The following is a 113,404-nucleotide window of genomic DNA, read 5'->3' as shown; positions in this document are numbered from 1 at the left end:
AGGCAGGCTTTCACCGCGGCCCAGGGGCTCTGCTCCGTGACGGGCGCGTCGGAGCCAAGGCAGACGGGGACGCCGGCGGTTTGCAGCGTGCCGACGGCGTTCATCGCCAAGGCCCTCTCCTCACCCACCCGCGTGGCGTACATGCCCCGCGGCCCGCCCCAGTAGGCGTCGAAGAGCGGCTGCATGCTCGCGGTCACTCCGAAGTGCAGCAGCTGGTCCACCGCGCCCGGCGAGAGCATTTCAACATGCTCCAACCGGTGCCGCGCCCGCCGTACCGTCTCCAGGCCCACCCTCTCGGCGGCGGCGGAAAGGGATTCAAGCGCGCGGTCGAGCCCGGCGTCGCCGATGACATGGAAACCTCCTTGGACGCCGGCTTCCGAGCACGCCGCCAGATGCCCCGCGGCCTGCTCGACGCTGAGGAAGGGCTCGTTGGCCTGCGTCGCGAGGTCGGCGTAACCGCCGTGGACGCAAGCGGTATGCGAACCGATCGAGCCGTCGATGTTCAGGTCCCCTGCCAACCCGCGCAGCCTGCCCCCGAACCGGTCGAGGACCGCAGTGAGTTCATCGGCCGAGGACACCAGCTCTCCCCAGTACGGAAGGATTTTCGGGAACGCTCCCGGGTCGGAATCCGCCAGTTCCAACAGCGCGAGCAGGTCCTCGGCCGGCACGATCTGCGGGGCGGCCATCTCGGCCAATGCGACATAGCCGCGCGATGCAGCGTGGTCCAGCGCGCGGCGCTGGACTGCCTGCCGCTGCCCGTCCGTCATCCGGTGGGCGAAGCTTCGGGCGGCGGCATGGGCCTCGGTCCGGATGACGCCCGCGTCGTCCCACCCTGGAAGCCCGGCCAGTTCGGCCCGGGCCGCGAGGGAGGATGACACCGCGGCGGAATGGACGTCGACGCGGCTCAGGTACACGCTCTTCCCGCCGCTGGCGCGCTCGAGTTCCTCCGCCGTCGGCGGGCGTTTTTCCGGCCACCGGGTTTCGTCCCAGCCATGGCCCAGGACCACGTCGCCGGTCGCGGCCGAACTGGCCACCTGGTCGAGGAGCTCGGCCAGCGAGGCGGTACGGGACAGATCCAGGCTCCCCAGCGCCAGGCCGCTGTCCGTAGTGTGCATGTGCGAATCAACGAACCCGGGCGCAACCAGGCGTCCGTCCAGGTCGACGATCTCCATCGAGCTGTCCGCAATCGACGTCGCCGCCTGTTCCGATCCGATCCAGGCGACGGTGCCGCCCTCGACGAGCATCGCCGTCGCGTACGGATCGGCCGGGCTGTACACCGAACCGTTGCGGTACAGCGTGACCTGGCCCCGCTGATGTCCGGCTGCGCTCATCGCACTCATAGATCTCCCATCGCATTCATGTCCATCAAAGGTTTTCGTCGGCCGACCGGATCCGGCCGGGGTCCGCGCCTGCTAATCGGTCTGCTATTCGCTGACGACGGAGTAGGCGACGACGCCGCGGCGGACCAGCGGAATTGCCTGCCGGCACAAGGTGACCAGTTTTGGATCCATGTCCGGCACCTTGACGAGCTGGTCCAGCAGATCGATCACCTGCTTGGCCCACCGGACGAAGTCGCCCGCCGCCAGTTCGGTGCCTTGGAGCGCCGCCAGCAGGGAGCGTCCCTGCGCCCACTTGTACATGGGCCAGACCAGTCCGAGTTCGGGTTCGCCGCTGAGCGGCAGCTTGTGCTGCTCTTCCCGGTCGGTGAGAACGGACCATTCCCGCACGGCGATGTCCACGGCCGATTCGAGCGACACGCTGGGCATCTTGGGGCGGATGCCCGTTTCCTCCCGCTTGGCCTGGAACACGAGGCAGGACACAAACGCCGCGACTTCGGGCGCGCTGAGGTCGTCGAAGGCGCCGGCCTGGAGGCATAGGGCCACCAGGAGATCCCGGTCGCCGTAAATCCGCCTGAGCCGGTTGCCTGATTCGCTGATGGTGACGCGGCCGTCCTCATGCGTCTGGAGGTAGCCGTAGGTGTCCAGCAGGTCGCAGACCCGGTCGAATGTCTTGGCGATCGTATTGGTGCGTCCTTGGATCTGGCCCATCAGCTGGTCGGTTTCCTTGCGCAGCTTCCACCAGCGCTCGGACCAGCGCGCATGGTCTTCGCGATCACTGCAGCCGTGGCACGGATGGGACTTGAGCTTGCGCCGCAGCTCTAGGATCCGCCGTTCCTGCTGCTCGGCCCCGGGCGCCTCGAACTCCTGGCGCTCCGTCCCCCGGCGCGGCGGCCGGTTTTCGTGGAGGGCGTTGCGCAGCGAGGACGCGAGATCGCGCCGTTCCTTAGGGCTGCGGCCGTTGAAGCTCTTCGGGATCCGGATGGTGGACAGAACCTGTACCGGCCCGTCGAGATCCTGGACGGAGATCCGCCTGATCTGCTTGTCGACCGTCAGCACCGTCGGCCGGGGCTCATAGCTTGAGGCATCCACGGCGAGAATCACCGCGTAGCCTTCGTTCCGCCCGCCCGGCACATCGATGATGTCTCCCCGCCGCAGGCGCTCCAGTGATGCCGCGGCGGCCGAGCGCAGCTGCCGGCTGCGCGACTTGGCCGACTGGTTCTCCGCGTCCTTTAGCTCGCGCCTCAGACGCGCGTACTCGGTGAAGTCCCCCAGATGGCAGGTCATGGACTTCGCATAGCCCGCGAGGGATTCTTCGCGGCTGCGGACCTGCTTTGCCAGGCCCACGACGGAACGATCCGCCTGGAACTGGGCGAAAGAGGTTTCCAGGATTTCGCGTGCCCGGGCACGGCCGAACTGGGCGATCAGATTGACCGACATGTTGTAGGTCGGCCGGAAGCTTGAGTTCAGCGGGTAGGTCCGGCGGGACGCCAGGCCGGCGACAGCGGCCGGATCCGTGCCCGGCTGCCAAAGGACCACGGCATGGCCTTCGACGTCGATCCCGCGCCGGCCGGCGCGGCCGGTCAGCTGGGTGTACTCCCCCGCGGTGATGTTCACGTGGCTTTCGCCGTTAAACTTGTCCAGCTTCTCCAGCACGACGGTGCGCGCAGGCATGTTCACGCCGAGGGCGAGCGTTTCGGTGGCAAAGACCGCCCGCACCAGGTTGTCGGCGAAGAGCTTCTCGACCACTTCCTTGAAGGTGGGAAGCATGCCCGCATGGTGGGCGGCGATCCCCCGGATGAGCCCCTCGCGCCAGAGCCAGAAACCCAGGACGGCCAGGTCTTCCTCGGGAATCTCCTCCGCGGCCTCGTCGACGCGCCGGGCGATGATATCCCGTTCCCTTTCCGTGGTCAGCCAGAGACCCGCATCCAGGCACTGCCGGACGGCGGCGTCGCAGCCGTTGCGGGAAAAAATGAAGGTAATCGCCGGGAGCAGGCCTTCTTTGTCCAGCCGCGCAATCACTTCCGGGCGCGAAGCCCGGCGGATCCGGGTGACGGGCTGCTGCGGCCGCGGCGGCTGGCGTTTGCCGCGCCTGCCTCCGGGTCGGCCCCAGCTGGCAGACCTGTTGAGCTTCTGCTCCGAATAGGCAAGTTCCAGCAGTTCGGGATTGACCTCGAACCGTCCGGCCGCTCCCTGGCCGGAGGACGAACTCGGCACCGCCTCGTCGAAGGCTACGTCGGAGGCGAACAGGTCCAGAATCTCCGGGCCCACCATGACATGCTGCCAGAGCGGGACGGGGCGGTGCTCGGAGACGACGACGTCCGTGTCACCGCGGACCGTATCGAGCCAGGCGCCGAACTCCTCGGCGTTGGAAACCGTGGCCGAGAGGGAGACCAGCTGGACCTCGTCCGGCAGATGGATGATGACTTCCTCCCACACCGCACCGCGGAACCGGTCCGCCAGGTAGTGGACCTCGTCCATGACGACGTAGCCCAGGTCCAGGAGGGTGTCGGAGTTGGCGTACAGCATGTTCCGGAGCACCTCGGTGGTCATCACCACAACCTCGGCGGCCGGATTGACCGACACGTCGCCGGTGAGCAGCCCGACGCGGTCCGGGCCGTACACCTGGACCAGTTCGGCGTACTTCTGGTTGCTCAATGCTTTGATCGGCGTCGTGTAGAAGGCCTTCAAACCCCGTTGAAGCGCCATGTAGATGGCGAACTCCCCCACCACGGTTTTTCCTGCCCCCGTGGGCGCCGCCACCAGGACGCCGCGGCCTCGCTCGAGGGCCTCGCAGGCTTCCCGCTGGAAGGGGTCCATCTCGAAGCTGAGCGTCTGCGAGAACGCGTGGAGCCGGGTCTTTCGGTGTTCCGCCCTGGCCTTGGCTTCGCGGTACCGCTCGGATGGGGAACTCATACTGAAAGCCTAGTGGCTGGCGGGACCGGTGGCTGCCGGTCCCGCGCCATCATGCCTCGGCCGGACCTTCGAGGTCGGTCAACGGAGTTGCCTTGTCCGCCGAGGCCTCGATTTCCTCTTCCTGCTCCTTGCGCTTGCGGGCGCGGCGCTTGTCATTGAGCAGGCACACGCCGACGGCGATGAAGAAGAGAACCAGGAGGGGCCCGGCGAGCAGGAACATCGACGTCGCGTCGGGTCCGGGTGCGGCCATCGCGGCGACGACGCAGACCACGAAGACGACGATGCGCCAGCTCTTGATGACCTGCCGGCCGGAGACCAGCCCGGCAAAATTGATCCCGACCAGCACCACCGGCAGCAGGAAGGCAACGCCAAGCGACAGGAACATCCGCATCACGAATGTCAGGTAGTCGGTTGCCAGGATCTGGTTGACGCCGCCCTGCGGGGTGAACATCGTCAGGACCTTGACGATCTCGGGCAACACAATCCAGCCGAAGTAGATCCCCAGCAGGAACAGCGGCACTGCGGCGAACATGAAGCCGAGCGTGTAGCGCCGTTCCTTCCGCTTCAGCCCGGGCGTGATGAACGCCCAGATCTGGTAGATCCAGACCGGTGAACTGACCAGCAGGCCGAGGAAGATCGACACCTGGATCTTCAGGTCGAACGGGGAGCCCACGCTGCCGTAATTGATTTCCGCACGCCGGCCCTGCTGGGCCGAAATCTCCATCAGCGGCTGTTGGACGGCCACCATGACCGGGTCGTACAGGAACCATCCGCCGACGGCGCCCAGCAGGACTGCTATGCCTGAGATGATCAGGCGGTTGCGAAGCTCCCTAACGTGGTCTTTGAGGGCCATCCGGCCTTCGGGATTGGCCTTGCGGCCCTTGGTCCGCGCCATTTGCCTCTACTGCTGCTGGCTGGGCGGCGTGGTTCCGCCATTTGCATTCGGCGTCTGGTCCCGGTTGCCGGTGTTCCGAGGCGGATTGACCACACGGCCTTCTACCGGTTCGTCCCGGGCTTCGGAGTCGGAGGGATTTTCATCCCTCATCTGCTTCACCTCGGACTTGAAGATACGCATTGACTGACCCACGCTGCGGGCGAGACCAGGCAGTTTCGGCGCCCCGAAGAGCAGAAGGACAATGATGATGAGGATGATGATTGTCCACGGGTTGTCGAAGAGTCGTCCCATTACGCGGTTCCTTTCATAACAAACCAATCCTACGTCAAGACAGCTTGACGTCGCGCAGCGACTGCCGCTGCCCGCGGGCGGACCTGCGGGCCACCCGTCGTGCCCTGCGAGCTTCGCGGCGCGCTGCCTTTCCATCGGCGTAGTGCTCCCTGGCCACGGCGGGATCGAGGAAAACGGCCGGCTGGAAGACGGTGCTGTTTTCGCCTTCAGCCGATGGGGCGGGACCAAACGCAGGACTCAACTTTGCCGCAGCCGTCTCAAATTCTTCCAAAGTCTTCATGAACGCCCGGAAAATCCGGTATGCGAGAAAGCCCACAAAAACCACGGCGAGTGCGGCCAGCGCGACCCAGAGAACTATCCAGAACCACCATTCCATGGTTAGGAGTCTAGTCCCCGGGCCTTGGGGTTTTCCGAATACACCGCCGCGGCGGCCCTCAGCCACTCAACGGTGGCGGCCACCAGTTCCTGTGGTTCCAGCACCCTCACCTCGCCGCCGTACCGGGCTACCAGCGGGGCAATTATGGCCGTTGTGCCCAGCCGCAGCTCGGCCGCCACCCCGCCGCCGGGCAGGGCGCTTTGCCGCTCGGCGTTGTACTGGTCCCCCAGGTCGGCCAGGCGCGGCGAGAGCTGCAGCACGGCCCGCTGGTCGGAATCGCGCGGGGTAAAGAGAGACTGCGGGAACTCGGAGCCGGGCTGTGCATGCGGCCGGAAGCTGCGCCCGGTCCGCTGCAGGGTGCGGATCTTGTCCGCGCGGAACTGCCGCACGGCCTGCCTGTCGTGGCACCACGCCTCCGTATACCAGTGGCCGTTGACGGCAAAGACCTGCAGTGGATCGATCTCGCGTTCGGTCATCTCGTCCCGCGACGAGACCAGGTACTCGATCCGCAGCGTTTCGCGGGCGGCCACCGCGTCCTGGAGCGCCTGGACCTCGGCCGTCGTCGCCTCCGCGTCGAAGTCAGCCGCCAGCGACCGGTGCAGCCCGTGCTCGCCCCCGGTGGCCTCCAGCAGCTTGCTCAGGGCGCTCCGCACAGCAGGCCGCTCCCCCACGCCGGGGACGGTTTCCAGCGCCTGCAGCCCGACCACCAGTGAGAGCGCCTCGTCGATGCTCAGCCGCACGGTCGGGGAAATCTCGTCCGCGTTCTCGATGAAGATGGTGTCGTTGTCCCAATGCACTTCGATCAGCTGGTCCGGGCCGTAGCCCGGCGTGCCGCACACGAAGAGCAGGTTCAGGTCGTTGATCAGCTGCGATCGGCTGATGCCGAACTTCCTGGCCGTGGCCTCCAGCTCCACGCCCGGGTTGCCGGTGACGTAGGAGACCAGGTCCAGCAGGCGCGGCAGGCGGTCCAGCGAGGAGGATTTCTTGTGGCCCGCCGTTCCTGCGGCGGCGGTGAACGCGTACGACGGCGGGGGCGCGGCCGCCGCGTCGAGGGCACCTTGGAAGCGGCGCACCACGGCGTCGACGAGCTCCTGCGGTGCCAGCGCGATGGCGTTTGCGCCGTGCGAGGCGATCTCTTCGGCGAGGATTTCGACGTCGGTGTAGGGGCACTCCAGCTCGTCCCAGCCGTCACGTGGGGCGTCCCCTCGGCCGTCGCCTGCATCGGCAGCCGCTGGGGACGGGGGATGCGACGCCGCGGCCCGCAGGGACTGTGCCCGGCCCGGCTTCAGCAGGAGCCTGGCCGTCCCGTGCTCCCGCGCAGGGTCCAAGGCGTCCAAGGCCGCCCGCATCGTGAAGTCCGCGGGCACCTCCACCTCGCCGCCGAGCTTCTTGATGCCGGAGCTGATCCGGGACAGCCTGAAGGTCCGCTGTCCTTGCCGGTCGACGTCGAAGCCGGAGAGGTACCAGTGGCCGAACCGGTTCCCGAGGCCCCAGGGTTCCACCCGCCGGACGCTGGTCTCGGTGCTCGTGGCCGCCCGGTACTCAAAAGAGACGGGGTAGTGCCCAAGGACTGCTTTCAGCAGCTCGTCGAAGGCGGGCTCGGCGGTCCGTAACCGCGGCTCGATCCCGATGAGCGAATCACCCTCGGCCAGTGCTCCGTGGACATCCAGCCGACGCACGGCGCGGGCTGCCGCGGACCCGAGGGAAGCCTGCTGCCAGATTCTCGAGGCCAGGGACAGGACGGCGGTTTCCTCGGCCGTGAACGAGAGTTCCGGGAGGCGGTAGGCCTTCCGGTCGATCCGGTACCGGGCGACGGCGTGGTCGGAGTCGAAGAACGTGTCCTCGCTGAAGGTCTCGACGGGGACGCCCATTTCACGCAGGTCGTCCTTGTCCCGTTCGAAGAGCCGGTTGAAGGCTTCCTCGCTGGTCGCCTCCCGGTACGGCTGGATCAGGGATCGCAGTTCCTCTTTGCTGTACCCCCGCTGGCGTTCCAGCAGGGCGATCAGCAGGTTGAGCAGACGTTCAGTCTTGGACGCGGACATGCTTCCAACTTACTGTGCGGCGCGGTCGGCATGGTTAACCGGCCCGGGGCGCAGTAACGATGAACTAACGTTACTGCGCCCCGGTCTTCGTGCGAAGCGGCGGTCAGCGGACGCCGAGCAGGTCGACGACGAAGATGAGGGATTCGCCCGGTGCGATGGCGGAACCGGCGCCGCGCTGGCCGTAGGCGAGCTCCGAAGGAATCTCCAGGCGGCGGCGGCCGCCGACCTTCATGCCCAGCAGGCCCTGGTCCCAGCCCTGGATGACCTGTCCGACGCCCACGCGGAAGTCGAGCGGCGCACCGCGGTTCCAGGAAGCGTCGAATTCTTCGCCCGTGGACCAGGCGACGCCTACATAGTGCGTCGACACGGTGTCGCCCGGCTTGGCCTCCGCGCCGTCACCGACGATGATGTCCTCGATGTTCAGCTCGGTGGGAGCCTCGGTGCCCGGGAAATCGATCTCGGGCTTCTGCCGGTCGTATTCGCGCTTGCCGAAAGACATGGATGGTTACCTTCCTGAAGGGGTGTGGGAACTAGCTACTTTACTTCGGTCAGCTCGACGTAGAAGACCAGGTCGCCGGAGGCATCGCCCTGCCCCTGGACGTACGCGAGCTCCGTCGGGATGGTCAGCACAACCTTTGCGCCTTCCTTGAGCCCGGTCAGGCCCTGGGTCCAGCCGGGGATCACGCCGCTGAGCGGGAACTCGGTCGGCTCGCCGCGGCTGAAGCTCGAATCGAATTCTTTGCCTTCCGACCAGTTCCACCCGGCGTAGTTCGCCTTGACGGTGCTCTCGGCCGTGGCTTCCTTGCCGTCGCCCTCGTCCAGCACCTGGACGATCAGGTTGTCCGGAGCGTCGGTTCCTTCCGGGATCTTGACCGAGGGAACGCCCTTGCCGTCCAGGGTGACCTTGGGCAGCTTGCCGGCCTTCTCCAGCTCTGCGACCTCCTTGGCATCCGCCTTGGCCGCCCCGTCCTTGACCCGCCCGATGCTCAGGACCAGCAGCTGCGGATGCTGCGCCGGGCTGCTCGCGCCCGCGGCGGCCTGCGGCTTCAGGTAGTAGCCCACCTGGTCTCCCGCCTTGGCCCCCTCCAGCGCGTCGTACAGACCCGCGTCGGCCTTCTTCATCTCCGCGTTGAGCTGCAGCGTCTGCTCGGCCGTGGAAAAGGTGTCGCCCTGGGCTTCACCGGTGACGGCGTCGTAGGCCACGTAATGGAAACGCAGCCACTGGCCGTCGACGGCACCGGCGCCCTCACCCGAGCCGGACTCGAGCACCTGCGCGGTGGTCTCCGGCAGCTCCAGCGGAGCTTCGAACTCCACGGCAGGCGCGGCGCCGGCTTTTTCCGGAGTAACGGTGACGTCGTCCAGGCTGTCGGACCCTTGTCCCGCGGAGCCGCAGGCGGTCAGCAGCAGGGCAGCCGGCAGAAGCATGGTGAGAATTTTGCGCACGGTACTACTTTCGTCAGGTGCATCGGCAGGACAGCGGAACGGCCGGCTCCGCTGTGGGTCATTGTCGCAGAGAAATCTGAACAGCGGTCATAGTGTCGCCAGCAGGGCCTCCACCCGTTCATCCACGTTCTTGAACGGATCCTTGCACAGGATGGTCTGCTGGGAGCGGTCGTTGAGCTTCAGGTGGACCCAGTCCACTGTGAAATCACGCCCGTGCTCGCGGGCGGCCCGGACGAAGTCGCCCCGGAGCTTGGCGCGCGTCGTCTGCGGCGGATTGTCGACGGCGGACTTCACCTCCGGTTCCTGCACTACGCGGGCGGCTTCACCGCGCGCCTGCAGCAGGAAGAACAGCCCGCGGCGCCGTGAAATGTCGTGGTAGGCCAAGTCCAGCTGCGCGACCCGGGCCGAGTCCAGGTCCAGCCCGTGCCGCTGGCTGAACCTGTCGATCAGCTTCTTCTTGATGGCCCAGTCGATCTCCGTGTCGATTCCCGAGTAGTTCCGGGTCTCGACCGCCGTCAGGGTCCGGTTCCACAGGTCGAGGATCCTTCCGACATGCGGATTATGGGCCCCGTTCGCGCGGACGAAGTCCTCCGCCTTGGCCAGGTACTCGCGCTGCATCTGCAGGGCGTTCATATCCTTGCCGTTGGCGAGCCGCAGCGGCCGGGCCCCGCTGAGGTCGTGGGAGATGTCCCGGATGCTGCGGATCGGGTTCTCCAGCCGCAGGTCCCGCATGATGACGCCGGCCTCGATCATCCGCAGCAGGAGGTCGACCGTGCCGATCTTCAGCAGGGTGGTCGTTTCCGACATATTCGAGTCCCCGTTGATGACGTGCAGCCGGCGGTAGAACTCCGCGTCGGCGTGCGGCTCGTCCCTGGTGTTGATGATGGGCCGGGACCGCGTGGTCGCCGAAGATACGCCCTCCCAGATGTGGTCCGCCCGCTGCGAGAAGGCGAAGAGGGAGCCGTTCTGTGTCCGCAGGACCTTGCCGGCGCCCACCAGCACTTGGCGGGTCACGAGGAAGGGGATCAGGATGTCGGCGAGCCGGGAGAACTCGAGCTTTCGCGGAATCAGGTAGTTCTCGTGGCTGCCGTAGGAGTTGCCGGCCGAATCCGTGTTGTTCTTGAAGAGGTAGACGTTGCCGTCGAACCCCTCGTGGCGCAGCCGGTCCTGCGCCTCGTTCATCAGGTCTTCGAGGATCAGCTCCCCGGCGCGGTCCTGGGCGATGAGCTGCGCGACGTCGTCGCACTCGGCTGTCGCATATTCCGGATGGGACCCGACATCCAGGTAGAGGCGGGAGCCATTGGTGAGGAACACATTGGAGGATCGGCCCCAGGTCACCACCTTGCGGAAGAGGTACCGTGCCACTTCCTCGGGAGAAAGCGGCCGCGAATCAGGAGCCGAGTAGGAAATTCCGAATTCGGTCTCTATGCCGAAGATGCGCCTGTCCATGTCATTTCCCCAATATCTCCGTCACTTCTGCCGCAGAAAGCCTGCGGAAGGCCCTCCGGCTGCCCCGGCTGGACTCCGGATCACGCTCCAGCACCGCCACTTCGAGCTGGTCGGGCCCCAGGCGGCGGGACGCGGAGCCGTTCTCGCCTCCGTTGGCCGCGCTCCCCTCGAGGGCCGACACGGCCGAGCGGATGACTTCGGCGAAATCATGGCCGGCGTCCCAGTCCGAGCGCAGCGATTCCGTCAGGGCCTCGGTCTGGCCGCCCATGACGACAAAATCCGGTTCGTCCGCGATGGAGCCGTCGAAGGTCAGGCGGTAGAGATGGTCATCGGACTGCCGGAGGCCGACCTCGGCCACGGCCAGCTCGACCTCGAAGGGTTTGCTGTCCGCCGTGAAGACCGTGCCCAGGCTCTGTGCATAGACGCTTGCCAGGCCGCGGGCGGTGACATCGTCGCGGTCATACGAATAGCCGCGTACATCGGCGTAGCGCACGCCGGCCTGGCGCAGACTCTCGAACTCGTTGTACTTGCCGACGGCGGCGAAGGCGATCCGGTCGTAGATCTCGCCGATCTTGTGCAGCGAGGGCGAGGGATTCTCAGCTACGAGCGCGATGCCGTCGCGGCAGCTGAGCACCATCACGGACCGGCCCCGGGCGATCCCCTTCCGGGCGAAATCCGCCCGGTCCTTCATCAGCTGCTCGGGAGACACATAGAACTGCTGCGTCATGGCTAGGCCTCCCTTCCGGCGACAGCGCGCGAGGCGATCACGGCTTCGGCGGCGGCTGCGAGGTCCCGTTCGGGGATGCGGCGGGCGCCGGCGGAATTGACGGTATAGACGACGGGCCACAGCTGGCGGACCACGTCGGGGCCGCCGGTGGCGGAGTCGTCGTCGGCGGCATCATAGAGCGCTTCGACGGAGACCAGCACCGCCTGCTCCTCGTCCAGGTTCGGCTTCCACAGCTTCTTCAGGGCGCCGCGGGCAAAAACCGAGCCCGAGCCGACGGAGTGGTGCTCCTGCTCCTCGTAGCGGCCGCCCGTGACGTCGTAGGAGAACAGCCGTCCGACCCTCCGGTCCAGGTCGAAGCCGGCGAACAGCGGGATCACGGCCAGCCCCTGGAGCGCCATCGGCAGGTTGCCGCGGATCATGGCCCCGAGCCGGTTGGCCTTGCCCTCGAGGCTCAGCAGAGTGCCCTCAATCTTCTCGTAGTGCTCCAGCTCAACCTGGAACAGTCGGGTGACGTCCAGCGCGATGCCGGCCGTGCCGGCGACGCCCAGCACGGAGTACATGTCCGCGGGGAAGACCTTCTCGATATGCCGGCTGGCGATCATGTTCCCCATCGTTGCCCGCCGGTCCCCTGCCATGAGCACGCCTCCGGCGTACGTCATGGCGACGATCGTCGTCGCGTGCGGTGCCACGGTCTCAGCGACCATGCCGGCCGGCATTCCGGCCGTCCGGGCACCGGGCAGCATGTCCGGTGCGCTCCGGGCCAGGTACTCGCTGAACGAAGACGTGGCCGCGTGCGAAATCTGGGAAAAGATGGAGCTGTGTCCGCCCGCCGGCAGGTTCATGGGCTACTGACCGCCCTTCTGGACAAAGCCCCGGACGAACTCCTCTGCGTTCTGCTCCAGCACCCCGTCGATCTCGTCGAGCAGATCGTCCGTGCCCTCCGTCTCGGCGGTTGCCCCGGCCTCAGGTGCGGGTTCCGGCGACGCGGGTACGTCGTCGTACTCCTCCTCCGGGACGCGGCCTTCCACGTTCTTGCGGTCCTGGGTTGCCATGACGGCCTCCTCTTCGTGGGGTTCGACACTCTTGCTTACTGCTTATCGTGCCACGTCCGGCCCGCTTTCCGGGCCCAGCAACGCTGAAATAAATTCCTCGGCCGAGGCCGCCTGATCGAACAGCGGACCGGTCAGTTCGCGGGTCCCCCGCAGCGGCTCCCGCGTGGGTATGCGCTGCAGCTTGCGGCGGCTCGGCAGGTCGAAAATCACCGAATCCCAACTGGCTCCGACCACCTCGACAGGGAAGCGCTCAATGCACTTGCCGCGGAAATACGCCCTCGTATCGTGCGGCGGTTCCGTCACGGCGGTGGCGATCTGCTCATCGGTGAAGAGCCGTTCCATCTTGCCGCGTGCGGCGAGGCGATGGTACAGCCCCTTCTCCGGCCGGACGTCCGCGTACTGCAGGTCGATCAGCCCCAGCCGGGCATCGGACCACTCGAGCGAGTCCCGGTCCCGGTAGGCCTGCAGCAGCTTGAGCTTGGCCACCCAGTCCACCTGCGCCGCCGCATCCATTGGTTCCCGCCGGAGGGTGTCCAGCAGGGCCTGCCAGCGGCGCAGGACGTCCGCCGTCTGGCCGTGGTCCTGGCCATGCTTGCGGCAGTGCTCCCGGGCCGCCTCCAGGTACATTTCCTGCAGGTCGAGGCCGGTCATCATGGAGCCGTCCTTCAGCGCGACCTTCTGCTGCAGCGACGGGTCGTGGCTGATGGCCTGCAGCGACTGCACCGGCTCCTGCAGCTCGATCCGCGGGGCCTCGCCGTGCTCGATCATCGACAGGACGAGAGCCGTCGTTCCCAGCCGCAGGTAGGTCGATATCTCGCTCAGGTTGGCGTCGCCGATGATGACGTGCAGCCGGCGGTATTTCTCCGCCACGGCATGCGGCTCGTCCCGGGTGTTGACGATGGGGCGCCGGATGGTCGTCTCCAGGCCCACCTCCGCCTCGAAGAAGTCGGCGCGCTGGCTGATCTGGTAGCCACCGTGCTTGCCCATGGCTCCGAGCCCCACGCGCCCGGAACCGCAGATGACCTGGCGGGAGACGAAGAAGGGGATGAGCCCCGTGACGATGTTCCCGAACGGCACGCTGCGCGGCATCAGGTAGTTCTCGTGCGCGCCATAGGAGACGGACTTGTTGTCCGTGTTGTTCTTGTACACATTGACCGGGGCGAAGCCCGGCATGCGCGCTATGCGGCGGAGTGCGTGGAGTACGACGACGTCGCCGGCCTTGTCCCACAGCACGCCGTCGCGGGGGCTGGTCACTTCCGGGCTGGAGTATTCGGGATGGGCGTGGTCGACGTAGAGGCGCGCCCCGTTGCTCAGCACCATGTTCATCAGGACGCCGCCGGAGCCGGGGTCCTCGGAGTAGAACTCGCTGGACGGGGGCCTGCCGCCGGCCAGGGCGATCTGCTCGGCGTCAAGCACCGGCGGCAGGTCCGTCAGCTGGGAGGGATCGGCGTTCTCGCGGGACACGGACCAGCCGCGGGCGTCATGCAGCGGCTCCTCGTCCGTGTAGTCCCACTTGGTTCCGGCGAGGTTTCCCATGCCGCCGCGCACTGTCGACGCGTAAGCATTGATGATCTGGGACGAGAGCACCGTGGAGTTGGCCAGCGGATCGCTCGGAGCATGGATGCCATACTCCGTCTCGGTTCCCATCACCCGGATGACGCTCACAGGTACTGCCCCGTATTTGCCGTCGTTTCGATGGCCTTGCCGGCCTCCTGTCCTTCCTTGCCCTGGATAATCGTGCGGATGTAGGTGATCCGCTCGCCCTTCTTGCCCGAGATGCGTGCCCAGTCGTCCGGGTTGGTCGTGTTGGGCATGTCCTCGTGCTCGCGGAACTCGTCCACGACGCCATGCAGCAGGTGTTCGATCCGCAGTCCCTTCTGCTGGTTGGTCAGCAGGTCCTTGATGGCGTTCTTCTTGGCCCGGTCCACCACGTTCTGGATGACGGCGCCGGAGTTGAAGTCCTTGAAGTAGAGCATCTCCGTGTCGCCGCTGGCATACGTGACCTCCAGGTACTCCGTGGACTTCTCCTTGGCGTACATCGCCTCGACGGTCCGCTGGATCATGGCGTCCACCGTCGCCTGGCGGTCATTGCCGTGCTCGGCCAGGTCGTCCACGTGGATCGGCAGGTCCGTCGTAACGTACTTCGCGAAGATTTCCGCGGCCGCTTCGGCGTCCGGCCGGTGGATCTTGATCTTGACGTCCAGCCGGCCCGGACGCAGGATGGCCGGATCGATCATGTCCTCACGGTTGGATGCGCCGATGACAATCACGTTCTCCAGCTTCTCCACGCCGTCGATCTCGCTCAGCAGCTGCGGGACGATGGTGGTCTCGACGTCGGAGGAGACGCCGGTCCCGCGGGTGCGGAAGAGCGAGTCCATCTCGTCGAAGAAGACGACGACCGGGCTGCCGTCCGAGGCCTTCTCGCGTGCGCGGGCGAAGATCAGGCGGATGTGCCGCTCCGTCTCGCCGACATACTTGTCCAGCAGCTCGGGGCCCTTGATGTTCAGGAAGTAGCTGCGCGTCCCCTCCGGCCCGCCGCGTTCCAGCGCCCGGGCTGCCAGCGAATTCGCCACGGCCTTCGCGATCAGCGTCTTGCCGCAGCCGGGAGGCCCGTAGAGCAGGATGCCTTTCGGGGCCTTCAGCCCGTGCTCGCGGTAGAGGTCCGGGTAGAGGAATGGCAGCTCGACGGCGTCCCGGATCTCGTCGATCTGGGGGCCGAGGCCGCCGATGTCCTGGTAGGAAATGTCCGGCACTTCCTCCAGGATGAGGTTCTCCACCTCGCTGCGCGGGATCTTCTCCAGCGCGTAGCCGGTCCGGGAATCGATCGACACGGCGTCGCCGACGCGGATCCGTTCCTCCAGCAGCTCGCCGGAGAGCTTGACGACGCGCTCCTCGTCCGCCCGCCCGATCACCAGGATCCGGTCGGCACCCAGGAGCTCCTTGATCGTGACCAGTTCGCCGGCACGTTCGAAGCCGAGGGCGGCGATGATCGTCAGCGACTCGTTCAGCAGCACTTCCTGGCCCGGGGAAAGCTGGGCCAGGTTGATCAACGGGCTGGCGGCGACGCGCAGCTTGCGCCCGGACTGGATGATGTCCACGCTCTCCTGCGTGGTCGCCGTCGTCGTTACGCCCGCACGCGGCTGCTGCCGCTGGTTCACCTGCAGGATGGTCGCGAAGCTGAACGGCGTCTCGCCATCGCGCTCCAAGGCGGCCTTGAGCCGGATGATCTCCGCCTTGGCCGACTCCAGCATCGAGACCATGCGTGAGTTGTTGGCGGTCGCCGCGGCCAACTGCTTGTCCAGGTTGCGGATCTTGTCGCGCAGGACGTTGATCTGCCGCTGGGCGATGGTCAGCTCGTTGGCATGAGCCGCAGCCGGTACCGGATCGTTGCCCTGGTTCTGCTGTTCGTTCATCACCGCAACCTTCTCTCTCGAGTCGGGACCCTTCCTAGAACCCTAACCGCCGATGTCCCGGCGTGACACCTATTTGAGAAGGAAACGCTGAAGTACTTTGGGTAATTCCATCCGGCACAAAACAGGCTAAAATGCCCAGCCCAGCCGGGGTTTAAACGTCCTTTTGGTCGCCCGGCGATTCGGTGCCCTTGAAGGCGCCCCGCTGGACCGTCGAGGCGGCGTCCTTGGCGGCGCGGCGGAGCTTGCGGTCGGAGACGACGCGTTCGCCGAGCGTCTCCGGGCTCCAGTCGCCGTCGCGCGGGGTCCACGTCTGCAGATCCTCATCGGTGAACTCCGTCTTGGACGGCCGGCGCTTGGGCGTGATGCCCGTGACCCCTTCGGCCAGCCGGCGCGCGGTGAGCAGGAAGCCCGTGTGGGCCACCATCCGGTGGTCCGGGCGCACGGCCAGTCCTTCCAGGTGCCAGCCGCGGACCATCGACTCCCAGGCGTCGGGCTCGGTGAAACGGCCGTCGGCCCTGATGGCCTCCGCCGTGCGGGAGAGCTGGGTCACCGTCGCCACATAGCTGATCCAGACACCCCCGGGCGCCAGCACCGTGGCCACCGCGTCCAGGCACTCCCACGGGGCAAGCATGTCCAGCACGACACGGTCGACGCTGCCGGCCGCCTCCTGCTTCACGACCTCTTCCTGGAAGTCGCCGATGCTGACCTTCCACGCAGGGTGCGCCCCGCCGAAGATGGTTTCCACGTTTCCCCGGGCCACGTCGGCGAACTCCTCGCGCCGTTCGAACGAGTGCAGGTAGCCGTGGTCCCCCACGGCCCGCAGCAGCGAGATGCTCAGCGCGCCGGACCCGACGCCCGCCTCGACCACACGCGCACCGGGGAAGATGTCGGCCATGGTGATGATCTGGCCGGCGTCCTTCGGATAAACCACGGCGGCGCCGCGCGGCATCGAGAGCACGAAGTCCGAGAGCAGGGGCCGCAGCACCTGGTACCGGTGGCCGGTGTCGTTCACGACGATGCTGCCCTCGGGCTGGCCGATCACGGCGTCGTGGGCCAGCAGCCCCTTGTGAGTGTGGAAGGCTCCGCCCGGGGTCAGCGTGACGGTGTTCATCCGGCCCTTTTCGTCCGTCAACTGGGCGCGTTCGCCGGGGCGGAAGGGGCCGCGGCGCTGTTCGGCTCCGGTCGGGGTGGTGGCAGGGCTCATGGTTCGGCTACTTCCGGTTGGTGGCAGAATCCCGTACGAACGGGCGTGATGATTCTATGCTGGCGGCGGCCTGTTCTTCAGCCGCTTCTTCGGCCGTGGGCCGGTTTCAGGAGTCCTTGCCGGTGATGGCGCGGACCACGGTGGCCTGGTCGAGCAGCCCGGTGACGTACCCGTGCTGGTCCACCACGGCGTACTCCGTGCCACCCAGCCCGGCCAGGTACTGGACCAGTTCCTGGCCGGACGCCCACTCCGGGACATACGCCCCCGGAGCGAGCGACCGGGCGGCGGCGGTCGCCGACGTGGCCGCGGCGCTGGCCTCGGGAACGTGCTGCAGCGCGACGGAATCCACGATCGCCTCCGGCTGCCCGGTCGCGGCCGTCAGGACGACGGCGGTGCCCGGGTTCCGCTGCAGGGCGTCCCTGACCTGGGCGACAGTCGCTGTCGCCGGAACGCCGACCGCCGGCCTCTTCAGTGCTCCGGCGAAGACCTGCGGCAGCCGAAGCCGCAGCCTGGCGTTCGCTATCGAGGCACTGGCGCCCATCCACAGGAAGCTTCCGACGAGCACCATGATCACGACGATCTGGAGGCTTGGCTCGCGGCCCATGAGCAGCGGCCAGCCGATGACCGCCAGCACGGTCAGCACCACGATGATGCGGCCGGCCCAACCTGCCGCGAGCGTGCCCTTCTCCTGGCTTCCGGTTACGCGCCACACGGCGGATTCCACCAGCCGGCCGCCGTCGAGCGGCAGCCCGGGCAGGATGTTGAACAGCGCCACCAAGAAGTTGGCCCAGATGAAGATGTCCGTGAGCAGATAGCCCACCGCGCTGCCGCGCATAAGCGGCAGCACCAGCACCCCGGCTCCGGCCAGCGCAAAGTTCGCTGCCGGACCGGACAGGGCGACGATCAGGGACTTGCCCGGCGTGGCCTTGAAACTCTCGAACTGCGTGTGGCCGCCCCAGAGGTTCAACACGATCCGCGCCGTCGGCCAGCCGAAGATCCGGGCACTGACCGCGTGCGCCAGTTCATGCACCAACACCGAGAAGAGCAGCAGCAACGCATAGCCCAGCGCAACGAAGTAGGCGCCGGCCCCGAGCCCGGGGATGCCCTGCTGGACCTGCGGCCCGAAGGCGATCACGATGAAGGCCGCAATGATGAACCAGGAGTAGGCCAGTACGATGGGCACGCCCGCGATCCGGCCCAGCGGGATGCCTTCGCTGCGCTTGGGCTTCGGCGTCGGGCTCGAATTCCCGGTGTCCGGCGAGCCGCCGGTATGCGGAGCCGCGCTCATGCGGTCGCTTCCGCCGGAACGGCTTCGGTGGCGTCGAGCAGCCGTTCCAGGTCGGTGATTCCCTTGTGCGCAAGGGTGGACCACAGGATCCGCCCGGCCGCTGCCGGTACGGGTACGACGTGCGGTATGGCCACGGTCACGAGCCCCGCCGCCTGTGCCGAGGTGGCGCCGGGCACGGAGTCCTCCAGTGCGACGGCGCGGTCCTTGCGGAGCTCCGGGTGATCGGCCGAAAGCGCGTCGAAGGCGCGCTGATAAGGCTCGGGATGCGGCTTGCCATGCACCACCATGTCCCCGGTGACCAGCAGCCTGAAGCTGTCCGGCGGGAGGGCGGCAACGACTTCCTCGGCCAGCACCTTCTCGGACATCGTGACCAGGGCCGTGGGAATACCGGCCTCGCGCAGTTCGGCCAGCAGTTCGCGCGCTCCCGGCCGCCACGGGATCCGGTGCCGCACCCGCTCGACCACGGCCGTGATCAGGCGGTCGATGATGTCGCGGACCGGCAGTTCCACCCCGGCCTGTTGGAGGACCGCTGCGGAGGACGGCAGCGCGTTGCCGACCAGAGTGCGGCCGAGCTCGTAGGACCAGGTGCCGCCGAAGCTCTTGACGAGCTCCGTTTCGGCTTCGATCCAGTACGGCTCGGTGTCCACCAAGGTGCCATCCATGTCCCACAGGACGGCGTGCAGGCGGGGCTCATCGGCGGGCACCTCGGCGGGGCGGGAAGCATCAGGCATGGTCCCAGTCTACGGTGGCTCCCCGCGGCGGGGACGCACCGGGAACGCACTGGGGAGGCAGCGGGAACGCACCGGCGACCCTGTGGTGGAGCTGCGGGGACGCCGTTACGCCGGCACGCGAATTGAAACCCGACTTCCCTGACAACCGAAGAGCCTTCGGTTTAGGGTGAAGAGGTGAGCACACAGGACAACAACGAGGCTCGGGGACTGCGTTCCCTCTTCCCGCGCCAGCAGGAAGAAGGCCAGCCGCAGCGGAAGCTGACCGTGATGGTGGCCGCCTTCGAAGGCTGGAATGATGCCGGGGAGGCCGCCACGGACGCGGTGAAGTACCTGAGCCGGATCTGGGACGGGCGGAAGGTCGCCAGCATCGACCCGGACCTCTACTACGACTTCCAGTTCACCCGCCCGATGGTTCGCCGCACGGCCTCGGGTGAACGCCGGATCAAGTGGCCCACGACCAAGCTCACCCGCTGCAGCGTTCCCGGGACGGACGTGGACGTCGTTTTCGTCCATGGCGTCGAGCCCTCCTACCGGTGGCGGGCCTACACGGCCGAGCTGCTCGCCCATGCCACGGAACAGGACGTGGACTGCCTGATCCTGGTGGGCGCCCTGCTGGCGGACGTGCCGCACAGCCGGCCTATCCCGGTGACCGCCACCAGCGAGGACGACGGCATCCGCGAGGCGCTGAACACCGAGCCCAGCCAGTACGAGGGGCCGACGGGAATCGTCGGTGTGCTCTCGGAGCTGGCTTCCCTGGCCGGCATTCCCACGGTTTCGCTGTGGGCGGCCGTACCGCATTACGTCGGACAGGCGCCCTCCCCCAAGGCGGAGCTCGCGCTGCTGCACCGTTTGGAGGACATCCTCCAGCTCCCGCTGGACACCAGCATGCTGACGGAGGAAGCCGAGGCCTGGGAGCGCGGCGTCAACGAGCTGGCCGTCGAGGATCCGGAAGTTGCCGCCTACGTGCACCAGTTGGAGGAGGCCAAGGACACTGCCGAGCTGCCCGAGGCCACGGGCGAGTCGATCGCCCGGGAATTCGAGCGTTATCTCAAGAAGCGCCGCAAGGACTGAGGGACCCGCAAGAGCTCGGCACGGCGCCGGGATCGCGAAGATTCCGGCGCCGCACAAGCCAGTAGATCAGAGGCGGATGCCGAGCAGGGCGTCGAGTACCGCGGCCACCGGAGCAGCCACAGCTTCGCCGGGCACTTCAGCACCCCGTCCGCCTACGCCGGCGGCGGTAACGGAGTGCGCCCAGCGGTCCACCGCGTCCAGGGCGGAGGGCGCGTCCAGGTCATTCGACAAGGCGGCGCGGATTTCCTCCGCCAACCCGGAAGCGTCGGCGCCGCCGACGCCGGCGGCCTCGCGCCACAGCTCCAGCCGGGCCTGTGCCTGTTCAAGGAGCTCGTCGGTCCAGAACCAGTCGCTGCGGTAATGCTGGCCGAGGAGAACGGTGCGGATCGCTGCCGGGTCTTCGCCGGCCGCGCGCAGCTTCGAGACGAGCACGAGATTGCCTTTGGACTTGCTCATCTTCTCGCCGTCGAGGCCCACCATGCCGGCGTGCACGAAGTGCTTCGCCAGCGGCGTGTGGGTCAGGGCGTAGGCATGCCCGGCGCTCATCTCGTGGTGCGGGAAGCTCAGGTCGGAGCCGCCGCCCTGGACGTCGAACGTCTCCGGGAGGAAGCGGCGCGCGATAATGGAGCACTCGATGTGCCAGCCCGGGCGTCCCTCGCCCAGGGAATTGCCCGGCCATTTGGGTTCGCCTTCGCGGGCCACCCGCCACAGCAGGGCGTCCAGCGGATGCCGCTTGCCGGGCCGGTCGGGATCCCCGCCGCGTTCGGCGAAGAGCGGCAGCATCTCCTGCTCGCTCAGCCGCGAGGTCAGGCCGAGGTGCCAGCCCTCCCCCGCGGCGGCCACGGAATCGAAGTACACGTCCCCGGCGGGCTCGCCGGCCGTCCCGGCAACGCGGTACGCCAGCCCGGCCTCCAGCAGCTGTTCAACCGCGGGAATGATCCACGAGATGGACTCAACGGCACCGATGTAATGGTCCGGCGGCAGGACGTTGAGGGCCTCCATGTCCTCGCGGAACAGGTCGGTCTGGTCCTTGGCCAGTGCCTCCCAGTCCACGCCGGTCGCCTTGGCCCGCTCCAGCAGCGGGTCGTCGACGTCCGTCACGTTCTGCACGTACCGCACATTGCGTCCGGCGTCGCGCCAGTAGCGGTTCAGCAGGTCGAAGGCGACGTACGTCGCCGCGTGCCCCATGTGGGTCGCATCATAGGGGGTGATGCCGCAGACGTAGAGCGATCCGACATCGGAGCGCTCCAGCTCGACCAGGTTTCCGGCGGCCGTGTCGAAGAGCGTCAGCCCATCGTTGCCGCCGGGGATCTCCGGCACGGGGCGCGCATTCCAACCGAACAATTGATGTTCCTTCCGGTGTGTGTTGCGGACCCGGTGGGACCGCCGTCGTACTTTAGGCGCTGATGGCGCCGATGCCCAAGAGAATGTAGAGCAGCAAGCCCAGCCCGATCCGGTACCAGACGAAGGGCTTGTAGCTGTGGGTCGACACGAACTTCAGGAACCACCCGATGATGACGAAACCGACCACGAACGCCACCACGGTGGCCAGCGCCGTCGGGCCGGGTCCGTACGGGCCCGGCTCGTCCAGCCCGGTGAAGAGCTGGTAGAGACCACTCGCGAACACCGCCGGAATGGCCAGCAGGAAGGCGTAGCGTGCGGCTGCCTCGCGGGTGTAGCCCATCAGCAGCCCCGCAGTGATCGTACCGCCGGAACGGGAGACACCGGGAATCAGCGCCAGTGCTTGGGCCAGGCCGAACAGGATGCCGTGCTTGTAGGTGAGCTTGTCCAGGGCCCGCACCTGCTTGCCGATGGAGTCCGCCACGGCCAGGATCAGGCCGAACACGATCAGCATGGTGGCGACAATCCAGAGGCTCCGGAAGGTGCCCTCGATCTGGTCCTGGAAGAGCAGGCCGAGCACCCCGATGGGGAGGGAGCCGATGATGACCAGCCAGCCCATCCGTGCATCGGGGTCGTTCCGCGGGACCTTGCCGGTCAGCGAGCCGAACCACGCCTTGACGATGTTGAGGATGTCCTTCCAGAAATAGATGAGCACGGCGGTCTCGGTGCCCAGCTGCGTGATCGCGGTGAAGGCCGCACCAGGGTCGGCCGCACCGGGCAGGAACTCACCCACCACGCGCAGATGGGCGCTGGAGGAAATCGGAAGGAATTCGGTCAGGCCCTGGATCAGTCCCAAGAAGGCCGCTTCAAGCCAAGTCACAAGTTAGACCTTAAAGCACGGGCAGGGTGCCGGCAGAACCGGGCACCCCGGCGCCGGGAAAGATCGGCCCGCGGGATGAGATGCCGCAGACAGCGTTTGCGGGCCATTCCGGCAGCGTACGACGGCGGCGCCCGTCCGTGCGGTGACCTCGCCTTTTCGCCCGTGGACCCGCGGTCATCAGGCGTTCCGTTCCGCCCTGCGGCACGCGAGGCCGTAGGCTTTTGCCCATGGAGCAGAATCGCTTGGGCAACAGCGGGCTGAAGGTGCCGCATCTTTCGCTGGGCACCATGACCTGGGGCGACACCACGGATGAAGAGCACGCCGCCATCATGCTGCGGGCTTACCTGGAGGCCGGAGGCTCGCTGCTGGATACCGCGGCCGCCTACGCCGATGGCGCGAGCGAAGCGATTATCGGCGCTTTCCTGGGCGAACTGGTGCCGCGGCAGGAAGTGACAATTGTCTCGAAGGCGGGCATCGTCCGCCGGGATGGCGCCCGCGAGCTCGACGCCTCGCGCGGGTCGATGCTGCGCAGCCTCGACGCGAGCCTCGCGCGGTTGGGCACCGAGTACCTGGATCTGTGGCTGGTGGACTGCTGGGACGACAATGTCCCGCTGGAGGAAACGCTGTCCGCATTGGAGTTCGCGGTGGGATCCGGCCGGGCCCGCTACGTGGGCGTGTCGAATTACTCCGGGTGGCAGCTGGCGCGGGCCATCTCGATCAGCGCAGTGCCGCTGGTCGCCGTCCAGTCCGAGTACTCGCTGCTCAAGCGCACCGCCGAGCGCGAGGTCATTCCGGCGGCCCGTGCCCTCGGGGCGGGCGTGATGGCCTGGTCGCCGCTGGGCCGCGGCGTGCTCACCGGGAAATACCGGGGCGGGATCCCGGCGGATTCGCGAGGCAGCTCCGAGACGGGGGCCGCCTACGTCGAGCCCTATCTGTCCGGGCGCTCGGCGCGGATCACTGAGGCGCTGGCAACGGCCGCGCGCGGGCTGGATATTCCGGCCCTGGAACTCGCCCTGGGCTGGGCACTGGACCAGCCGGGCATCGCCACCGCGGTGGTCGGGCCGCGGACGCCCGCACAGCTGCACCAGATCCTGGCGGCCGCGCCCAAGAGGATTCCCGCCGAAATCGCCTCCGCCCTGGACGACATTTCGGCGACGCCGGCCTGAGTCCGCGCCGGCCGCCGGCTACTTCTCCTCGATCTCCAGGTCGTCGTCGAACGGGTCCGCGACGTCGTCGTAATCGTCTTCCTGCTCGTCGCGGTCCTCGTCCTCGGTCTCGTCGTAAATCACCAGGGGTGTAACTTCGCCGAAGGCGTCGTAAAGTGCATCCTCATAGGCTTCGAAGGTTTCCATGATGGAGGAAAAGGCCGCTTCCACGGCCGGGTCGTTTTCTCCCCGCCGGCTGGACGCGGCGGCAAGGTGTTCTTCGAGGGCAGCGGTGAATGACTGGAGCGCGACACGCGGATCAATGGCCATGTAGTAGACGTTAGCCGTTGGGGGAAGAATAAGTGAAGAGATCGGAGGGCAATGAGGGAACAATTCGGAACCGGAACGAGCCAGCGCGAGCGTGACCATGCCCGCGACTACGAGTACCTCGTGCTGACCCTGGCCAAGGGCGAATCCGTGAAGGAAGCGCGCCGCGCGCTGGCCGAGCACGCCGAGTACGGCAAGTGGGACCTGGTCCGTACCCGGCTGTACATGGGCGGCGGCCGCAAGTACTGGCTGCGCCGCAAGGTCCTGCGCGTGGAAGCCACCGTCTAGTCCCTCGCCGGAGGGTGCCCCGGGCCGGGTCAGTCTTCGAGCGGGCCGAGCCAGGCGTTGGCCACGGTACTGTGCGCCGACTCATCGTCCGAGGGATGGTACAGGCCTGCCAGGACGTCCCGGTAAAGCCGCTCGAGTTCGCCGCCGCGGAAATAGCCACCGCCGCCGGAGACACGCACTGCCTGCTCGACGACCTGCTTGGCCGTTTCCGTCGTGCGGACCTTCAGCCCTGCCAGCTTGGCGAACCACTGGTTCCCGTGGTCGACCTGGTTGTCCACGTCCGAGGCCAGCGCATCAACCTGCGGGTAGGCCCCGTCCATGGCCATCGCGGCCTCGGCCACGCGGCGGCGGATGTCCGGATCCTGCGCGTAGCTGCGCCCGGTCTTCAGCGATTGACGCCGGTGGCTGTTCTCCACGGCGAGTTCCACCGCGCGCCGCCCGATACCGGTGTAGACGGAGGAGAGCAGGATTTCGAAACAGGCGAAGATGCCGAAGACGAGCAGGTCCGGGTTGGGGCCGACCGGCAGCTTGCGGAACACCCGCTCCGGCCGCGCCACGACGCCGTCCAGGAGCGTTGTATTGGACTGGCTGGCGCGCATGCCCAGCGTGTTCCAGTCCTCCTTGATGCGGTAACCGGGAGCCTGGCGGTCCACGAAGGCCCAGACCAGCTGTGGTTCCGAGCCGGTGTCGTCGCGCCCGAAGACGCCCAGCCGGGTCCAGGCGGGCGAGAGGCTCGTAAAGACTTTCGCCCCGGTGAAGGCGTAGCTGCCGTCGGCCAGCGGCTGGGCCACCGTCCGGGAGTCGAAGAGGACATGGTCGTTTCCGGCTTCCGAGACGCCGAATCCGAAGACCTCGCCGCGTCCTGCCTCCTCCAGCACGAAGGCCATGCTCCCGTCGCCGCGCTCCGCGAGTACGCGGGCCACGCCGGTCCAGACCAGATGCATGTTGATAGCCAGCGCCGTTGCCGGGGCTGCTGCGGCCAGCCGCGTTTGGGCCCGGGTTGCCTGGAGCAGGCTCCAGCCCAGGCCGCCCTCAGCCTCCGGCACCAGCATCTTCAGGTAGCCGGCGCCGGCGAGTTCTGCCAGATCATCGTCGAAGAAGCTGTTGGCCTCGTCATACCCGGCGGCGCGGCCGCGGATCCGCTCGAGCAGTTCGTCGGGCAGCAGTTCTTCCACTGTCTTGGGCACTGGCGCTCCTCCCCTAGTACGACCTCAGCAGGCGCCCCAGCACCCGGGTCCCGAACTTCAGCGACTCCACCGGCACCCGCTCGTCCACGCCGTGGAACATGCCGGTGAAGTCCAGCTCGTCGGGCAGCCGCAGCGGTGCGAAGCCATAGCCGGTGATGCCCAGGCGGGCCAGGGACTTGTTGTCGGTTCCCCCGGAAAGCGTGTAAGGCAGGACGACGGCGTCCGGGTCTTCCGCCGTCAGCGAGTCCACCATGGCGTCCACGAGGCTGCCGGAGAAGGGGACCTCCAGCGCGCGGTCCTGGTGGACGTAGCTGACGTCGACGCCCTCGCCCGCCAGCTCCCGGATCTTGGCGAGCACGAGTTCATCCTGTCCCGGCAGCGTCCGGGCGTCGATCCGTGCCTCGGCCAGGCCCGGGATCACATTCTCCTTGTAGCCGGCCTTCAGCACGGTCGGGTTGGAAGTGTTCTGCAGCGTTGCGCCGACGAATCGGGCAACGGTGCCCAACTCCTTGAGAAGGATGTCCGGGTTGTCCGGGTCGAACTCGACGCCGGTCAGCTCGGTTACGCCGTCGAGGAACCGGCGCGTGGTATCGGTCAGCTCGATCGGCCACTGGTGGGCGCCGATCCGGCCGACGGCTTGGGCCAGCGTTGTCACGGCGTTGTCCGTGTTCAGCTGCGATCCGTGGCCGGCCCGTCCCATGACGGCCAGCCTCAACCAGGCGATGCCCTTTTCCGCGGTCTGCAGCATGTAGGCGCGTTTGCCGCCGATCGTGGCGGAGAAGCCGCCTACCTCGGAGATGGCCTCGGTGGCGCCGTCGAAAAGTTCGGGCCGGTTGTCCACTGCCCAGCGGGCCCCGTACTTGCCGCCGGCCTCTTCATCCGCGAAGAAGGCGAACACCAGGTCGCGCTTGGGCCGGACACCGGTCCGCGCCATGTCCCGGGCGACCGCCAGAATCATGGCGTCCATGTCCTTCATGTCGACCGCGCCGCGGCCCCAGATCAGGCCGTCGCGTTCCTCGCCGCTGAACGGGTCGACCTGCCAGTCCTCCTTCTGCGCAGGCACCACGTCCAGATGGCCGTGGACGACGAGGGCGCCGGCGGAGGGGTCCTCCCCGGTCATCCGGGCGACCAGCGAAGCCCGTCCGGGCGCCGACTCGAAGATCTCGGCCTGCAGGCCCGCTTCCTCCAGCAGTCCGGCGGTGTATTCGGCGGCGGCCCGCTCCCCCGGGCCTTCATTGCCCCCGTAGTTGGAGGTGTCGAAGCGGATGAGTTCGCTACAGATCCGGGCGACCTCATCCTCGGGCGAAATTGCGGGCATGGCGGGCTCCTAGCACTCGTCTGGTGCCTCCAGCCTACCGATGACCCACGCGGGCGGGAGGGAAATCGGCGCCGGCCGGCCGGTCAGCCCCGCCCGGCCGGGGCCGATTAAGTACTTCCGGAAAAACGTGTTAGAGTTTTTCTCGCTGCTTTCGAAGGAACCGGTTCGGTCCGGGCCTGAGAAAACCACCTGCGCGGGTGGCGGAATGGCAGACGCGCTAGCTTGAGGTGCTAGTCCTCTTATTGAGGGTGGGGGTTCAAGTCCCCCTCCGCGCACAGGGATGGGACCCCGGAGAACCAGACGGTTCTCCGGGGTCTTTTTGCATTCCAAGGTCTGTCCCCGAAGGCGCCTCAGCCCCCCGAATTGGTGATTGTGGCCACACTGACCCGGGCCTACCCTGAGCGGCATCCGAATCGTCCAGGTAAGGAACCGTCATGGCCGGCTTTATCCAGATCATTGAATTCCAGACCTCGCGGATGGAGGAGATCGAACAGCTCGGGAGGCCTTCCCGGACTGACGGCAGCACACCGGCGACCTTCCGCAGGATCCTTTCGACGGAGGATCGCGACCGTCCCGGGACGTATCTGCACATCGTCGAATTCGACTCCTACGAGTCCGCGATGGAGAACTCGCGCCGGCCGGAGACCACCGAGTTCGCAGCCCGGTTCGCCGAACTCTGCGACGGGCCCCCGGTCTTCCGCAATCTCGACGTGAGGTGGGAAGAGAAAGACTGACACTGGGGAAGGCTAGACTTCGAACCGGCGCAGTGCCACACCCCCAGTCGAGAGGAAGCCGGTTCCGATGCTCGGTGCCCACCATGCCGCCAGCGGAGCCGCCGCCTGGATTGCCCTGACCACACAGTTCGAAGTCTCGCTGGGGTCCGTCGTCAGCGCGGACTGGGCGCAGCAGCCCGTCCTGCTGGGTGCCGGGCTGCTGGACGTCGGCCCTGCCGGTGTGATCAGCGGTGCCCTCGTGACGGCCGGCGCAGCCCTGGTCCCCGACGCTGACCACCACCGCGCCACCATCGCCCATTCGCTGCCCCCGGTCTCCAACCTTGTGTGTTCGGCCGTCGGCGACCTTGCCGGAGGGCACCGGCGCGGCACCCACTCCGTCCTGGGGGTGGCCGTGTTCGTTGCCCTGGCCTGGCTGGCCGGGCTCCCGAGCATCGAGACGCAGCGGTTCGGAACCGTCTACCCCGCGGCGGGGCTGCTCTGCATTCTGCTGGTCGCCTTCGCCGCCAAAGCCCTCAAGTTCATCCCGGACCGGTTGCGGAAGACGCCTTGGGCGGTTGGCGTCGTCGTCGCCGCCTTCATCACTGCCTTCGCACCCGAGCACCAGAACTGGTTCCCGCTCGCGATGGCAATCGGCGTCGTCGTCCATCTCCTCGGGGACATGGTCACCACGGGCGGCATCAATCTCTGGTGGCCCCTGCGGATCCGTCCGCCGAAGGCCCTGCGCAAGGTTCCCGGTCTGCGGCGGATCTGGCGGCCCAACGGTAGTTTCGCGCTCCCCCTGCTCGGCAACGCCGGGTCCTGGCGGGAGTGGCTCCTCCTGGTGCCTGTCAGTGCCTACGTCGTGCTCGTATTGATCGGGGCCGCCACCGAGCTGAGCCACGCCGGGATGTCGACGTTCGTTGCGGCGCGCTGAGGCCAGGGCCGGAGCACGCAGGCGGCGGCCGGCTGACGCGGGAGGCCGCCTACTCGTCCAGGGCAGGCTGCTGGTGCATGACCAATACCGGGCAGCGGGCGCGGGCTGAAACCGAGTAACTGACGGAACCGAGCAGCATCCCTGCGATGCCGCCGTGCCCGCGGCTGCCAACGATCAGCATCTCGGCGCCGGCGCCCGCCTCCGCCAGGACGCTGGCTGCATGCCCCTGCCGCACCGTGCGGCGCAGGCCTGCAGGCGGGTCTGAACCGAAGGCCTCCCGCACGGCCTGGTCCAGGAGCTCGCGGGTATCTTCCTCAGGCGTCCAATCCAGCGGCGTAAAGGTGCCCAGCGCCATATGGTACTGCCACGCGGCTACCGCCTCGATGGTGCAGCCGAGCCCTTCCGCCAGCCGCCCGGCGTAGCGAAGGGCGGCGATCGACAGTTGCGAACCGTCCACTCCGACGACGATTAATCCGCGCGTCGGTTCGTCCGGGGGCTCGCCCGCGGTCGAGGCCGCGCCCGTCTCTGCCATGGCACTAGTCTCGCCGCATCGGCGGCATGCGGACAAGAGTATGGCTTTCGGTAGCCAGCAGCAGGGGCGCCTGTGAAGATGAAAATATGCCCCTAGCACTCAAAGCCCCCACGGCGCTGCGCCGAGTTGTGTCCTGGATGGAAATCAACTGGAGCCAGGCGCGCATCCTGTTGGCGGTCAAGGCGGCGATCGCCGTCGCCATTGCCTGGTTCGTTGCCCCGTACATGCCGGGCGTGGCCGACGACTACCCCTACTACGCGCCGCTTGGCGCCCTCGTCAGCATGTATCCGACCCTCATGGGCTCGGTCAAGGCGGGCCTGCAGACCTTGGCCGGGCTGCTGGTCGGCGTGCTCCTGGCCGGCGCCGTAGTGGTTTTCGTCGAGCCGAACCTGGTCACGATTCCGCTGGTGGTGGGGATCGCGGTGCTGCTTTCCGGCATCGGAGCCTTGGGGTACGGCAGGGACTACGTGCCGATGGCCGCACTTTTCGTGTTGATCATCGGCGGACAGGATGCCGAGGACTACTCCATTGGCTATGCCATGCAGATGGCCGTCGGCGTCTGCTGCGGCCTGTTGGTGAATGCCCTCATCTGGCCCCCGCTGAACTTCAGTGCCGCGGTGCTGCAGCTCTCCCGGTTCCGCACCATGCTGGCCTCGCACCTGGAGGGGCTGGCCGCGGCGCTGACGGAGGACTGGCCGCCGGAGCCGGAGGCCTGGACCCGCTATAACTCTGACATTTCCACGACCGGCCATGAGGTGCGGCAGGCCGTCTACCACGCCGATGAAAGCCGGAAGGGCAACCCGCGCGCCCGCCGCCACAGCCGGGACGTGGGCACCGACTACCAGGACCTGCGCGCGCTGGAGACCGTGGCGTTCCACGTCAAGGACATCACGGACGTGCTGGCCGGCGCCGGAGGACTGAAGCCGCTGTCCGGCGAGCTGCCGGACGGCCTGTTCGAGCCCCTGTCCGAATCGCTCCTGAGCTCGGCGGACATTCTCCACGCGTGGGAATCGGGCGACGACGATCTGCCCGAGCGCCTGCAGGCCGCCGAAGACGGGCTGGGCGCACTGCTGCAGGCCGTCGATGCCCGGACCGATGCCGGCGCCGAGGCCCTGAGCCCCGCCGCCAGTGTCGCGACCTCCGTGCGGCGCATTATCGAAACGGTTAGGATCGCTACCGGCATGGACGAGGACGCGGACGAGGCCGCCTGACCGGCGCCGCCCGGCCGGTGCCGCGGGACGCTGGACCCTATGCCTGCTCTTCCTGGCGGACGTACCGCTCCAGCATCCGGCTCGCGTGCCGGCCGGAGCCGCCTTCCTCACCCAGCGCTTGCTGCATGGCTTCGGCTTTGTCCTTGCCCGCCGGGAACGGCGGCAGCAGCGGCACCTCCGGATCGGTCACGAACTCCAGCAGGAAGGGGCACTCCGCGGCCAGCGCCTTCTCCCAGGCGGGGCCGATCTTTTCCGGATCATCAACGCGCAGGCCCTCCAGGCCGAGCAGGCGGGCATAACCCGCGTAGTCGAACTCCGGGATGGCCTGGCTGGCGTCGAACCGCGGTTCGCCCTCCATTTCCCGCTGTTCCCACGTCACTTCAGCCAGCTCGCGGTTGTTGAGGACGCAGATGACGAAGCGGGGGTCGGCCCACTGGGGCCAGAGCCTGGCCACGGTGATCAGTTCCGCCAGCCCGGCCATCTGCAGGGCCCCGTCGCCGGACACGGCGATCACCGGGGCCGCGGGGCGGTCAAGCTTCGCGGCGATGCCGTACGGAATGGAACACCCCATGCTCGCCAGCGTCCCGGAGAGATGGGCTTGGACACCCTTCGGGAGCACGAGCTGCCGGGCATACCAGTAGACGCAACTGCCCACGTCGACCGCCAGTCGTGCGTCCTCCGGGAAGCGGCGGCCGAGCTCGTGCAGGACGCGCTCGGGATTGATCGGGCTGGCCTGCGTCATGGCCCGGTCTTCGGACAGCCGGCGCCAGTCCTCGACCCAGCCCCGGACTTCGCTCTGCCACACCTCGTCCGGAGTGCCGGACAGCAGCGGCAGCAGCGCCCTCAAGGTGGGGTCGGCGTCGCCTGCGAGGCCCGCCTCCACGGGATAGCGGATGCCGATGGCCGCCGGGTTGGCGTCGATCTGCACCGCCCGCGCGGCCCCGGGAGGCGGGTAGAACTCGGTCCAGGGGTCCTTCGACCCGATAATGAGCAGCGTGTCGCAGTTGCCCAGGAGCTTGCCGCTCGCACCGGTACCCAGATGACCCATCGTGCCGGTGGCATAGGGCAGCCGCTCGTCGACGAAGGGCTTGCCCAGCAGGCTCGTGGCGATGCCGGCACCGAGCCGTTCCGCGACCGCCTCGACCTGCCGCTCGGCGCCGCGGGCGCCCTGGCCAACGAGCAGCGCCACCCTGCGTCCGGCGTTGAGCACCTCGGCGGCGACCTGCAGGTCCGGCGCCTGGGGAACGGCCGCCATCGGCCGCCAGTCCGGCGACGTCACCAGGATCCCGTGTTCGTGCCCCAAATCGGGGGCGGGCAGTTTCTGCACGTCGTGGGGAACAATAACGACGGCGGGGCCGCGGTGGGTCAGGGCGGCCTTGAAGGCGCGGTCCATGGCCATGGGAAGGGCCTCGGCGGAAGCCACCTGCTGCCGGTAGCAGGCCACGTCGCGCATCAGCAGGGCCAGGTCGATCTCCTGCATGTAGCCCGACCCGAGGACACTGCGGGACTGCTGGCCCACGAGCGCGACCACCGGGGCACCATCCAGCTTGGCATCGTAGAGCCCGTTGAGCAGATGGACCGCGCCCGGTCCTTGGGTCGAGGTCACGACGCCGACGGTGCCGGTGTATTTCGCATGTCCGGCGGCCATGAAGGCGGCGTTCTCCTCGTGCCGGGCCTGGACGAAGTCGACCGTGCCGGCGCGGCGCAGCGCGCCCATGAACGTGTTGATGCCGTCGCCGCTGTACCCGAAGATGCGGGGCACGCCCCAGGCCTCGAGCCGTTCGACCATGACGTCGGCTGCGGTGCGCTGGGGCATGCGGACCGTCCCTCTCGATCAGTAGGAAATGAACTCGACCAAGTCGCCTACCCGGTCCTCCGGGTAGTTGCGGGCTATGTCGGCCTGGCTGAGGATTCCGACCAGCTCGTGACCGTCGATCACTGGAAGCCGCCGCACCTGGTGGGTTTGCATGGTCTTGATGGCTTCCTCGATGCCGTCGTCGGCCCCGATCGTGACCGGCTTGCCTTCCGCCAGTTCGCCCGCCTTCGCCGTCCGAGGGTCGCCGCCGCGGGCCAGGCATTTCGTGACGATGTCGCGGTCCGTCACCATTCCCTTGAGCCGGTTGTCCTCGCCGCAGATGGGCAGGGAGCCGACATCCAGCTCAAGCATCTTGCGCGCCGCCGCCTCCAGGGTCTCGTTCTCGCCGATGCATTCGGCATTGCCGGTCATGATTTCCCGTGCTGTCAGCATCTTTCCCACTCCTTCAGATGGAAGTTATAAGGGTACTTACTTGTCTAGCACTGTCCGTTCCGCTGTTGAAGAGCCTCGGTCGATCCAGACTGCCGCCGCAGGGAGCCGGCATCCGCAGCGGCGCCAGGTTGCCGGTTACCGGGTCAACCAGGCCGTCGTGTCAGGCGGTAGTTCTCCGGCCCGGAGGGGACCGCTGCTGATCCGGCAGGTGCCGGCCGGCAGCGCCGCGTAACTGCGGCCGAAGTTGGTGATGCAGTGCCAGCCGCCCGGCCGGACGAAGTGCAGGACGTCGTCCGCGGAGCCGTCGGTCCAGGTCAGCTCCTCGAAGCCCTGGAGTTCGCGGCGGAGCCGAAGGGCGGCCCGGTAGAACTCGAGGGTCGACTCTGCTTGGCCGTCCTGGACGTCTACGGCGGCATCGGCAAACCAAGCGGGCTGCGGTAGGTGCGCGCCGTCGGGTCCGAAGCCGAAGGACGGCCCGGCGGACGTCCAGGGCAGCGGCACCCGGCAGCCGTCCCGTCCTTTGAGCTTCCGCCCGGTCCGCTGCCAGATCGGATCCTGCAGGGCGGCGGCGGGCAGGTCGGCGACCTCGAACAGGCCCAGCTCCTCGCCCTGGTACAGGTAGGTGGATCCCGGCAGCGCCAGGATCAGCAGGGTGGCCGCGCGCGCCCTCCGAAGCCCCGCCTCGTAATCCACCTCGGGATCGGCGCCGTCACCCATCAGCCATTGTCCAAGGTCATGCCCTGCGGGCAGCCCGTAGCGTGTGGCATGGCGGACAACGTCGTGGTTGGAGAGGACCCAGGTGGACGACGCCCCCGAGGCCGCGGCCTGGCCGAGATTGTTGGTGATGATCTCGCGGAAGGCGCGCCGGTCGAAGTCGGCGCGAAGCAGGTCGAAGTTGAAGGCCTGGCCCAGGCCTTCGGGGCTGGCGTAGGCCGGCCGCCGCTCGGCCGGTACCCAGGCCTCAGCGACCGCGCTCCTCGGCGGGTCGTATTCGTCGAAGACCTTGCGCCATTGCGCGTAGATCTCATGGACCTCGTCGCGGTCGAAGAGCGGGTCCTTGCCGTCCACGGGCGTCAGCTCGTCGGCGACGCTGGGTTTGCTGCGCAGCGGTTCCGACATGTCCTTGGCGAGGGCATGCGCCACGTCCACGCGGAAGCCGTCCACTCCCCTGTCCGACCAGAACCTCAGCGTCGTTTCGAAGTCCTTGCGGACCTCGGGGTGCTCCCAGTTCCAGTCCGGCTGTTCCTTGGCGAAGAGGTGCAGGTACCACTGCCCCGGTTCCCCGGTCGGCTCGGTGATCCTGGTCCAGGCGCTGCCGCCGAAATGGGAGACCCAATCGGAGGGCGGCCTCGAGCCGTCCGGGCCGAGACCGTCGCGGAAGATGTAGCGGTCCCGGGCCGGCGACCCGCGGCCTGCGGCGAGGGCCTCGCGGAACCACGGATGTTCGTCGGACGAATGGTTCGGCACGATGTCGACGATGATCTTGATGTCGGCAGCGTGGAGGGCCTGGGTCATGCGATCGAAGTCGTCGAGCGTCCCAAGCCTCGGGTCCACGTCCCTGTAGTCGGCCACGTCGTAGCCGCCGTCCGCGAGCGGCGAGGGGTAGAAGGGACTGAGCCACACCGCATCGATTCCCAGTGCGGCAAGGTAGGGAACCTTCGCTGTAACCCCGCGCAGGTCACCGAGGCCGTCTCCGTCTGCGTCCGCGAAGCTGCGCGGGTAGATCTGGTAGACGCTCGCCTGCCGCCACCAGTTGGGGTCGCCGGAGCGCCGTGCCATGCCTGTGCTGTGTCGTCCCGTTTCTGTGCTGTCGGTCATCAATGCTGTCAATCCTTTCCTGCCGAAGCCACGGTGGTCATGACTTGCGGAAGCTTATGGGTTTCCTCGCCGCGGGACAGTAGCCGCATCCAGCGGAAACCGTAGCCCGGCAGCTCAAGCTGCACCGCGCCGTCGTCGTTAAGTTCCAGATGCTCCTGGCCCAGCAGGTCCATCAAGCGGGCGTCCGGTCCGGCGTCCTTGAGCAGCAGCGGAACTTTGGTCTTGGCCGGGCCGAAGTTGTGCACCGCGATCACGCTGGAGCCCTCCCAGGTGCAGCGGTGGGCGAGGACCTCCTTGCGGGGCTGGTCCAGGACAGAGAAGCTCCCCCAGGCCAGTTCGGGGCATTCGCGGTAGCGGCGTGCGAGGTTCGTGGTGAAGTTCAACAGCGAATCGGGGTCGTGCTTGGCATCGGCAACATTGACGTGCCGGGGACCGAAATCGCCGCGGACGACGGCGCTGGCCAGGTCTTCCGGCGGTGCGGAGGAGAATCCGCCGTTCGGGCCCGAGGTCCACTGCATGGGGGTCCGCACGGACATTCGGCCGTCAGCCGACAGGTCCTCCCCCATGCCGACCTCCTCGCCGTAGTAGAGCGCCGGGGTTCCGGGAAGCGAGAAGAGCAGGGAATACACCATCTTGATCCGGTCCGGGTCGCCCTGCAGCATGGGAGGCAGGCGGCGCTTGAGGCCGCGGTCGTAGACCTGCATCCGCTTCTCCGGACCGAATGCCGCGAAGACCTCCTCGCGCTCGGACTCCGAAAGCTGGTCAAGCGTCAGCTCGTCGTGGTTGCGGACGAAGGTAGCCCACTGCGCTTCCGGCGGGATCGAAGGCCGGTTCTTCAGGGCGGTCGCCAGCGGCCCGGCGTCCGAACGGGCCAGCGAGAGGTACATTTGCTGCATCGCCACGAAGTCGAAGATCAGGGTCAGTTCCGCGCTGTCCCCGTCGCCGAACAGGCTGACCTGGTCCTTGTAGGGCAGGTTGACCTCGCCGAGCAGAACGGACTGGCCGTTCCGGCGGTTCATGAAGCGGCGCAGCGAACGCAGGAAGCCGTGCGGATCGGTAAAGGCTTCGGAGCTCTCGAGTTGGTCTTTCAGCCCGACGGTGACCAGTTGCGGGACGGCGTCTACCCGGAACCCGTCAAGGCCGAGCTGCAGCCAGAATCCGATGATCTTGGCTATCTCGTCGCGGACTTTCGGGTTCGCGATGTTCAGGTCCGGCTGGTGCTTGTAGAAGCGGTGCAGGTACCAGTGCCCGGTCTGCTCATCCTTGGTCCAGACACCCTTCTCCTCCTGGGTGAAGACCACCAGGTCCGAGGTGTCCGGCGGCTCGTCCTCGCGCCAGACATAGTAGTCGCGGAACTCATTGTCGGTGCTGGCCCGGGAGGCCTGGAACCACGGGTGCTGGTCCGAGGTGTGGTTCACCACCAGGTCGGCGATGACGCGCAGGCCGCGGCTCTTGGCGGTGCGGATCAGCTCCACCAGGTCTCCGGCACTGCCCAGCCGGTGGTCGACGCCGTAGAAGTCTATGATGTCGTAGCCGTCGTCCCGGTCCGGCGTCGGATAGAACGGCATCAGCCACAGGCAGGTCACACCCAGCTCGACCAGGTAGTCCACGCGCTCAGCGAGGCCGGCGATGTCACCGGTGCCGTCGCCATTGGAGTCGAAGAACGTCTCGATGTCCACGCAATAGATCAGCGCGTTCTTCCACCATAGATCGGATGTGTCGGCAATACGCATGGACCGTTGCTCCTTGGATTCCGGCCGCCGCGCAACCGGTTCGGGGATCGGACTCGTGCTCGTGTCGGGCACGGGCGGCGCTATGCAGCTGCGACCGCCCGTGCCCTCTGTCTAGCATCGCCGCTCGACCACTGTCGAGGGAGGTTGAAGAATCAGGGCCGAAATCAGTGCGCAGTGAACGCCCGCTTACTAAAATGGGTATCTTCACCTCAGGAGGTGCCTCATGAAAGACCCACTGCCCACGGGCGAACTTCGGCACGTACTGCTGCCTCAGACGCTGGGCCGCCACCATACGCCGCACACCGAGTTCATTGTTCTCTCGGTCGAGGTCTGGAGCAGCGGACTCGTGGTCAACCTCCAGCTGACGTCGCCGGGAGATGGCCCTGTCGCGGACCCCGAGATCTTCGTCGAGGACCATCTGGGCACCGACTACGCGCACGGGGGAACCATGACCATGGGGTCGAGGCAGCTGCATGTCTTCACGCCTGCCGTGCCGCTGGGAGCGCGCAGCCTGACGATCAAGTCCAAAGAGGCCGACGGCGCCCGCCAGGTGGTGGTTTTCGCCGTCCCGGCGCAGGGCGTGCGCGGCCGGAGGCTCAATGCAGCCCCGCACCGGGTCGCCGTACCTCCATCGATGCCGTTCCGTCGGGAGGCCGGCTGACCCGGTGCTGCCGGGCAGCCTAGGAATGGCCTAGTTCCTCCTCCGGGTCGCCCACCGTCTCGACGCTCCCGGCGGCGCGCGGGCCGCGCCATTCGGAGCCGGGGCGATCGTCCATGGACGGGTCCGTGCCCACCCGCCGCTCGGCCGCGGACTGCCCGGAATGGGCGGCTGCGTCGGCCAGGCCGAACTGGTCGCGTGCCGCGTCTGATCGCTCCGGTGCCGCACGCACGGCGTCCGCGGGGGCAATGCTCCCCGCGGAGCGGCGGCCGCTCGGGCCGGCGGCGGGGCCGGTCTTGGCACGCCAGATCCTTCCGACCACGCTTGCCAGTCGGTCGTACGAGCCGCGGCCGGCCTTGGACCCGAGGATGAAGCCGGTGGCGAGCCCGGCGCCGAACAGGAGTTTTTTCATCATGGCGCCGCTACTCCTCGTGGCCCTGGTCTGCGCTCATCTGGTCTTCGGCCGGTGGCGTCTCCCCCGGAGGAACGCCGCCGCCCGGTTCCAGTCCCGTCACGTTGCCTTCGGCCGGGTCGGGATTGGCCGATGCCGCCCCTTCCTGCGAGGCCCGGGCCTCCTCCTGCGGAGGCTGGGCGTTGGGCACGGTGCCGCGTTCATCGTCCTTGCTGTTCATGGTGTTCCTTCCTTGTTCGGTTAGACCAGGTCCCGGGGAACCGCACGCTGCCAGTTCTGCGAGTAGACCCGCGGATCGCCGCGCCCGGCGTCGAGTTCGTATGCGTCCAGTTGGGCGTTGACGTGGAAGTCCGACGGCGTGGAGGTCAGGACCGTGCGTGTGACGACTTCGACCTTCCAGTCGTCGCGCTCGAACCTGCGCACCGTCCGCGTCTCGCCGCGGACCGAGTTCACTTCGTTCCAGCGGAAGCTGTACCACTCGCTGGTCGCGCGCCGGATCAGCGTGTCCGTTTCGTCGATGCGGAAGGTGCCCTGGTCGTTGACCACTTCCAGCGTCGAGACGTTGGTCGCCAGGTCCCGGGACACCCGCCAATGGTGTTCACCCGGCTCCAGCACCGTGGTCTCCAGTTCCCGGGCCGCGGCGGGCTCATCGAACTCCCTGAGCCGCACGTCCGATTCGCGGGGCTCGCGCACGGGCAGGGTCAGTGAGCCGGCGCCGGCGCTGAACGTGACCATGGCGGCATCCGGGGCGGGCCAGGCGAGCGGCCAGTACGAAGTCGACACCGAGAGACGAAGCCGGTGGCCCGCCGGGATGCTCTGCGCAATGCCGTTCAGCGGGACCGTGACCCGGTACCGCTCCCCCGGAACCAGCGGCTGCGGATCCTCGCTCCCGTCCCGGTGCGTGAGGTTCAGCAACCCGTAGGTGAAGCGGGTGGCCTCGCCGTTCGGGGCGACGTCGGACAGGCGCACCGCGAGCTGGGCGACCGGTTTATCCGCGGAGACCTCGAACGAGGCCGACGGCAGCCCGAAGATCTCCATCGTTCGGGTGAGCGGCTCCGTCTCGTAGACCAGCGCCCCGCCGTCTTCCTCGCGCTGGTCGAAGGGCAGGTCCGGGGTCGCCGCGTAGGAGGCCCACTTGCCGGCGAACATGCCGACGCTGAGCGGCGACTGCAGGGTTACGTCACTGCCGTCCCCGTCCGGGGCGTCCCCCTCCTCGATGCCGTGGCGGGTCAAGGCGAAGCGCCGCGGCTCAACATTGGCCGACGGCCAGGAGTCCTCGGCAACCCACCGCCCGGGCCGGTCCGCATAGGAGGGCTCGGGCGAAATGCTGTCCTGCATCCAGGCACGCAGCATCGGCTCGTCCATCAGGCCGGTGTCCTTGCCCTTAAGCCAGTGGTCCCACCAGCGCACGACCTCCTGGAGGAAGCCGATCGCCGGGCCCGGGACGCCGAGGTGCGGATACTTGTGCCCCCACGGGCCAATGAGCCCCTTCCGCGGCACCTCAAGATGTTCGAGGAGGCGGAAAATGGCGTTGGTGTAGCCGTCCGCCCAGCCGCCGACCGCCATGACCGGACACTGGATCGAACTGTAGTCCTCGCACACGGATGCCGGCTTCCAGTAATCGTCCCGGCGCTGGTGCTCCAGCCAGGTCTCCAGCCACAGGCCGCTGCCTTCCAGACGCTCGTGCCAGAGCTCGCGCCAGCGCTCCCCGACGATGGCGGGATCGGGCGGAAGGCTGTTGAACGCCAACATCACGGTGGCCTCGGAGAGGTTGTCCGCGAGCAGGCATCCGCCCATGTAGTGCATGTTGTCGACGTACAGATCCTCGGTGGCGGAGGCGCTAATGATGGCCTTGAGCGCCGGCGGGCGGCGCGCCGCGACCTGGAGGCTGTTGAAGCCGCCCCACGAGATGCCCATCATGCCGACATTCCCGTCGCACCAAGGCTGTTCGGCCAGCCAGGCGATCACGTCCTCGGCGTCCTCGTGCTCCTGCGGTCGGTACTCGTCGACAATCACCCCGTCCGAGTCGCCGCTGCCGCGCATGTCCACCCGGATGCAGCCGTAGCCGTGCCCGGCCAGGTAGGGATGGTTGAGCGCATCCCGCCCGCGGGTGCTGTCGCGCTTTCGGTACGGCAGGTACTCCAGGACCGCTGGTACCGGCAGCTGTTCGGCGTCGACCGGAAGCCAGAGCCTGGCGGCCAAGCGGGCGCCGTCGCGCATGGGGATGTACAGGTTTTCAATCGTGCGGACTTCGTGGGGAAACTCGGTGACTGTCTTCACGCGGCTCCTTTCTGCGATTCCACCGGTGCGAACTCGAAGGGAAGCTCCTCGAGGATGCTGTTGTAGCGCTCCACCAGCTGGCGGCGGTCGTCGGCTCCGATGTAAAGCTTGCCCAGGATGTAGCGGTAGCTGTCCTGGTTGGGCAGTTCGGAGAGGCGTTCGCCGTCCTTGACCTGCAGGGTCACCGTCGTCTCCGGGTACTTCTGCCGGATGGCGTCGCGTTCGGCGTCGGTGGGGACCCTGGTGACGATCGCGTCCTCGTCGTGGAAGATCATGCACTGGGAGGCGACGGCAAAGTTCCCCTCGCGGTGCGGCATGCGCGGTTCCTGGTCCAGGGCGATCCGGATGGCGACCTCGTGGTTGGAGACGCCGTCGACCTTCGCGAAGAGGTCGCTGTGCGACTGCGAGATGCGGGTGTTGACCTCGATCAGCCAGAGCTTGTCCTCGGCCTCGTCCCACATGAACTCGGCATTGAAGCAGCCGTTGTCGAAGCCTACGTGCCGGATGTACCGCTCGGTGACGTCGATCATCCGCTGCTGCACGCTCTCCGGCACGCTGTTGGCCGGGTAGTCCAGGCGCTCGAAGCTGGTGCCGGCGTCGTCCTTATGCATGTCGAAGACGCCGTGGGCGTTGAACGTGCCCCGGAACATGGTCCCTTCGGGGGCAGCCTGGGTCCCCGAGACGAACTGTTCGGCCAGGCAGGTATTGCCGCCGGTACCGCCGATCTTGGCGGGAAGGTCAATGAGCGAGAGGACCTCGTTGAAGGCGTCTCCGACCTGGCCGATTTCGGCCCTGATCTTCGTGACGGCCTGACGGAATCCCGCCTCGTCCTCGACGGCGAAGCCAAGATTCGAGGAATGCGCCTTCACCGGCTTCACCCAGAACGGGTACGGGATGTCGATCTTGTCCAGGGCCTCGTCGTCGAACGGGTCGAAGGCCGCGAACTGCGGGACGCATTCCGGAACCGCGGCCTGCTGTTCCAGCCGGCTCCAGTACTTGTGTTCGCACTTGAGCAGGCTCTCCAGCGAGGGAGCGGGCAGTCCGAACTCGGCCGACAGGACGGGGCCGATGATGCTTGCGGGGAAATCCCAGTGCGTGATGATCGCGTCCACGGAGCCGTCGAACTCCCGGAGTTCCCTGCGTGCCTGCTCCAGCAGGCCGCGGAAGTCGATCTCGGCCGTGTTGACCAGGATCGAATAGTCGAGCAGGTTGTGGAACGTGTAGTGATCGGCACCGCGGACAGTCTCCAATTCACCTCGCTGGACCTCGGTCAGACCCAGTACAAATACGTTCTTGGTTGTCATAGTGCCGTCCCTTCTCCGGCAGCAGTAGAAGCTGCCGGGGATTTTGTTGTTCTCCCCCATCGTGTGCCGACCGATGCCGCGGGGTTCTCCGGGCACCGGATGAGCCAGGCCTAATGGCGGTGCCCGGCCAGCAGCCGTATCACCTCCTCGTCGCTTGTCTGGTCGAAAATCTCGTAGGCCTGCCCCACGGCCACGAAGTCCTTCGGGACCCAGGGGCAGACGACCTCGTCGGCTTCCCGCCGCAACAGCTCGCAGGTGTGGCCGAGTCCCACCGGGACGGCGACGACAATGCGCTCCGGATCCAGCTCCCGCAGGACGGCCACCGCGGCCCGCATGGTCGCCCCGGTCGCCAGACCGTCGTCGACCACTATGACCGTGCGCCCGGCGACAGCAGGTGGTTCCCGCCCGGACCGGTACAGCTGCTCCCGGCGTTCCAGTTCCGTGCGCTCCCGCCCGGCGACATCCTCGAACGCCGCCCGGCGGCCGAAGTCCGCAACATAGCGGGAGAGGACGTCCTCGTTCCGGACCGTCACCTGGTGGCCGGCGACGGACGCCATGGCGCCCATCGCCACTTCGGCATGCCCGGGGACGCCGATCTTGCGCACCAGGACCACGTCCATCGGCAAGTCCAGGCCATCGGCCACGGCCGCGGCCACCGGGACTCCGCCGCGCGGCAACCCCAGGACCAGCGTGTCCTCCCTGCCGACGTAGGCCTGCAGGTGCGTTGCCAGTGTCCTGCCGGCCTCGCGGCGGTCCGGATACTGTTTGGCCCGTTCGGCTCTGATCCGCATCGTGCCTCCCGTCTGGTCCCGGTTCGGCTGCACGGCTGCCGTGAGCAATCTTCAGTTGGCTTACTTTTCTCCACCGTATGACTCATTCCGACAGCACACAAGCGACCGCCAAGGCGGGCTGATCCGGAGGCGGCCATTGTCTTCGGCGGGCGGCTCAACTAAGAATGGACCATGCCGGTCACCCTCAGAGCTCTCGAAACCGCCGTTCCCGAGACCGTCCTGGTCCAGTCGGAGGTCCGCGACGTTTTTGCCGCGCAGCCGGGGCTGACCCGCCTGGGCCAGCGTCTCGTGGCCACCTCGTTCGACTACTCGGGCATCGAAACCCGCTACACCGCCGTGGAGGAACTGACCCTCACCCGGCGCAGCGCGGAGCCCGTCTTCTTTGACGCTGGCAGCCGCACAATTTTGAGCCCGAGTACCAAGGTCCGCAACGACATCTTCGCCGCCAAAGCCACGCCCCTGTTCATCGAGGCGGCGGAGAAGGCCCTCGCCGCGTGCCCGGACCTGGCTCCGGCCGACGTCACCCACGTGGTCACGGTCTCCTGCACGGGGTTCTTCAATCCCGGACCGGACTACAAGATCGTCAGGGCGCTCGGACTCAAGCCGTCGGTCCAGCGCTACCATCTCGGTTTCATGGGCTGTTACGCAGCCTTTCCCGCCCTGCGCGCAGCGAAGTCCTTCTGCGAGGCGGACCCGGACGCCGTGGTCCTGGTCGTGACCGCCGAACTCTGCACGCTGCACGTGCGCTCGTCGAATGACCCGGACACGATCATGGGCTCCTCACTGTTCGCGGATGGTGCCGCGGCCGCCGTCGTCACTGCCCGCGACCTGCCCGGTACCTCGACCGCCCTCGTGCTGGACCACTTCGAAACCGTGCTGACTCCGGTCGGCGAGGAATCGATGGCCTGGAACATCGGCGACGAGGGCTTCGAAATGGTGCTCGGCACCTACGTCCCGCATATCATCGACGACCACATCGTCGGAGCCCTCGATCCGCTGCTGGCACGCGACGCGTCGCTCTACGGGCGGCCCTACCGGGACATCACGCACTGGGCGATCCATCCCGGCGGCCGCAGCATCCTGGACAAGGTGGAGGCCAAACTCGAGCTGGCCGAGAAGCAGCTGGTGCCGGCCCGCAGCGTGCTCCGCGACTACGGCAACATGTCCAGTGCCACCGTTATGTTCGTCCTCAAGCACATCCTGGAGTCCCCCTTCGGCGGCATGGACGAGCGGATCTGTTCCATGGCCTTCGGGCCGGGGCTGACCGTGGAGACCGGATTGTTCACGAAGACCGGTGCGGCCACGGCGGGCACCGCGGCCGTCCCGACCGACACTTCGGCCGCCGCGGCGCTCTGAGGCGTGCCACGCCAGATGCGCTTCCTCGCGGAGCGGGCCGCCGATGCCGTCGAGGAAATGGACCGCCCGGACTGCGATCCCGCCATGCTGCGCCGCACGTACCAGCAGTTTCCGGTGGTCAACCGGGCGATTGCCGGCTGGCGCTGGCTGTACAGGCACCGGCTGCGGCCGCTGCTCAATGCCGGGGAGGAGAATAGCCTGCTGGACATCGGGTCCGGCGGCGGGGACGTCGTCCGCTTCCTGGCCCGCTGGGCGGCCTCAGACGGGATCAGGCTCGACATCACCGGGGTCGATCCGGACGAGCGTGCCCATGCCTTCGCGGTTTCCGCTCCCGCGCCGCCCGGGGTGCGGTTCCGGCGCGCCTTCAGCTCCGACCTGGTCGCGGAAGGCCGGCGCTTCGACCTCGTGACGTCCAACCACCTGCTGCACCACCTCACCCCGGACGCCTTCGCGGCCCTTCTGACGGACTCCGAGCGGCTCAGCCGCCGGGCGGCGGTCCACAGCGACATCCGGCGCAGCCCGGCGGCCTACTGGCTTTTCGGCGCGGGGACGCTGCCCTTCTTCCACGGCTCGTACATCCGGCGCGACGGATTGACCTCGATCCGCCGCAGCTACACTCGCGAAGAGCTCAGGCGGGCGGCCCCGCCCGGGTGGAGCGTGGAGAACCGACCGCCGTTCAGGAACCTGCTGACCTATCGGGCGCCGGCCGATGCCTGAGGTGACCATCGTCGGGGCAGGCCCGGTGGGGCTGCTGCTGGGGCTGCTGCTGCGCCGCCGCGGCACCGACGTCCTGCTTATCGAGCAGCGCACGCAGCGCAGCGGACACACCCGCGCCATCGGCATCCATCCCCCGGCTCTGGCCGTCCTCGAGGAGGCCGGGGCGGCGGAGGAACTGATAGACGCGGGAACCAGGATCACGGCCGGCAGGGCGCTGAGCGGGGGCCGAGAGGTTGCCCGGCTTGCCTTCTCCACCGTGCCGGGCCAGCATCCGTTCGTCCTGGCGGTGCCCCAGCCGGTCACGGAACGCGTCCTCCGTACGCACTACCTTGCAGCCGGAGGGCAGATTGTGGAGGGGGTGCGGATCGTTTCCGCGCACGACGACGGTGCACGCGTTTCGCTGTGCGGCCAGCGTGCGGACCCGGCGACGGCGCAGCGGGGGCCCGGAGAGGAATCCGGCGCTTCGGTGACGTTCGACGCCGCGCTCGCCATCGGCGCGGACGGCGCACGGTCCACCATGGCCGCCGCGGTCTGCGCCGTCTCCAAGCCCCGCACGTATCCGGACACCTATCTGATGGGCGACTTTGCCGACACGACGGGCGAGCCCGGGACGGCGCTGCTCTTCCTTGAGCGCGACGGCATCGTCGAGTCCTTCCCGCTGCCGGCCGGAATCCGCCGCTGGGTGGTGCGGACCCGGCAGCTGCAGCAGCCCGGAGCGGTGGAGCTGGCCGAGCTGGTCGGCCGCAGGACGGGGATCCGGATCGATGCAGGTTCCAACTCGATGCTGAGTGCTTTCGCCGTCCAATCCCGGTTGGTACGCCGCATGATTACCGGTCGGATCGCGCTGATCGGCGACGCCGCCCACGAGATCAGTCCGATCGGCGGCCAAGGCATGAACCTGGGCTGGCTGGATGCGGCGGCCCTGGCGCCGATCATCGCCGGCGCCCTGGCCGGTGAGCCCGCGGCCAGCGCCCTGCGCCGCTTCGAACGGACCCGCCGGAGGGCCGCCGTCGTCGCCGCTGCGCAGGCCCACCTGAACATGGCGCTGGGCCGGCCGCTGCCGCCGCCGCTGCTGGCCGCGCGCAACCGGGCGCTGTTGACTGTGCTGCGCCATCCGCGCGCAGGGCAGCTGCTCGCCCGCCGCTTTACGATGCACTGACGCCGAGGCTTAGGGCTCCTGCCGGAAGGACCCCTCACAGACCGCGCGGGTGCCGGACTCCCCCACCTGGATGACCGTCGCCGTCGCACCCGCGCACGCGGCGAGCACCGCCAGCGCGGCCGCCCAGGGCAGCATCAGCTCTGCCGACGCATGGTGCTCGTCTATCAGCCGGGTCTAGTCGCCGCGCCGCCAGCCATTGCCCGGCCTGCTGGGTCACGGGCGGTGCGGGCGGCCTATTGCCGGGCGGCGCCTACCGGTGCATACGCCGTTCGGGCCGGAAAGGTTCAGCGGCGGTAGAGTATTTCCCTGAGTCCTCGCTTCCATGGGAAAGGAAAGCCATGCGTGTACTGCGCCGTGTCGCGGTCCTGTCCCTCCATACATCGCCGCTGGCGGTGCCGGGTGGCGGCGACGCGGGCGGCATGAATGTCTACGTCCGTGCGGTATCGCGCGAGCTGGTGGCGATGGGCACCGAGGTGGACGTCTTTACCCGCTCGACCTTCGAGGGGCAGGAACCGGTCGAGCGTCCGCGCCCCGGCGTGCGCGTGGTGCACCTGCCCGGCGCCTCGGCCGACACCGTGCCGAAGGAGCAGCTGCCGCAGCATCTGGACCGGCTGTCTGCCGAGCTGCGACGGTTCGCGGACGCGGACGCCGCGGACAGGTACGACGTCATCCACTCGCACTACTGGCTCTCCGGCAAAGTCGGGCTGGGACTGCAGGCCGACTGGCGGGTTCCGCTGGTCCACTCCATGCACACGATGGCCAAGGTCAAGAACCTCCACCTGCTGCCGGGCGAACCGCCGGAACCGGACGTGCGCATCTTCGGCGAACAGGACATCGCGGAGGGCGCGGCGAGGCTGGTGGCCAACACCCTGACGGAGGCCACCGAGCTCAGGGAGCTCTACGGCACCCCGTCCGAGCGGATCGACGTGGTCCCGCCCGGAGTGGACCTCGGCGTCTTCCATCCGGCCGGCCGCGCCTTGGACCGCCGCGCGCTGGGCATCGGGGACGGCACCTTCCATATCTGCTTCGCCGGTAGGATCCAGGCGCTGAAGGGCCCGCAGGTCCTGCTGGCCGCCGCGGCCCGCCTGCTGAAGCGGTGTCCGGACCTGCGGCTGCAGGTCACCGTCATCGGCGAAGCGAGCGGCTCCAGCCCGCTGGACCTAGAGGCCCTCGTGGCCGAGCTTGGCCTGGCCGGGCGGGTGCGGCTGCTTCCGCCGGTCTCCGCCAAGGAGCTGGCGCGGCATTTCCGCAGCGCCGACGTCGTGGCCGTGCCCTCCTACAGCGAGTCCTTCGGCCTGGTCGCTCTGGAAGCCCAGGCCTGCGGCACGCCCGTGGTGGCGACCAACGTCGGCGGCCTGCCCTCCGCCGTCAGCCACGGGGTGACCGGCCTGCTGGTGGACGGCCACTCCCCGGACGACTGGGCCTCGGCCCTCGGCGAGCTGTTCGAGTACCCGGCCTTCCGCACCCAGCTGGGCAGCAGCGCCGCCATCCATGCGGCGGCCTTCGGCTGGGAGCAGACAGCGGCCCTCACCGCGCACAGCTACCAGCACGCCCTGGACCACTTCAGCCCCGTCTGAGGGCAGGGCGTCCCCCGCGCTCTCCAAGGGGCGCTTCCTCAGCTGCGACCGCGCGCGGTCCTCAGCTCCCGGCCAGCTCCTCCGCGACCGCGGATACGCCGCGGTAAACCTCCTCGAACCCCGTCGATAGCGGCGACAGGCCCAGCCTCAGGCCGTTCGGGTTCCGGTAGTCCGGAATGACGCCGCGGTCCCACAGCCGCGCCGTCACCTGCCGGAAGGCGGGATGGTCGATGGTCAGGTGGCTGCCGCGTTCCGCGGGGTTCCGCGGCGAGGCAAGAACGACGCCGTGCGGTGCCAGCAGCCCATCGGTCGCCTCCAGCGCGAATTGCGTCAGCATCTTCGACTTCTCCCGGATGGCGCCGATGCCGGCTTCGCCGATGAGCGCAATCATGTCCGCGATGGCCGTCATCCCGATGATCGGGGGCGTGCCGCTGGCGAAGCGGCGGATCCCGGCGGCGGGCCGGTAGCCCTGGCCCATCCCAAAGGGATCCTCGCTGCCCAGCCACCCCTGGATCGGCTGGCCCAGATGCTGGTGCTCACGGCGCACGTAGATCCAGGCCGGTGCACCGGGACCGCCGTTGAGGTACTTGTAGCTGCAGCCCACGGCCAGGTCCACGCCCCAGGCATCCAGCTCCACCGGGACCACCCCGACAGAATGGCAGAGGTCCCAAAGGACCAGGGCGCCGGCATCATGCACGGCCTCGGTGATGGCGCGCATGTCGGCCAGGTGACCGGAACGGTAGGCCACATGGCTGAGCACCACGAGCGCCGTCTGGTCCCCCGTCACGGAACGGACCAATTCCACGTCCGCTCCGCCCTCGTACGGGACCTCGAGCCAGTCGAGCTCCAGGCCGCGGTCCGCGGCGATGCCTTCCAGCACGTAGCGGTCCGTGGGAAAGTTGTCCCGATCGATGACCACCCGCTTCCGGCCCGGACGTGCCGAGAGCGCCGCGTGGATGAGCTTGTAGAGCAAAACGGTGGTGGAGTCGGCGATGAGGCACTGGCCCGGGGCCGCGCCGAGGGCGGTCCGGCCCAGCTCGTCGCCCAGCTGCCGGGGCAGCTCCAGCCAGCCTTCGTCCCAGCCGCGGATCAGCCGCCCGCCCCACTGCTCCACCATCAGCTCCTGCACCCGCTCTACGGACGCGGCCAGGGGCCGGCCCAGCGAGTTGCCGTCCAGGTAGGCCGGGACGGCGGGATCATCGTGGCCGATGAAGCGCGCACGGTACGGGGCCAGCGGGTCCTCGGCATCGAGCTGGCGGGCGCGGCTGAGCAGGCTGGGGACGTCAGTCATGGCCCCAGCATACGCACCGCCGCCCCGGCTACAGGGCGCGGGCAACGCCCTGGAAGTGCTTGCGGTGGCTGCGTTCGCCCCAGCCGACGAAACAGGACGCACCCCAGCGGCCGCCGGCTTCCTCGTCCTCGATCCTCACTGCTACGGTCGCCGGCAGGAAAACCGGCGCCGCGAAGCCGATGTCCCATTCGAACCTTTCCGCCGACACGGACTCGATGCTGGTCAGCACCCGGGAGGCCAGGTACATGCCGTGTGCGATGGAGCGCTTGAGGCCGAGGACCCGCGCGGAGAGGGAACTGAGGTGGATCGGATTGAAGTCTCCCGAGACCCCGGCGTATTCGCGGCCGGCTTCGGGACCAAGCCGCCACGTCGCCGTGGGCCGCGGCGGAATGAAGTCCTCGCGCGGCGGACGGGTCTGCTTGTCGAGGCCGGGCAGGAAGACCCCCTTGGCCAGGTAGGTCGAGACGCCGTCCCAGACCGCTTCCCCGGCCGAGCACACGGTCACGTGCAGGTCGACCTTGGTCCCCGCGAAGTGCCCAGCGAGGTTGTCTGCCCAGGCAGTGATCGCGAGGGGCTCGCTGAAATGGATGCTGCGCAGGTGCCGGACCCTGTTGCCCAGGTGGACCATGCCCAGCAGCGGCAGCGGGAAGTCGGTGCGGGCCAGGATGCTCATCCCCACCGGAAACGCGGCCGAATGCACGAAGACGGACGGCAGACTGTCGCGGACCGTGCCGTGCAGCAGATGCTGGAAGCGGGTGACGTGTTCCAGGCTGACCCTTACGTCCTCCACCGTGTGCCGGGCCGGAGGCAGCACCAGGGGCCGTTCCAGGCCGCCCAGCTTGGTCCGCGCCGCGGTCGAGGCGGCGCTGACGTAGAGCCGCGAGAGGGACGGCAGCTCCTCGAGCAGGACTTCCTCGGAGGTGCTCATGCGCCCACCAGGCTCTGCCCGCAGACCCGCAGCGTCTGGCCGTTCACGCCCCCTGCCGCGTCCCCGGCCAGGAACGCGACGGCTTCGGCGACATCCACCGGCAGCCCGCCCTGCTGGAGCGACGGCAGCATGCGCCGTGCCACCTCACGGGTGCCCCACGGAATCCGGGCCGTCATCTCTGTTTCGATGAAGCCCGGTGCCACGGCATTGATAGCCCCGCCGCGGTCCGCAAAGGCCGCCGCGGACGCGGTGACCATGCCGATCACGCCGGCCTTGGACGCGGCGTAATTGGTCTGCCCCCGGTTGCCGGCGATGCCGCTGGTCGAGGCCAGGCACACGACGCGTGGTGCCTGGTCCGCGCCAGAGGCGAGCAGGGCATCATTCATCCGCAGCTGCGCGGCCAGGTTGACGTTGATGACGGAGTCCCACCGGGCGCGGTCCATGTTGGCCAGCAGCTTGTCCCGGGTGATGCCTGCGTTGTGGACCATGATGTCCAGTCCGCCATAGCGGCTGCGGGTATGCTCCAGGATCCGGGCGCCGGCGTCGTCGCTGGTGATGTCGAGCTGGAGCGCAATGCCGCCGGCGGAGTTGGACACCTTGGCCAGCTCCTCGCCGGCGGCGGGCAGGTCGACGCAGATGACACGTGCGCCGTCCCGGTGCAGGACCTTCGCAATGGCGGCGCCGATCCCGCGCGCGGCCCCCGTGACGACGGCGGTACGTCCCGCCAGCGGGCGGTCGGTATCTTCCGGAAGCCGGCCCCCGCCGGGGCCAACCAGCAGGAACTGGCCGTCCACGTAGGCACTGCGCCCCGAGAGCAGGAACTGCAGGCCGCCCAGCACGTTCGGGTCGACGGGGCCGACCCCGTCGGCCAGCAGCAGTCCGTTGGCGGTGGCCCCGGCTCGCAGCTCGCGGGCCAGCGAACGGACCGCTCCCTGGATGCCCTGCCGGGCTGCGGCCGCAGCCGGCGTCGGCGCCGAGGCGGCCGGGCGGGAGATGCTCACGACCCGGCCGCCCGGGGCCAGGGCCCGCAGGGACGCGCCGGCGGCGAGCATAGGTCCCGAGAGCTCCCGCGGGTCCGACACCGTGGTCAGGTCCAGGATGATCGCGCCGAGCTTCTCCCCGGAGGCGGCGTCACGCCGGACCTCCAGGCCCCATCCCGCCAGCTGCCCGGCGAGACCTTCCGCCGGGCCGGACGCCAGCACCAGCACCGGCCCCGGCACCAGCGGCTGGCCGCGGCGGTAGCGGCGCAGTTCCGCGGGCCGCGGCAGCCCGAGTTTCTTGGCGATGCCGCTGGCGGGCGGGCTGTTGACGAGCTTCAGGTACGCGTCCGCCATGCTCAGCAGGCCTCCAGGATGGCGACGACGCCCATGCCGCCGGCGGCACAGACCGAGATCAGTCCGCGGCCGCGCCGTCCCTCGGACTGGGCCTGCTCATGCAGCAGCTTGGCGAGCGTCGCGACGATGCGGCCGCCGGTGGCGGCGAAGGGGTGGCCGGCGGCAAGGGACGAGCCGTTGACGTTGATCTTGCTGCGGTCGATTTTGCCCAGGGGCGCGTTGAGGCCGAGCTTATTGCGGCAGAACTCTTCGCTTTCCCACGCGGACAGATGGCAGAGCACCGTGCCAGCGAAAGCTTCGTGGATCTCGAAGAAGTCGAAGTCCTCGAAGGTCAGCTGGTGCCGGGCCAGCAGCCGCGGGACGGCGTAGGCCGGCGCCATCAGCAGGCCCTCCTTGCCGTGGACGAAGTCGACGGCGGCGGCTTCCGCGTCCACGATGCTGGCCAGGATCGGCAGGTCCCGGCTGCGGGCGTAGTCCTCGGAGCCGATCAGCACGGCGGAGGCGCCGTCGGTCAGGGGCGTCGAGTTGCCCGCGGTCATCGTTGCCTTGTCGCCCAGGTTCCTGCCGAAGACCGGCTGCAGTGCGCCCAGCTTCTCGAGCGAGGTGTCCGCCCGGAGGTTGCCGTCCCTGGTCAGTCCCCGGTACGGGGTGATCAGGTCGTCGAAGAAGCCGCGTTCGTAGGCAGCGGCCAGGCTGCGGTGGCTGGCCAGCGCGAGCTCGTCCTGCGCGGCCCGGCTGATGTCCCAGGCCGCCGTGGTGAGGGCCTGGTGCTCCCCCATCGACAGGCCGGTGCGTGGTTCAGCGGTCCCCGGGGCAACCGGCGCCAGATCCTTCGGGCGCAGCTTGGCCGCTGCCGCTGCCTTCTGCTTGAGCGTCTTGGCCCGGTTGAGCTCCAGGAGCACCGTGCGCAGTCCCTCGCTGACGGCGATCGGGGCGTCCGACGCCGAATCGACGCCGCCGGCGATGGCGGACTCGATCTGCCCCAGCTTGATCTTGTTGGCCAGTCCCATCACGGTCTCCAGCCCGGTGGCGCAGGCCTGCTGGAGGTCATAGGCCGGAGTCGTCGGGGCCAGCGCGGAACCGAGGACGGCTTCCCGGGTCAGATTGAAGTCGCGCGAGTGCTTGAGCACGGCGCCCGCTGCCACCTCCCCGATCTGCTCGTCCGCGAGCCCGAACCGCGCGACGAGCCCGTCGAGTGCGGCGGTCAGCATGTCCTGGTTGCTGGCCTGCGCATAAGCGCCGTTGGCGCGTGCGAACGGCGTCCGGTTTCCTCCGATCACTACCGCTTTGCGGATGCCCTCGGCGGCGGGTGAGGCGGGTGTTGAAGCCATCAGGATGTCTCCTTACTAGGTGCAGGATTATGCACAGGCCGGTTACTAATACCCAGCGTACCTGATACTCTGAGTACCGTGAATACGGCATCCACGGCTCAGCCCCAAGCCTCCGGCGACGGCCGCGCCGAGCGCTGGAGCGCGCACCGCACCAGCCGGCGCAAGGAGCTGGTCCGCGCCGCGCGGCATGCCGTCCATCGGCTGGGCCCGGATGCCTCGATGGAGGAGATCGCCGCGGCCGCCGGCACCTCCAAGCCCGTCTTCTACCGCTACTTCGGGGACAAATCCGGCCTGCAGCGCGCGGTCGGCGAAGCGGTGGCCGAACGCATGCAGGCGAAGCTCCTGGCAGCGGCCGAAATCGCCTCCAGCGAGCACGACGGCTTGCGGGCGATGGTGGATATCTACCTACAGATGGCCGAGTCCTCGCCCAATGTCTACGCCTTTGTAACCCGCAGCGCGGGCGCGGACACCGGCGGGCAGGACGCCATGCCGGTCCACTTCTTTGCCGCCGTGACCGCGATGATCGAAGCTCCGCTCCGCCATCATTTGGAATCGCGCGGCGGCGCCGGCATCGACCTGGCGGCCGCCTCGTTCTGGCCCCCGGCGGCCATCGGCATGGTGCGCGCGGCCGGGGAGCTCTGGCTGCGGACGCCGCCCGGCGCCGGCAAGCCGGGGCGGGAAGCAATGACGGAGCAGATCACCGGATGGCTCTGGGCCGGCATCGCCGGACCCGCCATCCGGAGTGATGAAGGCCCCGACACACGAACTAATCACTAACGACCCTTCCGGAGGACCAAAGATGACCCAAGTAACCGGACCCGCCGCCGTCGACGTCGAACGGCCCGAGGACGGCATCACTCCGCCGTCGCGCCTCGACACCGAAGAACTCGGCGAACGGCTGCTCGGCCGGTGGGCCGACAAGCGCCGGCAGGCCCGCCGGCTCGCGGGCCAGCCGGAGCTGGCCCGGATCGATGGCCAGACGATGGCGGAGCACCGCGAACGCGTCTCCGCCCAGCTGAAATACCTGGTGGATACCGGCGCCGTGCACTACGCCTTCCCCGAGCGCCTCGGCGGCGAGGACAACCACGGCGGCAACATCGCCGGCTTCGAGGAGCTGGTCGTCGCAGACCCGTCCCTGCAGATCAAAGCCGGCGTCCAGTGGGGCCTCTTCGGCGCAGCCGTACTGCATCTGGGCACCAAGGAACACCACGACAAGTGGCTGCCCGCCATCATGAGCCTCGAGGTGCCCGGGGCCTTCGCCATGACCGAAACGGGCCACGGGTCGGATGTGGCCAGCATCGCCACGACCGCAACGTATGACCCGGACACCGAAGAGTTTGTGATCAGCACGCCGCACCGGGCCGCCTGGAAGGACTACCTGGGCAACGCGGCCAAGGACGGGCTGGCGGCGGTCGTGTTCGCGAAGCTCATCACGCGCGGGGTGGACCACGGCGTCCACGCCTTCTATGTGCCCATCCGCGACGCCGAGCGCAACTTCCTCCCCGGCGTCGGCGGCGAAGACGACGGGCTCAAGGGAGGCCTGAACGGCATCGACAACGGCCGGCTGCACTTCGACGGGGTGCGGATCCCGCGGACCAACCTCCTGGACCGCTACGGGCACGTACACCCGGACGGCCGCTACACCTCCCCCATCGCCAGCCCCGGCCGGCGCTTCTTCACCATGCTCGGCACCTTGGTGCAGGGCCGCGTCTCGCTGGACGGCGCGGCCGTGGCGGCCAGCAAGGTCGCCCTGGCCATCGCGGTCAAGTACGCCACCGAACGCCGGCAGTTCCACGCCGGGTCGGCACAGGAGGAAGAAGTCCTGCTGGACTACCAGCGCCATCAGCGGCGCCTGCTGACCCGGCTGGCCACCACCTACGCGGCAGCCTTTGCGCACGAGGAACTGCTGGAGAAATTCGACGGCGTGTTCTCCGGGGCGCACGATACCGACGGCGACCGGCAGGACCTTGAAACCCTCGCCGCAGCCCTGAAGCCACTGAGCACCTGGCACGCCCTCGACACACTGCAGGAGTGCCGCGAGGCGTGCGGCGGCGCGGGCTTCCTGGCCGAGAACCGCTTCACCGCACTGCGCGCGGACCTGGATGTCTACGCGACCTTCGAGGGCGACAACAACGTGCTGCTGCAGTTGGTGGCCAAGCGGCTGCTGGCTGATTATGCCAAGGAGTTCCGCAGCGCCGACTTCGGCGCCCTGGCCCGCTGGGTCGCGTCCCAGGCCGCCGATGCCACCCTGCACCGCACCGGGCTGCGCCAGGTGGCCCAGACCTTCGCGGACAGCGGTTCCGTGCGGAAGTCCGCCACTTACCTGAAGGACGAGGACACCCAGCGCCAGCTGCTCACCGACAGGGTTTCCTCGATGGTCAGGGACATCGCCGCGGACCTCAAGCGCGCCAGCCGGCTCCCGCAGTCGGAGGCCGCCGCGCTGTTCAACTCGCGCCAGCACGAACTGATCGAGGCGGCCCGGGCCCATGCCGAGCTGCTGCAGTGGGAGGCATTCACCCGCGCCCTGCCGTCATTTGACGACGGCGACACGCGCCAGATCATGACGTGGGTCCGGGACCTCTTCGGGCTGGGACTCGTGGAGAAGAACCTGGCCTGGTACCTGATGAACGGGCGGCTGTCGGCGCAGCGGGCCAAAACACTGGGCGACTACATCCACCGCCTGCTGCTACGGCTGCGCCCCTTCGCGCTGGAGCTGGTGGACGCCTTCGGCTACGGTCCGGAGCACCTGCGCGCGCCGATCGCCAGCGGTGCCGAACGCAGGCGGCAGGAGGAAGCGGCCGCCTATGCCGGTAGGCTGCGGGCCTCAGGCGCTGCCCCCGTGCCGGAAAAGCAGGCGCGTTCCGGCGCCGGCGGCTAGCAGCCTGCTGACGCCGCTGCCGGCAGTCCGGATTGCCCGGGCTGCCGGCGGCTACTGCGGTACCTTAGGCCTGCTTCAGCACGCCGCGGTAGACCTCGAGCGTGCTCTCGGCGATGGACGCCCAGGAGAAGTGCTCTTCGGCCCGCCGCCGGCCGGCTTCACCCTGGCGCTTCGCCAAGGCCGGGTCGGTGACGGTGGCCGTCAAAGCGGCGGCGAAGTCCGCCACGAATTTCTCCGGATCCAGTGGAGTTCCGGTACCGTCCTGGACCTGTTGCAGCGGTACCAGCGTTCCGGTGACCCCGTCCTCCACGACCTCGGGAATGCCTCCGGTGGCGCTGGCGACGACGGCCGCACCGCAGGCCATGGCCTCGAGGTTGACGATGCCCAGCGGTTCATACACGGACGGGCAGGCGAACGCGGTCGCGTGGCTGAGCACCTGGATCAGCTCGTTGCGCGGAAGCATCCGTTCGATCAGCACCACGCCGTCGCGCCGGGACTTCAGGCCGTCGATCAGCCGGGTGGTCTCCGCGGCCAGCTCCGGGGTATCGGCGGCCCCCAGGCAGAGCACGAGCTGGACCTCCGGGGGCAGCTGGTCCGCGGCGCGGAGCAGGTACGGCACACCCTTCTGGCGGGTATTGCGTCCCACGAACACCACGGACGGGCGTTCGGGGTCGATGCCCAGGGCGCGGACCGCGTCGTTGTTGTCATCGCGCTGCCACAGGGCGACGTCGATCCCGTTGTGGACAACCTTCACCTTGTCCGGGTCCACCTGCGGGTAGCAGCGGAGGATGTCGGCGCGCATGCCGTGCGACACGGCGATGATGGCGGCCGCGGCTTCGTAAGCCGTCCGCTCAACCCAGGAGGACAGGGCGTACCCGCCGCCGAGCTGCTCGGCCTTCCACGGCCGCAGCGGTTCCAGCGAGTGGGCGCTCAGGACGTGGGGAATGCCGTGCAGCAGGCCCGCCAGGTGGCCGGCCATGTTCGCGTACCAGGTGTGGGAGTGCACCAGGTCGGCGCCTTCGATTCCGGAGAGGATCTCCAGGTCGACGCCGAGGGTCTGCACCGCGGGATTGGCAGTGCCGAGCCCTTCGGGGACGGCATAGCTGCGCACCGAGGCGCCGTGGAAGTCTGCGGGCCTTTCCTTTCCGAAGGCATGGACGTTCAGATCCACCTTGCCGGCCAGGACGCGGCTGAGCTCAGCCACGTGCACCCCAGCCCCGCCGTAGATCTCCGGGGGAAATTCCTTCGTCACAATGTCTATCCGCACGCAACCAAACGTAGTCCACGCCGCCCATCTCCTCTAGTCTGATCAGCGGGGGGACTTCATAGTTGGTTCACAGACGGGTTACCACCGGATGGGGGAAAGAGAATGCCACAGAAGAAAGTTCTTGCCGTAGTCTTGGCAGGCGGCGAGGGCAAGCGGCTGATGCCGCTGACGGCGGACCGGGCGAAGCCGGCGGTGCCTTTCGCCGGCAGCTACCGCCTCATCGACTTCGCACTCTCGAACCTGGTCAATTCGCACTACCTCAAGATTGTCGTGCTGACGCAGTACAAGTCACACAGCCTGGACCGGCACATCTCCGAGACCTGGCGCCTGTCCGCCGCGTTGGGCAATTACGTGGCTTCCGTGCCCGCCCAGCAGCGCCGCGGCAAGAGCTGGTTCCTGGGCAGCGCCAATGCCATCTACCAGTCGCTGAACCTGATCCACGACGAAAAGCCTGACATCGTCGTCGTTATCGGCGCGGACCACGTGTACCGCATGGACTTCTCCCAGATGGTGGCGGAACATGTGGCCTCCGGGGCGGCTGCCTCCGTTGCCGCCGTCCGCCAACCCCTGAAGCTGGCGGACCAGTTCGGCGTGATCGAGACGGATCCCCGGAACCCCTCGCGGATCCAGGCGTTTGTCGAAAAGCCTGAGACGACCCCCGGCCTGCCTGACGACCCGGACAGCTTCCTGGCGTCGATGGGCAACTACGTCTTTACGACCGACGCCCTGCTGGAGGCGCTGGAGGCCGATGCCGAACGCCTGGACACGCACCACGACATGGGCGGCGACATCATCCCCTATTTCGTCAACCGCGGCGAGGCCGCCGTCTACGACTTCACCGCCAACGATGTCCCGGGCTCGACCGGGGCCGACAAGCAGTACTGGCGCGACGTCGGGACGCTGGACTCCTACTACGACGCGCACATGGACCTGATCCGGCCGATGCCCGCGTTCAACCTCTACAACCTGGAGTGGCCGATCTACACGCGCCACTCGGTTTCCCCGCCGGCCAAGCTGGTGCGGGGCATGAGCGGCCGGGACGGGGTGGCGCATGACTCCATCCTCTCCCAGGGCGTGGTGGTGTCCGGCGGCAGCGTCAGCGGCTCGGTGCTGGCGACGAATGTCTTCGTCTCCGAAGGCGCCGACGTGGCCGACAGCGTGCTGATGGACAAGGTGTACATCGGCGAGGGCGCCAAGGTCCGCCGGGCCATTCTGGACAAGAACGTGCGCGTTCCGGCGGGTGCCACCATCGGCCTGGACCCCGACCTGGACCGCGCCCGCGGCTTTGCCGTCACGGAGTCCGGGCTCACCGTGCTGAGCAAGGGGCAGGAAGTCCTGCTGCCTTAGCCCGGGACCTTTCCGACAAATTCAGGGCCTTGTAGCTTCGGCTACAAGGCCCTGAATTTGTTCAATGGAGTAGCCGCTAGGCGAGGCGAGTGACTTCGACCCGCACCGTCAAGCGGGACTTGCCGCCGCCGGACAGCACGCCCCTGAGCGGCGAGACGTCCCGGTAGTCCCGGCCCTTGGCCACGGAGACATGGAAGTCGGTGACCGGGCCGGTGTTGGTCGGATCCCAGCCGCGCCATTCGCCGTCCCACCACTGCAGCCAGGCGTGCGATTCGCCGGCGACCTTCTCACCGACGGTGGCCTGCGGCTTGGGGTGCAGATACCCGGAAACATAGCGGGCAGGGATCCCGATGCTCCGCAGGGCGCCAATGCCCAGATGGGCCAGGTCCTGGCAGACCCCCTTGCGGTGCGACCAGACCTCCTCCGCGTTCGACTGCACGCCGGTCACGCCGGGGACGTACTGGACCTCGGACTTGAGCCAGCCCATGATGGCGTGGGCGGCCTCATGCGGGGCCAGCCCGTCCGTCATCGCCTTCACCAGCTGCCGCACGTCGCTGCCCGGATCGCTGAGCCGGGTCTGCGGCAGCCAGTCCGAGAAGTCGTTGACGACGGCGGCAGAACGCAGCACATCCCAGCCGGCGAGTTCATCGGCGGCCGGGACTTTCTCCGCCCGGTGGACTTCGACGGTGCTCACGGAGACGACTTCGAGGTACTCGTGCGGGATCTGCATGTCGAACGCCGTGACACGGGTCCCCCAGTAGTCCCGGTAGTGCATGACGAAGGCCTGTGCCGGACTGACCGTCAGGGCGGACTCGAGCACCACCTGGTACGGGTCGGTCAGCGGCGTCATGCGCGCCTCGTTGTAGGACAGCATGACGTTGCTGTCGTAGGTGTAGCCGGTTCGGTGCTCAATGCGCAGCCGGGTCATGAAACCTCTCCTACCCAGGACAAGTCGATCGGTTGGGCGAAGTACGTCCGGGTCACTGCATCCGAGGCCTGGGCGCACGACTTCTGCACCCGGTCCATGTGCGCGGGCAGCTCCGCGAGCAGGTCGGCGGGCTGGTGGAACTCGAGGAAGCTGCGGGCCTGCCCGACGATCCGCCGCGCGTCGGTGATGAAGCCGATGCGGCGGTAGGACGGGTCCAGCCGTTCCAGCGCGCGCTCGGCGTCGCTGAGGGCATAGACGATGGAGCGCGGGAACAGCCGGTCCAGCAGCAGGAACTCGGCGGCCTGCTCCTCGCCGGCGGCCCCGCGGCGGGTGCGCAGGAAGGCCTCGTAGGCGCCTGCGCAGCGCAGCATGTTGACCCACGACAGCCCGGCGGACAGGACGCCCTGGGTCGACAGCATGCGGGCCGTCATGTCGGCCCGTTCCAGGCTGCGGCCCAGTGCGAGGAACTGCCAGCTCTCGTCATGGCTCATGGTGGTGTCCGACAGGCCCTTGATCATGGCAGTGCGCTCGAGCACCCAGTGGCAGAACCGATACGTCCCCACCACGTCTTTCCGGTGCTGGTTCAATCCGTACCAGGTGGTGTTCAGGCCCTCCCAGAGGCTGGACGACACGGTCTCGCGCGCCCGGCGGGCATTCTCGCGGGCCGCGCCCAGGGCGCCGGCGATCGAGGTGGTGGTGCCGCGGTCGAAGGCGAGCTTGTTCAGCAGGTCCCCCATCCCGAAGTCCGGCCCGTCCGGCGACGCTCCCATGACTCCCAGCAGCTGCCGGGAGACCTGCGCCTGCTCGGCGGTGGGCAGCTGGTTCAGCCGCTCCAGGTTGACGTCGAGGATGCGGGCGGTGCCGTCGGCCCGCTCCACGTAGCGGCCGATCCAGAACAGGGATTCGGCGATGCGGCTCAGCATCGGTTCGGACCTCCTTCAAAGGGCATGGAGCATTCTCTCACTGTTCCGGCTCGTGCCGCGGTTCGGGGTCCACCGGCCAGGCGGTGGACTGGGCGGGTGCGACGGCCACCTGCGCCGCCGCGGATGGGGCCAGCTGCGCGGAATCGTCCGCCAGCACCCAGGTGTCCTTGGACCCCCCGCCCTGGCTTGAATTGACGATCAGCGAGCCTTCCTTCAGCGCCACACGGGTCAGGCCTCCGGGCAGTACCCAGACGTCGTCGCCGTCGTTAACGGCAAACGGTCGCAGGTCCACGTGCCGCGGGCTGAACTGGCCGCCGGACATCGTCGGGACCGTGGAGAGCTGCAGCACGGGCTGGGCGATCCACCCGCGCGGATCCTGCAGGACCTTGGCACGCAGTTCCTCCAGCTCGGCCTTCGAGGCAGCCGGGCCGATGACCAGGCCCTTGCCGCCGGAGCCGGCCACGGGCTTCACCACCAGCTCCTCCAGGCGGTCCATCACTTCCTCGCGCGCCTGCGGATCCTCCAGCCGGAAGGTGTCCACGTTGGGCACGATGGGTTCCTCGCCCAGATAGTAGCGGATGAGGTCGGGCACGTAGCTGTAGACCAGCTTGTCGTCGGCCACGCCGTTGCCGATCGCATTGGCGATCGTCACGTTGCCGGCCCGGGCGGCGTTGACGATGCCCGGGCAGCCGAGCACCGAGTCGGAGCGGAACTGCTGCGGGTCCAGGAACTCGTCGTCGATCCGCTTGTAGATCACGTCCACGCGCTGCTCCCCCGCCGTCGTGCGCATGTAGACGCGGTTGGCGCGGCAGATGAGGTCCCGCCCCTCCACCAGCTCCACGCCCATCAGGCCGGCCAGCAGGGTGTGCTCGAAGTACGCGCTGTTGTACACGCCGGGGGTAAGTACGACGACGGTCGGGTCCTCCGCGCCGGAGGGCGCGGTCTTGCGCAGGGCCGTCAGCAGCCGCCGGGGGTAATCGTCCACCGGCCGCACCGGCTGCTCGCCGAAGGCCTCGGGCAGGCCCTTGGCCATGGCCCGGCGGTTTTCGATCACGTAGCTGACGCCGCTCGGGACCCGCACGTTGTCCTCGAGCACCCGGAACGTGCCCGCTTCGTCCCGGACCAGGTCGATGCCGGAAACGTGGATCCGGACCCCGCCGGCGGGATCGAAGCCGGACACCTGCCGGTGGAAATGGTCGCTGGAGGTGATCAGGCTGCGCGGCACCACCCCGTCGGACACGGCCGACATGCGGTCGTAGACATCGTCCAGGAAGGCTTCCAGGGCGCGCACGCGCTGCGAAACGCCGCGTTCGAGCACCTGCCAGGTATCGGCGGAGATAATTCGCGGCACCAGATCGATCGGGAACGGCCGCTCCTCGCCGGCGAAGTCGAAGGTGACGCCGCGGTCGAGGAAGGTGCGCGCCATGGAGTCGGCCCGCGCCGTGACGTCCGCCAGTGTCAGCTCGCCCAGCGTGGAGGCCACCTGCGCATACTCCGCGCGCGGCACCTGGCCGGCGCCGAACATTTCGTCGTAGGCAGTGCTGAGCGTGGCGGCATGGGCGTAGTCCGCAAACAGATCCGACATAGCCCAAAGCGTTTCATGTCCGCGCTTCGCGTGCCCACTTTTACGCGCCGATAGCGTGTTGCGCGTGCCGTACGGCACAGTAGCTTCTGTGCCTGAGACGAGTTCCGCGCCTTCCGACCCCGCGCCCCGGGCAGCCGTGCGCGGCGCCGGGCGACTGCTGCCGCTGCTCCCGGGCCTGCTGCTGGCCGTAGCCGCGGCGGCTGCGGCTTATGCCGCGCACCTGCTCCTGCCGGCCGTGCCGGCCATGAGCTTTGCCGTGGTGCTGGGCGTCCTGGTGGCCAATCTGCCCGGCCTTCGCGCGGCGGCAGGCGGGACGGCGCGGCCGGGCCTGGCATTTTCGGCCCGGACGCTGCTTCGGGCCGGGATCGTCCTGCTGGGACTGAAGCTGTCGCTAGGTGCGTTGGGGCAGCTGGGCGTCGGCGGCCTCCTGCTGATCGCGGGCGTGGTCGCGGCCGCCTTCGCCGGGACGTACCTGCTCGCCCGGGCCTTCAGGCTGGGCGGCGACCAGCCCCTGCTGCTGGCGGCGGGCTTCTCGATCTGCGGCGTCTCCGCCATCGGAGCGGTCGCGGCCGCCCGAGGGAGCCGGGGCCAGGATGTCGCCGTGCCCGTGGCCCTGGTGACGCTGTGCGGTTCGCTGGCCATCGCCGTGCTGCCGGCCATCATGGTGGCCGCGGGCATGCCCGCGGAGCTCTTCGGCGTCTGGGTGGGCAGCTCCGTGCACGACGTCGGCCAGGTCGTGGCCACGGCGCAGACCGCAGGGACCGCGGCACTGGGGGCCGCCGTCGTCGTAAAGCTGGCACGCGTGCTGCTGCTGGCACCGATTGTGGCCGGGGTGGCCTGGCACCGCCGCAGTAGCGCGCGGGATGCCGGACGGCCGCCGCTGGTGCCGCTGTTCGTGGCCGGCTTCGCGGCGATGGTCTTGCTGCGCAGCTCCGGCTGGCTGCCGCCGGACGCGCTGGAAGCGGCCGCACTGCTGCAGGACTGGCTGCTGGCGATGGCATTGTTCGGCCTCGGGACGGGCATCCGGGTGCGGGAGCTGGCGCGCGGTTCCGCCGCCTCGTTGGCCGTGGCCCTGCTGGCCTGGCTGCTGATCGCCGCCCTGGGGCTGGGCGCCGCGCGGCTCATCGTCGGCTGACCGTCCACGGCGCCGGCCTGAGGACGTGATTGAATGGGCCGGGTGACTCAAGGGAACCTCAGCCGCGCCGAGGCATGCACGCGGTCGGAACTGATCGACGTGGACAGCTACGAGGTCAGCCTCGACCTCCGGTCCGCCGAGGACCCGGAGGTCCCGGGCTACGTCTCGAAGACCGTTATCAACTTCAACTGCAGCTCCCCCGGTGCCGAAACGTTCCTTGACTTCATCCACGGAGGCGTCGAATCCGTGGTCCTCAACGGCGAACGCCTCGATCCGGCGGCGGTGGTGGACGGTGCGCGGATCCGGCTGCCGGGACTGCAGCGGCACAACCGGGCCACCGTGGTCGGCACAGCGCTGTACAGCCGCAGCGGCGAGGGCCTGCACCGCTTCACGGATCCCGCGGACGGCAAGACCTACCTGTACACCCAATACGAGCCGGCGGACGCCCGCCGGGTGTTCGCGAACTTCGAGCAGCCGGACCTGAAGGGCGTCTTCACCTTCACCATCATGGCGCCCTCGGACTGGCAGGTCGCGTCCAACGCCCCGCTTTCCTCGGTGGAGGAGCTGCCCGGCTCGCCCGGCTCGCCCGTTTACGCGGTGCGCCGGTTCGCCCCCACCGCCCGGATCTCCACCTACATCACCACCGTGCTGGCCGGACCGTACCACCGGGCGCAGGACAGCTGGGAGCGGCGGCTGCCGGACGGGAGCCTGCTGCAGGTCCCGCTGGGCGCCTACTGCCGCGCCGCGCTGGCAGACGCCTTCGACGCGGACCGGATCTTCGCCACCACCAAGCAGGGGCTGGACTTCTTCCACGACCTGTTCGACTACCCCTACCCCTTCGGCAAGTACGAGCAGGCGTTCGTGCCGGAATACAATCTCGGCGCCATGGAGAATCCCGGCCTGGTCACGTTCACCGAGAAGCATGTGTTCACCTCACGCGCCACCATTGCCCAGTACCAGGCCCGGGCCAACACGATCATGCACGAGATGGCCCACATGTGGTTCGGCGACCTGGTCACGATGTCCTGGTGGGACGACCTGTGGCTCAAGGAGTCTTTTGCCGACTACATGGGCTCCCTGGCGCTGGTCGAGGCCACGGAATTCAAAAACGCCTGGGTCACCTTCGCCAACCGCCGCAAGGCCTGGGCCTACGTGCAGGACCAGCTGCCGACCACGCATCCGATCGTCGCCGACATTGTGGATCTGGAGGCCGCCAAGCAGAACTTCGACGGCATCACCTACGCCAAGGGCGCCTCGGTGCTCAAGCAGCTGGTGGCCTACGTCGGTGCAGATGTCTTCACCGCGGCGGCGCGGCGCTACTTCCGGCAGCACGAGTACGGCAATACCTCCCTGGCCGACTTCCTGGCGGTGATCAGCGGCGCCTCCGGCCGCGACATGGGCGGGTGGGCGGCGACCTGGCTGCAGACCTCCGGGATCTCCGCCATCACCCCGGAACTGGAGTACGACGGCGGGAGCCTGGCTTCCGTGCGCCTGGTCCAGGAAGCCACGGATCCGGTCACGGGACTACCGGCGGAGCGGCCGCATCGGCTGCGGGTGGGGCTCTACGACTTCGATGCGGTGGGCGCACTTGTACGGTCCAGCTCCGTGGAGCTGGACGTCGCCGGACGTGTGACCGAGGTGCCCGGGCTCGCGGGGCGCCGCGAGCCGGCCCTGCTGCTGGTGAACGACGAGGACCTCAGCTACGTCAAGGTCCGGTTCGATCCGCGCTCCCTGCAGACCGTGCTCGCCTCGCTGGACCGGGTGGCGGATCCGCTGGCCCGGGCGCTGTGCTGGTCCACGCTGTGGGACATGGCGCGCGACGGACTCCTCGATGCGGAATCCTATCTGGCGGCCGTGGAACGCTTCGCGCGGGCCGAGACGGACAACGGCGTGCTGCAGATGCTCTTGGACTGTGCGCGGACGGCGCTTGAACGTTATGCGCCGGCCGCGGAACGGGACCGACTCCGGCGCCGCGTCGTCATGCTCCTGCGCGCGCAGCTGGAGGCTGCGGAGCCGGGCAGCGACCACCAGCTGACCTGGGCCCGCTGCCTGGCGGCCGTCGCCCGGGCGGATCCGGCCGGCGCGGACTACCTCGCTGCGTTGCTGGACGGCTCCTCGGTACCGGAAGGCCTGGCCCTGGACGCGGACCTTCGCTGGCGGCTGTGGCAGGCCCTGGCGGCAACTGGCCACGCGGACGCTTCCCGGCTGGAGGCGGAGCTGAAGCGGGACCTCACGGCGTCAGGCCGGGCCGGCTTCACTGCAGCCATGTGCGCCCGGCCCGATCCGGCGGTCAAGTCCAAGGCCTGGGAGGACGCCGTCGCCGGTTCCCAGCTGACCAACGAACTGCTGGACGCCACGATCGACGGCTTCACGGCCGCCGGGCACGAGCTGCTGGCCCCCTACATTGACGAGTACTTCCGGAGTATTGAGGGCGTGTGGCAGCGGCAGAGCATCGAGCTGGCCAGCCGCGTCGTCCGCGGACTATTTCCCCTGCAGCAGGATTTGCCCGAGGGCCAGGCCCCCGAACTGCATCCCGTCGTCGTCCGCACCGATGACTGGCTGGCGCGGCATCCCGAGGCCCCGGCGGCGCTCAGGCGCATCGTCGTCGAACAGCGGGACCATCTGCTGCGTGCACTGAGGGCGCAGCAGGCCGCGGGATAGCCGCGGCAAAATACGGGCCGCCCGCCCTCGCCAAGCGGTCGGGCCCGGACCTACTCTGGACGTGCCGGCCGTCCTCGTTAAGGGCGGTCCACTGTGGACCGGAGAGCGCAATGCCCAAGCTGCGAGTACACAATTTCAGCCTGTCGCTGGACGGCTTTGCGGCCGGGCCGTCGCAAAGCGAGGAAGACCCGCTCGGCGCGGGCGGCGAGCGGCTGCACGACTGGCTTTTCCGGACGCGCGGCGGCAAGGAGATGCTCGGTGAAGAGGGCGGCAGCACCGGCGTCGACAACGACTATTTCTACGCAGGCATCGCCGGCATCGGCGCCACCATTATGGGCCGCAACATGTTCGGCCCTGTCCGCGGCGGCTGGGACGGCAGCGACTGGCACGGGTGGTGGGCCGGGAACCCGCCATTCCACCACCCGGTCTTCGTCTTGACGCACCATCCGCGGCCGCCCATCCGCATGGAAGGCGGCACCGTCTTCAACTTCGTCGACGACGGAATCGAGTCGGCGCTCGAGCAGGCGTATTCGGCTGCCGGCGGCCAGGACGTCCGGCTGGGCGGCGGCGCTTCCACCGTCCGCCAATACCTGCGCGCCGGCCTGGTCGACGAACTCCACCTGGCGATCACCCCGGTCCTGCTGGGCGACGGAGAGCGGCTCTTCGAGCAGCTCGATGGCGCCGTCGAGGGCTACAGCGTCACCCGGTTCGCAGGCTCCGACGCGGTGCTCCACGCGGAGTTGGCGAAGTCGAACCCGCGGTAGGTTCCCAGAACGCGCGCTACGGCACCCGGTGCAGCCATTCCCCGGTGGCGAACTTGGCTTCTACCAGATCCTTGGCGGCCGCCAGTTCCTCCTCGGTGATGGCAGAGTCCGAGGCGCCGTACCGGTCCCGGAACGTGGCCATCATGGTGTCGATGATGGATTCCCGGCCCAGGCCGGTCTGGCGCCGCAGCGGATCCACGCGCTTCTTCGCGCTGGCAATGCCCTTATCGGAAATCTTCTCCTTGCCGATCCTGAGGACCTCGGTCATCTTGTCGGCATCGATGTCGTAGGACATCGTCACGTGATGCAGCATGGCGCCGTTGCCCAGGCGTTTCTGGGCGGCGCCGCCGATCTTGCCCTGCGGTGTCGCAATGTCGTTCAACGGCTGGTAGAAGGCCTCCACGCCGACCTTCTCCAGCGCGGCCATGGTCCATGCGTCGAGGAAGGCGTAGGACGCCTCGAATGACAGGCCGTCCACAAGGGTCTGCGGAAGGTACAGCGAATACGTGATCGCGTTGCCGTGTTCCATGAACATCGCTCCGCCGCCGGTGATCCTGCGGACCACGGTCACACCATGGCGTTCGGCGCCGTCCGCGTCCACTTCATTCCTGACCGACTGGAAGCTGCCGATCACCACGGACGGCTCGTCCCAGTCCCAGATCCGCATGGTCGGCTGGCGCTTTCCCTCCCCCACCCGGCGGGTCAGCACCTCGTCGAGCGCCACGTTGAGATGGATCGGCAGCACCTGCGGACCGATGAGCTGCCAGTCATGGTCCCGCCAGCCGGTGGCCTTGGCCAGGGCTCGGCGGACGGCCGTGGCCACCGCGGGCGCGGAAAATCCAAAAAGCACGACGTCAGGAGACAGCGCCGCCTCAATGGCCGCCGCATAGTCGGCATGTGAACCGTCCGCAGACATGCCGTTCAGCGCGGCGTTGATGTCGTCCAGGGCCTCGTCCGGTTCGAGGAAAAAATCGCCGCTGACGGAGACGTTGGCCAGCCGGCCCGCTTCCTCGTCGAGGTCGACCACGACGAGCTTGCCGCCATGGACTTTGTATTCACCGTGCCGGTGACCGGACATTCTGCGCTCCTTGCCAGTCTGTTTCACGCCGCGGCCGAATGCGCCGCCAACTCTTTAGTCATACCACCACGTCCAGGCGGGGTTGAAAGTCCAGTGGGGGTTAAAAGCGGAGGCCCGCACCAGCGTGGACTGGTGCGGGCCGCCGTCGCTCAAATCTGCGGGCGAAGAATCTACTTCTTGCCGAAGCCCTTGAAGCGGGCGTTGAAGCGCTCGACCCGGCCGGCGGTGTCCATGATGCGCTGCTTGCCGGTGTAGAACGGGTGCGACTCGGAGGAGATTTCAACCTCGATCAGCGGGTAGGTGTTGCCGTCTTCCCACTCAACAGTCTTGCTGGAGCCAACAGTGGACTTGGTCAGGAAGGAAACGCCGGAGGCAAGGTCGCGGAAGACAACCGGGGCGTATGCCGGGTGGATATCAGACTTCATGTGGAATCCTTTGAACACGCCCCTGGATTTTGCCAGCGGCTTTAAGGGATGGAAAAAGGTTGGCCCATGGCAGGCCAGCAATCCATCCTACCGCATCAGCCGCCGATGCCGGAAACCTTGGGCCGGCATGCCCAGAAGGCCACGGCGCTGGCGGCCGCCACGTTCAGCGAGTCCACGCCTGCGCGCATCGGGATCATCACCTTCAGGTCGACTTGGTCCAGGGTCTCCGGCAGCATGCCGGCGCCCTCCGTCCCGAGGATGAGGGCCAGCCGGTCGAACGTGCGGGACTCAAGTTCATCCAGGGTGATGGCATCTTCGGTCAGCTCAAGCGCCGCCGTCGTGAATCCCTGCTCCTTGAGGACGCGCAGGCCGCCCGGCCATTCCGGCAGGCGCGCCCAAGGAATCTGGAAGACCGTACCCATGCTGACCCGGATGCTGCGGCGGTAGAGCGGGTCGGCGCAGCGCGGGCTGATCAGGACGGCGTCCATGCCCATCGCGGCGGCCGAGCGGAAGATCGCGCCGACGTTGGTGTGGTCCACGATGTCCTCCAGCACCGCGACGCGGCGCGCGCCGGCCACTACCTCCGCGGGATCGCGGGGCGCGGGGCGGTGCATGGCGGCCATGGCGCCGCGGTGCAGATGGAAGCCGGTGATGGCTTCGAGCACCTCCGGGGCGCCGATGAAGACGGGCACATCCGGGAAGAGACCGATGACGTCGCGCAGGTCCTCGAGCCACTTCTCGGCGAGGAAGAACGATCGCGGCCGGTGCCCCGCCGCGATGGCCCGGCGCAGCACCTTGGAACTCTCCGCGATGTACATCCCCTCCGCTGGCTCGCGGCGGCGGCGCAGGGCGGTGTCCGTCAGCTGCGTGTAGTCGGCGACCAGCGGATCATCGGCGGTCTTCAGGTAGTGCAGGTTCATATCAGCAGCTCCGACACCATGACGAAGAGGGCCACGAGTCCGAGGGCGACGATGATGCCGCGCAGGACCACCGGCTTCAGGCGCCGGCCCACCGCCGTGCCGACCAGCGCGCCGGCCAGCGAGCTCACCGCGATCAGCAGCACGACCATCCAGTCGATGCGCTCGAAGGCGAAGATCATGTAGGAGATGCCGGCGATGATGTTCACGCCGAGCACCAGCACATTCTTGACCGCGTTGGCCTGCTGCAGCGTGCCGTGCAGGAAGATGCCGAGGATGCCGACGAGCAGGATCCCCTGGGCCGCGACGAAGTAGCCGCCGTAGACGCCGGCGAAGTAGATCAGGAACAGCAGCACCAGCGGCTGGCTCCGGGTCCGTGCCTGCGCGGCCTGCCGTTCCCGCACCCAGGCCTGCAGCCTGGGTTGGAAAATAACGAACAGCAGCGCCAGCACGATCAGGAAGGGCGCGGCGATGCCGAAGACTTCCTCCGGCAGGTTCAGCAGCAGGGCCGCGCCCGTGATTCCGCCGAGCAGCGACGCCGGCAGCAGCACCTTCAGCGTCCTGCCCAGCCCGCGCAGCTCCCGCCGGTACCCGTACACTCCGCCGAAGTTGCCGGCGATCAGGCCGATCGCGTTGGAAATAGTCGCGGTCACCGGGGCGAAGCCGAGTGCCACCAGGACGGGGAACGTGACGAGCGTGCCGGAGCCGACGATGCTGTTGATGGTGCCCGCCCAGAGCCCGGCCAGGGCAATAATGACCGCCTGGACTAGGTCCATAAAGTCAGTACCGGCTCAGGCCCGGCGCGCAACGGCCGTGTACCGGCCGCCGTCGTTCTTGACCTCGAGAGGCATGTCGAAGGCCGTGCTGAGGTTCTCTTCGGTGAGCACGTCGTCGATGGGCCCCTGCGCCACCACGCCGCCTTCGCGCAGCAGCATGGCGTGGGTGAACCCCGGCGGCACCTCTTCGAGATGGTGCGTCACGAGCACCAGCGCCGGAGCGTCCTCGTCAGCAGCGAGCTGGCTCAGCCGGTGGACCAGGTCCTCGCGGCCGGCAAGGTCCAGCCCTGCGCCGGGTTCATCGAGCAGCAGCAGTTCCGGGTCCGCCATCAGCGCGCGGGCGATCTGCACCCGCTTGCGTTCGCCCTCGCTCAGGGTGGCGAAGCGGCGGTTGAGGAAGGTGGACATCCCCCACTGGCCCAGCAGCCGGAATGCCCGCCGCTCGTCCTGCTTCTCGTAAGCCTCGCGCCAGCGGCCCGTCACGCCGTAGGAGGCGGTGACGACGACGTTCAGCACGGTTTCCTGCTCCGGAATCTGGTTGGCCAGCGCCGCGGAGGCCAAGCCGATCCGCGGGCGGAGCTCGAACACGTCCACGGATCCCATGACCTCTTCGAGGATTCCGGCTACGCCGCGGGTGGGGTGCAGCCGGGCGCCGGCGATCTGCAGCAGCGTAGTCTTTCCGGCGCCGTTCGGGCCCAGGATGACCCAACGCTCGCCTTCCTTGACTTGCCAGTCCACGTTGTCCAACAGGGTTTTCCGCCCGCGGACAACGCTGACCCCGGCAAATTCAAGAACATCACTCATGCTTCTAGACACTAGGCTAAGGAAGGCGGCATTCGCCAAACGCTACGCCGGTGGCCCGGCGATTGGCCCCCGATGATTTTCCACCGGTGCTCCGTGCGCCCGACAGAGAAGGACTTCCCCAGCATGCTTTCGCTTTTCCGTGTTGTCTCCTACGGGATCAAGCTCACCGACGAGTACCTGGTGGCGGTCCAGCAGGCCCTTTCAGGCGCCGGCGGGGTCATCGTGGAGCTGGAGAACTTCGACAACGGGCGTTTCCAGGCCACGGTGCACGCGGTGGGGTACGACGGCGATCTCGAGTCCGGCCTCCTGGCCTTGCGGGCGGCGGTCCGGCCGGTCATTACCGGCTCCATCGGCACGGCGATTATTCCCGCCGAGCTTGCCGGCCCGAAGCGCAAGCTGCTGATTATGGATGTCGATTCCACGCTGATCAAGCAGGAAGTCATCGAACTGCTCGCCGAGCATGCCGGGAAGCGGGACGAGGTCGCCGCCCTGACCGATGCGGCGATGCGCGGCGAACTGGACTTTGCCGAAAGCCTGCATGCCCGGGTCGGGACCCTGCGCGACCTGCCGCTGGAGGTCATCGATCGGGTCCACGGCGCGGTTGAGCTCACCGACGGCGCTGCCGAACTGGTCGAGGCGTTCCTCAACGCCGGCCACGTCGTCGGGGTGGTCTCCGGCGGGTTCAGCCAGATCCTCGATCCGCTGGCCGCGGAGCTGAGGCTCAACTACTGGCACGCGAACCAGCTGGGCACCACCGAGGCGGCCCTGACCGGCGTCGTCGAGGGGGACGTCGTGGACCGCGCCGCGAAAGAGGCTTCGCTGCGCGCCTGGGCGAAGGCCGAGCACATCGATATGGCACAGACCATCGCGGTCGGGGACGGCGCCAATGACCTGGACATGCTCGCCGCCGCCGGACTCGGCGTGGCTTTCAACGCGAAGCCGGCCGTCCGGAAGGCCGCGGACGCGGCCGTCAACATCCCCTACCTGGACGTGGTCCGGTACTTCGCCGGGGTCTGATCCGGCGGCGGTACCGGGCCGCACCGCGGTTCATCCGCGGCGGGCCGCCAGCGCTCCCCGGAGCGCGTCCGCCGAGCTTTGGCTGCTGTCGATCCGCCAGTCGGTCTCCTTGTTGAAGTGGAACCATACGACGGCAGTGATGTCCGGCTGCTGAGCCAGGTAATAGACCAGGTCCGCGTTCCATGAAGCTTTCGAGCCGCCCTGTTCGGCGGAGGACGTCTCCGCGATCATGATGGGTTTGCCCGGAGCCAGGGAACGCACTTGCCCGAGGCCGTCGGCGAATAGCTCCCACGGCTGGGTCCACTTGCTCCAGTCGGCCGAGGTGCCCCAGTTGTAGCCGTCCAGGGCCACCGCATCGACGTAGCCGGGTCCGGGATAGAGCCCGTCCAGCGGCGTCGAGCCCCAGTAGGGCACATTGGGATTCCACACCCATGCCACGTTGGCGGCTCCCGTGGAGCTGACGACGTCGTGGACGTGGCGCCATGCGGCTGCGTAGTCGCCGGCTCCGTTGCCGTTGACACCCTCCGACCAGGGGTACCAGTTGCCGTTCATCTCGTGGCCGAACCGCAGGTAGACGGGGTGGCCCCATTGGGCGAGTGCGGTGCCCCACTGCCGGAGGTAGGCGTCGAAATCGCCCGCGGCGATCCGGTCCAGGGAGTAGGCGGGCTGTTCCGTTCCGCCGCCCCAGGCCCAGGGTTCCCACGTCAGCAGGGTCACCGCGCCGCGGGCCCGCACCGCGTCGAGCTCGGCCACCGGCGGCGCCTGCCGGAAGTCCTTGTAGGACAGGATGACGGACGGGGCCTCTCCCGACATCGCCGCGACGGCATCCAGCTCGCCCTGCGCCAGCGGGCCGCCCGGCGTGCCGACCCCGAAGCGCAATCGTGCGCTGCTGATGCCCGGCAGGGCGGCTGCCGTGTCGGGCGCCGCCACCTGCTGCTCTTCTTCGGTCACGGAGGGGCTGCTGTAGGTGACCGTGAAGATCGCCGAGGCTGCGGTAGCTCCCGCCCGCGCCTCAATGCGCAGCGAAGCATCGGCGGCTTCGGGAATCACGAGGGCCATCTTGAAGTACCCCGAAGCGGACGTCGTGAAGGACTGCTGGCCGGTACTGGCGGACACGGTTCCCGCGGTCTTCTTGGGGAACCCTGTCCCGGTGATGGTGACCGTGGTCCCGGCCGGACCGGAGTAGTCGCTGAGCGTGATGGCCGCTGTGGCCGCCTGCGACGGCAGGGCTCCGCAGAGCATGGATAGTGCCAGCGCCAGCACGGCGCATAAGGCTGCGCAGGTACGCCGCATCATTCCCCCATAGATAGCTCCGCACGACTTCCTTCTTGGTGCGGCTAAAGGTGTGATCATAGCGGAATCCGCAGGGCAAGGGAATGGCCGGGCGGCAGGGCGGCGCAGACGACGGTGGCTGCCGCCTGTGCTTATGCACGGGCGGCAGCCACCGGGAGGGGTCCGCTAGTGCGGAATCAGGCCTGGGCCCGCTGGAACCATTCGGCTCCGCCCACCAGTTCGGTGTGGCCGGAGGGAACATCCGCGGTGGCCATCTTCGCGATCTCCGCTGCGAATTCCTCGACCGAGTAGAGCTTGCCGGCGGCCTCGCGGCGGGCTTCGATGGCGCCGGGGGCGGCACGGTCCAGCAGCGTCGCCGTCACGGTTCCTTCGATCATGTCGCCGGAGACAACCACCAGGCTGATGCCCTTCTCTTCGAGCGCCGGCAGTTCCGCCCGCAGTGCATCCTCGCCGGCACGCTTGCTCCGGGCAACGGGCTCGTACTCGGGCATGGTGGGCACCGTATTGATGAAATGGGCCTGGTGGCTGGTGACGAACACGACGCGGGAACCGGCGGGGAGGACAGCCGCCGCGGCCTTGAGCATGTTGACCTGGGCATCGCGGTTGAGCCGCATGGCGTAGTCCTCGCCGAGGCCGGATTCCATGCCGCCGGAGGCATTCAGGACCAGCAGGTCCAGCCCGCCGAAGTTATCGGTGGCCGCATCGACCAGGGACTGTGCGCCTTCGGGCGAGGTCAGGTCGGCACCCACGGCGACGGCCCGGCCGCCGGCGGCTTCGATCCCGGCCACGACCTTGTTGGCACGGGGTGCCTTCTGCCTGTAGTTGACGACGACGCCGGCACCCTCAGCCGCCAGCAGTTCGGCCACGGCGGCCCCAACCCCGCGCGAGGATCCTGTCACAATTGCTGCTTTGCCGTCCAAGGCACCCATTCTTGCTCCTAGTCGTCGGGACGTTTGTAGAAATCACCTAATGAAAATGGCTCCGCAGACCATACTGCCAGCCTGCGGAGCCATAAGCTTTGTCCAAATGCGACAAAGAACGGTCAGTGGCCCATTCCCAGCCCGCCGTCGACCGGAATGACCGCGCCGGAGATGTAGGCGGCCTCGTCGCTGGCGATCCAGCGCACGACGTTGGCCACTTCCTCGGGCTCGGCGAAGCGCCCTGCCGGGATGCTGGAGAGGTAGCTCTTCTGGGTATCCTCGGGGAGCGCCGCGGTCATGTCGGTATTAATGAAACCCGGCGCGACGACGTTGGCTGTGATCCCGCGGGAACCGAGTTCCCGGGTCAGCGAGCGGGCGATCCCGACCAGGCCGGATTTGGAAGCGGCGTAGTTGATCTGCCCCGGTGAACCGTAGAGCCCCACCACGGAGGAAATCAGCACAACACGGCCTTTGCGCAGCCGGATCATGCCCTTGGACGCACGCTTGACCACCCGGAAGGCGCCGCTCAGGTTGGTGTCGATGACGTCGGTGAAGTCTGTTTCGCTCATCCGCAGCAGGAGCGTGTCGCGGGTGATGCCGGCATTGGCTACCAGCACCTCGACGGCGCCATGGGCGGCTTCGACTTCGGTGAAGGCGGCGTCGATCGACGCGGCGTCGGTCACATCCGCCTTGAGGCCGAGCAGACCCTCGGGCACGTCGCCGCTGCGATAGGTGATGGCCACTTTGTCGCCGTTCGCCTGGAATGCGCGCGCGATAGCGAGCCCGATGCCGCGGTTTCCGCCGGTCACCAGGACGCTGCGCCCCGCCTGCTCTTCGTTGCTCACACTAACCTCCGTTGAAAACGCTGATTTGTCCTAGAGCATCCTAGCCCGGCTGCAACATCCGCAGGCTCGGCGAAGTTCGTGCCTCGGCGGGTGCCGTGGGAGAATTAAGGGAGGTTCTTTGGAGCGTGATGAGTAAGCAGTCAAACGATGATCAGGCCGTCCAGAGCATTACGGACGCGCAGGAGGGCCATACCGACGAGATGCGGCGCCGGATGGTCAAGTACACCGTCGCCATGAGCATCCGCCTCGCCTGCCTCCTGCTCTTCTTTTTCGTCGATGGCTGGCTGCGCTGGGCGTTCATCGCCGGCGCCGTGTTCCTGCCATGGATCGCCGTGGTCATCGCGAACAGCGGCAGCGACCAAAGCAATCTGCAGCACAGCGACTCGCTCCTGGACCACGCTCCGGCCGCCGAATTGGAGGCCGGCAAGGTTGCGCAGGCGCCGGAGACGGATGTGCTCGCCGGCGAGGTGGTCGACGACGAAGCGGAGGATGCGGGCGACCCCAGCGATACGGCCGGGCCGGGCCGCCCCGACGCCGACGATGAGGGACTGATGGATCAACGCAGGAAAGACGGAGACGCAGCGTGAGCATTTTCGACCAACTGTCCGGCAACGGACGGCCGATCGCGGTTTCCCCGGTCTGCTCACGAAAGGGCTGCCGGGCGTCGGCGGCTTGGGAGTTGCTCTGGAACAACCCGAAGATCCACACGCCGGAGCGCCGGAAGACCTGGCTTGCCTGCGACGAGCACCGGGACTGGCTCCAGGAGTACCTCGAGCAGCGCGCGCTCTGGCGCGAGACGCGGGCCTTCGCGCCCTCGACCGGCGGCGCCGCCGGAACGGCGGAGGGCCTGTGAGTTCCTACCGTTTCCTGTTCACCGGCAAGTGGGTCGGCTGGTTCCTCCTCGTGGTCCTGCTCGCGGCCGTCTGCGTGCTGCTGGGTAATTGGCAGATGGACCGCCGGGAACAGGCCCGCGACGTCATTTCCGCCATCGAGTCCAACTACGACCGCGAGCCCGTCGACTTCGCAGCAGTGCCGCAGATCTTCGAGACGGCGTCCGAGGCCGACGAGTGGACGCCGGTCACACTACGCGGTGAGTACGACGTTGCCGGGCAGCGGATCGTACGCAACCGGCCGCTGAATGGCCGGCCGGGCTATGAAGTCCTGGTACCGCTCAGGCTCGAATCGGGTGCCGCCGTGATCGTCGACCGCGGCTGGCTGCCCATCGGCAACAACCAGGCCGGGCACCCGGACGAGGTGCCGGCCGCCCCGGAAGACGACGTGACCGTCGTCGTACGCATGAAGCCCGGCGAAGCGGACGTCGACCGCGGAGCGCCGGAGGGACAGCTGGCTTCCATCAGACTGGAGGACTACGCGGCGGAACTGGACTACCCGGTCTACACCGGCGCCTACGGAATGATGGCCACCGAGGATCCGGCGCCCGCAACGCAGCCCGTCGCGATTCCGAAGCCCGCGATCGACGAGGGGCCGCACCTGTCCTATTCGATGCAGTGGTACGCCTTCGGGCTGCTGTTCTTTGTCGGCTACGGCTACGCGGCGCGGCAACAGGCGCGGATGGACGAACTGCAGGCGGAGGACGAAGCGCTCGGCTTCCACGAGGCCAATCCCGCGCCGCGGGCGGCTGCCCCCAAGCGGCGGAGCAACCGGCCCACCGCCGAGGAGGAAGAGGACGCGCTGCTCGATGCCCAGGGCTTCCGCACTGACGGCTCGCTGCTCAGCAAGGACGACTGACGGGGCAGCGCGGACCGGGCCACCGACAGGAGGCCGGCCGGGGCGCGGCCGGAGCAGGAGCCGGCTGGCGGCCCCCGGAGCCGGTCAGGCGAGCGTGACCAGGTCCAGGTAGTCCTCGTTCCAGAGGTCTTCGACGCCGTCGGGCAGCAAAACCACGCGCTCCGGGTTCAGCGCCTCGACGGCGCCTTCGTCGTGGCTGACCATGACGACCGCGCCGGTGTAGTTCCGCAGCGCCCCGAGGATTTCGGCGCGGCTGGCCGGGTCCAGGTTGTTCGTGGGCTCATCGAGCAGCAGCACGTTGGCCGACGACGCGACGATGGTGGCCAGCGCCAGCCGCGTCTTCTCGCCGCCGGAGAGCACGCCGGCCGGCTTGCTGACGTCGTCGCCCGAGAACAGGAAGGAACCGAGGATGTTCCGGACCTGCGTGTCCTGCAGGTCCGGCGCCGCGGTCCGCATGTTCTCCAGCACGGTGCGTGCGGTGTCCAGGGTGTCGTGCTCCTGGGCGTAGTAGCCGATCTTGAGCCCGTGGCCCGGGACGACTTCGCCGGTGTCCGGTGTGTCCACGCCGGCCAGCATCCGCAGCAGGGTCGTCTTGCCGGCGCCGTTGAGGCCGAGGATGACCACCTTGGAACCGCGGTCGATCGCGAGGTCCACGTCGGTGAAGATCTCCAGCGAACCGTAGGACTTGCTGAGCCCTTCGGCCGTCATCGGGGTTTTGCCGCAAGGGGCGGGATCGGGGAAGCGCAGGGCCGCGACCTTGTCCTGGGCCCGCACGGCGTCCAGCCCGTCGAGCAGCCGTTCGGCACGCTTGGCCATGTTCTGGGCCGCGACGGCCTTGGTGGCCTTGGCGCGCATCTTGTTGGCCTGGTCCAGCAGGACCTGGGCCTTCTTCTCGGCGTTGGCACGTTCGCGCTTGCGGGCACGCTCGTCGGTTTCGCGCTGCTGAAGGTAGCGCTTCCAGTTCATGTTGTAGATGTCGATGGCGGCGCGGTTAGCGTCCAGATGGAAGACCTTGTTGACCGTCGCCTCGAGCAGGCCGGTATCGTGGCTGATCACGATCAGCCCGCCCTGGTGGTTCTTCAGGAACTCGCGCAGCCAGCTGATCGAATCCGCATCCAGGTGGTTGGTCGGTTCGTCCAGCAGCATGGTGTCCGCGCCGGAGTAGAGGATCCGGGCCAGTTCGACGCGGCGGCGCTGGCCGCCGGAGAGCGTCTTGAGCGGCTGGTTGAGGATGCGCTCGGGCAGCTCCAGGTTGGAGGAGATCGCGGCGGCTTCGGCCTCGGCGGCATAGCCGCCGCCGGCCAGGAATTCGGCCTCCAGCCGGTCGTACCGGCGCATGGCCTTGGCGTGCACGGCCGGGTCCTCGCTGGCCATTTCCTGCTGCGCCTTCCGCAGCTTCCCGACGACGACGTCGAGTCCGCGGGCCGACAGGATGCGGTCCCTCGCCAGCTGGTCCATGTTGGGCGTGCGCGGATCCTGCGGCAGGTAGCCGACCTCGCCGTTGCGGATCACCTGGCCCGCGGCCGGCATGCCCTCGCCCGCCAGCACCCTGGTCAGGGTGGTCTTGCCGGCACCGTTGCGGCCGACCAGCCCGATCTTGTCCCCCTTGTCCACGCGGAAGGACACCGCCTCCATGAGCAAACGCGCTCCGGCTCGCAGCTCAAGTTCGCTGACGGTAATCACAGATGGGACCTCTCGATGGGGATGGGGGCCCGAATGGGCCCCATCCATTCTACGGGCCCCGTGGTCTTAGTCGGAAACCTACAAGACCGCGCGGGCCCGTAGGGGCTATTGTCTGTGTGAATCACCGGCCTTTTGTGCCGCTTCGACAGAAGGAATCCCACCATGCCCGCTTCGGAAGACACCCGACATTCCCCTTCGGCAGAGTTCGGATCGGCAGAGTTCGGATCGGCAGCGTCGGTTCCGGTATCCCGCCCGGCGCCGACGGCCGTCCGCAAGGGGCGCCGCTCCTGGAACGGCACCGACCTCGCGCTGATCGCCGTTTTCGCCGCCCTCACGGCCGCCTCCGTGGCCGTCCCGCCGATCCCGGCCGGCAACATCCTCGGCGTGCCGATCACGCTGCAGACCATGATCGTGGCGCTGGCCGGCCTGGTCCTTGGCGGCTCCCGGGCCGCGGCAGCGGTCGGGCTGTACGTCCTGCTTGGCCTGGTCGGGCTGCCCATCTTCGCCGGCTTCCAGGGCGGTCTCGGCGTGCTGGCCGCGGGCTCGGCCGGCTACCTGCTGTCCTTCCCCTTCACCGCGGCCCTGATCGGTTTCCTCGCCGGCATCCTCCTCCGCCGCAGCTCCAAGGTGGGCACACTGACCACGGTGCTGCTGTTCCTGGCGGCAACCGCAGGCACGCTGCTGACCCATGCCCTCGGCGTGGCCGGCATGATGCTCAACGGGCAGCTGGCGCTGCCCGCGGCACTCGTAGCCGACCTTCCCTTCATCCCCGGCGACCTCGTCAAGAACGCCGTGGCGGCCGCGATCGCCCTCAGCCTGCACAAGGCCTTCCCAGACCTGCTGCGCCGGAAGCGTTGAGCATGATCCGGTTCCGGAACGTGCGGGTGCTGGGCGACGGGGCGGGCGCGACGCCTGCCCCGCCCATCCTGAGCGTGCCCGAACTGGAGCTGTCGGAAGACCGCATCAGCGTGATCGGGGCCAACGGCTCCGGCAAGTCGACCCTGTTGAAGCTCATCAACGGCCTCGTGGTCCCGGACGAAGGTGCCGTGGACGTGGACGGCCTTGAGACCGCCTCGGACGCGGCCGCCGTCCGCCGCCGGGTGGCCTTCGTTTTCACGGACCCCCTGTCCCAGCTGGTCATGCCGACCCCGCTGGAAGACGCCGAGCTGTCCCTGCGCCGGAAGTACCGCAAGCGGACCGAGCGGCGCGCTGCCGCACTGTCGCTGCTACAGGATTTCGGGCTCGCGCACCTGGCGGATCAGAGCATCTACCAGCTCTCGGGCGGGGAGCGCCAGCTTGCGGCGCTGGCCAGCGTGCTGGCGGTCGACCCCGCCGTGCTCGTCCTGGACGAGCCCTCCACCCTGCTGGACCTGCGCAATACCATGCTGCTGCGCGGCCGGCTCGCGGCGCTTCCGCAGCAGCTGGTTACCGCCACCCACGACCTGGAGCTGGCGCAGGACAGCGTCCGCACCCTTGTGGTGGACGGAGGGCGGATAGTGTACGACGGCGAGCCAGCGGCCGCCGTCTCCTTCTACCGTGAGCTGAGTGCCCACGTCGCGGGGAGCGGCTGAGTGCGCGGCCACGCCCACCTGGTCAGCGCTTACGTGCCGGGCAGCAGCTGGCTGCACCGGGCACCGCTCGCGCTGAAGTTCGCGTTCCTCGTGGCCACGGGGGTGGCCGTGCTGGCCCTCCGCGAACCGTGGCCACGCGCCGTGGTGCTTGCCGCCGTCGTTCTGGTGCACCTGGCGGCCCGCCTGCCCGCCGGGCGCCTGGTGGCCCCGCTCCGCAGCATGTGGCTGTTCCTGCTGGTGGTGCTCGGCTACCGCTGGTGGGTCGATTCGCTCCCCGCCGCGCTGGGCGTCGCGGCCGGGCTGGTCGCGTGCATCTACGCCGCCAACCTGCTGACATCCACCACGGAGGTCCAGCGACTGCTGGACGGCCTGGTCGCGGCGGTCACGCCGCTGCGGCGTTTCGGCGCGGACCCGGAGCGCTTCGCGCTGACCATCGGGTTGATGCTGCGCAGCATACCGTTCCTGCTCGGATCCCTGCATGATGTCCGCGACGCCGCCCGGGCCCGGGGCCTCGGGACGTCGCCGCGGGCCATCGTGCAGCCGGTCCTGATTGGCGCCGTCGCCTACGCGCGCCAGACAGGGGACGCCCTGGCCGCGCGCGGGCTTGGCGAAAAGACCAGGGACTGACCCGCCGGACGGGACCGGGCGTTATTGTTAGCGCATGAGTTTCAATCAGGGCTCGCGGCTGGACACCTCGCAGGTTTCGGATCGGCGCGGCGGGATGGGCGGGAAGATTGCCATCGGCGGCGGCGGGCTGATCTTGCTGATCGCCAGCCTGCTCGGCGTTCCGCCCGAGCTGCTGCAGAGCCTCACCGGCGCCAGCCCTTCTTCGGGGCAGGTGGCCGCCGACGGCCAGGAGCTCCGGTTGGAATGCGAGACCGGGGCGGACGCGAACGCGCGGCGCGATTGCCGGGTTGTCGCCACGGTCAACAGCCTCAACCGCTACTGGGGCGAGGCGCTCCCCCGCTACAACCTGCAGTACCCGGTTCCCGACGCCGTGCTGTTCGACGGTCAGGTCAGCACCGGCTGCGGCAGCGCGACCAGCGCCGTCGGGCCGTTCTACTGCCCGCGGGATTCCACGGCGTACTTCGATGTGGGCTTCTTCGACCAGCTGACCGACCAGCTCGGCGCCGCTGAAGGCCCGCTGGCCGAGGAATACGTCGTGGCCCATGAGTTCGGGCACCACATCCAGAACCTGACCGGCGTCCTGGACTACTCGCAGCAGGACCCGCAGGGTCCGGGCTCCGGGGCGGTCCGCGTGGAGCTGCAGGCCGACTGCTATGCGGGAGTCTGGGCGGGCAACGCCACCCAGCAGGTGGATCCGGCCACGGGCGAGCCGTTCATGCAGCCGCTGACCAACGAGGACCTGAGCGACGCGATCTCCGCGGCCTCCGCCGTCGGCGATGACCGGATCCAGGAGGCCAGCAGCGGCCAGGTCAACCCGCACACGTGGACCCACGGCTCAAGCGAGCAGCGCCGGGCGTGGTTCTCGCAGGGCTACGAGACCCGGGATCCGGCCGCCTGCGACACCTTCAACGCCGCCGACCTGGACCGGCCCTAGAGGTTCCGGTCGTCCACCTCGGCCCGCGAATCGTCGCCGAAGCCCGGCAGGTAGCCGTCCGGCTCACGGCCCATGGCTAGATCGAGCGTCAGGAAGACGAAGCCTGCCCCGAGCCAGAGCAGCAGGACCATGACGCAGTTGACCAGGACCGGGCCGATGCCTGCCAGGCCCACGTCGAGCAGTGGGTAGGGGTACCAGCCGGTGGCCGCGCCGCGGATGAACACCCCGAGGAGCCATGCGGCCGGATAGACCAGGGACCAGAGGACCCGCAGCGGCGTGATCCGGGGCCGCGGCCCGAAAATCAGCCAGCCGACGATGACCATGATCGGGACCGCGTAGTGCAGGAGCCGGTCCGCGAAGACCGCCGTAGGGCTCAGGGCGGCAAAGTCCGGGATGCCGCGCAAGGGCGTGAACTGGAGCAGGAGAAGCAGCAGTGTTCCGGCCAGCGTAACCACGCGGACGGCGCGCCAGACGGGTCCCCCGGCGCGTGCGGGCTCCATGAGAAGGCTGAGGGACACGATGAAGACGAGCGCGTTGAGGTGGAGGCTGGCCGAGCCGAGGAAGTTCCACCAGATGTGGGCCGGGGCCACCGCGTGCGCCGGCGATTCTCCGGTGGCCATGATCTGCAGGACCAGCCCGAGGACCGCCATCAGGGCCGTCGCGCCGTGGAACAGCTGCGCAGCGGTTTCCTCGTTGTACCGTCCGGCGGCCGGGCCGGCAAAGGGTGGTTCTGCCATGCCTTGATGCTAGCGCCAATTACGACGGCGGCGGGCGGCAAAGGCGGTTAACGCAGCGGTTGCCGGTCCCTGGTCGGAACCGGCAACCGCCCAGCTGCGGGGGCAGCTAGATGTTGAAACCGAGGGCGCGCATCTGGTCGCGGCCGTCGTCCGTGATTTTCTCCGGGCCCCACGGCGGCATCCAGACCCAGTTCAGGCGCCATTCGTCGACGACGCCGTCCAGGGCCTTGCCCGTCTGCTCTTCGATGACGTCGGTCAGCGGGCACGCCGCGGTGGTGAGCGTCATGTCGATCAGCAGCGCGCCGTCCTCGGCGTACTTGAGGCCGTACAGCAGCCCGAGGTCAACGACGTTGACACCGAGCTCCGGGTCGATGACGTCCTTGAGTGCCTCTTCGACGTCCTCCAGCGAGGTGCGGGAAGCGTTGGTTTCGGTCATGATCAGGCCTTTGCAGCGGTCGGCAGGAAGCGGTCGTAGCCTTCCTCTTCCAGCCGGTCCGCGAGTTCGGGGCCGCCCTCTTCAGCGATCTTGCCGTCGACGAAGACGTGGACAAAGTCGGGCTTGATGTAGCGCAGGATCCGGGTGTAGTGGGTGATGAGCAGGGTGCCCATACCGCCGGCCTCGTGGACCCGGTTGTGCCCTTCGGAGACGACCTTGAGGGCGTCGACGTCCAGGCCGGAGTCGGTTTCGTCCATGATGGCGAACTTCGGCTTGAAGAGTTCAAGCTGCAGGATCTCGACGCGCTTCTTCTCGCCGCCGGAGAAACCTTCGTTGACATTGCGCTGGGCGAAGTCCGCGTCGATGCGCAGCTGGCTCATCGCTTCCTTGACGTCCTTGGTCCAGGTGCGCAGCTTCGGAGCTTCGCCGTCCAGGGCGGTCTTGGCGGTGCGCAGGAAGTTGGTCATGGTGACGCCGGGGACCTCGACGGGGTACTGCATGGCGAGGAAGAGGCCGGCGCGGGCGCGCTCGTCAACGCTCATCTCCAGGACGTCTTCCCCGTCCAGGGTGATGGAACCGGAGTCCACGGTGTAGCGCGGGTGGCCGGCAATGGTGGAAGCCAGCGTGGACTTGCCGGAGCCGTTCGGGCCCATGATCGCGTGGATCTCGCCGGTGTTGATGGTGAGGGAAACGCCCTTGAGGATTTCCTTCTTGCCCTGCTCCGTCTCGATGCTGACGTGGAGGTCCTTGATGTCCAGAGTCGACATATTCTCTGCTTTCTCCTGTGCGGCCGCCCGTGTCGTGAGGCGGCCGCTTCGTGAAGTTGTTGAAGTTCTTAGTTCAGGTCCGGAGCGCTGGCTCCGTTGACGACGGTTGCGACGTCGACGTACACGTCGTCGCCGTCAACGGTCAGCGCGAACACCGGGACGGGATCGTAGGCCGGCAGGCTCAGGGGCTGGCCGCTGCGCAGGTCGAACTGGGAACCGTGGCCCCAGCACTCGATCGTGCAGTCCTCGACGTCGCCCTCCGACAGCGAGTAGTCCTCGTGCGAGCACGTGTCCCCCAGCGCATGGAGTTCGCCGTCGGAATCACGCACGACCGCCACCGGATAATCGTCGATCAGGATGCGCAGCGCCTGCTTGACCTGCACCTCGGAGGCCTTGCAGACCAGCTTTCCCCGCGGTGTTTCCGCCATCAGAGGTTCCCTGCCGCCAGTTCCCGCTCGACGGCCTCGGTCAGCCGCTCCTCCAGTTCCGGAACCCGGATCTGCTGGATGATCTCGTTGAGGAACCCGCGGACCACCAGGCGGCGGGCTTCATCCTCGGGGATGCCGCGCGCCATCAGGTAGAACAGGTGCTCGTCGTCGAACCGTCCGGTGGTGCTGGCGTGGCCGGCACCTTCGATCAGGCCGGTCTCGATCTCCAGGTTCGGCACGGAGTCGGCGCGTGCGCCGTCCGTCAGGACCAGGTTGCGGTTGGCCTCATAGCTGTCCGTGCCCTCGGCCTCCTTGCGGATCAGGACGTCGCCCACCCAGACGGTGTGCGCGGCCTGGCCCTGCAGGGCACCCTTGTACAGCACCCGGGACTTGCAGTTCGGCACGCCGTGGTCAACGAACAGCCGCTGTTCCAGGTGCTGTCCGGCGTCGGCGAAGTACAGGCCGAAGAGCTCGACGTCGCCGCCGGGCTGGCTGAAGCGCGCCGACGGGGTCACGCGGACCAGGTCGCCGCCGAGGCTGACGGACACGTGCTTGAACTTGGCGTCGCGGCCGATCTTGGCCTGCTGCGACGAGGCGTGCACCGCGTCGTCGTTCCATTCCTGGACGGAAACCACGGTGAGCTCGGCGCCGTCGCGGACGTCGATCTCGACGTTCTGCGAGACGGTGGCGCTGCCCTTGTGGTCGAGGACGACGACGGCCTTGGAGAACCGCTCGGCGACGATCACCAGGTGCTGGGCCGAGGCCTCGGTCCCGGTGCCGTCGATGGCGACGACCACGCCGGTCTCCAGTTCCGTCTCGGCCGGGATGGTCAGCACGGTTGCCTCGGTAAAGGCCTCCCAGGCTGCCGCGGATACCCGGTCCTCGGGAATGCCGGCGCTGCCGATGCGGGCATCGCTGCGGTCCACGGTCTCCACCTTCACGGAGGACGGGGCTTCGCCACCCTCCGGGCCGGTGACGGCCAGGGACGGCGCTGCGCCGGTGAGCGGCTCGATGTGCAGGCCGCGCAGCCGCTTGAGCGGGGTGAACCGCCAGTCCTCTTCGCGCCCGGTCAGCTGCGGGAAGTCCGCCAGCTTGTAGGAGGTGCGGCGTCCGGCGCGGGAGCTGTCCGGAACACCGACTCCGCCGCCGTGGCTGTGGCCCTTGGTGCTGGCACCGGCGAGGGGTCCCTGGGCCGCGTTCACGGGCGAGAGGTCCTCGCCTTCTTCGGAGAACCCGTCGATGGCCGGAGCACCGATGCGTGCTTTCTCAGTGGTCTCAGTCATTAACCTACGGATCCTTCCATCTGCAGTTCGATCAGGCGGTTGAGCTCGAGGGCGTATTCCATCGGCAGCTCGCGGGCGATGGGCTCAACGAACCCGCGCACGATCATGGCCATGGCTTCGTCCTCGGGCATGCCTCGGGACATCAGGTAGAACAGCTGCTCTTCGCTGACGCGGGAGACGGTCGCCTCGTGCCCCATGGTCACGTCGTCCTGGCGGACATCGATGTAGGGGTAGGTGTCGGAGCGCGAAATGGTGTCCACCAGCAGTGCGTCGCAGACCACGCTGTTCTTGGAGTTCTTCGCGCTTTCCCGGACCTGGACAAGGCCGCGGTACGCAGCCCGCCCGCCGCCGCGCGCCACCGACTTGGAAACGATGGAGCTGGAGGTGTTCGGGGCGATGTGCACCATCTTGGAACCGGTGTCCTGGTGCTGGCCGGCGCCGGCGAACGCGATGGAGAGGGTCTCGCCCTTCGCATGCTCGCCGGTCAGGTACACGGCCGGGTACTTCATCGTGACCTTGGAGCCGATGTTGCCGTCGACCCATTCCATCGTCGCGCCCTCGTGGGCGACGGCGCGCTTGGTCACCAGGTTGTAAACGTTGTTCGACCAGTTCTGGATCGTCGTGTAGCGGACGCGGGCGCCCTTCTTCACGATGATTTCGACGACGGCCGAGTGCAGCGAGTCCGACGTGTAGATCGGCGCGGTGCAGCCTTCGATGTAGTGGACGTAGGAGTCCTCGTCCGCAATGATGAGCGTGCGCTCGAACTGGCCCATGTTCTCCGTGTTGATGCGGAAGTAGGCCTGCAGCGGGATCTCCACGTGGACACCCTTCGGGACGTACACGAAGGAACCGCCGGACCACACGGCCGTGTTCAGGGAGGCGAACTTGTTGTCGCCCACCGGGATCACGGAACCGAAGTACTCCTCGAAGATCTCGGGGTGTTCCTTCAGCGCGGTGTCGGTGTCCAGGAAGATGACGCCCTGGGCTTCCAGGTCCTCGCGGATCTGGTGGTAGACAACCTCGGACTCGTACTGGGCCGCGACGCCGGAAACGAGGCGGCTCCGCTCCGCTTCGGGGATGCCGAGCTTCTCGTAGGTGTTCCGGATGTCCTCGGGCAGGTCCTCCCACGTGGCGGCCTGCTTCTCCGTCGAGCGGACGAAGTACTTGATGTTGTCGAAGTCGATCCCGGAGAGGTCCGCTCCCCACGTCGGCATGGGCTTGCGGTCGAAGTACTTCAGGCCCTTCAGTCGAAGATCCAGCATCCATTCCGGCTCGTTCTTCTTAGCCGAAATATCCCGGACGACTTCCTCATTCAGGCCGCGGCGCGCATTGGCGCCCGCATCGTTTTTATCCGCCCAACCGAACGCGTAGTTCCCGATGCCATGCAGCTCGGGGTTCTTCTCAAGGATCTCGGAAATGGTGGTGTCGGAGACATCGGTGTTGCCGATGGCATCCTTCACGCCCTGATCCACTTGGTCCGTCATTACGGCCTCTCCTGCAGATTGATGGATACTCTTCTGGTGCCTGGCGCCGGTTCGGAATCCCGAACCGCAGACCTTGTTCGGCCCACGGGAATGTGGGTCGTACAGACGTGGCCCCCGCTCGAGAGCGTGGACAGGCGGCGCACATCCACTCCGAGCAGTCGGGCAAAAACTTCGGTTTCGCTGTCGCAGAACGCGGGGAATTCCGCCGCGAGCTGCTGGATCGGGCAGTGCCCCTGGCACAGCTGCACCGCCAGCATCGTGCTGTGCGGGGACTTCTGGCCCACCACGGTGGTCGACCCGACGAAGCCGTCTTCGCTCAAAGCCCTGGCCAGCGCCTCGGCCCTCGCCTCGATCTCCGGCCCTGCCGCCTCGACGACGGGACGGTAGCGTTGTTCCATGTCAGCGTAGCGCCGCCGGGCGAAGACCGCGACGGCTTCCTCGCCGGCCGCCTCGGACAATGCGTTGAGCGCGTCGCGGGCGATCACCAGGTAGTCGTCGCCTAGCTTCGACTGGCCCTGCCGGCTGAGCACATAGCGCCGGGCGGGGCGCCCGGCCCCGGAGGCCGAGTTGGTGACCAGCTTGATCTCGATCAGGCCCCCGCGTGAGAGCGCGTCCAGGTGCCGACGGACCGCCGCGGGCGTGAAGCCCAGGATCTCGCCCAGTTCAGCCGCGCTGACGGGGCCGTGCTCCAAAACGGCGTGCAGGACCTTGTCCCGCGTGCGCTCCTCTGTATCGGCCGCCTGGGCGCGCGAAGAGGTAGGGTTCGTCATGGAATACACAACACAATCATGACTTATTCTCTTCCCGGCCTCCAGTAAGGCGCCCCTTAGCGTGGTCCGGGCCGGCCGCAGCGGGCGTCTCTACGTCGCGTAGAATGTTCTGGTGCCTCATTCCGATCCCTGCCTCGACATCCAGGGGCTCGTTAAAGATCTTGGGCCGGTAGCGGCGCTGGACGGCAAGATGGTCCGCGTGATCGACGGCGTGCATCTGCGCGCCTACCCGGGCCAGGTTACCGCGCTGCTCGGCGCCAACGGGGCCGGCAAGACGACCACGCTCGAGTGCGCCCAGGGCCTGACCCGGCCCAACGGCGGCAGCGTCCGGCTCCTTGGCCAGGATCCTTTCGAGGCCGGAGCCGTCCTGCGCAGCCGCGTCGGCGTCATGCTGCAGGAGGGCGGCCTGCCGCAGGCGATCCGCCCCGTTTCCCTCCTGCGGCACGTGGCCGGCATGTACAGCAGGCCGCGGAGCGTCGACGACCTCGTCGAGCGCCTGGGCATCCACCACTTCTCCAACACCCCCATCCGCCGCCTCTCCGGCGGGCAGAAACAGCGGGTCGCCCTGGCCGCGGCCCTGGTCGGGGATCCGGAAGTCCTGTTCCTGGACGAACCCAGCGCCGGCCTCGATCCGCAGTCCCGCGCCGTGGTGTTCGACCTGATCCAGGAGCTCCGCGCCGAGGGCCTGGGCATCATCCTCACTACCCACCTCATGGATGACGCGCAGCGTCTGGCGGACTACGTCTTCATTATCGACGCCGGCAAGACAGTCGCCCACGGAACCGTCGCGGAACTGACGAAAGCCACCGACGAAAGCGCCGGCGTCGAACGCCTCCTGACGTTCGACGCCCGGGCCGGGCTGGACCTGGCCGAGCTGCGCGCACTGCCGCTCGACGTGCACGAGGCCGTGCCCGGACGCTACACCGTGACCGGGGCGCTGGCGCCGGAACATCTGGTGCGGCTGGCGCAGTTCTGGGCCGCGCACGACGTGATGCCGGCAGCGATCCACATGGCACCGCGTTCGCTGGAAGACGTCTTCCTCGACATTTCCGGAAAGGAGCTGCGGTGAACGCACCCGCCCCGCTGCTGCGCCGTGTCCTGCTGCAGGGCCGCTACGAGACGGTGGCCATGCTGCGCAACGGCGAACAGCTGCTCATCGCGGTGATCCTGCCGCTGATGGCGCTGATCGGCCTGTCCATCACTCCCCTGCTCGACGAGTTCACGGAAAGCCGGATCGACATGGCCGCGCCCGGCGTGCTGGCCCTGTGCGCCGTGTCCACCGGGCTCACGGGCCAGGGCATCGCCACCGGCTTCGACCGCCGCTACGGCGTGCTGCGCTTCCTGTCGACCACTCCCCTCGGCCAAAGCGGGCTGATCCTCGGCAAGGTCATCGCGGTCCTCACCGTGCTGGCCATCCAGACCGTGGTGATCGGCACCGTGGCGCTGCTGCTCGGCTGGCAGCCGGCGCCGGGCGGCATCGTGCCCGCGCTGGTGCAGCTGGTGCTCGGCGCCGGCGCCTTCACCTCCCTCGGGCTGCTGATCGCCGGAACGGTGCGGCCCGAGGCGACTCTGGCCATCACCAACCTGCTGTGGGTCTTGCTGGCGGCCGCCGGCGGCATCCTGTTCCCGATCGCCAGCTGGCCGGATGTGTACGAGCCGGCGGCGCACCTGCTGCCTTCCACCGCGCTGGGCGACGCCCTGCGCAGCGCCCTCATGCACGCGGAATTCAACCTCACCGCCTCAATTGTTCTGCTGGTTTGGACCGTCGTGGCCAGCCTGGCAGCCATCCGCTGGTTCAAATGGAGCTGAAATTATGACCGGAACACCGCACGCCCAGCGACGGCAGACCGACGGACCGGCACAACGCCTGCCGCTGGAGCCCAACAAGACGGTCCGGTCCCTGGCCGTCGCCTCGCTCGTCTCGGAGATCCTCATCGTGGTCACCGGCGGCGCCGTCCGGCTGACCTCCTCCGGCCTCGGCTGCCCGACCTGGCCCCGGTGCACTGCCGAATCGCTGGTCGCCACTCCCGAAATGGGCATCAACGGCGCCATCGAGTTCGGCAACCGCCTGCTGACCTTCGTGCTGGCCGCGATCGCTTTCGCCATGCTGATCTCGGTCTGGCGGATGGCTAAGCAGCGCAAGGACCTGTTCCGGCTGTCCGTCGCGCTGCTGGCCGGTATTCCCGCGCAGGCCGTGATCGGCGGCATTACCGTCTGGACGCACCTGAACCCGTGGGTCGTCGGGTGCCACTTCGTGGTCTCGATGTCCATGGTCACCTTGGCCACCGTGCTGGTCCACCGCGCCTGGCTGGACAACGCGCGCGCCTCCACCGTGGTGCAGAGATTTACGACGTCGACCGTGCGGCAGTTGCTGTGGGCCCTCGCCGTCCTGAGCGGGCTGGCGATCGTGCTCGGCGTGATGGTGACCGGATCCGGTCCCCATGCCGGCGACGCGATGGCGCCGCGCAACAACCTCCATCCGGACCTGATCACCCGCGTGCATGTCCTGCCGGTCTACCTGCTGGTCGCCACCACGGTGGTGCTGCTGGTGATGGCCTACCGCGACACCCGCTTCGTCCCGCTCCGCCGCCCGCTGCTGCTCTTCGTAGCCGTGGTCGCGCTGCAGGCCATCATCGGGTACTGGCAGCACTTCACCGGCCTCCCCATCCTGCTGGTGGGCCTGCACATGCTCGGGGCGTCGCTGCTCGCAGCCGCCTGCACCCACGTCGTCTATGTCGGCGTCACCCGGCAGCCGGCCGCCGTGCGGAACTGAGTCGAAGCCCAGGAACCTTACGGCATCACGTCGCCGCTGTTGGGGCCGAGCGTCTGCCCGGTGTAGAGGTCGCCACCGGGCGAAGCTGCCAGCAGCAAGGCTGTAGGCGCCACCTCGTGCGCCTGGCCGAAGCGGCCGATGGGTAGCTCTGCCTGCTTGGCGGTCTTCCACTCTTCGGACAGTCCTTCGATCAACGGCGTGACGATGGGCCCCGGGGCTATCGCGTTGACCAGGATGTTGTGCACGGCCAACTCCAGCGCCATGGCCTTGGTCATGCCGATCACCCCGGCCTTCGCGGCCACGTAGTGCGTCAAGCCGACCCCGCCCTTCAGCCCGAGCTGCGAGGCGATGTTGATAATCCGGCCGCCGCCCCGCTCCACCATGTGGGGCGCGGCCCAGCGCGCCGCCAGGAACACGCCTTTCAGGTCCACGGCGAGGGTCTTGTCGAACGTCGCTTCGCTCATTTCCAGCAGCGGCGTCTCGTCGAGAATGCCGGCCGCGCTGACCAGGATATCGATACCGCCGAACCGAGCGGCGACATCGTCCATCAACCGCCTCATCGCCTCGCCGTCGGTGACGTCCACAGCGAGGGCCGCAGTGCGGCCGCCATAGGCACTGGCCTCGTCCGCGACGGCCGCGGCGTGCTGCTCGTTCCGGTCCAGCAGCGCCACGTCGGCGCCCTCCTGCGCAAAGAGCAGGGCGATGGCCGCACCGATTCCGCTGCCTCCACCGGTAATGGCGGCGACCTTCCCTTCGAGCTGTCGTTCCATCGGAACTCCTCTTCGAAATTCAGCTTGGCCAGCGGACGGTCAGCCCGCCGTCAACCGTCAGCTGCTGTCCGGTGATGTAGGCCGAGTCGTCGCTGGTCAGGAACCGTATCGCGCGCGCGGCTTCATCGACGTTGCCCACTCGGCCCCACGGGATGATCTTCCCGGCGGCGTCGAGGCCTTCCCTGCCCAGTGAGTTCACCGGGTCCAAAGACTGCGGGCTCTCGATGAGGCCCGGGATGATGGCGTTGACACGGATCCCTCGGGGTGCCAGCTCCACCGCCAGTGACCGGCACAAGCCGAGCAGGCCGGACTTCGCCGCGGCGTAATGGCTGTGCTCTTCCCAACCGTAGACACCCCCGGCGATCGAGGACGTGGCCACCATCGCCCCGCCGCGCTCCATCCGCGTGCTGCACGAGCGGAAGACGCGCAGGACGCCGGAGAGGTCGACGGCCATCATGTCGTCCCAGGCCTGGTCGGTCATGTCCGCCAGGGCCGCGCGGCGCAGGATACCGGCCGCAGCAACCGAGATATCCAGCCGGTCGAACTCGTCGAGCGCGGCCTGGGCGAGTTGCTCGGTGTCCTCGAAGCGCCGCACGTCCATGGGTACGGCTAGGCACCGCCCGCCGGCCTCCTCCACGGCACGGACCGTATCGGTCGCGTCGTGAGGATCCGAGGGCAGGTAGCCGATGACGCTGTGCGCGCCGGCCCGCGCGTAGGCGACGGCCAGTGCCCGGCCGATTCCGCTGCCGCCGCCCGAAATAACGGCAACCTTGCCCTCGAGTCCGTCGTCGCGGATCATGCGATCACCGTCGTCCTTTGATGTTCGTCGTGGATCGTGCGGGTGCCCGCCATGCACAAGGCCGAGATGAACAGTCCGCCGGTGCCGGTGATGATCGCCGCCCAGACGGTATCCACTCCGGCGGCGAGCAGGATGGAAAGCAGACCGGAGCCGGCGATGCCGCCGACTGGCGCCATCACGTGGGCCACGTTGGTGCCCATGCCACGCACATGGGCGGGGAAGGACTCGCCCATGTAGAACAGCAGGGCCGCGTAGGGGCCGGTGAGGAAGAAGAGGGTCAGCGCGTACAGCGGGATGATGATTCCCGGGACGCCCGGACCCAGCAGCATGATCAGGCTGACGATGCCGCCCGCCAGCCAGCCGAGGACGACCGTGCGCTTCCGCGTGATTTTGTCACCGAGCCAGCCGTGGAAGACGTACCCAATGAAACCGACCGCGTTGGCCAGGACCAGGATGACCAGGGCGTTGTCGAAGGAAACCCCCTTGGCCTCGACCAGAATCGTGGTGCCAAGGACTGAGAAGATCATGATGGAGATCCAGTTGAAGAACCACGACAGGGACAGCAGGATGGTGTGCCGGCGCAACTCGGGGGTGAAGACATCCTTTACGCCGGTGGCATGGTGGGCTGCCTCCTCGAGGTCGTGTTCGTCCGCGAGCCGGTGGGCGCCTTCGACGTCGCCGCTGGCACGGCGGCGTTTGACCTCCTGCATGGCGGCAAAGGTGGGCGATTCGGGCAGCCGCAAGGCCAAGGCCACCACGACCAGGGACAGGACGGCGGCCACCACGAAGGTCCAGCGCCAGCCGATGATCGGCAGCAGCAGGGCCGAGAGGCCAGCCGAAATCAGGGCGCCGACCGGCCAGCCGCCCTGTACCAGGGAGTACATCAGGCCTCGGCTTTTGGCCTCCTTGTAGATCTCGTTCAGGTAGACCGCGTTGACGACCTCCTCGGACATGGAGAACCCGGTCAAGGAGCGGATGATGACAATGCTGACGGCGCCGGCCGCGAGGCCGGTCAGGCCGGAAGCCACCGCCCCGCCGAGCATGAGGATGATGAGGGCTCTCTTGCGGCCCATCCGGTCGAGGATGGTGCCGACGAGCAGGGAGACGATGAAAACGCCGATCGTGGCGAAGGTGTTGACGGCAGTGGATTGCGCGGGTGTCCAGCCGAACTCCTCGGCGATGACCGGCAGAAGGGTGCCGAAGAGGGTGTAGTCATAGACCGAGGCGACCCAGGCGATAAAGCAGACTATCGAGACCTGCGTGATGGTCTTCCGGGTGATCTTGACGTTCCACGGCTCGACGGAGCGACCGTGAGGGGATTTGAGCGATGGCATGGCGGTTGCGTCCTTAAACCGCGGCCTCACGTGCCCGTGCGCGGTCTGCGCTGGGCGAAGTCGCGGGCGAGGTCTTCCATGACGGCGAATTCGACGCCGTCATGCTGTTGGATGTGGTCGAAGAGCCGCTCGAGCATGAGCAGGTTCTGCGGCTTGCCGGAAACATCCGGGTGGATGGTGATCGGGAAGACGGCGTAGTCCATCTCCCGGTGCACCCAGTCGAACTGGTCGCGCCAGAGCTGCTCGATGTCCCGAGGAGACACGAAGCCGTGGCTGTTGGGGCTGGATTTGATGAACATCATTGGCGGCAGGTCATCCAAATACCACGAGGCCGGGATCTCGATCAGGTCCGTTTCCTCGCCACGGAGCAGCGGTTTCATCCACTCCTGTGCCGAAGCCGCCTCGTAGTTGATCTTGGTCCACGAGTCTCCGACCCGTATGTAGTACGGCGTAAAGTCATCGTGCATCAGGGAGTGGTCATAGAGGAACCCGCGCTCGAGCAGGATCTCGTTGGTCACCGCCGAGAATTCCCACCAGGGAGCCACGTAGCCCACTGGTTTGCGTCCGGAACGCTGTTCGATGAGATTCGTGCAGTAGTCGAGGATCTCAGTCTCCTGCTTGCGGGTCATGGCGATGGGATTCTCGTGGCTGTAACCATGAACACCTATCTCGTGCCCGGCGGCCACAACGGCGTCGAACTGCTCCGGAAAGGTCTCGATGGAATGGCCCGGCCAGAACCAAGTCACGGGCATTTCCCGACGCTGGGCTAGCTGCAGCAGCCGCGGCACCCCGACTTCACCGGCGAACAGGCCGCGGGAGATATCTCCCGGGGAGTCCTCCCCACCATAGGAGCCGAGCCAGCCGCCCACGGCGTCGACGTCGATGCCGACTGAAACGTAGATTTTCTTGGGCATGATCTCTCCTCTGCTGACGGTCGGTGTTTAGAGGTAGGTTTCGAACGCTTCGGAGAACCGCTCCGGCGCGGTGCCGGCAGAGAGCAGGACGGCCGCCAGGATGCGCGCCTGGAAGGGGTTGAGGTCTCCGGAAGGGACGGCGCCCGCTGCCGTGAGGTCGATGCCGCCGCCATTGCCATAGGTCGGGACGACGGGCCCCCACGGGGCACGGGTGCTGAGCAGGACGATGCAGCCGCTTCCCGTAGCCCGTTTTACGGCCTCGGCGAATCCCGGTCCCGCATTGCCGACCCCGGTGCCGGCCAGCACGACGGCGCGGCTCCCGAGCTGCACGGCGTGGTCCATCAGTTCCGGCGTGGCACCGGGGTATGCAGTGATGACCTCTACACGCACGGTGTCGAACTCGGCAGGCGGCATCGGCAGAACGGGATAGCGGCGGGGCGCGGCCGTGACCACGAGCCCGCCGCCGGCCATGTGCGCTACTTCGGTGCCTCCACCGAAGGCGCTGCCCGCGGTGGTATGTACCTTCCGTGCGCCGCGGGCTGAGCGGACCGTTCCATCGAAGCTGATCAGCGCCCCGGTCCCGCGCAAACGCATGTCGGCCGCTGCCAGCACCGCTTCCGTGACGTTGCGCGGGCCGTCCGCATCGGGGCTGTCGGCCGTGCGTTGGGCGCCGGTGAGCACAACGGGCTTGGGCGAAGCATGCACTAGGTCGAGCAGGAACGCCGTCTCCTCAAGGGTGTCGGTGCCGTGGGTGACCACCACGCCATCGGTACCAGGATCGGCGAGGGCCTGCCCGACCGCCTCGGCAATCCGGTGCAGGTCAGCCAGATCCAGCCTGTAGCTGCCGATGGTCAGGACATCGCGCGCATGGACGGTGACGTTGCCGTGATGTTTCGGGATGAGCGCCGACGACGTGTCGGTAGCCACGGCTCCCCCGGTGCCGTGGCTGCGCGAGGCGATAGTGCCGCCGGTGCCCAACAGCTGGATGTGGGCCACCGTACGCCTCCTTTTCGAGACGGGCCGGTTCCGAAGGGGCGGATTGCCCCAAGCAAAAAAGATCAGGAACAATTCGCTAGTATGACGCACATCATACCAAAAAACATAAGGGTGCTTCGCATTATGGCCTGAAAACGGATTCGTCTACAGAATGCTACTCCGGGGACGCCAGCTCCCTGCGGTCGCGGGCAGGAGGATTTGCCCTAGAGGCTGGCGAAGACGGGGCCGCCCACGAAGGGGTCCACGGCCAGCGCGAGGAAGAGCACGGTCAGGTAGCTGATGGAGCCGTGGAAGACCCGCATGGCGCTCTTGTTGGTCTCCGCCGGCGTCTCGGTGCCGCGCTTGGCGAGGTTGTACAGCCGGTGGGATTCATATACGAAATAGCCGCCGCTGAGCAGGGCCGCGATGGTGTAGACCCAGCCGGCCCCGCCGACCGGCGCGAGCAGGAGCGAACAGGCCAGCGTTGCCCAGGCGTAGAGGACCACCTGGACCGAGACCTGGCGCGCGCTGGCGATGGCCCCGAGCATGGGGACGTTGGCGGCGTTGTAGTCGTCGCTGTACTTCATGGACAGCGGCCAGTAATGCGGCGGGGTCCAGAGGAAGATCACCATGAACAGGATGATGGCCGGCCAAGCCACCGTTTCGGTGACGGCCGCCCAGGCGATCAGCACGGGGAAGCAGCCGGCGGCACCGCCCCAGACGATGTTCTGGGCGGTGCGGCGCTTGAGGATCAGCGTGTAGATGACTACGTAGAAGAAGATCGCGCCCACGCCCAGCACGCCGGCGAGCGGGTTCGCCCCAAACCAGAGGATCAGGATGGACAGGATCCCCAGGATCCAGGAAAAGACCAGTGCTTCCCGCGGCGTAACTTCGCCCGTGACCAGCGGCCGGTTTTCGGTCCGGTGCATGAGCTTGTCCATGTCCCGGTCGATGTAGCAGTTGAACGACCCGGCCGAGCCGGCGGCGAGGGCGCCGCCAATCATGGTGGCGGCGATGAGGCCGAGGCTCGGGAAGCCCCCGGCGGCGAAGATCATCGTGGGAAGGGTGGTGACCAGCAGGAGTTCCATCACGCGCGGCTTGGTGAGCGCTATGTAGGCCTTGGCTTTACGTCCGAAGCCGGTCTTGACGGGTGCGTCAGCTACCTGTTCCGGAGCGCTCAGGATCTTCAAGGAAAAACCACACAGTTCTGCTGGGATAGACGGGATCAGTGCGGCCCTCGTCGGGCCAAGCACCGGCCCGGGCCCGTGAGGGCACACCGGAACCAAGGTGCCCCTCCATCATATCCTCTATGACCTGTAGAAATCTCCCCGGCAGTGTGTGTCCCACTATTACCGGTCGCATGCCTTGGCATCCTGCTTGCAGCGGGCCGCAAGGCGCTAAGGTGGACTTGTGCCTGCCGAGAGGCAGTTTCGGGGCCATTTAGCGCCTGTCAGACCCACGATGAGAGAGGGACTCCCCAGTGCCACATTCGGAAGAACTGTCCTGGACCGATCTGGACCAGCGCGCGGTGGACACGGTGCGTGTCCTGGCCGCCGACGCCGTCGAAAAGGTCGGGAACGGACATCCCGGCACGGCCATGAGCCTGGCGCCCGCCGCCTATCTCCTCTTCCAGAAGCTGATGCGCCACGATCCGTCGGATCCCCAGTGGGTTGGCCGCGACCGCTTCATCCTCTCCCCCGGCCATACGTCGCTGACCCTCTACATCCAGCTGTTCCTGTCCGGCTACGGGCTGGAAATCGAGGACCTGCGCCGGCTGCGCACGTGGGATTCGCTGACGCCAGGGCATCCGGAGTACGGCCACACATCCGGCGTCGAAATCACCACCGGTCCGCTGGGGCAGGGCCTCGCTTCCGCCGTCGGCTTTGCCTACGCGCAGCGCCGCACCCGCGGTCTCTACGACCCGCAGGCCGAAGCGGGCAAGAGTCCGTTCGACCACACCGTCTGGGTCATCGCGTCGGACGGCGACCTGCAGGAGGGTGTCACCTCCGAGGCTTCGTCGCTGGCCGGACACCAGGAGCTGGGCAACCTGGTGGTGCTCTACGACGAGAACCACATCTCGATCGAAGATGACACGAACATCTCCTTCAGCGAGGACGTCCTGCACCGCTACGAGGCCTACGGCTGGCACACGCAGCGCGTGGACTGGACGCGCACCGGCGAGTACAAAGAGGACATCGAGGAACTCTTCAACGCTCTCAAGGCCGCCAAGGCCGAAACGGGGCGTCCCTCCATCATTTCCCTGCGGACCATCATCGGCTGGCCCGCGCCGAAGAAGCAGAACACCGGCAAGATCCACGGTTCGGCGCTCGGCGCCGAGGAAGTTGCCGGGGTGAAGGAGGTCCTCGGCTTCGATCCGGAGCAGCGCTTCCATATCGACGCGGACGTGCTGGAACACGCGCGGCAGGTGGCTGCGCGCGGCAAGGAAGCCCGGGCCGAATGGGAGAGCTCCTACGCCCAGTGGCGCGAGGCCAACCAGGATGCCGCGGCCCTGCTGGACCGGATCGAGAAGTACGAGCTGCCGCAGGACTGGGCGGAGTCGCTCCCGGTGTTCGGCTCGGAGAAGGATGTCTCGACCCGTGCGGCGTCCGGCAAGGTCCTCAACGCCATCGGACCGGTGCTTCCCGAACTGTGGGGCGGATCGGCGGACCTGGCCGAATCCAACAACACCACGATCGAAAGCGCCCCCTCGTTCGTGCCGGAGTCCCGGCAGACGGATGCCTGGTCCGGCAATCCTTACGGACGCGTCCTGCACTTCGGCATCCGCGAACATGCCGCCGCGGCGATCGTCAACGGCATCGTGCTCAGCTCGAAGACCCGCGCCTTTTCCGGCACGTTCCTGATCTTCAGCGACTACCAGCGGCCGGCCATCCGCCTTGGCGCGCTGATGGGCGTTCCGTCGATCTATGTCTGGACGCACGATTCGATCGGCCTCGGCGAGGACGGCCCGACCCACCAGCCGGTCGAGCAGCTGGCGAGCCTGCGCGCGATCCCCGGCCTGGACGTCGTCCGCCCCGCAGATGCCAACGAGGTGGCCCAGGCCTGGAAGGTGATGCTGGAGAACCACGAGAATCCCGCGGGCATCGTCCTGACGCGCCAGAACCTGCCGGTGTTCGACCGCGGCGACGGCGGATTCGCCTCCGCCGACAACGTGGCGCGGGGCGCCTACGTCCTGGCCGAGGCCGAGAAGGACGGCCAGGCGGTCCAGCCGGACGTCATCCTGCTCGCCACGGGCTCCGAGGTGCAGCTCGCGGTGGAGGCCCGGGAAACGCTCCAGGGCGAGGGAATCGCCGCCCGCGTCGTCTCGGTGCCGTGCCTCGAGTGGTTCGACCGGCAGGATGCCCAGTACCGCGAATCCGTCCTGCCCGCGGCGGTCCGCGCCCGTGTGTCGGTCGAGGCCGGAGTCGCCCAGAGCTGGCACCGCCTCGTCGGCGACGCCGGCCGCTGCGTCAGCCTGGAGCATTTCGGTGCCTCGGCCGACTACAAGACGCTGTTCCGTGAGTTCGGAATCACCTCCGAGGCCGTCACCGCGGCCGCGCGTGATTCCATCGCCCAGGCAACTTCCTAAGGAGCCCCGTATGTCCAACAAGAACACCCAGGCCCTGTCCGACGCCGGCGTCTCGATCTGGCTTGACGATCTTTCCCGCGAGCTGATCACCACCGGCGAGCTCCGGAACCTGATCGCCGAGAAGAACGTCGTCGGCGTGACGACGAATCCGTCCATCTTCGCCGCCGCGCTCAAGAATGGTGAATCCTACGCCGCGCAGATCACTGAGCTGGCTGAGGAAGAGGCCGACGTCGACGCCGCGGTTTTCGCGATCACCACCGACGACGTCTCCGAGGCCTGCGACATCTTCTCGGGCCTCGCCAAGCATACCGGCGGAGTCGACGGGCGCGTGTCCATCGAAGTCGATCCCCGGCTGGCGAGGGACACCGCAGGAACCATTGACGAGGCGCGCAAGCTGCACGCCAAGGTCAACCGGAGCAACGTGTTCATCAAGATCCCGGCGACGGTGGAGGGGCTGGAAGCCATCACCACGACCCTGGCCGCGGGGATCAGCGTCAACGTCACCCTGATTTTCTCGCTCGAACGCTACCGCGAGGTGATCAACGCATTCATGCTCGGGCTCGAGCAGGCCAAGGAGAACGGCCACAAGCTGGCCCACATCCACTCGGTCGCCTCCTTCTTCGTTTCCCGTGTGGACACGGAGATCGACAAGCGGCTCGAAGCCAACGGCAGCGACGAGGCCAAGGCCCTGATGGGCAAATCCGGCATCGCCAACGCGCGGCTGGCGTACCAGATCTACGAGGAGCTCTTCTCCAGCGAACGCTGGCAGCTGCTGGCCGAGGCGGGCGCCCGCCCGCAGCGGCCGCTCTGGGCCTCCACCGGAGTCAAGAACCCGGCCTACCCGGACACCATGTACGTGACGGAGCTGGTGGCCGAGGGAATCGTGAACACCATGCCGGACAAGACGCTCGACGCCGTCGTCGACCACGGCGAGGTCAAGGGCAACACCGTCGCAGGCACCTACGAGGAAGCGAACCGCGTCCTGGACGCCGTGGATGCGCAGGGCATTTCGTACAAGGAAGTCGTGGACCTCCTCGAAGAAGAAGGACTCGAGAAGTTCGTGGCCAGCTGGTCCGAGCTCCTCCAGACCGTCCGCACCGCGCTGGACGAGGCGGGGCAGGAGTAACCGTGGGGGCATTGTCGATCCAGGCCTCCGGCGCCGCCCGCGCTGCCGTTGAACAGCACGTCCCCGTCCTCGTCGAAGACAAAGTTGCCTCGCGGCTGGCCGCCAAGGACCACACCCTCTGGGGCCCTGAGGCTGAGCAGGAAGCCGAGGTCCGGCTCGGCTGGGTGGACGCCGCGGCGGTCTCACGGCCGCTCGTTGCGCAGATCCTGCAGCTGAGGGACGAACTCCGCGCCGAAGGCGTCACCCGGATCGTGCTCGCCGGCATGGGCGGCTCGTCGCTCGCCCCGGAGGTCATCAGCAATACCGCCGGCGTGGAACTGACCGTGCTGGACAGCACGGATCCGCAGCAGGTGCGCGCTGCGCTGGATGAACGGCTGGCCGAAACGGCGCTGGTGGTCTCCTCGAAGTCCGGCTCGACGGTCGAGACCGACTCGCAGCGGCGGATTTTCGAGCAGGCCTTCACCGCGGCCGGGCTTGACGCGGCGTCACGGATCATCGTCGTAACGGACCCGGGCTCCCCCATGGACGCCAGCGCCCGTGAGGCCGGGTATCGGGCGGTCTTCAACGCGGACCCGAATGTCGGCGGCCGGTACTCCGCGCTGACTGCCTTCGGCCTGGTTCCCACCGGCCTGGCCGGGGTGGACATCGAGACGCTGTTGGACGACGCTGAGGAAGCGGCCGAGATCCTGGCCGATGACGACCCGGACAACATCGCCTTGGCGCTCGGCGCCGTCCTCGGCGGAACGGATCCCCTGCGCGACAAGATCGTCCTGCTGGACGAGGCGTCCGGCATCGTCGGGTTTGCGGACTGGGCGGAGCAGCTGATCGCCGAATCCACAGGCAAGCTGGGCACGGGCGTCCTGCCCGTCGTCGTCGGTGAATCCGCCCCGGAGGCCTCCTTCGACGCCCCGGACGTGCTGGTCATTCGCCTGGTTTCCGCAGAGGCCGAGGTGGACCTTGCCGGAAACGAGGCGGCCGTGTCCGGCACACTCGGCAGCCAGCTGCTGCTGTGGGAAGCGGCGACCGCGGTGGCCGGGCGGCTGCTCGGCATCAATCCCTTCGACCAGCCGGACGTCGAGGCGGCCAAGAACGCCGCCCGCGGGCTGCTCGACGCGCAACCGGAGACTCCGGCGCCGCTGGCCGTCGACCACGCGGTCGAGATCCGCGCGAACGGCGACTGGCTGGGCGGGGCGGAGACGGTGGAGGGTGCCATCCGCGCCCTGCTGGGCACGCTGGACGCCAACGGCTACCTGAGCGTGCAGGCGTACCTGGACCGGTTCGGCCAGGCCGAACTGGAGAGCCTGCGCCCCGAACTCGCAACCGCCGCCCGGCGGCCGGTCACCTTCGGCTGGGGACCGCGCTTCCTGCATTCGACCGGGCAGTTCCATAAGGGCGGGCCCGCCGTCGGCGCCTACCTGCAGATCACCGCCGCCGCGGCGGAGGACCTGGCGATCCCCGAACGGCCGTTTACCTTCGGCGAGCTGATCGCGGCACAGGCGGCCGGCGACGCACAGGTCCTGGCTGACCACGGCCGGCCCGTGCTCCGCCTGCACCTTCGGGACCGGGAGGCAGGCACGGCACAGCTGCTGCAGGCGGTTTCGGCGCTCTCCGGCGGAAAGCGCTGATGGTCCCTTCCGCAAACAACCGGCGCAACCCCCTGCGCGACCCCCGCGACCGGCGGCTGAACCGGATCGCGGGGCCGTCGTCGCTGGTTCTCTTCGGCGTGACCGGCGACCTCGCCCGCAAGAAGCTCATGCCCGCTGTGTACGACCTGGCCAACCGCGGCCTGCTCCCGCCGAGCTTCGCCCTCGTCGGATTCGGCCGCCGCGCCTGGAGCGACGAGGATTTCGCCGACCAGGTCCGGGCGGCGGTCGAACAGTACGCCCGGACACCGTTCCAGGCCGATGTCTGGGAACAGCTGAGCGCCGGCATGCGGTTCGTCCAGGGTGAATTCGGCGACGACGAGGCGTTCGCGCGGCTGAAGGAGGTCGTGGGCGAGCTCGACCAGACCCGCGGCACACGCGGAAACCATGCGTTCTACCTGTCGATCCCGCCGAAGGACTTCGAGCAGGTCTGCGAGAAGCTCTCCGCGCACGGCCTGGCCCAGGGCGAGCCAGGCACCTGGCGGCGCGTGGTGATCGAAAAGCCCTTCGGCCACGACCTGCAGTCCGCCCGCGAGCTCAACAGCATCGTCGAGTCGGTGTTCCCCGCGGACTCGGTGTTCCGGATCGACCACTATCTGGGCAAGGAGACGGTCCAGAACATCCTGGCACTGCGCTTCGCCAACCAGATGTTCGAGCCGCTCTGGAACGCCAACTACGTCGACCATGTGCAGATCACCATGGCCGAGGACATCGGCATCGGCGGCAGGGCGGGGTATTACGACGGCGTGGGGGCAGCCCGCGACGTCATCCAGAACCATTTGCTCCAGCTGCTCGCGCTGACCGCCATGGAGGAGCCGATCTCCTTCAACGCGGAGGATCTGCGCGCCGAGAAGGAGAAGGTCCTGGCCGCAATCCGGCTGCCCGAAGACCTCTCCACCCACTCGGCCCGCGGTCAGTACACCGGCGGCTGGCAGGGCGGCGAGAAGGTCAAAGGCTACCTGGAGGAGGAAGGCTTCAACCCGGAGTCAACCACCGAGACCTTCGCCGCGCTGCGCTTGGACATCCACACGCGGCGCTGGGCCGGTGTCCCGTTCTACCTGCGGGCCGGCAAGCGCCTCGGCAGGCGGGTGACCGAAATCGCCGTCGTGCTTAAACGCGCTCCAAACCTGCTCTTCCGGGACCATAAGGACGAGGACTTCGGCCAGAATGCAGTGGTCATCCGCGTCCAGCCGGACGAGGGGGCGACCATCCGCTTCGGCTCCAAGGTGCCGGGCACGCAGATGGAGGTCCGCGACGTGTCGATGGACTTCGGCTACGGCCACGCTTTCACCGAATCCAGCCCCGAAGCCTACGAGCGGCTGATCCTCGATGTCCTGCTGGGCGAACCCCCGCTGTTCCCCCGCCATGAGGAAGTCGAGCTGTCCTGGAAGATCCTCGATCCGTTCGAGGATTACTGGACGCGCAGCGGCGACAAGCCCGAACCCTACGCCCCGGGCAGCTGGGGCCCGGCGTCGGCAGATGCCCTGCTGGCCCGCGACGGACGTTCCTGGAGAAGGCCTTGATAGTCGATTTGCTGGACACCACCACCTCCAAGGTCTCGAAGGAGATCGTCTCGATGCGCGAGCAGGGCGGCGTGGTCACCCTGGGCCGGGTGCTGACGCTCGTCGTCCTCACCACGGCCGGCAACGAGGAAGTGGCGATTCACGCCGCCAACACCGCCAGCCGCGAGCATCCCTGCCGCATCATCGTGCTCGTGGACGCGGGCGCGGATGAACCGACGAAGCTTGACGCGCAGATCCGCGTCGGCGGGGACGCTGGCGCCTCCGAGGTCGTGGTGCTCTACGGCTACGGCGAACTCGCGGGCGAAAGCGACTCCCTGGTGTCCGCCCTGCTGCTGCCGGACGCGCCGATCGTGGCCTGGTGGCCGCACGGCATGCCGGAGAACGCCTCGGCGACCTCGATCGGCCGCATCGCGCACCGGCGGATCACCGACTCCGCCCACGAGCCGAAGCCAAAGCTTGCGCTCGAACAGCTGCGCCGGACCTACGCGGCGGGAGACACTGACCTGGCCTGGACGCGGCTGACCAACTGGCGCATCCAGCTGGCCGCCGTGCTCGACCAGGTCGAATACTCCCCCGTGACCTCCGTCGCCGTCGAGGGCGCCTCCGACTCCCCCAGCACCGTCCTGCTGGCGGCCTGGCTCACACGGGCGCTCGATGCTCCGGTCACCATCGTCGAAGAGGCCGCGGGCATCGGGATCCGCGGCGTCCGGATCACCCGGGTCGACGGCGACATCCGGATCCTGCGGCCGGGCTTGAGCGTGGCCGAACTGATCCAGCCGAACCAGCCGGTCCAGCGCATCACCCTTCCGCGGCGCTCCATCGAGGAGTGCCTGGCCGAAGAGCTTCGCCGCCTCGACCCGGACGAAGTCTTCGGCGAAGTACTGACCGAAGGATTGCCCCGCACCAACCTAAGGAGCGTACGCCGCAGTGAACGCTGAACCGGTCCTGCACATCCACCCTGACACCGAGATCCTGGCCGCGGCAGCGGCGCGGCGGCTGATTGCGCGCCTTGCCCTGGCCCAGAAGCACCATGGCGACGCCTCGGTCGTCCTGACCGGCGGCTCGCTGGGCATCAACACCTTGCGGGCGGTCGCCGCCGATGCTTCGCGCGTTGACGTGGACTGGCGGCGGGTGGACTTCTGGTGGGGCGACGAACGTTTCGTGGCTAAGGACAGCCCGGACCGTAACGAGCTGCAGGCCCGGCAGGCCCTCCTCGACTCGCTGGACATCGCCGAGGAACGCGTGCACGCGTTCGGTTCCACGGATGACTTCGGGAGCCCGCACGAAGCGGCGGACGCTTACGCCGAAGAACTGCGCCGGGCCTCGGGCCGGGACGCCAACGACGGCGGGGACGGCCTTCCGCTGCCGCGTTTTGACGTGCTGTTGCTGGGAATGGGTCCGGACGGGCACATCGCTTCGCTCTTTCCCGACATGGCCGGGATCCGGGAGCTGGAGCGTGCCGCCATTGGCGTCGAGGACTCCCCCAAGCCTCCGCCGCAGCGGGTAAGCCTCACCCTGCCCGTGATCAACTCCGCCGAGGAGGTCTGGATCGTGGTGGGCGGCGAGGACAAGGCCTGCGCCGCAGGGCTGGCGCTGTCGGGTGCCAACGACGTGCAGGTCCCCGCGACGGGAGCCCGCGGCCGGCAGGCAACACTCTGGCTGGTCGACCAGGCTGCGGCGTCCCGGCTGCCGGACGCCCTGCGCGCAGCGGGCGATACCTACTAGTGCCCCTGCGCCCTAGTGCCCCTGCGCCGCGGCCGCTCGACGGCGCCCGATGGGTCGGGCGCCGTCGAACGGGCGTTCCCGCGATATCCTGCCCGCCGGCCTCGCCAGGGCCATGGCAACCGGGTCGGGCGGTGGCTGAGGCGCCGCGAACTCAGGCCTTCACGAGAGCCGGCGCCTCATCGATGGCGGTGGTGCCCGCGGCGAGGTAGCGCTCGATGCTGACGGGGCAGTGGCCAAGCCCGCCGCCCTGCCCCCGACGGCGGAAGTTGATGACCTGGCCGGTCCTCCCGCACCCGCAGGTGCCGGTCTCGACGTCGCCCACGTCGTCGGTGAGGAGGAAACCGGGATAGCTGGTGCTGAGCGCGTCCATTATGGCAATGGTGCCGGTGTCCCCCGGAGCGAGCTCCTTGCCGGTCTGTCCAGGGTCTCGGATGGAGATGTAGCACCACGGCGGGACGTGCATGCGATGCAGGTGGCATTCGACCGCGAGCATGTTCGACTCGATCATCCCGTACATGTCGCGCACGTTCCCCGGGCGCACGCCGAGCAGGTCGTGGCAGCGCTCCCGGAAGCCTTCAGCAGGGATGGCCTCGGCCGTGTGCTTCTTCCAACCGCCGAGAGTGATGATCATGCTGTACGGGTCCAAGCGCACATTGATCTTCTCCTGCTCGAGGAACCGGAAGAGCCGGTTGATGAGGAACGGCGGACCGACGATGTGCCGGGTCATGTGGCCCCTCCACCGGCTCAGGTGCTCCAGAGCCGCCCTGGCATCGAACGCCCGGTCGGCAACGAGGTATGCGTGATGGTCGAAGACGCTGTTGAGGATGTTGAGGTCCTTGAGCAGACCCATCTCCGAGGCTTCGGAGTCCGACGGGTTCAAGAAAAGTCCCGCGCCCCCGGACAGGCTGAAGAACTCGCGGTAGGTCCCGATCAGTCCAACCAGCGCCCGGGTCACTGTCTCGCTGTTGCGGCGGGCGACGGACGGGACACCTCGGGTACCGCTGGAGCTGGTCTCGGTCTCGACGTCGGCCAGAGAGCAGGTGAGCAGCACCTGGGCGTCGGGACGCTTAAACATGCCGACCGGCAGCAGTGGCAGGTCTTGAAGGTCGTTGATGTCATTGATCGCGGCGGGATCGACTCCTAACGCGTCACACTGGGCGCGGTAGAAGCCGTTTCCGGCGTGGTGGTAGATCGCGGCGTCCCGCAGGACGTCGGTGACCGACCCTGCCCAGTCGTCTGGAGACTGGACGTTTGCCTTGGATACATTCCCCAGCATCTGCGGTAGCGAGAGCATCATGTCACTCCTCGGTGGGTGCGAATCGATGAACGTGGTCGGGTGCGGGTCATCCGTACCGTCGCAGTTCGGAAAAGAAGTCGTCGACCACCCGGAGCTGGCCGTGGCTGGCGAGTTCGTCGTAGACGAACTTACCCACGGCCAAATCGAGCACGCCCAGGCCGAACGGCGAGAACACCACCGGACGGTCGTCCGCCAGCGAGACCCTGCCGGCCATGACATCGGCCAGGGTGCCGTCCACGAAGTCCCGGTGACCGACCATCTGCTCCACGAGGTGGGCAGATGTTCCGGCCTTCAGGCAGTGGTCGACGTCGTCCAGAATGTTGGTCGACGCCATCAGGATCTCCGGGGCGAGGTCGCGCAGGGACACGTGCAGCACCAACGGGTTGTGCTCGAACCACGCCACGTCGTGTACGTGCGGCTGGCCCGCGATGGTGGCGAACACGACAAGGTCGCTGCTCCGAATCAGCTGTTCGGGGCTACCATGTACGGTCACGCGGGCTGCGGTGCCGCTGCGCTCGAGGTAGCCCTTGAACCCCTCCGCGCTCTCGCTCGAGAGGTCGTGCACGCCGATCTCGTCAAAGGACCAACCGGTCTCGGCGAGGAAGGTGTGGATGTACCGGGCGATGAGGCCCACGCCGAAGAAGCCGATGCGCCGTGGGCGTCCCCGTCCCCGTCCTCGGCTGAGCCAGTCCGCGGCAGCGGCGGCCGACGCCGCCGTCCTGGAGGCGCTGATGATGGAGCTCTCCATGCAGGCGAAGGGGTACCCAGTCGCCCGGTCGTTGAGTATCAGCACGGCAGAGGCGCGGGGTATCCCCGACGCCACGTTGTCCGGGAAGCTGGAGACCCACTTGATGCCGTCGACCCCTACGTCCCCTCCGACCGAGGCGGGCAGCGCGATGATGCGCGATGAGGGCCGGTCCGGGAAGCGCAGGAAGTAGGACGGGGGGTTCACCGAGTCGCCGGCCGCGTGCGTCCGGTAGGTCTGCTCGACCAGCTCGACGACCTGCTTCTCCCGGCCGCTGAGCACCTCCTGCACCTGGGATCCGGGAATGACCGCGAACGGTGGAACCGTCTTCGGCTCCAACGCGGCAGCGGCTGGGGAATTGGCGTAGTCAGTCATCGGGCACCGTCCTGGGTAACGAGATCAAATACATTGCGCGGCTCGGCCATGCCGACCAGTACCTCCCGAGGCCCCTCGTAGGCCTCCCGGCTGTGGGCCATGCGGATATTGTCGACCAGCATGAGGTCCCCGGTTTCCCAAGGGGTCCGGAGGGTGTGTTCCTCGTAGACCTCGTTCAAGAGGGCGACGATGTCCTCGCCGATCGGCTCGCCGTTGCCGAAGCGCGTGTTGAACGGCAGTCCGTCGGGACCGTAGACGTCCACGAGGTACTCCCGCACCTCGGGGGCGATCGTCCACTCGTTCAAGAACGCGACCTGATTGAACCAGCAGCGCTCGCCCGTCACTGGGTGCCTCACCACGGCGGGGCGCCGTTGCCGCGTACGGAGCTCTCCGTCGGGCTGCCACTCGAACTCGATCGCGTGGGCGCGGCAGTATTCCTCGACGGCGGCGCGGTCGGCGACCCCGAACGCCTCCTCGTAGGTAGCCCCGATGTCCTCGTTGTAGCTGCGTGCTAGCAGCCACCCCTCGCTTTCGAACCGCTGGACGATTTCCGCAGGCAGGGCGTCCAGCACTGCGCGGGCATCAGCCACGCCGGTCGCACCGCCGGCGCTGGGCGCCTGGAGGCAAGCGAAGAGCATCAGACCGGGGAACTCGAGCGCGTAGCTGACTTCGTGGTGCATGCACATGGGCTGGTTCGCAGGCCATGTCAGAGACGAGTAAACGCCGTCGAGATAGGGCTGCCTGGCGGCAAAGGCTTCCCGGTCCGGCATGAGGCCGCTTGGGACCAGCCGGCGGTAGACATCAGCTACTTCGGCTGGATCGCGGAGGCCGAGCCCGCGGACCAAGACCGCGCCGTGCTCGGCGACCGCCATGCGCAGGGCCTCGCTGTGCTGTCCTGCCCACCGTGCGGAATCGTCTCCGTTCTCGACAGTGAGCATCGGTGGCCGGCCGGCTTGGCGTTCCACGTCTAACTGGGTCCTGGGTGCAGGCGAAGTCATGAGAGATCCTCTCGTTTCACGATTTGCGGGTTTGAGTGGTCAAGGGGTTGTCCTACCGGGGCCATGGCGGTGGGCTCCGCGGCGGCTCCCGCCGGTCGCGGGGCGGCCGGAACGGCAGCGTCCGCCAGGGACGAGGCCTCGAGCAGGGTCGCCAGGTCCGCCAGGACTGGCGTTTGCATGATGTCCTTGATCGACACCGAGCGCTTGAGCAGGACGGCGAGCTTCACCGCGGACAGCGAGGTCCCGCCCAGTTCAAAGAACGAGTCCTGCCCGCCGATCCGGCCCGCCGGTAGGCCGAGCACCGTCGCCCATGCCTCGGCGAGCCGCTGCTCGGTGGCCGAGAGGGCTTCCGTGGCGGTGCCGGTCTCTGGAACGATCTCCCGCGCCATGCGGGTCAAGGCCTTTCGGTCGATCTTCCCGTTGCCGGTCAGGGGCAGGCTCTCCTGCCACCTGTACGTCGACGGAACCATGTAGCCCGGTACCCGCGCGCCCATCTCGCTGCGGATTTCGTCGACGTCGAGCGACCGGTTGCCGGAGTAGAACGCCACCAGGAACTTGGACTGCCCGGCGCCCTCGCCGACAACCACGGCGCCGTCGCGGACGCCGGGAACCCGCAGCAGCGCGTTCTCGATGTCGCCGATCTCGATGCGGAACCCTGAGATCTTGACCTGGTTGTCCCGCCGGCCCAAGTACTCCAGCTTGCCGTCCGGTGACCAGCGGCCATAGTCGCCAGCCCGGTAGAGCCGCGCGCCGTCCACGAAGGGGTCGGTGGAGTAGGCCTGTGCCGTGCGCTCCGGGTCGTTGATGTAGCCGCGGCCCACGCACACCCCGGAGAAGGCGATCTCGCCCGGTGCGCCGAGTGGCACGAGCCGCTGCCGTTCGTCGAGGATGTGGATCCGGACGTTCGGGATCGGCGGCCCCAACGGCACGTAGTCACCCGCGGGCGCGGAGCTCATCACTTCGTGGTTCGTGTCGTCCGAGGTCTCCGTCAGCCCATAGGCGTTGACTAGCTTGACGTCGGGCATCACGGCGAACCAGCGGCGGATTAGCTCCGGCTTCAGGGCCTCCCCGGTCGCCGAGACGCACCGAAGGCTGGGCAGGGCGCGGGGTTTGCCGTCCAGGTAAGCCACCACCGCATCCAGGTACGACGGGACGACCTGGAAGACCGCGACTTCGCCCCGTTCGATCGTGTCGACGAAGCGCTCGAGGTCGAGGATCCGGTCCTGCCCGACGATGTGTGTGCGGCCGCCGACGAGCAAGGCCGAGACCAGCTGCCATAGCGAGATGTCGAAACACTGGGGAGCGGTCTGGGCGACAACGTCACCCGGGCCGATCCCGAGGTCCTCGATCTTGGCGTACAGGTGGTTCACCATCCCCTCGTGCTCGCACATCGCACCCTTCGGTTCGCCCGTGGAGCCCGAGGTGAAGTAGACGTAGGCGAGTTGGTTTGGCCGCACGTCCATGCCGAGGTCGTCGGCGACATGCCCCTCGGCCTCGACGTCCTCGAACAGAAGCTTCGTCACTGCAGGCATCCCTTCGAGTGCCTCGTCGAGCGTGGTGGTGCTGCCTTCCTCGCTCAGTACCGTGCTGCATCCGGCCCGAGTGAGCGTTCTAGCGATCCGCTCGGAGGGAAAGTGCGGTTCGATCGGCAGGTACGCGCCTCCGGCCTTGAGGATGCCGATGACTGCGGCCATCCACTCGAGGTCCCGCTCGGCGACAACCGCCACAATGTCCTCCCTCTGTACTCCGTGGGCCAGCAGGGCACGGGCGATCCGGTTGGCACGGGCGTTCAGCTCCGCGTAGGTCCACTGCCGTGAGGCCTGGACGGCAGCGATACGCTCGGGATGCTGCCGCACTCGCTCCTCGAACAGCTCGTGGAAGCGCCGCTGGGGCCGGGGCCGCTCGGGTCCGGCCAGCTGTTCCAATTGCAGGCGCCGCTCGTCGGGATCGACGAGGTCGGCATCGGCGGGCTCCGCATCGGGGTCGGCGACCAGATGGCGGAGTGCGCTCAGGTGATAGCCGGCGATCCGGACGGCTGCGTCCTCGTCGAGGACGTCGCGGCGGTAGCGCAGGCGCAACGCTTCGCCACCTGCGGCGTCGAGGAGGGACACGCCCAGGACGAGGCCCTCCGGGAGTTCGGGATCGTCGTCGTGGTCGGTGCTGAGCAGCACCTCGTACGCTGCGGAAACCGGCGTCCGCCCCGCCTGTGGTTCCTCGGCTCGACCGGCGTGTGCCTGTACCTGCCGGATACGGGCCGCGGAGACCAGCGCCCGCCATGACCCTAGTCCCAAATCGAGTTCGCAGGGCCAGGTCCCCGATGCGTCCCGGCAGCCGGTCGTGACCTGTGTTTCGCCGGACAGCGCCTGGAGTACCCTTGCGTGGGCCGCCAGCCAGATCGCTGCAGGGGCCGCGTCCAGCGTGCGGGACAGTGTCCATACGGCCTGGCGCAGGTCCTCCGGAACCGCAACTTCGACCCGTCCCTGACCCGGCCGGCGGTCCTGCGTCCACCTGGGAATCGCCGTCGGGGCGGCCCCCACGGGGGCGGCCCGGTCGTTGCCCGGGCCCGACGAGGGGTCGGCGACGGTGCGGCAGGTCAGCGCAGAGGTGGTGGTCATGATGCGGGCCTTTCCAGTGCGAGGGGGGACGTGGCGGCGGCTCGGGCCTCTTCGGCCGGGTTGCCACCCCACAGGGATCCCCGGGTGAGGGTCGTCCCCTTCATCACGAAGGAGTCGGCGGTGACAACGGCACCGTCTTCAATGGTCACGCCGTAGTGGACAAAGGCGGCGACGCCGAGCGTGACGTCGTCCCCGATGACGTTGTAGTCGGATTTGAACATGCCGTCCTCTTGGGAATGGGACTGGATCGTGGTGCCGTTGTTCAGCGTGCAGCGGGAGCCGATCGTCACCAGGGTCCGCTCGATGATCCCGCAGCCGTCGTCGAAGACCCGGGATCCCATCCGCACGCCCAGCAGACGCCACACCAGCGGCTTGAACGGCGTCCCGTTGAAGACTGTCGCGTACCGGTGCTGCAGCGACATCTTCCAGTACCGCTCGTGCCACCAGAAGTAGGGGTCGTAGATCGAGCAGAGTTGGGGCTTGAGCCGCCGGAAGCCCGTCGTGAGTCGCTCGATGCCGATGGGGACCAGCGAGCCCACCACGAGCGTCACGACGAAGCCCGCGCTGAGCGCAAGGAAGCCGAACATGTCGGACAGTTCGAGGGCGGCGAACATAATCAGCATGGCCAGCGACACGTTGAGCCACCGCACCAGCATCAGGAATGCCATCGTGAGCAGGTTGTGCCGGTTCTTGGCCGCCAGGTCCCGGCGGCGGTGGGCAGGGCTCCGGTGCTCCTCGGGGAGGGCGTCCCGCAGCACGGAGCGGGGGATCTCGAACGCCGGCGACCCGAGCAGGCCGACATCGTGGCGCACCGGCCCGTCGACGGGCACCATCACCTTGGTCGCGAGCAGGCAGTTGTCCCCGGTCCTGGCTTCGGCGGGGTACAGAACGGCGTTGCCCAGGAAGTTGTGGGCACCGAGAGCCACCCCGCTGACCTTGAACGACGTCGCCGAGTAGTCCGCGTTCATGAATGACACCCCGTCGGCGATCATCGTGCCGGTGCCGATGGTCGTCAGGTACGGGTTGTCGTGCTTGAACCCCGTGCCGAAATTCGAACCGGTCTGTTGGACCTGCGGCTGGCGGTACCCGATGGCCCGCACGTAGTTCACCACGTAGGAGCTGTCGCCAAATATCCCCCCGAGCATGGGGCTGTTGGTCATCTTGCCCACCGCCCGTGCCGCCGCGTCCCGCAGCCCGAACAGCGGATACACCGTGTCGGGCTTCACCGCGAGTTGGAGCAGCCGCGGCAGGGTCGTGATGAGGACCAGCGCCATGACCGTTCCGCCGAAGACGCTCAGGCCGGCGTAGGCGACGGCGTCGGCGTAGAAGACCCACTCGGCGAACGCCCACTCGTGTGACTCCAGAAGGGCCGCGACGTTCGGGTTCGCCAGGACGACCAGCGTGATCGCCAGTCCGATTATGGTGCGGCCCAGCCCGAGCGTGGTCAGGACCTGGGAAACGGCGAACCATCCGCGCCGCCACGGCCGGTAGGGAGTCGGCTCAACCGTGGCGTAGTCCGCGCCTCCGGGCCGGCCGGGCGAGCCGTGCCACCGCTCGCCCGCGGGCACGGTTTGGCCGGTGTAGAGAGCGGACCGGTGGCCCAGCTGCGCGCGGTCGCCCATCGACGTGTCGATGTCCAGGACACTGCCCTCGCCGATGATCACTTCTTTGCCCAGCGTGACCCCACCCAACTGGATGACGCCGCCATGGGCACGGTACCCGTTGAGCATGGCGTCCTTGCGGATCACCGTTCCCTCCCCGATCGTCAGGAGGTCGGTGCAGATCGGCAGCCGATTGGTCATGATCATCACGTTTCGGCCGACCTTCGCGCCCATCGCCCTCAGGTAGAAGGTCGTCAGCGGCGAACCGGTCATCAGCGACAGGGGCGAGGTGCGCATCAGCGCCTTGACCAGCCAGAACCGGAAGTAGGCCAGACTCCAGATGCGGATCTCCTTGGGCCGGAAGCGCCCGATGAAAATCCACTTGGCGGCCACCGGCAGGATGCACAGCAGCACGAACGTTGCCGCGGCGTAGCCGATCGAGCGCAGGTAGAGCACCCAGAAATCCGTCCCGTGGCTCAACCAGTGATGGTTGCCCGGCCCGGCGGCCGGGAACAACCACTGGTACCCCACGACCGCGATGAACCCGGCGAGCAGGCAGTAGCCGAAATAGACAAGCACCTGCAGGGCGCCGCAGAGGACATACTCCCACGTCCGCGCGTCCATGGGCGGCGGCGTCTCCGGCACGGACGCCACCGCCGGCGAGGGCTCCGCCTCCTTGTCCTGCTGCGGGGGAACCTGCAGGGCCGCCGCCAGCGCGGAGATATTCGGGTTGCGGTAAATCTCCTTCATGGACACCTGGGGCAGATCCGGCTGCTTGCGCACCCTGGCGCAAAACTTGGCCATCACCAGCGAGTCCGCGCCAAGCTCCTGGAAGAAGTCGCTGTCCATCGGGACGTCATCGATGCCGAGCACCCCGCCCAGCACCTCGGCCAGGCGATCCCTCACCTGTGCCGTCGCCGGCGCCTCTTCCGCCGGTGCCAGGGCCGCGGCCAGGGCCGCGATCGTCGGGTGCTGGTAGACGTCCTTGATGGAGACCTTCGGCAGATCCGGCTGCTTGCGCACCCTGGCGCAAAACTTGGCCATCACCAGCGAATCCGCGCCCAGGTCCTGGAAGAAGTGGCTGTCCACCGCCACCTGCTTGCCATCCAGCACGCCTGCCAGCACCTCAGCCAACCGGTCCTGCACTTGTGCCGTCGCCGACGCCTCTTCCGCCGGTGCCAGGGCCGCGGCCAGCGCCGAGATCGTCGGGTGCTGGTAGATGTCCTTGATCGACACGGCAGGCAGGTCCGGCTGTTTGCGCACCCGGGCGCAGAACTGCGCCATCACCAGCGAATCCGCACCCAATTCGTAGAAGAAGTTGGCGTCCACGGCGACGTCGTCCTTCTTCACTACCGATGCGAGAAGATCCGCCAGCCGACGCTCCAACGACGTGTCCGCACTGTTTACGCCGGTGGCGGGAGTGGCTGGAGAATCGACCCTCTGGGAAGTCGTCGGAGTTGTCGGAATCGTGGTACCTGGTGACGTTGGCAGCGTTTCGACGAACTCGTTCACTGCGAAATGCTCCTTAGTGCCACGGAATCAGTCCGCGGGGCGGCTGCCGGGAGTTGTGGCCTCGACATCGGGTCAGACTGTAGACCTGGGTCTGCAGTCGAGGCGGCGTCGGCGGCAGCGTCGGCCCCGAAGTGGTCCAGCACCCAGTCGGGCTGGTAGATGGTGTCCAGGTACGGGCGGCCCATATCGGGAGAGATGGTCACCGCGGTGATATCCCGGGCCTGGTGGGCCTCAAGCCATGTCATGGCGCCGTGGACCACGGTTCCGGTGGAGCCCCCGAGCAGGTACCCGCCCGCGGCGAGGCGGTGGCAAGCGCGCACCGTGTCCACCTCCTCGACGAACACCACATCGTCGATCAGGGACTCGTCGAGTTGGGGCGGCCGCACACTCATCCCGAGCCCGGGGATCAGGCGGGTGGCCGGCGGGCGGCCGAACGAGACCGACCCTACCGCGTCGACCGCGACGATCCGGACGTCAGGGCGGTGCTCCCGGAAGTACCGTGCGCAACCCATCAGTGTGCCCGTTGTTCCGGCTCCGACGAACAACACGTCAAGGTCCGGGAACTGGGCGGCGATCTCGGGAGCGGTCCAGCGGTAGTGCGCTCCCCAGTTGCCGGGGTTCGAGTACTGGTTGAGCCAGACGTACCGGTCGTCCGACGCGCACAGTTCACGGACGTGGTTGAGTCGTGCCCCCAGGAAACCGTCGACGGGATCCGGCTCGGTGACCAGGTCCACCTGTGCCCCGAGCGCCTCCATGAGCTGCGCGGTCGCGGGGTTGCAGCGCGGATCGATCACGCATACGAAGTGATACCCCTTGCTGGCAGCGATCATGCTGAGCGCGACGCCGAGGTTCCCCGAGGAGGACTCGACCAGCACAGATCCGGGACCGACGAGGCCTGTCCGCTCGGCCTGCTCGACCATCTCCCTGGCGGGCTTGAGCTTAATCGAGCCGGCGAAGTTGAATCCCTCGATCTTCAGGTAGAGCCGTCGGCCCAGCACCCCTTCCAAGTCGACGAATAGGCTCTGCTCGTTGAACAGGTGCGGATCGTTAATAATCGGCATGATCTCCCTCGTTCTCCTGCCATGAGCTTGGTCACAAGGGTCGCCAGGGAATGGCGGGTCAGATCAGTGAGCATCGCTTCTTCTCCCCAAGAACCCCAATGAAGCTGCAAGTTTGTAATGCCTTTACAGTGCACCCCCGGCCCCGTTATCGCGCCGTTATTGGGCCGTTATCGGCACGCTAGGCCGGAAACCGCTCCCCGCCTGCGGGTTGAGCCAGTCGGTTCAGGAAGTGATGGAATCGATCCGTTCCAGGTGCACCCGGGCAGGCTGGTGGTGTTCGATGAACGGGCCGGCCAGGGCTTCGGGCCCGTGCCGTGACTTTTCGGCCCACGTGCCTTTGGCCAGCTAAGCGAGCAGCGCGCGATCGTGTTTGCCGTCGATGACGGGGGTGAGCGTGGCCGACAACGATGTCCCGACGAGGTCGGATACCGCGGAGGAGAGCCAGATGCCGGTGAATTCGAGGAACTTCTCCAACCGGTGGATCCCGAGGGTCCGGTCCTGGACCGCGATCGTGCGGGCACGGGTAACAAGGAGTTCCCGGATGGGCTTCGGAGGAACACAGCTGGCGCGCTACACACCGTGGGCCCCAGCTGCGCCGGCCGGACGGCATTAATTGGAGACATCGGTCTTGCGGGCGGGGATTTTCATGGCCGCCCGGGAGTTCAACAGCTTGACCGGCAGCACGTCCACGAAGAGGTATTAAAGGGTGCCTCACCGCGTAGGGCCGGATGAATCAGGATTCCGAAGGACCGGATAAAACGATGACCTGCGACTACGAACGCAACGGACCCCTACGCTGCTCAGGGCAGTGGACGTCTACACCGGCAAAATGGCTGAAGGTGCACCGGGTTCTCGCACTAGGACCGCCGCCGCCGCAGCCGGTCAAGGGCGTCCTGCAGGACGCGCTCGGCTTCCTCCGGGGTGCGCCGCTCCTTCGCGTATTCCAAGTGGC

104 protein-coding genes and 1 tRNA gene (2 of these 105 only partly in view) are annotated in these 113,404 nt (G+C 68.0%); 35 read left to right on the top strand and 70 right to left on the bottom strand.

The features are described from left to right. The 17 genes from OC550_RS06740 to OC550_RS06660 all read right to left on the bottom strand — a co-directional run. A protein-coding gene (locus tag OC550_RS06740; protein ID WP_262106274.1) for an amidohydrolase crosses the window boundary here: on the bottom strand, positions 1–1,331 show its 5' portion. It extends 307 nt beyond the left edge of the window; 1,331 of the gene's 1,638 nt are visible here — the first part of the coding sequence; it begins with the start codon at positions 1,329–1,331; its stop codon lies off the left edge, out of view. Positions 1,332–1,424: 93 nt separating this feature from the next. Beyond that, positions 1,425–4,253 (bottom strand): RNA helicase, encoded by a 2,829-nt coding sequence (locus tag OC550_RS06735; protein WP_262104508.1) that lies wholly within the window; start codon positions 4,251–4,253, stop codon positions 1,425–1,427. A gap of 49 nt (positions 4,254–4,302) precedes the next feature. Next, the gene (tatC, locus tag OC550_RS06730; RefSeq protein WP_262104506.1) at positions 4,303–5,148 is read right to left on the bottom strand and encodes a twin-arginine translocase subunit TatC; all 846 of its coding nucleotides are present in this window, start codon (positions 5,146–5,148) and stop codon (positions 4,303–4,305) included. 6 nt (positions 5,149–5,154) lie between these two features. Next, the gene (tatA, locus tag OC550_RS06725) at positions 5,155–5,439 is read right to left on the bottom strand and encodes a Sec-independent protein translocase subunit TatA (RefSeq protein ID WP_262104504.1); all 285 of its coding nucleotides are present in this window, start codon (positions 5,437–5,439) and stop codon (positions 5,155–5,157) included. A gap of 34 nt (positions 5,440–5,473) precedes the next feature. Next, positions 5,474–5,815, bottom strand: coding sequence for a hypothetical protein (locus OC550_RS06720; RefSeq protein ID WP_262104502.1), 342 nt, complete (start codon positions 5,813–5,815; stop codon positions 5,474–5,476). Between the two features lie 2 nt (positions 5,816–5,817). After that, a complete protein-coding gene (locus OC550_RS06715) occupies positions 5,818–7,857 on the bottom strand; it encodes a YafY family protein (RefSeq protein WP_262104500.1) in 2,040 nt (679 codons plus the stop codon). 103 nt (positions 7,858–7,960) lie between these two features. After that, a complete protein-coding gene (locus OC550_RS06710) occupies positions 7,961–8,356 on the bottom strand; it encodes an FKBP-type peptidyl-prolyl cis-trans isomerase (protein ID WP_262104499.1) in 396 nt (131 codons plus the stop codon). Between the two features lie 35 nt (positions 8,357–8,391). Next, the gene (locus OC550_RS06705) at positions 8,392–9,300 is read right to left on the bottom strand and encodes an FKBP-type peptidyl-prolyl cis-trans isomerase (RefSeq protein ID WP_262104497.1); all 909 of its coding nucleotides are present in this window, start codon (positions 9,298–9,300) and stop codon (positions 8,392–8,394) included. A gap of 87 nt (positions 9,301–9,387) precedes the next feature. Next, the gene (gene pafA, locus OC550_RS06700) at positions 9,388–10,749 is read right to left on the bottom strand and encodes a Pup--protein ligase (protein WP_262104496.1); all 1,362 of its coding nucleotides are present in this window, start codon (positions 10,747–10,749) and stop codon (positions 9,388–9,390) included. Between the two features lies 1 nt (position 10,750). Next, positions 10,751–11,476 (bottom strand): proteasome subunit alpha, encoded by a 726-nt coding sequence (prcA, locus tag OC550_RS06695; protein ID WP_262104495.1) that lies wholly within the window; start codon positions 11,474–11,476, stop codon positions 10,751–10,753. 2 nt (positions 11,477–11,478) lie between these two features. Continuing rightward, complete coding sequence (prcB, locus tag OC550_RS06690) at positions 11,479–12,318, bottom strand: proteasome subunit beta (RefSeq protein WP_262104494.1); 840 nt, start codon at positions 12,316–12,318, stop codon at positions 11,479–11,481. A gap of 3 nt (positions 12,319–12,321) precedes the next feature. Further along, positions 12,322–12,528, bottom strand: a complete 207-nt coding sequence (locus tag OC550_RS06685; RefSeq protein ID WP_262104493.1) for a ubiquitin-like protein Pup — start codon at positions 12,526–12,528, stop codon at positions 12,322–12,324. A gap of 42 nt (positions 12,529–12,570) precedes the next feature. Next, positions 12,571–14,175: a depupylase/deamidase Dop gene (dop, locus tag OC550_RS06680; protein ID WP_262106273.1), complete on the bottom strand. Its 1,605-nt coding sequence runs from the start codon at positions 14,173–14,175 to the stop codon at positions 12,571–12,573. A 14-nt stretch (positions 14,176–14,189) separates the two neighbouring features. Next, positions 14,190–15,941, bottom strand: a complete 1,752-nt coding sequence (gene arc / locus OC550_RS06675) for a proteasome ATPase (RefSeq protein WP_262104492.1) — start codon at positions 15,939–15,941, stop codon at positions 14,190–14,192. A gap of 151 nt (positions 15,942–16,092) precedes the next feature. After that, complete coding sequence (locus tag OC550_RS06670) at positions 16,093–17,145, bottom strand: tRNA (adenine-N1)-methyltransferase (protein ID WP_262104491.1); 1,053 nt, start codon at positions 17,143–17,145, stop codon at positions 16,093–16,095. A 106-nt stretch (positions 17,146–17,251) separates the two neighbouring features. Next, on the bottom strand, positions 17,252–18,433 hold the full coding sequence (locus tag OC550_RS06665) for a site-2 protease family protein (protein ID WP_262104490.1): 1,182 nt from the start codon (positions 18,431–18,433) through the stop codon (positions 17,252–17,254). After that, a complete protein-coding gene (locus tag OC550_RS06660) occupies positions 18,430–19,164 on the bottom strand; it encodes an HAD family phosphatase (RefSeq protein ID WP_262104489.1) in 735 nt (244 codons plus the stop codon). The genes OC550_RS06665 and OC550_RS06660 overlap by 4 nt, the downstream gene beginning before the upstream one ends. Before the next feature lie 207 nt (positions 19,165–19,371). Between OC550_RS06660 and OC550_RS06655 the strand changes: the two genes are divergently transcribed. Beyond that, entirely contained in the window at positions 19,372–20,235 is an 864-nt protein-coding gene (locus OC550_RS06655; protein WP_262106272.1) for a PAC2 family protein, read from the top strand. Between the two features lie 66 nt (positions 20,236–20,301). Here the strand turns inward: OC550_RS06655 and mshC are convergent, their stop codons facing one another. Together mshC and OC550_RS06645 are read right to left on the bottom strand one after the other, a co-directional pair. Continuing rightward, positions 20,302–21,579 (bottom strand): cysteine--1-D-myo-inosityl 2-amino-2-deoxy-alpha-D-glucopyranoside ligase, encoded by a 1,278-nt coding sequence (mshC, locus tag OC550_RS06650; RefSeq protein WP_262104488.1) that lies wholly within the window; start codon positions 21,577–21,579, stop codon positions 20,302–20,304. A gap of 52 nt (positions 21,580–21,631) precedes the next feature. After that, a complete protein-coding gene (locus OC550_RS06645) occupies positions 21,632–22,456 on the bottom strand; it encodes an undecaprenyl-diphosphate phosphatase (protein ID WP_262104487.1) in 825 nt (274 codons plus the stop codon). A gap of 227 nt (positions 22,457–22,683) precedes the next feature. On the opposite strand from OC550_RS06645, the gene OC550_RS06640 reads away from it, so the two are divergent. Beyond that, positions 22,684–23,622 (top strand): aldo/keto reductase, encoded by a 939-nt coding sequence (locus OC550_RS06640; RefSeq protein ID WP_262104486.1) that lies wholly within the window; start codon positions 22,684–22,686, stop codon positions 23,620–23,622. Between the two features lie 18 nt (positions 23,623–23,640). On the opposite strand, the gene OC550_RS06635 is transcribed toward OC550_RS06640, so the two are convergent. Next, positions 23,641–23,931, bottom strand: a complete 291-nt coding sequence (locus tag OC550_RS06635) for a hypothetical protein (protein WP_262104485.1) — start codon at positions 23,929–23,931, stop codon at positions 23,641–23,643. Positions 23,932–23,982: 51 nt separating this feature from the next. Here OC550_RS06635 and OC550_RS06630 point away from each other — a divergent pair, with 51 nt between their 5' ends. Then, complete coding sequence (locus tag OC550_RS06630) at positions 23,983–24,216, top strand: DUF5703 family protein (RefSeq protein ID WP_262104484.1); 234 nt, start codon at positions 23,983–23,985, stop codon at positions 24,214–24,216. 29 nt (positions 24,217–24,245) lie between these two features. On the opposite strand, the gene OC550_RS06625 is transcribed toward OC550_RS06630, so the two are convergent. Then, the gene (locus OC550_RS06625; RefSeq protein WP_262104483.1) at positions 24,246–25,403 is read right to left on the bottom strand and encodes an acyl-CoA dehydrogenase family protein; all 1,158 of its coding nucleotides are present in this window, start codon (positions 25,401–25,403) and stop codon (positions 24,246–24,248) included. 13 nt (positions 25,404–25,416) lie between these two features. Further along, a complete protein-coding gene (locus tag OC550_RS06620; RefSeq protein WP_262104482.1) occupies positions 25,417–26,721 on the bottom strand; it encodes a M20/M25/M40 family metallo-hydrolase in 1,305 nt (434 codons plus the stop codon). Between the two features lie 191 nt (positions 26,722–26,912). Here OC550_RS06620 and OC550_RS06615 point away from each other — a divergent pair. From OC550_RS06615 to OC550_RS06605, 3 genes are all read left to right on the top strand, one after another. Continuing rightward, positions 26,913–26,996 (top strand) — tRNA-Leu (locus OC550_RS06615). A 159-nt stretch (positions 26,997–27,155) separates the two neighbouring features. Then, complete coding sequence (locus tag OC550_RS06610) at positions 27,156–27,455, top strand: hypothetical protein (protein WP_262104481.1); 300 nt, start codon at positions 27,156–27,158, stop codon at positions 27,453–27,455. Positions 27,456–27,522: 67 nt separating this feature from the next. Next, a complete protein-coding gene (locus OC550_RS06605; RefSeq protein WP_262104480.1) occupies positions 27,523–28,368 on the top strand; it encodes a metal-dependent hydrolase in 846 nt (281 codons plus the stop codon). Between the two features lie 49 nt (positions 28,369–28,417). Here OC550_RS06605 and OC550_RS06600 read toward each other — a convergent pair whose 3' ends face one another. Beyond that, a complete protein-coding gene (locus tag OC550_RS06600; RefSeq protein ID WP_262104479.1) occupies positions 28,418–28,900 on the bottom strand; it encodes a universal stress protein in 483 nt (160 codons plus the stop codon). Positions 28,901–28,986: 86 nt separating this feature from the next. On the opposite strand from OC550_RS06600, the gene OC550_RS06595 reads away from it, so the two are divergent. Further along, positions 28,987–30,111 (top strand): aromatic acid exporter family protein, encoded by a 1,125-nt coding sequence (locus tag OC550_RS06595; protein WP_262104478.1) that lies wholly within the window; start codon positions 28,987–28,989, stop codon positions 30,109–30,111. A gap of 37 nt (positions 30,112–30,148) precedes the next feature. On the opposite strand, the gene OC550_RS06590 is transcribed toward OC550_RS06595, so the two are convergent. The 4 genes from OC550_RS06590 to OC550_RS06575 form a co-directional block, all read right to left on the bottom strand. Continuing rightward, a complete protein-coding gene (locus OC550_RS06590) occupies positions 30,149–31,927 on the bottom strand; it encodes a thiamine pyrophosphate-requiring protein (RefSeq protein ID WP_262104477.1) in 1,779 nt (592 codons plus the stop codon). An 18-nt stretch (positions 31,928–31,945) separates the two neighbouring features. Next, entirely contained in the window at positions 31,946–32,359 is a 414-nt protein-coding gene (locus OC550_RS06585; protein WP_262104476.1) for a CBS domain-containing protein, read from the bottom strand. A gap of 135 nt (positions 32,360–32,494) precedes the next feature. Continuing rightward, positions 32,495–34,177, bottom strand: a complete 1,683-nt coding sequence (locus tag OC550_RS06580) for a glycoside hydrolase family 13 protein (protein ID WP_262104475.1) — start codon at positions 34,175–34,177, stop codon at positions 32,495–32,497. Positions 34,178–34,185: 8 nt separating this feature from the next. After that, entirely contained in the window at positions 34,186–35,910 is a 1,725-nt protein-coding gene (locus OC550_RS06575) for an alpha-amylase family protein (RefSeq protein ID WP_262104474.1), read from the bottom strand. A gap of 223 nt (positions 35,911–36,133) precedes the next feature. On the opposite strand from OC550_RS06575, the gene OC550_RS06570 reads away from it, so the two are divergent. Continuing rightward, positions 36,134–36,571 carry a hypothetical protein gene (locus OC550_RS06570; protein WP_262104473.1) on the top strand — a complete coding sequence of 146 codons (438 nt, stop codon included), beginning with the start codon at positions 36,134–36,136 and terminating at the stop codon, positions 36,569–36,571. Between the two features lie 19 nt (positions 36,572–36,590). Here the strand turns inward: OC550_RS06570 and OC550_RS06565 are convergent, their stop codons facing one another. The 5 genes from OC550_RS06565 to OC550_RS06545 form a co-directional block, all read right to left on the bottom strand. After that, positions 36,591–36,983, bottom strand: coding sequence for a hypothetical protein (locus OC550_RS06565; protein ID WP_262104472.1), 393 nt, complete (start codon positions 36,981–36,983; stop codon positions 36,591–36,593). Between the two features lie 7 nt (positions 36,984–36,990). Beyond that, positions 36,991–37,200 carry a DUF6480 family protein gene (locus OC550_RS06560; RefSeq protein WP_262104471.1) on the bottom strand — a complete coding sequence of 70 codons (210 nt, stop codon included), beginning with the start codon at positions 37,198–37,200 and terminating at the stop codon, positions 36,991–36,993. A gap of 20 nt (positions 37,201–37,220) precedes the next feature. Further along, complete coding sequence (locus tag OC550_RS06555; protein WP_262104470.1) at positions 37,221–39,260, bottom strand: CocE/NonD family hydrolase; 2,040 nt, start codon at positions 39,258–39,260, stop codon at positions 37,221–37,223. Continuing rightward, positions 39,257–40,564, bottom strand: coding sequence for an ATP-grasp domain-containing protein (locus OC550_RS06550; protein ID WP_262104469.1), 1,308 nt, complete (start codon positions 40,562–40,564; stop codon positions 39,257–39,259). Before OC550_RS06550 ends, OC550_RS06555 begins: the two co-directional genes overlap by 4 nt. A gap of 110 nt (positions 40,565–40,674) precedes the next feature. Beyond that, complete coding sequence (locus tag OC550_RS06545; protein WP_262104468.1) at positions 40,675–41,355, bottom strand: phosphoribosyltransferase; 681 nt, start codon at positions 41,353–41,355, stop codon at positions 40,675–40,677. A gap of 171 nt (positions 41,356–41,526) precedes the next feature. On the opposite strand from OC550_RS06545, the gene OC550_RS06540 reads away from it, so the two are divergent. From OC550_RS06540 to mshA, 4 genes are all read left to right on the top strand, one after another. Next, a complete protein-coding gene (locus OC550_RS06540) occupies positions 41,527–42,711 on the top strand; it encodes a type III polyketide synthase (RefSeq protein WP_262104467.1) in 1,185 nt (394 codons plus the stop codon). A 15-nt stretch (positions 42,712–42,726) separates the two neighbouring features. Beyond that, positions 42,727–43,428 (top strand): class I SAM-dependent methyltransferase, encoded by a 702-nt coding sequence (locus OC550_RS06535; protein ID WP_262106271.1) that lies wholly within the window; start codon positions 42,727–42,729, stop codon positions 43,426–43,428. Beyond that, positions 43,421–44,587 (top strand): NAD(P)/FAD-dependent oxidoreductase, encoded by a 1,167-nt coding sequence (locus tag OC550_RS06530; protein WP_262104466.1) that lies wholly within the window; start codon positions 43,421–43,423, stop codon positions 44,585–44,587. The genes OC550_RS06535 and OC550_RS06530 overlap by 8 nt, the downstream gene beginning before the upstream one ends. Positions 44,588–44,925: 338 nt before the next feature. Continuing rightward, complete coding sequence (gene mshA, locus OC550_RS06525; protein WP_262104465.1) at positions 44,926–46,164, top strand: D-inositol-3-phosphate glycosyltransferase; 1,239 nt, start codon at positions 44,926–44,928, stop codon at positions 46,162–46,164. A gap of 61 nt (positions 46,165–46,225) precedes the next feature. Here the strand turns inward: mshA and OC550_RS06520 are convergent, their stop codons facing one another. Genes OC550_RS06520 through OC550_RS06505 form a run of 4 tightly spaced genes read right to left on the bottom strand, consistent with a single transcriptional unit; the run spans position 46,226 to position 51,048 of the window. Continuing rightward, complete coding sequence (locus OC550_RS06520) at positions 46,226–47,455, bottom strand: kynureninase (RefSeq protein ID WP_262104464.1); 1,230 nt, start codon at positions 47,453–47,455, stop codon at positions 46,226–46,228. A gap of 28 nt (positions 47,456–47,483) precedes the next feature. Beyond that, positions 47,484–48,383 carry a MaoC/PaaZ C-terminal domain-containing protein gene (locus tag OC550_RS06515; protein WP_262104463.1) on the bottom strand — a complete coding sequence of 300 codons (900 nt, stop codon included), beginning with the start codon at positions 48,381–48,383 and terminating at the stop codon, positions 47,484–47,486. After that, positions 48,380–49,717 (bottom strand): 3-oxoacyl-ACP reductase, encoded by a 1,338-nt coding sequence (locus OC550_RS06510; RefSeq protein WP_262104462.1) that lies wholly within the window; start codon positions 49,715–49,717, stop codon positions 48,380–48,382. Before OC550_RS06510 ends, OC550_RS06515 begins: the two co-directional genes overlap by 4 nt. Positions 49,718–49,719: 2 nt before the next feature. Next, positions 49,720–51,048 (bottom strand): acetyl-CoA C-acetyltransferase, encoded by a 1,329-nt coding sequence (locus tag OC550_RS06505; protein ID WP_262104461.1) that lies wholly within the window; start codon positions 51,046–51,048, stop codon positions 49,720–49,722. Between the two features lie 78 nt (positions 51,049–51,126). Here OC550_RS06505 and OC550_RS06500 point away from each other — a divergent pair, with 78 nt between their 5' ends. Beyond that, on the top strand, positions 51,127–51,825 hold the full coding sequence (locus OC550_RS06500) for a TetR/AcrR family transcriptional regulator (protein WP_262104460.1): 699 nt from the start codon (positions 51,127–51,129) through the stop codon (positions 51,823–51,825). A gap of 22 nt (positions 51,826–51,847) precedes the next feature. Further along, positions 51,848–53,926 (top strand): acyl-CoA dehydrogenase, encoded by a 2,079-nt coding sequence (locus OC550_RS06495; RefSeq protein ID WP_262104459.1) that lies wholly within the window; start codon positions 51,848–51,850, stop codon positions 53,924–53,926. A gap of 64 nt (positions 53,927–53,990) precedes the next feature. Here the strand turns inward: OC550_RS06495 and glgA are convergent, their stop codons facing one another. Next, positions 53,991–55,193, bottom strand: a complete 1,203-nt coding sequence (gene glgA / locus OC550_RS06490; RefSeq protein WP_262104458.1) for a glycogen synthase — start codon at positions 55,191–55,193, stop codon at positions 53,991–53,993. Between the two features lie 102 nt (positions 55,194–55,295). Here glgA and glgC point away from each other — a divergent pair, with 102 nt between their 5' ends. Further along, positions 55,296–56,540 (top strand): glucose-1-phosphate adenylyltransferase, encoded by a 1,245-nt coding sequence (gene glgC / locus OC550_RS06485; protein ID WP_262104457.1) that lies wholly within the window; start codon positions 55,296–55,298, stop codon positions 56,538–56,540. 76 nt (positions 56,541–56,616) lie between these two features. On the opposite strand, the gene OC550_RS06480 is transcribed toward glgC, so the two are convergent. The 3 genes from OC550_RS06480 to OC550_RS06470 are packed head-to-tail and all read right to left on the bottom strand — an operon-like array spanning position 56,617 to position 59,976. Beyond that, on the bottom strand, positions 56,617–57,468 hold the full coding sequence (locus OC550_RS06480; RefSeq protein WP_262104456.1) for a transglutaminase family protein: 852 nt from the start codon (positions 57,466–57,468) through the stop codon (positions 56,617–56,619). After that, the gene (locus tag OC550_RS06475; protein ID WP_262104455.1) at positions 57,465–58,391 is read right to left on the bottom strand and encodes an alpha-E domain-containing protein; all 927 of its coding nucleotides are present in this window, start codon (positions 58,389–58,391) and stop codon (positions 57,465–57,467) included. The genes OC550_RS06480 and OC550_RS06475 overlap by 4 nt, the downstream gene beginning before the upstream one ends. 37 nt (positions 58,392–58,428) lie before the next feature. Beyond that, a complete protein-coding gene (locus OC550_RS06470; RefSeq protein ID WP_262104454.1) occupies positions 58,429–59,976 on the bottom strand; it encodes a circularly permuted type 2 ATP-grasp protein in 1,548 nt (515 codons plus the stop codon). Positions 59,977–60,064: 88 nt separating this feature from the next. Here OC550_RS06470 and OC550_RS06465 point away from each other — a divergent pair, with 88 nt between their 5' ends. From OC550_RS06465 to OC550_RS06455, 3 genes are all read left to right on the top strand, one after another. Continuing rightward, the gene (locus OC550_RS06465; protein WP_262104453.1) at positions 60,065–61,111 is read left to right on the top strand and encodes a YeiH family protein; all 1,047 of its coding nucleotides are present in this window, start codon (positions 60,065–60,067) and stop codon (positions 61,109–61,111) included. A 42-nt stretch (positions 61,112–61,153) separates the two neighbouring features. Next, entirely contained in the window at positions 61,154–63,772 is a 2,619-nt protein-coding gene (gene pepN, locus OC550_RS06460; protein ID WP_262104452.1) for an aminopeptidase N, read from the top strand. Positions 63,773–63,882: 110 nt separating this feature from the next. Next, a complete protein-coding gene (locus OC550_RS06455; RefSeq protein WP_262104451.1) occupies positions 63,883–64,536 on the top strand; it encodes a dihydrofolate reductase family protein in 654 nt (217 codons plus the stop codon). Positions 64,537–64,552: 16 nt separating this feature from the next. Here OC550_RS06455 and OC550_RS06450 read toward each other — a convergent pair whose 3' ends face one another. The 5 genes from OC550_RS06450 to OC550_RS06430 all read right to left on the bottom strand — a co-directional run bounded on the left by OC550_RS06450 (position 64,553) and on the right by OC550_RS06430 (position 68,536). After that, positions 64,553–65,614, bottom strand: coding sequence for a biotin/lipoate A/B protein ligase family protein (locus OC550_RS06450; protein ID WP_262104450.1), 1,062 nt, complete (start codon positions 65,612–65,614; stop codon positions 64,553–64,555). 170 nt (positions 65,615–65,784) lie between these two features. Continuing rightward, positions 65,785–66,039, bottom strand: coding sequence for a type B 50S ribosomal protein L31 (locus OC550_RS06445; protein WP_262104449.1), 255 nt, complete (start codon positions 66,037–66,039; stop codon positions 65,785–65,787). 95 nt (positions 66,040–66,134) lie between these two features. Then, positions 66,135–66,959, bottom strand: coding sequence for an RNA methyltransferase (locus tag OC550_RS06440; RefSeq protein ID WP_262104448.1), 825 nt, complete (start codon positions 66,957–66,959; stop codon positions 66,135–66,137). Then, on the bottom strand, positions 66,956–67,732 hold the full coding sequence (locus tag OC550_RS06435; RefSeq protein ID WP_262104447.1) for a sulfite exporter TauE/SafE family protein: 777 nt from the start codon (positions 67,730–67,732) through the stop codon (positions 66,956–66,958). Before OC550_RS06435 ends, OC550_RS06440 begins: the two co-directional genes overlap by 4 nt. Before the next feature lie 15 nt (positions 67,733–67,747). Beyond that, the gene (locus tag OC550_RS06430) at positions 67,748–68,536 is read right to left on the bottom strand and encodes an ABC transporter ATP-binding protein (protein ID WP_262104446.1); all 789 of its coding nucleotides are present in this window, start codon (positions 68,534–68,536) and stop codon (positions 67,748–67,750) included. Positions 68,537–68,659: 123 nt separating this feature from the next. Between OC550_RS06430 and serB the strand changes: the two genes are divergently transcribed. After that, complete coding sequence (serB, locus tag OC550_RS06425; RefSeq protein ID WP_262104445.1) at positions 68,660–69,553, top strand: phosphoserine phosphatase SerB; 894 nt, start codon at positions 68,660–68,662, stop codon at positions 69,551–69,553. A 30-nt stretch (positions 69,554–69,583) separates the two neighbouring features. Here the strand turns inward: serB and OC550_RS06420 are convergent, their stop codons facing one another. The 3 genes from OC550_RS06420 to OC550_RS06410 form a co-directional block, all read right to left on the bottom strand. After that, entirely contained in the window at positions 69,584–70,795 is a 1,212-nt protein-coding gene (locus OC550_RS06420) for a glycoside hydrolase family 26 protein (protein WP_262106270.1), read from the bottom strand. Between the two features lie 227 nt (positions 70,796–71,022). Continuing rightward, complete coding sequence (locus OC550_RS06415; protein WP_262104444.1) at positions 71,023–71,775, bottom strand: SDR family oxidoreductase; 753 nt, start codon at positions 71,773–71,775, stop codon at positions 71,023–71,025. 113 nt (positions 71,776–71,888) lie between these two features. Next, the gene (locus OC550_RS06410; protein ID WP_262104443.1) at positions 71,889–72,611 is read right to left on the bottom strand and encodes a beta-ketoacyl-ACP reductase; all 723 of its coding nucleotides are present in this window, start codon (positions 72,609–72,611) and stop codon (positions 71,889–71,891) included. Between the two features lie 128 nt (positions 72,612–72,739). Between OC550_RS06410 and OC550_RS06405 the strand changes: the two genes are divergently transcribed. Genes OC550_RS06405 through OC550_RS06395 form a run of 3 tightly spaced genes read left to right on the top strand, consistent with a single transcriptional unit; the run spans position 72,740 to position 74,360 of the window. Next, the gene (locus OC550_RS06405; RefSeq protein ID WP_262104442.1) at positions 72,740–73,198 is read left to right on the top strand and encodes a DUF3099 domain-containing protein; all 459 of its coding nucleotides are present in this window, start codon (positions 72,740–72,742) and stop codon (positions 73,196–73,198) included. Next, on the top strand, positions 73,195–73,464 hold the full coding sequence (locus OC550_RS06400) for a hypothetical protein (RefSeq protein ID WP_262104441.1): 270 nt from the start codon (positions 73,195–73,197) through the stop codon (positions 73,462–73,464). Before OC550_RS06405 ends, OC550_RS06400 begins: the two co-directional genes overlap by 4 nt. Then, positions 73,461–74,360 (top strand): SURF1 family protein, encoded by a 900-nt coding sequence (locus tag OC550_RS06395; protein WP_262104440.1) that lies wholly within the window; start codon positions 73,461–73,463, stop codon positions 74,358–74,360. Before OC550_RS06400 ends, OC550_RS06395 begins: the two co-directional genes overlap by 4 nt. 84 nt (positions 74,361–74,444) lie before the next feature. On the opposite strand, the gene OC550_RS06390 is transcribed toward OC550_RS06395, so the two are convergent. Further along, a complete protein-coding gene (locus OC550_RS06390) occupies positions 74,445–76,043 on the bottom strand; it encodes an ABC-F family ATP-binding cassette domain-containing protein (protein ID WP_262104439.1) in 1,599 nt (532 codons plus the stop codon). 162 nt (positions 76,044–76,205) lie between these two features. Between OC550_RS06390 and OC550_RS06385 the strand changes: the two genes are divergently transcribed. From OC550_RS06385 to OC550_RS06370, 4 genes are read left to right on the top strand one after another with little or no spacing between them, the layout of a single operon-like run. Continuing rightward, a complete protein-coding gene (locus OC550_RS06385; RefSeq protein ID WP_262104438.1) occupies positions 76,206–76,901 on the top strand; it encodes a biotin transporter BioY in 696 nt (231 codons plus the stop codon). A gap of 2 nt (positions 76,902–76,903) precedes the next feature. After that, a complete protein-coding gene (locus OC550_RS06380; protein ID WP_262104437.1) occupies positions 76,904–77,614 on the top strand; it encodes an energy-coupling factor ABC transporter ATP-binding protein in 711 nt (236 codons plus the stop codon). Further along, the gene (locus OC550_RS06375; protein ID WP_262104436.1) at positions 77,615–78,241 is read left to right on the top strand and encodes an energy-coupling factor transporter transmembrane protein EcfT; all 627 of its coding nucleotides are present in this window, start codon (positions 77,615–77,617) and stop codon (positions 78,239–78,241) included. 34 nt (positions 78,242–78,275) lie between these two features. Further along, positions 78,276–79,175: a neutral zinc metallopeptidase gene (locus OC550_RS06370; protein ID WP_262104435.1), complete on the top strand. Its 900-nt coding sequence runs from the start codon at positions 78,276–78,278 to the stop codon at positions 79,173–79,175. Here OC550_RS06370 and OC550_RS06365 read toward each other — a convergent pair. From OC550_RS06365 to OC550_RS06335, 7 genes are all read right to left on the bottom strand, one after another. After that, positions 79,172–79,912, bottom strand: coding sequence for a Pr6Pr family membrane protein (locus OC550_RS06365; RefSeq protein WP_262104434.1), 741 nt, complete (start codon positions 79,910–79,912; stop codon positions 79,172–79,174). The two genes, OC550_RS06370 and OC550_RS06365, sit on opposite strands and share 4 nt — an antisense overlap. 106 nt (positions 79,913–80,018) lie before the next feature. Next, on the bottom strand, positions 80,019–80,348 hold the full coding sequence (locus OC550_RS06360) for a metal-sulfur cluster assembly factor (protein ID WP_262104433.1): 330 nt from the start codon (positions 80,346–80,348) through the stop codon (positions 80,019–80,021). A 2-nt stretch (positions 80,349–80,350) separates the two neighbouring features. Further along, on the bottom strand, positions 80,351–81,115 hold the full coding sequence (gene sufC / locus OC550_RS06355) for a Fe-S cluster assembly ATPase SufC (RefSeq protein ID WP_262104432.1): 765 nt from the start codon (positions 81,113–81,115) through the stop codon (positions 80,351–80,353). 68 nt (positions 81,116–81,183) lie between these two features. Then, positions 81,184–81,543, bottom strand: a complete 360-nt coding sequence (locus tag OC550_RS06350; protein WP_262104431.1) for a non-heme iron oxygenase ferredoxin subunit — start codon at positions 81,541–81,543, stop codon at positions 81,184–81,186. Beyond that, entirely contained in the window at positions 81,543–82,826 is a 1,284-nt protein-coding gene (sufD, locus tag OC550_RS06345) for a Fe-S cluster assembly protein SufD (protein WP_262104430.1), read from the bottom strand. Before sufD ends, OC550_RS06350 begins: the two co-directional genes overlap by 1 nt. Continuing rightward, complete coding sequence (sufB, locus tag OC550_RS06340) at positions 82,826–84,310, bottom strand: Fe-S cluster assembly protein SufB (RefSeq protein WP_262104429.1); 1,485 nt, start codon at positions 84,308–84,310, stop codon at positions 82,826–82,828. Before sufB ends, sufD begins: the two co-directional genes overlap by 1 nt. Beyond that, a complete protein-coding gene (locus OC550_RS06335) occupies positions 84,310–85,080 on the bottom strand; it encodes a metalloregulator ArsR/SmtB family transcription factor (RefSeq protein WP_262104428.1) in 771 nt (256 codons plus the stop codon). Before OC550_RS06335 ends, sufB begins: the two co-directional genes overlap by 1 nt. Before the next feature lie 112 nt (positions 85,081–85,192). Here OC550_RS06335 and OC550_RS06330 point away from each other — a divergent pair, with 112 nt between their 5' ends. From OC550_RS06330 to OC550_RS06320, 3 genes are read left to right on the top strand one after another with little or no spacing between them, the layout of a single operon-like run. Next, entirely contained in the window at positions 85,193–86,149 is a 957-nt protein-coding gene (locus tag OC550_RS06330; protein WP_262104427.1) for an ABC transporter ATP-binding protein, read from the top strand. Beyond that, positions 86,146–86,889, top strand: a complete 744-nt coding sequence (locus tag OC550_RS06325) for an ABC transporter permease (protein WP_262104426.1) — start codon at positions 86,146–86,148, stop codon at positions 86,887–86,889. Before OC550_RS06330 ends, OC550_RS06325 begins: the two co-directional genes overlap by 4 nt. A gap of 4 nt (positions 86,890–86,893) precedes the next feature. After that, positions 86,894–87,853 (top strand): heme A synthase, encoded by a 960-nt coding sequence (locus OC550_RS06320; RefSeq protein WP_262104425.1) that lies wholly within the window; start codon positions 86,894–86,896, stop codon positions 87,851–87,853. A gap of 17 nt (positions 87,854–87,870) precedes the next feature. Here OC550_RS06320 and OC550_RS06315 read toward each other — a convergent pair whose 3' ends face one another. The 6 genes from OC550_RS06315 to OC550_RS06290 all read right to left on the bottom strand — a co-directional run bounded on the left by OC550_RS06315 (position 87,871) and on the right by OC550_RS06290 (position 93,835). Continuing rightward, a complete protein-coding gene (locus tag OC550_RS06315; protein WP_262104424.1) occupies positions 87,871–88,623 on the bottom strand; it encodes an SDR family NAD(P)-dependent oxidoreductase in 753 nt (250 codons plus the stop codon). Positions 88,624–88,642: 19 nt separating this feature from the next. Further along, entirely contained in the window at positions 88,643–89,422 is a 780-nt protein-coding gene (locus tag OC550_RS06310) for an SDR family NAD(P)-dependent oxidoreductase (protein ID WP_262104423.1), read from the bottom strand. Then, positions 89,419–90,756: an MFS transporter gene (locus OC550_RS06305; protein ID WP_262104422.1), complete on the bottom strand. Its 1,338-nt coding sequence runs from the start codon at positions 90,754–90,756 to the stop codon at positions 89,419–89,421. Before OC550_RS06305 ends, OC550_RS06310 begins: the two co-directional genes overlap by 4 nt. Positions 90,757–90,782: 26 nt before the next feature. After that, a complete protein-coding gene (locus OC550_RS06300) occupies positions 90,783–91,670 on the bottom strand; it encodes a polysaccharide deacetylase (protein WP_262104421.1) in 888 nt (295 codons plus the stop codon). A gap of 27 nt (positions 91,671–91,697) precedes the next feature. Continuing rightward, positions 91,698–92,666 carry an asparaginase gene (locus OC550_RS06295; protein WP_262104420.1) on the bottom strand — a complete coding sequence of 323 codons (969 nt, stop codon included), beginning with the start codon at positions 92,664–92,666 and terminating at the stop codon, positions 91,698–91,700. A 203-nt stretch (positions 92,667–92,869) separates the two neighbouring features. After that, a complete protein-coding gene (locus OC550_RS06290) occupies positions 92,870–93,835 on the bottom strand; it encodes a heme o synthase (protein ID WP_262104419.1) in 966 nt (321 codons plus the stop codon). 290 nt (positions 93,836–94,125) lie between these two features. On the opposite strand from OC550_RS06290, the gene tkt reads away from it, so the two are divergent. From tkt to pgl, 6 genes are read left to right on the top strand one after another with little or no spacing between them, the layout of a single operon-like run. Beyond that, positions 94,126–96,231, top strand: coding sequence for a transketolase (gene tkt, locus OC550_RS06285; protein ID WP_262104418.1), 2,106 nt, complete (start codon positions 94,126–94,128; stop codon positions 96,229–96,231). Positions 96,232–96,241: 10 nt separating this feature from the next. Then, the gene (gene tal / locus OC550_RS06280; protein WP_262104417.1) at positions 96,242–97,357 is read left to right on the top strand and encodes a transaldolase; all 1,116 of its coding nucleotides are present in this window, start codon (positions 96,242–96,244) and stop codon (positions 97,355–97,357) included. 2 nt (positions 97,358–97,359) lie between these two features. Continuing rightward, positions 97,360–98,982 carry a glucose-6-phosphate isomerase gene (locus OC550_RS06275; RefSeq protein ID WP_262104416.1) on the top strand — a complete coding sequence of 541 codons (1,623 nt, stop codon included), beginning with the start codon at positions 97,360–97,362 and terminating at the stop codon, positions 98,980–98,982. Beyond that, entirely contained in the window at positions 98,982–100,523 is a 1,542-nt protein-coding gene (gene zwf, locus OC550_RS06270) for a glucose-6-phosphate dehydrogenase (protein ID WP_262104415.1), read from the top strand. The genes OC550_RS06275 and zwf overlap by 1 nt, the downstream gene beginning before the upstream one ends. After that, positions 100,520–101,461: a glucose-6-phosphate dehydrogenase assembly protein OpcA gene (locus tag OC550_RS06265; protein WP_262104414.1), complete on the top strand. Its 942-nt coding sequence runs from the start codon at positions 100,520–100,522 to the stop codon at positions 101,459–101,461. Before zwf ends, OC550_RS06265 begins: the two co-directional genes overlap by 4 nt. After that, on the top strand, positions 101,451–102,248 hold the full coding sequence (gene pgl, locus OC550_RS06260) for a 6-phosphogluconolactonase (protein ID WP_262104413.1): 798 nt from the start codon (positions 101,451–101,453) through the stop codon (positions 102,246–102,248). Before OC550_RS06265 ends, pgl begins: the two co-directional genes overlap by 11 nt. A 151-nt stretch (positions 102,249–102,399) precedes the next feature. On the opposite strand, the gene OC550_RS06255 is transcribed toward pgl, so the two are convergent. The 8 genes from OC550_RS06255 to OC550_RS06220 all read right to left on the bottom strand — a co-directional run. Then, a complete protein-coding gene (locus OC550_RS06255; protein ID WP_262104412.1) occupies positions 102,400–103,545 on the bottom strand; it encodes an acyl-protein synthetase in 1,146 nt (381 codons plus the stop codon). Between the two features lie 46 nt (positions 103,546–103,591). Further along, entirely contained in the window at positions 103,592–104,665 is a 1,074-nt protein-coding gene (sbnB, locus tag OC550_RS06250) for a 2,3-diaminopropionate biosynthesis protein SbnB (RefSeq protein WP_262104411.1), read from the bottom strand. Next, positions 104,662–105,663, bottom strand: coding sequence for a TauD/TfdA family dioxygenase (locus OC550_RS06245; RefSeq protein ID WP_262104410.1), 1,002 nt, complete (start codon positions 105,661–105,663; stop codon positions 104,662–104,664). Before OC550_RS06245 ends, sbnB begins: the two co-directional genes overlap by 4 nt. Further along, positions 105,660–108,278, bottom strand: a complete 2,619-nt coding sequence (locus OC550_RS06240; protein WP_262104409.1) for a non-ribosomal peptide synthetase — start codon at positions 108,276–108,278, stop codon at positions 105,660–105,662. The genes OC550_RS06245 and OC550_RS06240 overlap by 4 nt, the downstream gene beginning before the upstream one ends. After that, entirely contained in the window at positions 108,275–111,391 is a 3,117-nt protein-coding gene (locus tag OC550_RS06235) for a Pls/PosA family non-ribosomal peptide synthetase (protein WP_262104408.1), read from the bottom strand. The genes OC550_RS06240 and OC550_RS06235 overlap by 4 nt, the downstream gene beginning before the upstream one ends. Continuing rightward, the gene (gene sbnA / locus OC550_RS06230; protein WP_262104407.1) at positions 111,388–112,452 is read right to left on the bottom strand and encodes a 2,3-diaminopropionate biosynthesis protein SbnA; all 1,065 of its coding nucleotides are present in this window, start codon (positions 112,450–112,452) and stop codon (positions 111,388–111,390) included. Before sbnA ends, OC550_RS06235 begins: the two co-directional genes overlap by 4 nt. A gap of 345 nt (positions 112,453–112,797) precedes the next feature. Then, positions 112,798–112,926: a hypothetical protein gene (locus tag OC550_RS06225; RefSeq protein WP_262104406.1), complete on the bottom strand. Its 129-nt coding sequence runs from the start codon at positions 112,924–112,926 to the stop codon at positions 112,798–112,800. 383 nt (positions 112,927–113,309) lie between these two features. Further along, a protein-coding gene (locus tag OC550_RS06220) for an RNA polymerase-binding protein RbpA (RefSeq protein WP_262104405.1) crosses the window boundary here: on the bottom strand, positions 113,310–113,404 show its 3' end. The gene runs 277 nt beyond the window's last position; only the last 95 of its 372 coding nucleotides appear in the window; the start codon falls outside the window, past its right edge — the gene reads right to left on this strand; its stop codon occupies positions 113,310–113,312.

Origin of the sequence: Arthrobacter sp. Marseille-P9274, from assembly GCF_946892675.1 — a bacterium.
Lineage (GTDB): Bacteria > Actinomycetota > Actinomycetes > Actinomycetales > Micrococcaceae > Crystallibacter.
Note: the sequence above shows the minus strand (reverse complement) of the source record. Positions and strands in the feature narration are given on the sequence as shown.

What these genes read in the sequence shown, in the direction of transcription:
- OC550_RS06600 (WP_262104479.1), bottom strand. Translation starts at nt 28,900, where the DNA reads ATGGCAGAGACGGGCGCGGCCTCGACCGCGGGCGAGCCCCCGGACGAA.
- OC550_RS06505 (WP_262104461.1), bottom strand. Translation starts at nt 51,048, where the DNA reads ATGGCTTCAACACCCGCCTCACCCGCCGCCGAGGGCATCCGCAAAGCG.
- OC550_RS06405 (WP_262104442.1), top strand. Translation starts at nt 72,740, where the DNA reads ATGAGTAAGCAGTCAAACGATGATCAGGCCGTCCAGAGCATTACGGAC.
- mshA (WP_262104465.1), top strand. Translation starts at nt 44,926, where the DNA reads ATGCGTGTACTGCGCCGTGTCGCGGTCCTGTCCCTCCATACATCGCCG.
- OC550_RS06320 (WP_262104425.1), top strand. Translation starts at nt 86,894, where the DNA reads ATGACCGGAACACCGCACGCCCAGCGACGGCAGACCGACGGACCGGCA.
- OC550_RS06565 (WP_262104472.1), bottom strand. Translation starts at nt 36,983, where the DNA reads ATGATGAAAAAACTCCTGTTCGGCGCCGGGCTCGCCACCGGCTTCATC.
- prcA (WP_262104495.1), bottom strand. Translation starts at nt 11,476, where the DNA reads ATGACGCAGCAGTTCTATGTGTCTCCCGAGCAGCTGATGAAGGACCGG.
- dop (WP_262106273.1), bottom strand. Translation starts at nt 14,175, where the DNA reads ATGGGAACCGAGACGGAGTATGGCATCCATGCTCCGAGCGATCCGCTG.
- OC550_RS06450 (WP_262104450.1), bottom strand. Translation starts at nt 65,614, where the DNA reads ATGTCCGGTCACCGGCACGGTGAATACAAAGTCCATGGCGGCAAGCTC.
- sufD (WP_262104430.1), bottom strand. Translation starts at nt 82,826, where the DNA reads ATGACTGAGACCACTGAGAAAGCACGCATCGGTGCTCCGGCCATCGAC.
- OC550_RS06305 (WP_262104422.1), bottom strand. Translation starts at nt 90,756, where the DNA reads ATGCCATCGCTCAAATCCCCTCACGGTCGCTCCGTCGAGCCGTGGAAC.
- tatA (WP_262104504.1), bottom strand. Translation starts at nt 5,439, where the DNA reads ATGGGACGACTCTTCGACAACCCGTGGACAATCATCATCCTCATCATC.
- OC550_RS06435 (WP_262104447.1), bottom strand. Translation starts at nt 67,732, where the DNA reads ATGGACCTAGTCCAGGCGGTCATTATTGCCCTGGCCGGGCTCTGGGCG.
- OC550_RS06335 (WP_262104428.1), bottom strand. Translation starts at nt 85,080, where the DNA reads ATGACGAACCCTACCTCTTCGCGCGCCCAGGCGGCCGATACAGAGGAG.
- OC550_RS06365 (WP_262104434.1), bottom strand. Translation starts at nt 79,912, where the DNA reads ATGGCAGAACCACCCTTTGCCGGCCCGGCCGCCGGACGGTACAACGAG.
- OC550_RS06310 (WP_262104423.1), bottom strand. Translation starts at nt 89,422, where the DNA reads ATGATCCGCGACGACGGACTCGAGGGCAAGGTTGCCGTTATTTCGGGC.
- OC550_RS06595 (WP_262104478.1), top strand. Translation starts at nt 28,987, where the DNA reads ATGCCCCTAGCACTCAAAGCCCCCACGGCGCTGCGCCGAGTTGTGTCC.
- tatC (WP_262104506.1), bottom strand. Translation starts at nt 5,148, where the DNA reads ATGGCGCGGACCAAGGGCCGCAAGGCCAATCCCGAAGGCCGGATGGCC.
- OC550_RS06530 (WP_262104466.1), top strand. Translation starts at nt 43,421, where the DNA reads ATGCCTGAGGTGACCATCGTCGGGGCAGGCCCGGTGGGGCTGCTGCTG.
- OC550_RS06670 (WP_262104491.1), bottom strand. Translation starts at nt 17,145, where the DNA reads ATGAGCCCTGCCACCACCCCGACCGGAGCCGAACAGCGCCGCGGCCCC.
- OC550_RS06440 (WP_262104448.1), bottom strand. Translation starts at nt 66,959, where the DNA reads ATGAACCTGCACTACCTGAAGACCGCCGATGATCCGCTGGTCGCCGAC.
- OC550_RS06620 (WP_262104482.1), bottom strand. Translation starts at nt 26,721, where the DNA reads ATGCCCGCAATTTCGCCCGAGGATGAGGTCGCCCGGATCTGTAGCGAA.
- sufB (WP_262104429.1), bottom strand. Translation starts at nt 84,310, where the DNA reads ATGACGGACCAAGTGGATCAGGGCGTGAAGGATGCCATCGGCAACACC.
- zwf (WP_262104415.1), top strand. Translation starts at nt 98,982, where the DNA reads ATGGTCCCTTCCGCAAACAACCGGCGCAACCCCCTGCGCGACCCCCGC.
- sbnA (WP_262104407.1), bottom strand. Translation starts at nt 112,452, where the DNA reads ATGCCGATTATTAACGATCCGCACCTGTTCAACGAGCAGAGCCTATTC.
- OC550_RS06350 (WP_262104431.1), bottom strand. Translation starts at nt 81,543, where the DNA reads ATGGCGGAAACACCGCGGGGAAAGCTGGTCTGCAAGGCCTCCGAGGTG.
- OC550_RS06455 (WP_262104451.1), top strand. Translation starts at nt 63,883, where the DNA reads ATGCCCAAGCTGCGAGTACACAATTTCAGCCTGTCGCTGGACGGCTTT.
- OC550_RS06480 (WP_262104456.1), bottom strand. Translation starts at nt 57,468, where the DNA reads ATGACCCGGCTGCGCATTGAGCACCGAACCGGCTACACCTACGACAGC.
- OC550_RS06715 (WP_262104500.1), bottom strand. Translation starts at nt 7,857, where the DNA reads ATGTCCGCGTCCAAGACTGAACGTCTGCTCAACCTGCTGATCGCCCTG.
- OC550_RS06580 (WP_262104475.1), bottom strand. Translation starts at nt 34,177, where the DNA reads ATGACCGACAGCACAGAAACGGGACGACACAGCACAGGCATGGCACGG.
- OC550_RS06540 (WP_262104467.1), top strand. Translation starts at nt 41,527, where the DNA reads ATGCCGGTCACCCTCAGAGCTCTCGAAACCGCCGTTCCCGAGACCGTC.
- pafA (WP_262104496.1), bottom strand. Translation starts at nt 10,749, where the DNA reads ATGGACAGGCGCATCTTCGGCATAGAGACCGAATTCGGAATTTCCTAC.
- OC550_RS06535 (WP_262106271.1), top strand. Translation starts at nt 42,727, where the DNA reads ATGCGCTTCCTCGCGGAGCGGGCCGCCGATGCCGTCGAGGAAATGGAC.
- OC550_RS06545 (WP_262104468.1), bottom strand. Translation starts at nt 41,355, where the DNA reads ATGCGGATCAGAGCCGAACGGGCCAAACAGTATCCGGACCGCCGCGAG.
- OC550_RS06300 (WP_262104421.1), bottom strand. Translation starts at nt 91,670, where the DNA reads ATGCCCAAGAAAATCTACGTTTCAGTCGGCATCGACGTCGACGCCGTG.
- OC550_RS06385 (WP_262104438.1), top strand. Translation starts at nt 76,206, where the DNA reads ATGCCCGCTTCGGAAGACACCCGACATTCCCCTTCGGCAGAGTTCGGA.
- OC550_RS06255 (WP_262104412.1), bottom strand. Translation starts at nt 103,545, where the DNA reads ATGATGCTCTCGCTACCGCAGATGCTGGGGAATGTATCCAAGGCAAAC.
- OC550_RS06240 (WP_262104409.1), bottom strand. Translation starts at nt 108,278, where the DNA reads ATGACCACCACCTCTGCGCTGACCTGCCGCACCGTCGCCGACCCCTCG.
- OC550_RS06710 (WP_262104499.1), bottom strand. Translation starts at nt 8,356, where the DNA reads ATGTCTTTCGGCAAGCGCGAATACGACCGGCAGAAGCCCGAGATCGAT.
- OC550_RS06415 (WP_262104444.1), bottom strand. Translation starts at nt 71,775, where the DNA reads ATGGGTGCCTTGGACGGCAAAGCAGCAATTGTGACAGGATCCTCGCGC.
- OC550_RS06575 (WP_262104474.1), bottom strand. Translation starts at nt 35,910, where the DNA reads ATGCGTATTGCCGACACATCCGATCTATGGTGGAAGAACGCGCTGATC.
- OC550_RS06570 (WP_262104473.1), top strand. Translation starts at nt 36,134, where the DNA reads ATGAAAGACCCACTGCCCACGGGCGAACTTCGGCACGTACTGCTGCCT.
- OC550_RS06590 (WP_262104477.1), bottom strand. Translation starts at nt 31,927, where the DNA reads ATGCCCCAGCGCACCGCAGCCGACGTCATGGTCGAACGGCTCGAGGCC.
- OC550_RS06475 (WP_262104455.1), bottom strand. Translation starts at nt 58,391, where the DNA reads ATGCTGAGCCGCATCGCCGAATCCCTGTTCTGGATCGGCCGCTACGTG.
- tal (WP_262104417.1), top strand. Translation starts at nt 96,242, where the DNA reads ATGTCCAACAAGAACACCCAGGCCCTGTCCGACGCCGGCGTCTCGATC.
- OC550_RS06245 (WP_262104410.1), bottom strand. Translation starts at nt 105,663, where the DNA reads ATGACTTCGCCTGCACCCAGGACCCAGTTAGACGTGGAACGCCAAGCC.
- OC550_RS06550 (WP_262104469.1), bottom strand. Translation starts at nt 40,564, where the DNA reads ATGACAACCAAGAACGTATTTGTACTGGGTCTGACCGAGGTCCAGCGA.
- OC550_RS06420 (WP_262106270.1), bottom strand. Translation starts at nt 70,795, where the DNA reads ATGCTCTGCGGAGCCCTGCCGTCGCAGGCGGCCACAGCGGCCATCACG.
- OC550_RS06605 (WP_262104480.1), top strand. Translation starts at nt 27,523, where the DNA reads ATGCTCGGTGCCCACCATGCCGCCAGCGGAGCCGCCGCCTGGATTGCC.
- OC550_RS06510 (WP_262104462.1), bottom strand. Translation starts at nt 49,717, where the DNA reads ATGGCGGACGCGTACCTGAAGCTCGTCAACAGCCCGCCCGCCAGCGGC.
- OC550_RS06610 (WP_262104481.1), top strand. Translation starts at nt 27,156, where the DNA reads ATGGCCGGCTTTATCCAGATCATTGAATTCCAGACCTCGCGGATGGAG.
- OC550_RS06470 (WP_262104454.1), bottom strand. Translation starts at nt 59,976, where the DNA reads ATGTCGGATCTGTTTGCGGACTACGCCCATGCCGCCACGCTCAGCACT.
- OC550_RS06315 (WP_262104424.1), bottom strand. Translation starts at nt 88,623, where the DNA reads ATGGAACGACAGCTCGAAGGGAAGGTCGCCGCCATTACCGGTGGAGGC.
- OC550_RS06630 (WP_262104484.1), top strand. Translation starts at nt 23,983, where the DNA reads ATGAGGGAACAATTCGGAACCGGAACGAGCCAGCGCGAGCGTGACCAT.
- OC550_RS06360 (WP_262104433.1), bottom strand. Translation starts at nt 80,348, where the DNA reads ATGACCGAAACCAACGCTTCCCGCACCTCGCTGGAGGACGTCGAAGAG.
- OC550_RS06380 (WP_262104437.1), top strand. Translation starts at nt 76,904, where the DNA reads ATGATCCGGTTCCGGAACGTGCGGGTGCTGGGCGACGGGGCGGGCGCG.
- OC550_RS06370 (WP_262104435.1), top strand. Translation starts at nt 78,276, where the DNA reads ATGAGTTTCAATCAGGGCTCGCGGCTGGACACCTCGCAGGTTTCGGAT.
- OC550_RS06720 (WP_262104502.1), bottom strand. Translation starts at nt 5,815, where the DNA reads ATGGAATGGTGGTTCTGGATAGTTCTCTGGGTCGCGCTGGCCGCACTC.
- OC550_RS06685 (WP_262104493.1), bottom strand. Translation starts at nt 12,528, where the DNA reads ATGGCAACCCAGGACCGCAAGAACGTGGAAGGCCGCGTCCCGGAGGAG.
- OC550_RS06495 (WP_262104459.1), top strand. Translation starts at nt 51,848, where the DNA reads ATGACCCAAGTAACCGGACCCGCCGCCGTCGACGTCGAACGGCCCGAG.
- OC550_RS06660 (WP_262104489.1), bottom strand. Translation starts at nt 19,164, where the DNA reads ATGCCTGATGCTTCCCGCCCCGCCGAGGTGCCCGCCGATGAGCCCCGC.
- OC550_RS06635 (WP_262104485.1), bottom strand. Translation starts at nt 23,931, where the DNA reads ATGGCCATTGATCCGCGTGTCGCGCTCCAGTCATTCACCGCTGCCCTC.
- OC550_RS06585 (WP_262104476.1), bottom strand. Translation starts at nt 32,359, where the DNA reads ATGCTGACAGCACGGGAAATCATGACCGGCAATGCCGAATGCATCGGC.
- serB (WP_262104445.1), top strand. Translation starts at nt 68,660, where the DNA reads ATGCTTTCGCTTTTCCGTGTTGTCTCCTACGGGATCAAGCTCACCGAC.
- OC550_RS06445 (WP_262104449.1), bottom strand. Translation starts at nt 66,039, where the DNA reads ATGAAGTCTGATATCCACCCGGCATACGCCCCGGTTGTCTTCCGCGAC.
- arc (WP_262104492.1), bottom strand. Translation starts at nt 15,941, where the DNA reads ATGAACGAACAGCAGAACCAGGGCAACGATCCGGTACCGGCTGCGGCT.
- sbnB (WP_262104411.1), bottom strand. Translation starts at nt 104,665, where the DNA reads ATGACTGACTACGCCAATTCCCCAGCCGCTGCCGCGTTGGAGCCGAAG.
- OC550_RS06430 (WP_262104446.1), bottom strand. Translation starts at nt 68,536, where the DNA reads ATGAGTGATGTTCTTGAATTTGCCGGGGTCAGCGTTGTCCGCGGGCGG.
- sufC (WP_262104432.1), bottom strand. Translation starts at nt 81,115, where the DNA reads ATGTCGACTCTGGACATCAAGGACCTCCACGTCAGCATCGAGACGGAG.
- OC550_RS06640 (WP_262104486.1), top strand. Translation starts at nt 22,684, where the DNA reads ATGGAGCAGAATCGCTTGGGCAACAGCGGGCTGAAGGTGCCGCATCTT.
- OC550_RS06515 (WP_262104463.1), bottom strand. Translation starts at nt 48,383, where the DNA reads ATGAGCACCTCCGAGGAAGTCCTGCTCGAGGAGCTGCCGTCCCTCTCG.
- OC550_RS06665 (WP_262104490.1), bottom strand. Translation starts at nt 18,433, where the DNA reads ATGAGCGCGGCTCCGCATACCGGCGGCTCGCCGGACACCGGGAATTCG.
- glgC (WP_262104457.1), top strand. Translation starts at nt 55,296, where the DNA reads ATGCCACAGAAGAAAGTTCTTGCCGTAGTCTTGGCAGGCGGCGAGGGC.
- OC550_RS06560 (WP_262104471.1), bottom strand. Translation starts at nt 37,200, where the DNA reads ATGAACAGCAAGGACGATGAACGCGGCACCGTGCCCAACGCCCAGCCT.
- OC550_RS06520 (WP_262104464.1), bottom strand. Translation starts at nt 47,455, where the DNA reads ATGACTGACGTCCCCAGCCTGCTCAGCCGCGCCCGCCAGCTCGATGCC.
- prcB (WP_262104494.1), bottom strand. Translation starts at nt 12,318, where the DNA reads ATGAACCTGCCGGCGGGCGGACACAGCTCCATCTTTTCCCAGATTTCG.
- OC550_RS06735 (WP_262104508.1), bottom strand. Translation starts at nt 4,253, where the DNA reads ATGAGTTCCCCATCCGAGCGGTACCGCGAAGCCAAGGCCAGGGCGGAA.